This window comes from Alcaligenes sp. RM2 (assembly GCF_052931795.1).
In genome coordinates this window covers 1,257,528-1,368,523 of sequence record NZ_JBRFIO010000001.1, presented here as the reverse complement: position 1 = coordinate 1,368,523, position 110,996 = coordinate 1,257,528, and the positions used below count along the sequence as shown (strand labels likewise).

The window sequence follows — 110,996 nt, the reverse complement described above, 5'->3', positions numbered from 1 at the left end:
GTCTTTACGCCCGTTGCCGCCGCCACGCTGGTGTCTACCTGGCTGCGCATGGCAGGCGATATCAGCCGCAGCAGTCTGAGTAGCCATCTTGTAGAGGGTGACCCTCTGGTTATGGAGAGGGCTTCGGACGGCGTGGCCGCCTTGGCTCGCGTTCTGGCTCGTGAATCGCAGGTCGCTGCGCAGATCAGCGCCTACAACCTGGTGTTTTGGTGCAGCTTGCTGGCCTTGTGTCTGGCCGTGCTGTTGCGTTCTTCACCCCCCAATCCCATTGCGCCTCCCTTTGCTCGACCTGTTTAGGTCCTGGCGGAGAGGCGGTTTTTTTATCAAGGAGATTCATTATGAAATTAGGTTTTTGGACAGTGGCTTGCACGGCTTTGATCGCTTCAAGCGCTGCTTGGGCGGCTGACGGAACTGCACAGGTGCAGGGCCAGAGCTACAGCAAAAGTCGCGCTCAGGTGGTTCAGGAGTTGCAAGAGGCTCAACAAGCCGGTTTGCTGGATTTTGCAGACGACGAATATCCAGTCTTGCCTGCGGGCAGTGTTCATAAGACGCGTCAGCAGGTTGTGCAGGAGCTGGAACAAGCCAGAAAACAGGGCCGCCTTTTGTATGTAGCCCCATAAGGCTGTCTTGAGCTGCCTTTGCGGTATTTTGTTTAAGGTTTAAAAAGGGACTGAGACTGCCTAACGGCAAGCTCAGTCCCTTTTGCTTTTATGAAATTGCTTTTGCGGGAACGGGTTTCAAACCTGGGCTATAGGATGACGCATCAAACGCAGCGCCACCAGTACAGACAAGCTAACGACCACTGCACTGAACAGATAAATCGCTTCCAGCCCCCAGGTTCCTGCGACTGCGCCCAGGGCAGGGCCGGTGATGCCCAAAGAAATGTCCAGAAAGGCGACATAGGCGCCCATGGCGACACCTCGGCTTTCGGGTGGTGCGCGGCGTACGGCCTCGACACCAAAACCAGGAAAGGCCAGGGAATAGCCCCATCCGGTCAAGGCTGCACCCAGGTACGCAATGGCAGGGCTGTGGGCACCCCAGATCAGCAAGAGACCCACTGCTTCCACCAGCACGCACAGCAAAGCGACGCGTGCCCCGCCCAGCTTGTCAGGTAGATGACCAAAGAACATGCGCGCAGCAATGAAGGCAAGCCCAAAGGCAGTGAATGCCAGCGAAGCATTGCCCCAGTTGCGATCAGCAAAGAGCAGGGCAATAAAGGCGGTCAGACTGCCAAAACCGACACTGCACAGCAACAAGCCCATACCGGCGCCCCAGACCAATCCCAGGACTTGGTAGAAAGGGGTACGACGCAGCGCAGTGGGGGCGGTGGCGCGGGTCTTAAGCAGCATCACCAGGGAAATCAAAGGCAACAGCGTGACGGCGACGGCGATACCGTTAAAACCGTACTCCTGGCTCACCACAACACCCAGAGGGGCGCCGACGGCGTAGGCGCCGTACATGGCCACACCCACCCAGGCCATGACTTTGCCTGCATTTTGCGGGCCAACCAGGCCGATGCCCCAGCTCAAGGCACCCGTCACAATCAGGCTTTCACTGCAGCCCAGCAAGATACGGCCAATCACCAGCACCCAGACCGATAGGGTTGGTGTGCTGACAAAGCTCAACGAAGCCAGATAGGCCAGGCCGGACAAGCACATCACCATCAAGCCCAGCATGACGGCGTGCTTGGAGCCTTGTGTATCAGCCAGATTCCCGGCCCAGGCACGGGAGAGCAAAGCGGCTGCGAATTGAACACCGATAACCAGGCCCACGACCAGCGTACTCATCTCCAGCACATTGTGTACATGCAAGGGCAGTACGGGCAGGGGCAGCCCGATACTTAGAAAACTGACGAACACGGCTCGCGTTTTGTCCGAGCGTGGCTATGCCGGCAACAATACCAATGTGGTCGCGGAGGTGGCTGGAGTCAGCGTGGGCTCGGTGTATCAGTACTTCCCGAATAAGGACTCACTGATTGCCGCCTTGCATGAACACCATGCTTTGCAAATGAACCAGGCTATGGAAAGCAGTCTGGCCGATACGCAGTCCCTGGGGTTGCGGGGGCGTTTGAGTGATCTGGTCAAAGCCTGGTTGGCCGCGCATCGGGTGGACCCGGAATTGCATCGGGTACTGGAAAAGGATTTTCCTTTCTTTGATGCGCCAGCCAGCGAGAGCCAGGCTGATCAAAGTATTCGTGACCGCATTCGTCAACTGCTGGAAGAGCACCGCAGCGAGGTTGCCCCGCAGGATCTGGATTTAGCCACCTGGGTAGTAATGCAAAGTCTGGAGTCCCTGATTCATGGTGCGATCATTCCGCCCGGTGTGCCGTATCCACCGGAGCAGGTGGAAGAGGCCATTGTGGACTTGCTGTGTGGATATTTGGGCTGTGCGAGCCGTGGCAATGGGGGTGAAGGGAGCTGAGTTGTCGAGCCGGTTCTCAAGTGAGTTTTGGCTCACATGAGTTTGTTGTTGTTGTTGTTGTTGTTGTTGTTGTTGTTGTTGTTGTTGTTGTTGTTGTTGTTGTTTGCTAGCCGGACTCACCTTGGCTAAACGTATGCGCTGAATGGCATACAGCAAAACGAAGAACGAGATGACATAGCCAAGTTTACGAGTGTATAGATCCTCTGCTCATAGTCCTGGCTCAGATACCCAGGAGTCAGCAAACTCGTAAGGCTTCGATGTGCGTTTTGCAGACCATCAAGAGCTTTCAGCAAAAAGGCGCCAATCCTTGTGGATATGGCGCCTTCTTTTTCAGGAGTTCACGAGCGGAACGGAGTCGATAGGCCTAGACCTGTCGCCCGATTTCTTCCATTGCTTCCTGAATTTCCAACCACTCTTCTTCCAGCGTTTGATGCGTCTTGGTGAGCTCACCATGTTCGGTCATCAAGGCGGGGCGTTGGTCCTTGTAGCTGTCGGAGTAAAAGTCGGGGTCTTGCATCAAGGTATCCAGTTCCTGCAAACGCAGCTGAGCTTTCTCCATGGCTGACTCCACTTTCTTCAAGCGGCTTTCCAGTGGCTTGCGTTGTTGGGCCTGCCGTTGACGCAGTTCGGCTTCCTGACGGCGTTGAGTCTTTCGGTCTGTGCCTTCAGCACCTGTATCCGCACGCGCTTCCTGGCGAGCTTCCGAGCGCGATTGCGCGCTGCGGGCCAGTAGCCAGTCGCGGTAGTCTTCCAGGTCGCCATCAAACTCCTGAACCTGGCCATCGGCCACGATCCAGAAAGAATCAACGGTAGAACGCAGCAAATGGCGATCGTGCGATACCAGCAGCACGCTGCCACCGTAATCAGCCAAGGCTGTCGCCAGGGCCTCACGGGTCTCCACGTCCAAGTGGTTGGTTGGCTCGTCCAGCAGGAGCAGGTTGGGCTTTTGCCAAACAATCAGGGACAGGGCCAGACGTGCCTTTTCGCCACCGGAGAAGGGGGCAGTCAGGCTGGTGACCATATCACCGCTGAAACCGAAGGAGCCCAGGTAATTACGCAGTTCCTGCTCGCGGACATCCGGAGCCAGACGCGCCAGATGTTGCAGGGGAGTGGAGTCCGGGTCAATGGAGTCCAACTGGTGCTGGGCAAAGTAGCCGATTACCAGGCCTTTGGATTCCAGGCGTTCGCCTTTGATAGGTTCCAGCTTGCCAGCCAGGGTTTTGACCAGTGTGGATTTACCCGCACCGTTCATCCCCAAAATACCCACACGGGCACCGCCGCGAACCATCAGACGGACCTGGCTCAAAATGGTCTTGTCCTGACCGGGGTAACCCAGATCGGCTTGATCCAATGTCAGCAAGGGATCGGGTGTGTATTCGGGCGAGGGCAGGCGAATGGAAACGCTTGAGTCGTCGCGCAAGAGCGTCACGGTCTGCATGCGGGCCAACGCCTTGACGCGGCTTTGTGCCTGTTTGGCCTTGGTGGCCTGGGCCTTGAAGCGATCAATAAAGCTTTGTAGACGCGCGGCTTCACGGGTTTGACGCTCGTAGGCGATCTGGCTTTGTTGAACGCGCTCGGCACGTTGCACCAGAAAGTCGTTGTAGCCGCCTTTGTAGCGAACCAGCTTGCCTTGATCCACGTGCAGAATCGAACGGGCCACGGCATCCAGAAACTCGGTGTCGTGCGAAATCAGCAGGACCGTGCCGGGGTAGGAACTCAACCAGCGCTCCAGCCAGAGCATGGCGTCCAGATCCAGGTGGTTGGTCGGTTCGTCCAGTAAGAGCAGGTCCGAAGGGGCCATCAGGGCACGGGCCAGGGACAGGCGCATTTGCCAGCCACCGGAGAACTCGCGCACGGGCAGCATCCACTGATCGGGGCGGAAACCCAGACCGGCCAGCAGTTGCTCGGCACGCGAGGGGGCGGACCAGGCATCGGCTTCGATCAGGGCGTTTTCCAGTTCGGCAATGGCTTGGCCATCGCTGTCGGGCGTATTGGCACGTTTTTCCTGCAAGGCACGCAAGCGCTCGTCGCCATCGATAACAAATTCGCGGGCAGGGCGGTCACGGTCTGGAATGGTTTGGCGCACACTGGCCACTTCCCAGACTTCGGGGATGCTCAGGTCACCCCCGTCCAGATCCAGCTCGCCTTGCAGCAAGGCAAACAGCGAGGATTTACCCGCACCGTTCTTGCCCACAATGCCCAGGCGCTCGCCCGGGTTGACGATGAAGTCAGTATTGTCCAGCAGGACTTTGACGCCGCGACGCAGCGTAATTCCAGTTGCGCGTATCACAGAGCCAGTTGCTCCCGGCTTAACAAGAGAATCTGGTCTTCAGCGGTTTCCGTGCTCAGCCAGATCGGCTCCAGCTCCGGGAAAGCAGCGATGAAATTGTCGTACTCATTGCCGATTTCCAATACCAGCACACCTTCGGGCGCCAGGAAGTTGGGGGCCGCTTCCAGAATGCGACGCACCAGATCCATACCATCGTCGCCGCCAGCCAGGGCCAGTTGTGGCTCGTGCTGGTATTCCTTGGGCAGGTTTTGCATGGACTGCTCATTCACATACGGTGGGTTGCAAATGATCAGGTCGTAAGCGCTTGGCGGCAATTGATCCAGCAGATCGCTCTTGTACAAGCTCATGCGATCGTTCAGCTCGAAGGCATCGATGTTTGACTGGGCCACTTCCAGCGCGGCGTCGGACAGATCCACGGCATCGACCTGGGCTTGTGGGAAGGCCAGTGCCGTCAAAATAGCCAGACAGCCCGAGCCAGTGCACAAATCCAGGGCGTTGTAGATGGCATCGGGGTCCGCAATCCAGGGTTGCAACTGCTCTGCCAGCAATTCAGCAATGGGAGAGCGCGGCACGATGGTGTTGGCGGTGACGCGGAAGCGATGGCCTTGCAGCCAGGCTTCGCCAGTCAGGTAGGCGGCGGGCACGCGCTCGTTGCAGCGTCGTGCGACCAGGGCCAGATAGGCAGCGCGCTCGGACTCCAGCACGGTGGCATCCAGATACGGGTCCAGCGTGTCCAGGGGCAAATGCAGGGTGTGCAGCAGCAGATAGGCGGCCTCGTCCCAGGCATTGTCACTGCCATGGCCAAAGGCCAGCTGACAGCGGTTGAACTGACTGACGGACCAGCGCAACAAGTCACGCACGGTGCGCAGTTCCTGCTGGGCTTCCAGCAGGGAGGAATGATCGATGCAAGGGCTTAACAAAGCAGGGATTCCAATGTACGGCGATAAATGTTTTTAAGAGGCTCAAGATCAGCCACAGCAACGTGCTCATTGATTTGATGGATGCTGGCGTTGAGCGGGCCAAATTCGACCACTTGAGGGCAGATTTTAGCGATAAAGCGGCCATCCGAGGTGCCGCCTGTCGTGGACAGATCGGTTTCCACGCCGGTTTCGGTTTCAATGGCCTTGGCAAGAGCCTGGCTTAGCGGTCCGGCCTCTGTCAGGAAGGGCTCGCCACCCAGTGTCCATTCCAGTTGGAAGTCCACACGATGGCGGCGCAGGATGGATTCCACTTCGGCTTGCAGACCGGCAGGTGTCTGCTCGGTGGAGAAGCGGAAGTTGAAATGCACATCCAGCTGACCGGGGATCACATTACCCGCGCCAGTGCCGGCATGAATATTGGAAATCTGAAAGCTGGTGGGCGGGAAATCGATATTGCCGGCGTCCCACATGCGGTCTGTCAGTTCGTGCAGCGCAGGGGCGAATACATGCAGCGGGTTGATGGCCAATTGCGGGTACGCCACATGGCCTTGGCGACCCTTTACGATCAAGTGGCCGGACAGGGAGCCACGACGGCCATTTTTAATGGTGTCACCTAATTGGCGCGAGCAGGTAGGTTCGCCCACGATGCAGTAGTCCAGCTGTTCGCCACGTTCTTTCAGCACTCGGCAAACATGCACCGTGCCGTCGGTGGCCGGGCCTTCTTCATCCGACGTCAGCAGCAGGGCAATCGAGCCTTTGTGTTCAGGATGGGCCTGGGTAAATTCCTCAACTGCGTGGATGAAGGCCGCAATCGAGGCTTTCATATCCGCCGCACCACGGCCATACAGCTGACCGTCGCGCACCGTGGGTTCAAACGGGGGCGAGTCCCAGGCCGCTTCCGGCCCGGTGGGAACCACGTCTGTGTGACCGGCAAAAACAAACAAGGGCGCCTGGGTGCCACGGCGGGCCCACAGATTGGACACCGGGCCGCTGGGCAGATGTTCCAGGCTAAAGCCCGCTTGCTCCAGCCTTGCGCCCAGCCATTGCTGGCAGTGGGCGTCCTCAGGGGTGACCGAGGGGCGGGCAATCAGGGCTTTGAGGGTGTCTAGTACAGAATGGTCAGTGCTCATGTTCAGGCGCGAAGTAAATCATTAATACTGGTCTTGGCGCGGGTACGGGCATCCACACGCTTGACGATGATGGCGCAGGCCAGGCTGTAGAGCCCATCGGCCGAAGGCAGGGAACCAGGGACCACTACCGAACCGGCAGGGACACGGCCCTGGTAAATCTTGCCTGTTTCGCGCTCGTAAATTTTGGTGCTTTGCGACAGGAAGACGCCCATGGCCAGCACCGAGTTCTCTTCTACGATGACCCCTTCCACCACTTCGGAACGGGCACCGATGAAACAGTTGTCCTCAATGATAGTGGGGTTGGCCTGCAGAGGCTCCAATACCCCGCCAATACCGACGCCACCCGACAGGTGAACATGCTTGCCGATCTGGGCGCAGGAACCAACGGTGGCCCAGGTATCCACCATGGTGCCTTCACCGACATAAGCGCCGATGTTCACAAACGAGGGCATCAGCACGACATCGGGTGCTACATAGGCGCCTTGGCGTACCACAGCACCGGGAACGGCGCGAAAGCCTGCCTGGGCAAACGCAGCCTGGTCGTGCTGCTCGAATTTCAGAGGCACCTTGTCATAGAAGGGAGCGGGCTCGCTGGCCATGACGCGGTTTTCGTTGATCCTGAAGGACAGAAGAATCGCTTTCTTGACCCAGTCGTTGACCTGCCACTGTCCGTCGATTTTCTCCGCCACACGCAGGGAACCGTAATCCAGCTTTTCGATCACGGTATGGATGGCCGTGCGCAGTTCAATGCTGTGTTCTTGGGGGGAGAGGGAAGCTCGCTGTTCCCACGCCGATTCGATCAGACTTTGGAGGTCGCTCATAGGCTAGGCTCTGTGAATGCAGGCCGTCTTTGGCAGTATCGGGATACAGAAGGCGCATGATGCGCGGTTTACCACCGCAGCGGCCGAGCTTGAATGGAGGCAACAGGATAACCGAGTCTGCCCCTTCCATGCACGGTTTTGTGGCTTTCTTTGTCGCTTTTGAGGACAGATGCGTGTGGGATGCAGTCTGTCAGCAAGGCCAGGAAGGTGGTGTGTTGGCCAAGTGAACTTCATGTGCAGATGTGAATGCGGAGGCCTGCAATATCTGTGTTGGATTTTTTCTGTTTACTTTATTTCTGAAGTTGTTATTCTTTTTTCTTGTGGTTCGATAATTATTTTTCTACTTACCCTTATTTTTCTTATCGCAGCTATTTTGTTTATTTATTATTGCTGCTGCTCAATTCAATCAGCTACGTAATCAAGTATTTCAAGATAATAAAAAATAAGCATGTATTGCCATACAAGCTTTGAGTGAAATTCTTGGGCGAGGCCTGATTTGCGGGTGTGTGCTGCCTGATCGTATAGCCTGCTTCTTTCTCGCTTGTCTCTGTAGGGCTTATGTAAAAAGGGTTTAACCCTTTTTCGTCCAGGGTCATGAGTCTATCCATGTTGAGAATGAGGTGGCCTGCAGCCATGCGCTTTGATTCGGTTTCTCTTTTTACATTTTATAAAATTTATCGATTTTTTATCTGCCTAGAATGATCGTGAAGTGTTTTTTGCTGCATTCAGTTCTTGTTTTTCATTCAAACGGAGGGCTTATGCGATCGATCCTTTTATGGCTTCTGGGTGTTCCTATCCCTATCATCATTTTGCTGGCTCTGTTTTGGCACTAAGGTGCGTGCGATCACAATCTGAAATAAGGAATCATCATGGCTACAACGCAATTTGGTTCGGATGCAGGTTTGGGGACGCAAGCCGTGGCGGAGTCTTCGCACTCCGCTGTGTCTTGGGGCGCTGTCATCGGGGGCGCGGTTATTGCCGCTGCCATGACGGTGACCTTGCTGGTAGGTGGGACCGGCCTGGGTTTCATGGCGATTTCCCCGTGGAGTAATGACGGGGCCTCAGGCACCACGATGGCTATCGGGACGATTATCTGGCTTTTTGTCACGCAGATCATTGCCTACGGTATTGCGGGCTATGTCACTGGACGTCTGCGTACCAATTGGACAGGTGTTCACGGTGACGAAGTTCATTTCCGCGATACGGCGCATGGTTTTCTGGTCTGGGCCGTGAGTGCGGTTGTCAGCGTCTTCTTGCTGGGCTCGGGTGTCGCCTCGCTGGTCTCGGGTACGGCTCAGGCGGGGGCGAATCTGGCCGGGGCTGGAGTGGGAGCGGCATCGGCCATCGTAGGCCAGGCAGGCAAGGATCAGGCGCAAGGCCCCGGCTTGGGCTATTTCACCGACACCTTGTTGCGTCCGGCAGATCCTGCCAATGCGCCTGCTCAGACTGGCAACCCGGAACGTGAGGTCAGCCGGATTCTGGCTCGCAGCCTCAAAGAAGGGGAGGTGTCCCAGCAGGATCAGGATTACTTGCTGCGTTTGGTGGCCAACCGTACCGGCTTGACGCCCGAGCAAGCCAAGGAGCGTCTGGACTCCGTGCAAAAGCAAGCCAAGGAAACAGCCGACAAGCTGGAGCAGCAAGCTCGTGAAGCGGCTGACACCGCTCGCAAGGCCGCCGCTGCTTTCGCGCTGTGGGCATTTGCGTCCTTGCTGGTAGGTGCCTTCGTGGCCAGTCTGGCTGCAACGATTGGTGGACGGGCGCGTATCACGCGTTAAGCCCCAGTCATGATGCCAGGCCGCTTATAAGTTGAGGCGGGCAGTGCAGGCCCCTGGATGTCAGAGCTCCGGGGGCCTTTTTGTTTCTGCTTCCATCAAGTTGCTGTCTGGTCAGTTCCTTCAAGGAACACGAATAAAGTTGCTGGGTGCTTGCCCCAAGCGGCGACGAAACATGGTGGAAAAGGCACTGGAGCTGTCGTAACCCAGATCCAGTGCAATCTGTGTGACGGATTGGCCGGCCGACAGCTTGGCCAGAGCCGCCAGCAGACAGGCTTGTTGACGCCATTCACTAAAACTCATGCCGGTTTGTTGCCGGAACAGGCGCGTAAAACTGCGCAGGCTTTTATTGATTTTCCCAGCCCACTGTTCTGGCGTGCTTTGAATATTGGGCTGACTTAAAAAGTCTTTGCAGAGCTGGGCCAGGGATGGGTCTTGAGGGATGGGGGCAAAGAGCGGCATGGTTTGCGCCAAACCGACTTCATGCAGAAGCAGTTGAGCCAAGGCGCCGTCGCGGCCATTCTCCTCGTACAGAGCGGGCAAGGCCAGGGAGGCCAGCAACAAGTGATGCAGCAAGGGCGTAATGACCAGCACTTCGCAGTGTGTGCTGCTGCGAGGTGCTGCTTCCGGCTCTATATATAAGCTTCGGGTGCTGGCGCTTTGCATGCGTACGCGATGGCGTTTGCCAGCTGGAATCCACACGCCGCTATAAGGTGGAATTACCCAGGCGCCATCGTCGGTTTCGACTTCCATCAGCCCGGTCATGGCATAGAGCATTTGCGCCCGTCGGTGCACATGAAAGTCCAGCAGCGTGCCCGGCGCGTAGTCCGTGCCAATCGCCAGCAAGGGGCGAGGGGTGGCATCTACGCTATCCAGTCGTACATTGTGCATAAGCAAGCCTCTGGCCGAAACGAAAGTATTGTTGACCGGTTTTAGCATGCCAGCCAAAGCAGGGCGACCTATTCTTGGGTTTTGTCATCTGTGTTGATAGGCGGCTATGTATTTTCTATTGCTGTTTTTTGGTTTGCTGGCTGGCGTGACCACCGTGCTGTTTGGCTTCGGTGGCGGTTTTGTGGTGGTTCCCGTGCTGTATTCGGTGCTGATTGGCATGTATGGCGTGGACAGTCAGATGGGGCAGGCGGCCATGCATATTGCGGTGGCCACTTCCACCTGCGTCATGATTTTTGGTGCTGGCCTGTCTACCTGGCGCCACCACAAGGCGGGCACTGTGCCTTGGGGGCAAGTGCGTCCTTTGCTCCTGTTCATCGCCTTGGGGGCGATTCCCGGTGCGGCAGCAGCCATGGCCTTGAGCGGGTCCTGGGTACGTTGGGTTTTTGTTGTGTATCTGGGCCTGACGATTCTGGATAGCCTGTTTCGTTCCGGCTTCACCCAAGAGTCCAGCAATACCATGCGCCCTTTAAGCAAGGCCAGTAGTGCTGGGGCCGGGGTAATTATTGGTGCGATTGCTGCCTTTTTGGGTGTCGGTGGTAGCGTGATCACTGTCCCCTTGATGCGTCGACGCGGTGCCAGCATGACCGCTGCCACGGCCGCAGCCAACCCCTTGTCCTTGCCGATGGCGGTGGTGGGGAGCCTGACCTACGCCATGCTGGCCTGGAATGCCGATTCCTTGGGGGCCTGGCATGCAGGTTATATCGACTTGCGCGCATGCCTGGTGCTGGTGATTGGCTCCTGGCTGGGGATTCGCTTCACCTCGCGCTGGATCGGCAAGATCCCGGACAGCATTCATGCCAAAGCCTATATCGCCTTGTTGGGGCTGGTGTTTTTGGTGATGCTGCTGGTTTAAGCGTTGCAGGGGTGGCCTTGCGCCACCGATCCTTCCAAGCTTGAAGGCTTCACTTTTCCTGTTTTGAAAACTTGTGTTTTTTGTTGAGTGCGGCGAAATGCAGTGCTTGCTGTGCTGCATTTTTCCCTATACTGAGCAGCACAGCACAAACAGGAGTGGGGCAACATGACAACAGAGATTGCAGTGGTCTTGGGTCTGGCTTTAATCGCGATTGTCTTGTTTGCTACAGAAAAACTCCGAATAGATGCTATCGCCTTGCTGGTGCTCAGCACCTTGGCGATTCTGGGTTTGGTGACTCCCGAGCAGGCCGTGGGTGGTTTCAGCAATCCGGCCACGGTTACCGTCGCGGCCATGTTTGTGCTGGCTGCCGGGCTGCAAAATAGCGGGGCGCTGTCCGGGATTGGGGATTTGCTGAGCAAGGCACGCTCCCCTGTGCAGTTTCTGCTGCTGTTGTTTCTGGTTCTGGCGGTGATTGCTCCCTTCGTCAACAACACGGCGGTGGTAGCGGTATTCATTCCCATCGTCATGGCCGCCTGCGCACGGATAGGCATGTCGGCCTCCAAAGCGCTTATCCCCTTGTCCTATGTCTCGCAAATGGCCGGGGTCTGTACCTTGGTCGGGACCTCTACCAACCTGCTGGTCAATGCCATTGCCCGCGATCTGGGTCATCCCGGTTTCACCATGTTCGAGTTCACCGCCTTGGGGGTGATCTGTATGGCTGTGGGGTGTCTTTATTTGCTGACGATAGGGCGCTGGTTACTGCCCGATGCCCGTGGCGGCGAGTTGGTCGAGCAATATGAGCTGGGAAAATACATTACCGAGCTGCGGGTGATGCCCGATTCTTCCCTGATTGGCCAATCGGTGGGCGATGCCAAGCTGGGCGAGCAATACGGGGTGTTTGTGCTGGAGCTGTTGCGCGGCGATACCAAAGTGTGGGGCCCGCGAGAGCAGAAGATCGAGCAGGACGATGTGCTGTTGGCGCGCGGAGACTGGACCAAGCTGGATGAACTGCGCAAAGAAGCGGGTCTGGAAGTAGACCCCCAGTTCAAGCTGGAACAACAGTCTTTTGAGCAGGTCGATCAGGTCTTGACCGAGGTCATGATTGCGCCGCGTTCGCGTATCAGTGGTCGTACTTTGGGCAGTTTGGGAGCAGGCTGGCACAAGAACGCCACCGTGCTGGGCATTCATCGCCGTGGTCAGGTCTTGCGTGAGCAATTGCGTGCAGTGCGTTTGCAAGTGGGCGATATCTTGTTGATATTGACTCCGGCCGCAGAGGCGGCCGATTTGCGGGCTGACAGCAATATTATCGTGCTGTCCGAGCGCGAGGCTGAAAAGGAAATGGGCTGGCGTGCGCCGTTTGCACTGGTCACCATGGCCCTGGTGATTTTGGTGCCTGCCTTGGGCTGGGTGCCTATCAGCATCACCTCCTTGTTCGGTGCCGTGGCCATGACACTGGCCGGTTGTTTGAAAGCAGATGATGTGTACGACGCCATAGACTGGCGCATCATCATCTTGATGGCGGGCTTGCTGCCTTTGGGTATGGCCATGAGCGAGACCGGCGCGGCCCAGTTTCTGGTCGAAAATACCGTTGGTCTGGTGAAGTCCTTTGGGCCTTTGACCGTGTTGGCCGTGGTCTACCTGATGGCCCTGATGCTGACCGAATTCATGAGCAATGCCGCCGCTGCCGTCTTGCTGGCACCGATAGGAATGTCCACGGCGAAAATGATGGGCGTCGATCCCACTCCATTTCTGATCGCCGTTACCTTCGCGGCTTCCACCAGTTTTGCCACGCCTGTGGGCTATCAGACCAACACCATGGTTTATGGCGCAGGCGGCTATCGTTTTGTGGATTTCCTGAAAGTGGGTTTGCCCTTGAATCTGATTTTCTGGGTGTTGGGCGTGTTGTTGATCCCCGTTTTCTGGCCCTTCAATCCGGCTTGAAGCCGTTACTTGTACGGCAAGAATAAAGGAGACCCTGGTCATGGCCTCACCGGCCCCGCAGACCATCCGGATGATGCAAGGACGAGAGGAACCTGATTACAGGCTTGCGTCACCCGAGGGGCCGGATTGTTCCTTGGGACCTTTCCAGCGATAGCTCAGCAGCAGCACCCACAGGGTGGCCATGCCCAGTCCGTACAACATGGCTCCATAGGAAACGGAAATATCAATACCGCAGACCCGCGAGAAGCGGTCCGCGGTGTCGCAGATATTCTTGATTGCCAGTACAAACAAGACGGTGTTGACGGCCATGGCCAGACAAGCGGACACCGCCCGCTCCGCCCAGATCAGACTGGCAACGGCCAGAATGGACAAGGGCATCAAGGAGTTGAGCACACTGGTATGCCAGGCTGAATACGCCTGGGAGGAGTTGAGCAAACTTTCGTTGACGTGCGCAAAGGGAAAGAGCCACAACACAATCAAAGCAGCGCACAGGAAAAAAATCAGTTTCCTGGTGGTGATGTTGAACACGATTAAAAGTAAAAGTTTGCTTTATGAGAATTTCGAGTGTAACTGAACTGTTTTATGCTTAAAGACAAGTTGTGTAAATTTCTCGGCACAATTTGCGACAATTTTGTTACTTTAATATGACATAAGCAGAAGAATTTTCGAATTTAATCACGTTTTCGTGACAAATTGACGAAGTCTATTCCAATCGTCCACCTGAGGTAAATTGGAGTCTGGATTGTATGATGGCTATCTGGATGAACACTGCAGGAGTAACAAGGATGAAACGTTCCGTATGGTGCTTGAGTGCTGTATTAAGTGTGATGGCCTTGCCCGCCTGGGCTGATAACCCGGCTTGCCAGTATCGGGCTGCCGAAATTCAGAACCAGATCAGCTATGCTCGCCAGCATGGCAATGTTCATCGAGAGCGTGGCCTGGAGCGCGCCTTGGCCAATGTGCAGATGCATTGCCGGGACGCGGATTTGCTGCGTGATGTACAGGAAGATATCCGCGAGCAGGAAGAGGACATCCAGGAACGCCTGGATGAAATCGCCGAGAAACGGGCTGAAGGGCGACAAGACAAGGTGGAAAAGCTGGAGAAAAAACTGGAACGTGATCGTGCCAAATTGGAACAACTGCAAGATGAATTGAAAGAATTGCAGGCTCTGGGTGCTCAGTAAAAAGCGTCACCGCAAGCCCTGAGTCTTTTCCTGTTCTGGCGATTGATCGCGTTAAAAAAGCCGGAGTCAGAAATAAATACGTGCTCCCACTGGGGGCACGTTCTTTTGAATCTGAAAGGACTGCTTATAATCACAGGTGCAGTCGGCGCAATGATGTAAGCCGACCAAGCATAAAACAAGAGTGGTATGAGCAGAAAAAGTACAGGTCGTAGCGTTAAAAAAACCAGTAGTAGAAAAAAGACAGGGCAGGCAAACCCGTCCCGATTTTTGAAGTCCGTCCTTGCCGCGGCCCTGACCAGTTTCGGGATTGCAACGGCCTGGCTTCATCCCCAAGGGCCGAACTGGCAAAGTCTTGAATCGTTTCTGGTGTCCTTGGGTTGGCCAGGTGCGACGCAGCAGGATAGTGTGCCTGTTCCGGCCTCGGTCGAGGGGTATGTTCAAACCTCTTTTGCACATTGCCCCCAGTTTTTTCCCGGTTCGCGACCTGTCGTGCCCATGGCTTACACGCAAAGAGAGTTGTGCTTCAGCTCTTTTGCGATTTTGCATAGCGGCCAAACCAAGACGCCGGTGTTTGTCGTCCAGCGTCTGAATCGTCAGCAGATTCAGTCCGCCAAAGGCTTGAAGCGCACGGATCGTTTTTATGCTGAAGGCCGTTTGCCGCAGGCAGAGCGAGCCGAGCTGAATGACTATCGAGGCTCGGGCTTTTCGCGCGGGCATATGGCTCCGGCAGGGGATATGGCTTCGGAGCAGAGCATGGCCCAGAGCTTTTCTCTGGCCAATATGGTGCCGCAAAATCAGGTCCACAACGCCGGCCCCTGGAACAAGATCGAAGCCGATACCCGTAAATATGTGGCGCGTGCCGCAGGCAATGTGTATGTGTTCACCGGACCTGTGTACGAGCGCAATGCCGCGACGATAGGTTCCAGCCAGGTTGCCGTTCCCAGTCATTTGTTCAAGCTGGTGTATGACGCCACCACAGGGCGATCCTGGGTACATTGGCAGGCTAACCAGGCTTCCACTCGTGTTGGACCACCCATCAGCTACGAGGAGTTTGTAAGACGGACAGGCTTGCACTTGCTGCCTGACACCAGTCTGAAAAGATCGGGTTGAAGCAGGCACCTTGGCGTGTGGGCACTAGCCCATTTTATTTATTGAGTATGGCGTGGACTTGATCTTCAGAAAAATACACGCTGTCCCCGACCTCGAAAACGTGGTAACTGATGTTCTGCTCGCTGACGACGCCCCTGAAATACGCCTTGGGGGTGGCTGGCAGTTGGGTGATACGAACACTGATGTAGCGCTCGCTGGTGTAAGAAACCAGCTGTACATGCATACCTTGCTTCAAATCCAGGGCGCCTGGGAAACGGTCCAGATCGTCATGGCTGACTACAACTCGAAATGCAGTGGGCCTGTGAATGACATAGGCTTCCTTCAGCCGGAGATGTAGAGTCAGGATCTGTTGTGCTTGTGTGCTGATTTGCGCGCCCGGATGTCGGACTTCCTGCTCCAGTTCGGGATTGGGCGTCAGATTCAAGATTTGGGCCAATAGCAAAAATTGTTCGTGAGTCATAAATTGCAAATTATCAGGAAAGGGAATCGACGGGCTTTGGAGGCTCAGGGTACAGTGTTCCTATTGTCCGCGATCGGTTCTGATTTCGATTCGCGGTAATTGCAATAAAGATTTTTTGTAGGGAAAACACAATGATGGTTCGATGTCTGATTCAAAGTTGCGCGGTGCTCGGTCTGGCCGCTTTGATGGCAGCTTGTTCCTCCGCGAAGCCCGGTGGTGGCCCCGTGTCAAAACTCTTTAATGAATGCACCTGGGACCGTGAGTCCTGCATGCACGAGGGCCGTTACGAAGCCGGAGAAAGCGAGTATGCCGAGCGTGAGGCTCGAGATTTGAACCGTCAGTCCGCCGCACGTTTGCGCCATAGCGGTCTGTAAAAGGGAGTTCTCACGGCAGTGCCGGAGTTGTTCAGCCAAACGAGGTGCTGGCCGTGATTCGTGATGTGTTAGAGCGCCGGCAAACCGTTATTTATTGTGTGACGATGTTGCTGGCCGCCTGGCTGGCCAGTGTCTGGGTGATGCCAGCTAGTCTGGTCGACTGGATCAATCCAGCGCTGGCTTTCATGTTGTATGTCACCTTTGTGCAGGTGCCTATTGCCCAGTTAGGCAAAGCGCTGACCCAGCTGCGCTTTCTGGCCGTTTTGCTTCTGGCCAATTTTCTCCTGATACCTCTATTGGTCTTTGCGCTGGTGCCCTTGCTGCCAGACCACACCATGTTGCGCCTGGGCGTGCTGTTGGTCTTGCTGGCTCCTTGCATTGATTACGTCGTGACCTTTGCTCAATTAGGTCGTGCCGACGCCCGCACACTTCTGGCCGCTACGCCGGTACTGCTGCTTGTGCAAATGCTGCTCCTGCCCTTGTTTTTGAAATTGGCCTTGGTGGAACAGTTCGGTTTGTACATCAAAGCCGGGCCGTTTCTGAATGCTTTCTTTTACCTGATTCTGATTCCGCTGCTGCTGGCGGGGGCCACCCAGTATCTTGCGGGTAAAAGTCATAGCTGGGCGCAGATAAAAACGGGTTTGGGCTTGGCCCCCGTTCCAGCCACTGCTTTGGTCTTGTTCATCGTCGTGGCGGCTGTTCTGCGACAACTGGAGCCTGCACTGGATGTCTTGTGGCGAGTGTTGCCGGTGTATGCGCTGTTTGCCATTCTGGCTCCTGTCATCGGCTGGGCGCTGGCACGGCAAGCGCAGCTGGCCGTCCCGTTGCGACGTGCGGTGGCTTTCAGCAGTGCAACTCGCAATTCTTTGGTGGTGCTGCCTCTGGCTTTGGCAATTCCGGGGGCTTTGCCGTTGTTGCCAGCCATCATTTTGACGCAGACTCTGGTGGAGCTGCTGGCACAGTTGGTCTATGTGCGTGTGCTGGCTCACTGGGGCCAAAACGAACAGGCTTGAGCGGGTTCTTGAGCAGGCACGCTTTTTATGGTTTGGTCAGTTGCCAGACGTCATTTGTAGCGGCCTTGCCCAGGCTCCGATCAGGTTTTAACTCATTGATTAAAAGGGATTTTGTTTGTCCCTGGGCTGAGTTTGCTTTCAAAACGGAGAAGGGGGCGTTAGCCTGCTAATGCCTGTGCAAACCGCTCGCTTTTCAGCCAGAATTTTCACTGGAAAACCGCCGCAAAATTGCGCGGTTTTTTCTTATAGAGCTTATAAAAAAAATCACATGGCAATTGCGTAGCCAAGCTCTATGATCTGCTCCGCCTCAGCCTTGAGTGCAACATCATGTTGCGGGCATGTTCTGTGTCCGCCTTCTATTATTTAGGATATCTTCAAAATGCTAGTTGCCGCTTTTCTGGCGTTTGCAGGCCTGTGCCTGTTCGTTAATGGTGTTCGTCTCTTTTACTCTGAAGGCCATCATGCTGGCAGGCTGGTGGATGCCAAAGATGCTGCTATCGTCAACTTGTTCACGGCCGTACTGGGATTCATCTGCATGTCCCATATCTTGAACCCCGCCAATAGCACCGTGTACTCTCCCTTGTCGGCCATTTATCTGGGCCTGTTTGCCTTGACCTATTTTTGGGTAGGGGTGAACGCGTTTACAGGAAGTGATGGGCGTGCCTTGGGCTGGTATTCCCTGGTGGTCGCCTGCATCGCTGTTCCCGCCGCACTTACAAATTTGAGCGTAGCCGAGCGGATTTTTGACTACTGGCAAGTCCTGAGCTGGTTGTCCTGGGCAGTGCTCTGGTTCATGTTCTTCTTGCTGCTGGTGCTGAATAAACCCATTGCCCGCCTGACTGGGCTGGTGTCTGCCGTGCAAGGGGTGCTGACAGCCTTGCTTCCCGCGCTGCTGTATTTCTGGGGAGTGATCTAAGAGAGCAGGGCGTTTCTTGGAAAGTAAAAAAAGGCCTGGTGTGAAAACTGGGCCTTTTTGCTGCCTGATGCCTTCTGGCATAGTGAAGTAAGAGTCGGTTTTCGCTGATTTCCAACCCTGATGCGCTGCGTGTTCAGCCTGGATTTCACACAAGCCGCGCGATCAGATTTCCCCCGCTCTTTTCTTCCGCTTCTGATTGTGTCGTCCGGCATCAAGCAGCACAGCACCCGCGCCTGACAGGGATAACTGATCCCCCGGGTTTCTAAGTGGGCAGTCCGTCATGGACAAACACCCACAGCCTATACAGCCATCCAGCTCATCGCGTAGCTGTGTCAGGCTGAGAATCCGCTCATTCAACATATCCCGCCAGCTCGTGGACAAGGTGGCCCAGTCCTTCGCGTTCAGTGGCCGGCCAGTAGGTAATTCATCCAGGGCTGTTTTGATGGTAGCCAGTGGAATGCCGGCGCGCTGTGCAATTTTGATGACCGCAATTTTTCGTAGAACATTCCGGTGATAGCGGCGCTGGTTACCATCGCTACGCCAGCCATGAATGAGACCTTTGGTTTCGTAGTGATGCACGGTTGCAATGGTGACCCCGCTGCGGCGGGCGACTTCACCCACTGACAGAGGGATGCTGGTATCGATTCTCATGGTGTCTGGATCTCTTGATCTCATCTATACATGAGGTTTTATAAAAGACCACTCTTGCCTATGCAAGCTTTTCAAGCGGCAGGGCTACTTTTAAAAGAATGAGTCGAGATCTTATGAAGAATCAGCAAGCTTGCGCGCGTAGTGGGCATGGGGTACAGACCGGGTGGGGCGCTTTGTTGTCGGGGGCCAATGCTATGCGTGCCATCGTCCTGGCCGGTGGGGTGGTATTGCATGCCGTCAATGTCTACATTGTGACCACCATTTTGCCCACGGTTGTGCAGGATATTGGTGGGCTGGACTTATATGCCTGGAATACGACCCTGTTTGTCGTGGCGTCTATTCTGGGTTCGGCTCTGTCACCCAAGTTGCTGGCCTTGACGGGCCCTAAAGGTAGCTATGCCGTCGCGGCCTTGATCTTTGCGGTGGGGGCGCTTGTTTGCGCGCTGGCGCCGAATATGTCCCTTTTGCTGTTCGGGCGCTTCGTCCAGGGGATTGGCGGTGGTTTTCTCTTTGCTCTGGCGTACGCCATGATTCGTCTGGTTTTTGCAGAGCCCTTGTGGCCTCGAGCCATGGCGTTGGTATCAGCCATGTGGGGCGTGGCAACGTTGGCCGGGCCGGCAGTCGGTGGCGTGTTTGCGCAGTGGGGAATGTGGCGTGCGGCTTTTGGATCGGTCGCCTTGATTACCGTGCTTTTTGCCGCTTTGGCATTAGTAGTCCTCCCCAAACGTGAGCAACATGCCGCGGCGGTGAGCAAGGTGGCTATTCCTGTGATTCAACTGCTGTTGTTGACGCTGGTGGTGTTGGCGATCTCTGCCGGTAGTACCTCGGCAGATGTACTGCAAAATGCGCTTGGCCTGGGCTTGGCGGGGGTGTTGGCCGTCGCTTTGCTGGTAGTGGAAAAACGTTCGTCTACCAAGTTGCTGCCATCGGGGGCGTTTCAGTTCAGATCTGCTATTGCCAAACTCTATGCCTTGATGTCCTTGTTAGTGCTGACGGTGACCAGTGGTGAAGTTTTTGCACCGCTTTTTCTGCAAGTCTTGCATCAACAGTCCCCGTTAGTAGCGGGGTACTTGACGGCGCTGATGGGGGCGGGCTGGACGGTAGGGGCAATTATCAGCTCGGGCCTGGGGGAAAAAGCCATTGCGCGGGCGATCATGGCTGGGCCTATCCTGGGACTGCTGGGTATGGTGGGGCTTGTTGTTTTACTGCCAGATACCAGTACGGGTTCCGTCCTGGCTCTGGCACCGATTTGTCTGGCTCTGGCCTTGATAGGCGTGGGAGTAGGGGTAGCTTGGCCCCATTTGCTGGTGCGGGTTTTCAAGGCAGTGCTAGCTCAAGAGCAGGAACTGGCGGGGGCATCGATTACAACCATTCAACTTTTTGCAACGGCAAGCGGAGCAGCCTTGGCTGGAATGATTGCCAATGCGGGTGGACTTATTGATCCCGGTGGCGTGGAGGGAACGCGTCAAGCGGCATATTATTTATTTGGAATTTTTGCTGTGGCACCGCTGTTAGGGATAGGCGTGGCAAGGAACTGTCGGGCGTGAATGCTGTCTGATTAATTATGAGCCAGCTAATTTGTTCAGTATTCCGCTAGGGTTAATACTAGAGCGTCCATTGATTAGCACTTATTGATATAAGATTTGGTGCAATTGAGGCTTGGCTCTATATTTTTAATTTTCATGAAGGAGGTTGCCTTGTGAATAGTGCCCCCTTTACTAATCAGGTACCGAAACCCGATCCGCAGCCGAAGCCCATGCGTTGGCCTAGCGATTTTCCGGGTAAACACGATCGGCAGGAATAAGCTCCGAATTTAATCGGGAAGCCGCCTTCAAGGGCGGCTTTTTTGTGTCTGCGCTTCAAGGCTTTCTTTTGTGGGCTTGGAAATGAGGAGGGGAATCTTTCGGGCTTGATAGTAGGGATATCAGGTGACGTGCCCGTTGCTCTTGCTGCTTCATTAAGCTGTTTGTTGTGGCTCAGCCATCTCTGTGCCGACTTTCTCTTTATGCAGGGCATGGTTTTTGCCTTGTCTGGCTGGCCGTGTTGAAGTCCTCCCCTGAGACTCCCTGACGACAAAATCCCTTCCTCTTGGGCCGGTTTCAAACCGGCTTTGACCTACGTCTATAGAACGATGTCCATAATCCGTTTCAGCTCATAAGTGTAGTATAAAGTAACAAATATTCTTCGGTTTATTGGTCTTTCAATCAAATTTATGACCTCTTTATAAATGAAAAATGTAGTTATCGAGTAAAAAACAGGAATAAATGTTATTTATTGTCAAATGTGACTAGGTAATATAATTACTTGCGAATGATTGTCATTATTGATTTTTTATAAAGGAAAGATGGGGATGAATCGCAATCCAAAGCCAAGCCCAAATCCGGCTCCCAGCCCAAGTCCTGATCCGGCTCCCAAGCCTGAGCCGCAACCCATGCGCTGGCCCAATGACTTTCCTGGAAAGCACGATCGCTACAACTGATGTTTAAGTAGAGGTGTTCAGGAGAAAAGCACAGTGCCCAGCGGGGGTCTTGCGATTCTGCCCCCCCGGCACGTGCTTTTTCTCAGCAGTCTCGAGGTCGATTTCAGTAAATACCGTTGAATTTATCAGATCTATATAGCGCAGCTTTGGTGGGCTGTTACCTGAAAATAACTTTATTAGCGCGGACAAGCTTTAACTAATGATTGTGAGAATGGGCTAGCTTTCGTACGCAACAATACAAGACGTGCAACGAGTTGATTGAGTGGCAATTATTAGCGGCCAAACAATTACAAGGGAACCAAATCAATAGACGTACTTGCAGTCATGTGGATCGCTAACAGTATTGAACTGGATTCAATACCTAGGCGATGTGGCTATTTTTGTTTTTTTGAGGAATTCGTGGGGCCTTTATGGGGCCTACGATGTTGAATACTTGAAAATAGGCTATTAAAAGCTGTTAGGGTATGAAAGTTAAGCCGTTGATTTTGCTTAAAATTGATTTTTCTGAATCAACGGTTTTCATGCTCTGGTGCGAACGGAGAGACTCGTAAAGCCGCATGTATAAACAACTTAGGTTGAATATGCGAGCAAAATGGGAGCAAAAATTATTTTGCGTGCAGCCCGAGATAGCGACGAATCTCAGCACCGGTAATCCTCCCATCAATCTGTTTGATTTTACCCTCTGTAATTCGCTTCTGCAGGGTGTTGTAGCTAATGCGTAGGAACTTGCACGCATCCTTGTAGTGGTAGCAAACCATATCCTCAAAGGCTTGCTGGGCACCCATTCGGGCTGCTCGCGCAAGCATGGCTTCCAGCTGTTCCGGCTGAAGGTTAATCATTGTGCTCTCCATCAAAAACCCGCCACGGGGGCGGGTAGATTCCAATCTTTGGCCGTTCTGGCCAGGACTTCCATAATTCGATCTTGCATTAGCGGGCCTGCCGAAACTCCCGCAGGAACCGCTGACGGAACTGCTCAGTTGAGAGTTCGGTGGTCAGCTTTGTCATGTTCTCTGGGTTATTCATCCAGTTCCACATAGCGGTACTGAGTAGCTGGGCTGCCGTGATCTGCTTTTGCAGGCTCTCGATTTCGCAAGCCACGCAGGTGCGACCGCGATGGATTTGGGCTTCACTGTGTTTCTCACAGCTGTAATTCATGTGTTTTCCTGATCAAAGAATTAAAGGGGCAGGCTGTCCACCCACTTGAGGAACAGCTCCCAGAGTGTTTTGCGTCCGGCCTCAGCTGCCTCGGGTGAAATGCTCATGCTCCAGGCTCCTTTGTGGCTGTTGCCTGGCGCAGCATCTTGAGTAGGGCTGTCCGGTACTCACCCAGACTCAGATACGAGATAGCGGACGCATCGCAGGCGACGAAGGCCTCGATGTTCGCGAGGGTGGCGGTATGCTGGGCGCGCAGTTGTTCAATGGCGGCCAGGATTGGCGCGGCACCACCGGCATCGGGATCAAGGCCCAAGGCTTCATTGATGGCTCCGAGCTCAGTACATGCAGCATGGAACATACGGCGGTACTGGGCTTTTGTTGTACTGTCATCCATGGGCAGCCTCCTTTCGTATTAACTTCACACGCACCTTGCGGCGCTTGGACTTAGACTTTCGTGAGAACCAGAGCGCCAGCAAGTAGGCAAGAGTGACAGCCATCATGAACCCAATGCCTGGCAGGAAGCCGTCAAGAAACTTGCTCAGCATCACCAGGTAATTGAACTCAATGCCGAAGAGGGTGACGGTCACTGGCCTGGCTCCTTACTGGCTGCGATGCGGTAGACTCCTTGGCGTTTAGGTATGCGGGCGATCAGACCGGCTTTGGCTAGCTTGAATAACTCCATACTCACAGCCTGTCGTTTCTTGACCTGACCAGTTGATCGGTAAATGTCGATCATGATTTGATCGATGCTTGCGATCTCTCGTTGTCGTATGCTGGTAAGGACCGGGTTCTCTGTCTGAGCAATTGCTTTCTTGCTGAGCTGGGCCAGCAGCTCTGGCGGAAGTCCTTCAATATCTTTTTGTTTAAGCATTGCTATTCTCCTTACGCGCTGCATCGATAGCGGCGTCCCATTCTGCTGCGGTCGGGCGCCTGCTCACTCCCACGCTTGTTGGTAGGCTGTCAGCCACCAAGCGGATAAAGTCGTCCTCAGCGGTTTTCCCCGTGATCAGTGCGTCGCGCCATGCTCGGTAACGCTCCGCATCTACCGTGTCGGCGTCCTGCCGCGCCCGCAAGGTGTCAATCTCCTTTCGCAGCGCTTCAATCTCTGCATCTCTTGCTGGGATACCTGCCATCACATCCTCGAGCGTTTGCTGTGTGAGGCCTGGCTGGGTGGCAGCGGGGGCGGTGTAGAGTTTCCGCATTCTCGGCGGGTTCTTGCTGTCCAGCCACCAGCAATACGTGGCTTTGTCCGTATCCGTCCACCCCCCGAAGCCCTCATCACTCCAAAGCTGATATACCGGCTCCGCGTTCTCAGGGACCATTGTTTGTGTCTCTTTGCTCATCGACGTTTCTCCATCAACTGAGGGTAATTAGGGTTTGGGGCGGCTTTCGAGGTCACCGGGATGAATGCGCGTGTGCTGTAGACCTGTGCTGCGCGTTGCAGGTTGAACGCTTCTTGCGGGGTAGATCGCGCCTGGTTGTGTGGGTGGGTGTTCATGACTGTCCTTTCATGAAGGTGATCCAGTGGGTATCGGCGCGCTTGCCGCTCGGGTGCCCGAATAGGGGCTTGTGTGGGGTCAACTCAAGGATCTGGCGAGTAGGGATCTGGATCTCGTTCCATTTAAAGATCAGCACACCCTCCGGCTTGAGGACACGGAAGCATTCCGCAAAGCCACGACGCAGATCGTCTTGCCAATCGTCACTGAGGATTCCGTACTTGGCACGTAGCCACGATTCCCGGCCAGCGTGACGCAGATGAGGGGGATCGAAGCAGACAAGGCGAAAGCTCTCATCTGGGAAGGGCATGGCCCGGAAGTCCATGTTCAGATCGGGCGTGATGTTGAAGGCCCGTCCGTCGCAAAGCGTGTGGTTCTCGCTGCGAATATCTCCGAAGAGAGCGCGTTGGTCCTGGCGGTTAAACCACATCATGCGGCCACCGCAGCAGGGATCTAAAACAGTAGCCGTCATTCTCTGGCTCTCCATCCGTTCTCACTCCAAGCCATACAACTCAAGTCGAGCTCATGGCACAGGGATGCATATCCGTTATTGAAATGACCGTGAGTGCTTGTCTTGTGCAGGAGCACACGCACCTCTGGGTCATGGCGAAGGGTAAAAAATTGCCCCGGTTCGATGTGTCGAAGGCGGGGCAGGGGGCGGGCAAATTCGGCTTGTCTGACCATGCGGCCTCCGTTTTCATCTACTGGGACGTCAGAGCTTCTGCTCTGGCAGTGGGGGGGGCAGATTCATCTATCTGTCTGGCTACTCACCAGCGAGGGCCAGCGCACCATCCAGGATGGAGCGGATTGATTTCGTCACCTTCTCGGGCTGACCTAAGTCCATCACTAGTTCTGTGGCTTCGAGATCGATTCCTGCAGCGTCAGCGAACGCTTGAGCGGTCTTGGCAAGCATATAAACGTAGGCGCGCAGCTTGCGTGCCTCCTCAGCGGTCGGCGCTGGAGATTCAACGGTGGTCATGAGTGGTTCCTAGAAAAGAGAAACCCCGGTTGAGTAAATCAAGCGGGGTTATGGGGTGTTGCTGTAGTCGTGATGCTTCATAAGGGAGGCATCATATGTCCGGGCCACAGGGGTTCGGCTATGATTTGATGTCTAATAGTTACTATTGCTTCGAGGGCGGTATGCGTAAGGCTCAGTTTTGTTGCACACGTTTTGAGCGATTGGCTTCTAAGTGGTGTGGTCGTGTTAAAGATTTTATTTTCCAGGGTTGTCGACTTTATTACTCTATAACCATCTTTACAGCCATTCTTGTATTTGGCATTGGTTACGTTTTTTTTAAGTTTCCCGTGGAAAAGGCGGGTGATATTGCTGCTTGGTTACAAGCTTTTGGTTCGATGGGAGCTATCGTCGGTTCCTATATAGTTGGGTCAAGGCAGTCTGCTGCTTCACATCAATCTGCTGTAGCGTTAGAAGAGTCAAGGCGTGAAAAGAGCCAGCAAGGGTACGTGGCTATTGTCTTAAATTTAAAAGAAGAAGGTTTAGCAGCAGTGAAATTGTTTGAGGATCAGAAGGATCCGACTGGCTTCAATTCAGAATGGAATACTAAAAATAGTTTAGCTATGGCGACGGCTCTGAAAATGTTCAGTTCTACGCCAATTTATGAGATGGGGGATTCTGAGAAAATAAAAAAATCATTTCGTGTTGAAAAAATATGTCGCGAGATATACGAAAAAGGCGATACTTTAAGCCGATTGAAATCCGAAGAAAATTTAAAAAACGGTTATCTTAATACAGCCAGGACATTGTGTAAGGATTTAGGTTCGGATTTGGAAAAATTAAATATTTAGAGTTAGGGTTTTGTTATTCTTGTCCGTCACATGGCTAAGGTTTTTTATGTAAATGCTGAGTTTTTTATCCATACATGTGTTTATTTAATGACTCATAACAGTTGTGGGTATGCTTGGGTGTGGCGTTCGCCGCCCAGCACTTCGACCAGATCGCTGATCATCTTGGCCAGTTCGGAGGTCATTAAGGTCATGTCGGCATCAAAGATTTCGTCATCGTTGACGGCCGAGACGTCCTGCTTTTCAGTCAGGATATCCAGCGGAGCGACGCGTTTGATGTCCAGCGCATCGGTCAGCACAAAGCTGATGCGATCCGCCCAGGTCATGGCCAGGCGGGTGCATTGCTTGCCGGCCTCAACGTGCTTGCGCACTTCGTCAATGTCGGCGCTTTGCTTCACGTAGCGCACAGCGGCACCGCTATCGCCTGTGGAACGAAGCTCGGCATCTTGGTCAATGGTGAAGTTGGCGGGGGCTTCATCATCAACTAGCCAGGTCGTCATAGCGCCAGCGGGTGACTGCTCTGTATACAGGGGCTGGACCGGGAAGGGTTCCAAGCTCTTGGCGAACAAGCCCAGCACCTCATCGCTCTTAGCCACGACTGCGCTATCAACCACAAACCAGTGGTTTCGTATGTCGATCCACACCATGGTGTCGCGCTGCACAGCATGAGAGCGGGGCATCAAGTCAATGATGATCTGCTCTTTGATTTCCTTCATCTGCTTGCGGCCTGGCTTGTAGCCCTGTTGCTCTTCGATTTCGCGGGCCTTCTCGCGCGCTGCTTGGTTGACCACGGCGCTCGGTAGCAGTTTCTTTTCAGCCCGCATGCAGATCAGGTACTGGCCGTTTACTTCATGCACCAGCTCACCGCCTTCACGCGGCGCTACCCAGCCCAGGCTGAGCGGTTCTTGGCTGCCGCATGGAGCGAATTGATGCTTGGCCAACATATTGGCCAGAGCTTTGGCTGAAACCCCAAAACGGGTGTCCAGGCGGAAGATACGCAGGTTTTTAAACCACATGGGTGTATTCCTTTCAGGATGGGCTATGCTCACGCGGATAAATCATCGCGTGGGGTGGATAGGGAAATGAAAAAAAAAGACTGCGAAGCGCTTACATTGATCGCGCTGGCCGTGGGGGTTGGATTTGGAGCGGTTATTGGGATGGCGACGCTTGCTGCCGCACATCCGATATTTCAGTCAGAAAATTGGGCTGCTTGGATCCAAGCATTAGGCTCTATAGGAGCAATAGGTGCGGGGTTTCTTTATATAAATCGATCCCAAAGGTTGGCCGAGTTTCAACGCGCCTCAAATGAAAGACGCGCCTTATTAAATAAATTGATCCATGCAAGAGATTCTATAAATCTGGCTGTTTCGGCAACTGACGAATACCGAACATCAATCTTTAAGGGAAACCTGCAGGCCGCAGATGGCGTACTCGTAGCTCAGAGGAAATCTGAGGATTATTTTTCCCTACTCTCGCTGTACAAGGCTAGTGTGGATAGGGTGATAAATAGCGATGCGCTAAGCGTTGAGTCTCGATCTTCTATTTTGGTATCTTTTAATAATTTTTTGCGAATTTGCGAAGCATTTCGTTTGCCTGACGGAAAGGGCTTAACTATTCGTGATGTGCTGCTAAAGCTCTTTGATATATCTTTCGAGGAAAAATATGTAAACGCCTTAACTAAATCTCTTTCAGAAATTGATGCCGTCATAAAGCAGCTTCAACTGGAAGTAGCATTAGACAAGAAACAGGAAAAGTAGCTTTTGGGAAAGTTCTTCGGATATTGTTAGATCTCAATTGTTCCCGTCATCAACAGTTCTGCCGCTTAACATTTGCATCTGGTCGGCAATGACCTCCGTTGAGAAACGCTCCTGGCCCTCCTGGCCCGTCCATTTACGGGTACGCAGGCGACCTTCTACGTAGACAGGGCGGCCTTTACGCAGGTACTCACCCGCGATTTCAGCCAGACGGTTGTAGAACACCACACGGTGCCATTCGGTTTCCTCACGGCGCTCGCCGGAGGTACGGTCCTTCCACTGCGAAGTCGTGGCAATGGAAATATTGCAGATGGCCGAGCCTTCTGCGCTGTAGCGTACTTCTGGGTCGCGGCCAAGATTGCCCACCAGAATGACTTTGTTGACTGAGGCCATTTACGCAGCCTCCAGCAGGGCGTCCCGCAGTTCATGCTGATACTTGGTGACAGTTCGCTCGAACTCCATCAGATCGGATTCAAGCGATTCAATCTGGTTGTCGTCTCGGTCGATGCGGATGATCTTCATGCGGCCCAGGTCGTGAACCCACAGCACCAGATCCACCCATTTACGTCCGAGCAACCACATTGCGCCATTGCACTGGTCTACATAGGCGGCAATATCGCCGTTCACAAAGGCGGTGAACAGCGTGTCGCTGCTGACCATCGTCTTGATTTCAATGATCCCGTCATCGCCCACCAGACCGTCCACGCTAACCCCAAATAGGCGGTCCGGCGTTGTGATGAAACCGGCCTCGTCAACGATGTGCCCTGTCTTACGCTCATAAACAGCGCGGGCGTAGGGCTCTTGCTCGGTGCCCAGGCGCATCGCGCCGTTCACAAAGACTTGCATGGGCTCACCGCCTTCGCGCTCTCGGGCCACATCCATGGCGTAGTCTAGGCATTTCTTGGATGGGGCACCGCTTTTCAGGCGGTCGCGGCAGTCTTTGAAACGGCTGCCGGTGATGACGCCCTTGCGAGCCTGGAGCCATTCTGGGGTGCCCTGTTCGGCGGTGTGAATGATTAAGCCTTCCATTATTGAGCCTCCGCAAGCATCTTTTTCTTGTCAGATACAGCCTTCTTGAAGGCGTTGTAGTCGGCAAGGTTGTTGGTTGCATAGATGATGTTGCCGCCTTCCTGCCAGATGGTTTCCAACCGTTCCAGCGTTTCGGCTTTGGCTGCTTCACTGATCCACTCGTCGCGCAGGTCGGCGCTGATCTTCGAGTTCGCGCTGCCTAGCCCGTCATCGTCGTCACCTTTTTCAGAAACACCAGTAATGGCCTTGAGGGTGTGGCGCTGCAGGTAAGTGACGGTGGATGCGATGGCCTGGATGTTGTTCTTGCTTCCGCTTTGGTCCGCATTGGCCTCAAGGGACACAGAATCGGTATGACCCTGGCGGTGTTTGAGAATGCAGGTCACGCGTATCAGGTCTTTTTCTTGATGGGTTTTCCAGCTCCAGGCGAAGCCATGCTTTGAAAGGGCAGGGCCGACCGCTTCGACCACATCGGAGAGTTCTGCGTGCTTGTAGTGAGTGCGCCCGTTCTTCCCGGTGAAGTCGACAGTTTTGCGCTTGATGATTTCGACAGCCTCGGACTTGAAGGCGGCCAAGGCATCGTTGAACGCTTTCTCTGCCTCGCGTTCTTCCCAGCGTTGCTGCAGGTTCATCATCTGCTCCACTTGGTCGAGTGTGGCGCCTTGTTTCATAGCGGCCATCATCATTCCCATGGGGGAGTTGGCAGGCACTTGATCTGCTGGCGCAGTCAGGTCGCGCTGGGGAGCTTCAATAATTTCTGTGCTCATGGTGTCCTCAATATTGGATTCGGATAGCCGGGATCAGACCCTTGGCGATCAGAATGACGGCCTGCTTGGCGCATGCGTCGGGCAAGCCTTTTTCGATAAATGCTGCTAGGGCGGCATTGTTGATGCTGGCCTTGTGCGCGATATCGGCTTCGCGGCGGCGCTGCTCGGCCTCTTCGGCTGCCTTGGCGTCGGCTTGGCGCTTGATTTCTGCCTGGCGGGCGGCTTCGGCGGCATCCTTGGCGCGTTGCTCAGCGGCCAGTCTTTCAGCTTCGGCCCGGGCCTCGGCCTGCTTCTGGCGTTCGATGGCTTCGGCCCGTTCTCGATCAGCCCGTTCTGCTGCGGCCTTGGCATCGGCTTCGCGCTTGGCAGCTGCCTCGCGCTCAGCTTGGGCTTTGGCTTCCGCATCGGCTCGGGCCTTTTCAGCGGCTTGGCGGGCAATCTCCGCCTCACGGTCTTTCTGCTCCTGCTCGGCCTGCTTGCGTCGTAGCTCAGCCAGTTCTGCCTGCTCAGCTTCGTACTTCTGGCGTTCAGTCAGGGCTGCATTCAGGATTTCCAGCGCCTTGGCTTTGACCCGGTGAGCTTCTGCTTCAAACTCTTCCCAGGACTCGCCCATCACCGCAGATTCAACTATTGCGATGCGCTGGCGGAGGGTTTCAACATCAAGCCCACCCACTTCCCGAGCTTGCTCTGCCATGCCGTCCAGTGCGGCACGGTGGAGTGCTACCCGGCTGGCCTCTGCTTCTTCCCAGTCCGTGAGCGGCTTGCGGACTTCATCAGCCAGTGCGTCCAGTTCGTCACGCATGCGCTTGCGTTCAGCGTCGATCAGCTTGGGGATTTCCTTGAGCCTGTCCACCTGCTCTTTGCCTAAGCCATCCAGAGCGGCTTTGATCTTGCGCACCTTGAATGCGCGGCTGGCGATTTCCTTTCGGCCTTTGTCGGTCTTCAGGTTCGGCGCATGCCCGGTGACTTCTTGTCGGATGCGCTCGATATACGGGTCCAGACCGTTTGGTGTTTGGTAAATTTGCAGCGCCGTTTCTGCTGGCGGCAGTTCCGTCAGCTCTAAGACTTCGGTCATGTCATGCTCCAATCGCTCGGGCCGCCAGAGTCGGGCCGAAAAAAAGCAGTCCGCAGACTGCTATGGCAATGAGTAGGGTTAGGGGCCATCCCCAGGGTGGGGTGCTGCTGTCGGGTGCGTATCCTGGGCGATCTGCCGTCAACCACTCTTGAAAGACCCTCCACAGGCGAAATAAAAGCGCAGCTATTACGGTGCGCTTGCGTGTGAGGGGGAAGCCGGGGTTTTGGTCTGTCACGGCTGCCTCCAGATACTAAGAACGCCCTCAATTCCGAGTGCGATAAAGAAAGCGGCGCAGCAAAAGAACACCGCAAAAATGAAAAACTCGATCAGCACGGCAGCGCCTCCAGTTTTTGCTGGGTCATGCAGTTATGCGTGGTGTCTGCCCAGTCGCCGATGATTCGTTCGCGTTCGGTGCGCAGGGTAGGGCGCAGGCTTTCATCATCAAGCGCAGCAAGCAGCTTGGCTGAATAGTCGAAGCCTGCCGAACTGGAAGCCAGAAGCGCATTCTCCATTTCTTCGATCAGCCCTATGCGGCTTACCTTTTGAGGAATCGATTGCAGGGTCCAGGCGATGTTTACGTACAGCGTTTTGCCATACAGGCAGTTGCGGATCTGCTCCGCGATATAGGCGCGGCGGCGCTCCGCCAGCTCGTAAGCGCGTACCTCGCGCTCTGCGATAGCGTTCATGGTTAGCTCCGTGGGGATTGCGCCGCGTCCGGCGCCATTGAAAGGGGAGAGGGTTAGCCTGCGTCTGCCGCCGTCACTGCATCTGCGCAAATGCAGGTGTTGGCGGGTTCCGGGGTTCTATGCCCTCTGATAGCAGCCCTTGATCGGATAAAGCACCGTTTCATCGGACTTCACACGTATGGAGGGGTTGGGGTTTGCTGCCGTCGCTAACACGGCTGCCAAGGGCTGCTGTCAGAGGGCCCCTATTTAAGGGGCTGCCTGGACCTCGCTACTACTTGCCACGAGTCATGCAGGCGTTGATGGGGTTTTGTCATGCTTGCCCGGAAAGTCGCTGGGCCAGCGCATTGGTTTGTCCTGCTGTTCCATGTCTATCTCCTATTTATCCGTCAGTACCCTGAGTCAAGGTACTGGTGGATAACCGCTGCACTCCTGGCTACTCCCAGCTGAGCTGGCTCCAGGTAGCGCAACGTTCTAAATCCCCACGTCACGGGTTGTCCGTCTCACTCTTTATCAGGGGGTGTGGGGATGCGCCCTGGGCCTAGCCGTGCGCTGTCGCACCATTGGCCTGTTTATCGCTTTGCTGATTTTTAAAGAGCCTCCGCCGTAGCGGGCGCAGCCTTTGCTGCTGGCGCTCTCTGTACCGTTACTGGGCTGCCCTGAGGGCTAGGCTGTTCTGCGGTTTTGGTGAAGCGTTGAATGAAGTGTAAGAGTGCTAACAGGTAATGTCAAGCATGCTAACGTATATTTCGTAAGAATGCTTACGCTAAGATTAGAAAAAAAGCCCGCATAAGCGAGCAGGGGAGTGTGGAGCGAGGCGCTCAGTCGATCAGAGTGCCGCTCTCAATGCCAAGGATTACGTCAATTAAGGTGCGACGAAGGCTGGTCATGATGCGAAGCTTTGCATCGTCTTGTAGTGCTGGTGATAGCCAGGCGGCCTCTGCAGCGTCAATGACAGCACAGCTTTCTTCGAGCCTTTCTGCTGCAGCCCGCAGTAAAGCTGAAAGGTCGGCCGGAGGCTTGGTGTTCTGATTACTCGTCATATCGCAATGCTCTTCTCTTACAAGTGGGCGTTTTAGATACGCGCTCTGATTAGTGGGAGCTACATGGAGCGCATCAATATGGCGGGGCAGGGGGATAGTTATACTGTATATCTATACAGTATTTTGGGTCAAGGTAATGCAGCTAACTGTTGGGCCTGGGTAGACTGGATCTGTGTGGCGAAAATTCGGACTATTGTCCGAAACTAGCCAGTTAGCCTAGGGCTTCATCAATCAAATTTATTGATCATTAGGAGATCGAAATGGAGCTAGTACACGCATCCATCCATACGATGAAGACCGCGGACGGATATGATGTTCCATACGCCAGGCTCGGCTATCAAACAGCACGAGGGTATGTAGGCCAGTCACTGATGCTGAGTCGGTTAACCCCAGAGCTGAGGGCTATTGCAGAGTCAGGCGAACTGGTAACGCTTGGGAAGTGGGCGCCATAAACAAAAAAGCCCCGGGAGGGGCTTTGTCGTATAGGCTCGTTACGTGAGCTGACGTATCAGAACGGAAGGCCGGGGAACCGGTCTTTTAGCTGTCGGATAAGTTTTTGCCGGGTCGATACCACTTGCTTTGTATAGGTTTGATGGCTTTCGACTGTTCGGCGAGCGGGCTCGCGCAACGGAGAAGTGTGGAGTGGGCTGCGACTAGCCTGGTTAAGTTTTTCGTAGATAGTAATACCTTCTGTATGACTTCAAATTACCGCTGTAGCCTGGAAATGTAGGTTTGCCTAAGCAATGATGTGGCGTGGAATTTGAAGGGTAGTGAGATAGCGAGATTGCCACCTTTGAATGAGATCAGTCTCATTGTACCAGTATGGGCTTTTCGCCCCTTTAAGCATAGAAGTGCTTTGTAACGCTTCCTCGGACCTGCGGGCTTAGGGCCTGGTTTGGAGCAAACAAGAAAGCCCCGTGAGGGGCTTTGTCAGTTATGGCTTGCGTCCAATTTGAGCTGCTGCTTGCTACTCAAGAAGCTTCTCTGCAATGTCCAAATTCAATCTTTGAATTTCTAGGAAGTTTAGAATGAAGTAAACAATGCTGATTGGAATTATTGACGCTACGAACAGGGAAACACTGAATGCCACTGTGAACCCCTTATATGTATAACTCATCGATGCTTCGGGGGCTATCTGATAAAGCAAGTAGCAGAAGGATATCAACGAAAAGAAAAAAATAAACGAGTTGCGTACTGAATTAATGTTGCCTCTTATACTCAAGAAGAAACCTTTGTTTTTGACTCGGTCTAGATTGAAGGTGATTATTGCGCCCATGCCGATGGAGAACATGATCCCAGCAACAGTATAGATCGTGTTCAGGAAAGACGCGTCCGGCCTCGATGTCATCAGAGAAGCCAAGAGGATGGAGAGCAACAGTGCTGCAAAGCTAACTGCTAGCTTTCTTTTCATGCTCTAGCTCAAGTAGGAATTTTTCCATTTCTTGCTTTACCGTTTGTTCGTTAGGGCGTCCTAGCTCTGTTAGATCTATCTTAACAGCCTTGACCCTCAAGATGTCTTGGCCTTTTGCCACTACTTTGTCATCCCTCGTCCTGACAGAAAAATTCTCAAGATCAGCGACTGGCTTGAGGAGGGCAGCATACGCTTTTTTTAAAGCTTCACTGTCAGATTTCTTGGGCCTAGCGAACTCGATCACAAGCTTTGCAGAGATCATTTGAGATAATTCGTGATCGGAAAGCGCCTCAGTTTCGGTCAACATGTTTTTGACTTTCTCCATTGCGTAAGAGGCAATGTCGAATACAGACCTCTTCGTTTCAGGGGACTGGGGGCGGGATGACTGCGGGTCAAGAACTGGATCTCTTACAGTGATGTTGCGTATGTCAGCTAACTGAGAGAGTTGAGACTCTTCAATGAGCGGAGAGATTTCATAAAGACATTTGGTCAGCCAGTTGATATATGTCTGCAGCCTGAGAACTGTGACATTGCCTGGTAGGTTGGTCACGATGAAGTTCGGGGAAGAGCTGAAGTAGTAATGGCTCTTGTAAATAGCAGCAGCCTCGAGGTCGGTGCTGTGGAGGTCGGAGATTGTGAATCTTGACTTGCCAAATAGACTGTCGCTAATGTGCTGGACATCATTACCTGGCGCCAACCTTAACATAGTACAAAATTGGTAGCCATGCTCATCAGGGTCGCTGTAATACGAAAGCAAGTCCTCTTCTCTCAGCGGATCGTCGGTGCTCAACTGCATTCTTCGCTCGTTCGCGGACACATTTCCCCGCAGGATATCGCGGAGCTTCAAAAGTAGGTCGCTTTCGCCTTTCGCTATATCCGTATTGCCGATAGAAAAAGCTCGTAGCTTCATGTTGGACATCGTTGAGGTCTCCGCATTCCGTTACTTAACTAAAATTACGTTACTTCATTGATAAAAAATAAGGAGCCAAATGGCTCCTTGTCTCTTCCTGCTCAGTCCTTCTTACGTACAGCCTCCCTGGGCTGGGTCACGTTTCCAGTCATTTACTTGCTCTCGTCTTTCTTCACGTCCAAGCCGAGCTGGGCGGCGGATAGGAGGATGGCGGTTTCAAGCTGCATACGCTCTCTGTCTGGGTCTAGAGCGCGAACCTTTTGATTATCGATAGAAGAGAAGGGCCAAGACTCCGCTGATACGCGGTCTTTAGCTGTCTCTGGACCAACGCCTTTGGCTATCCATAGCGCGCTGTAGCCCGTCTCCCGCTCTAGGTTAAGAGCAACCTCCACATCACCAATCGTGTGGATGATTTTGCTTCCTTTCCCGGCCCACTGAGAAACGGCGGAACGACTCACCCCAGCCGCCTTGGCCATCTGGGTGTCATTCCAGGCCATTACAGCCTTCAATTTTTCGATTCTGTCTTTTAGTTCGCTCATATGTAAGCGCAATTACACTCTATTTTGAAAAAAGCGTGCTTGCAATGATTGCGTAAGCACGCTAACATTTGCGCATGAAGAAACAACATGCCATCCAGCTACTAGGCGGCTCTGTGAGTTCCGCCGCTTCTGCTATCGGGATCATGCCTCAGGCAGTTACCCAATGGCCGGAAGACCTGCCTCCGCGAATTGCAGATCGCGTAATCGCGGCAGTTGCCCGACAGAACCCAAAGCATTGGCCTACTGCCTGGAAGGCGATAAAGGAGCGCGCCAATGTGTGATCCAGAAAAGCGAGAGCCGATACCCATCGGCCCCACAGATATCTAGTGAAGGGTAGAGGCCCCGGCCTCACCTAAGCCGTGAAATTCATTCCATAGCAGTCGATCCAGCACGCCCTCGACGTGAGCCTCTGTTGGGTATTCAAACATTTGCCTGGCCAACTCCGTGGCACGGTCCAGTAGTTCCAGGCGCTCAAAGTCGATTTCTTCATCCATGCCGGTAGTGTCCGGCGTTTGATTCTTAGTTTCCATTCGTAGTTCCTGATACGTAGTTCCATCAAGCATCGTAGCCAGGGCTCATAACAAGCGAAACGCTGAAATTACGAGGGTTTCAAGGTAATGACCTGCAAATACTCAAACACAGATTGGCTGGACGTTCTCTATAACAGCGTTCGCAAAACCCCTGGCGGGGTGGTTGATGCGGCGTTGTTTCTGACGGAACGGCGCGGTCGCGGTATTCACCCTGAAAGCCTGCGTGCAAAGCTGCGCGCCGTGAATGGGGACGAGATCAGTATTTCCATGGCTGAAATGCTCAGCGAGTGGATGGAAGAGAAGGCGGGCGGTGCTGAGTACGCCTGGGATTGGCTGCTGGTGATGAATGCTCAGCGTGGCATTCATGTGGATCTTGTGCCTCCTCCGCCTGAGGGCGGCTGGGCTGATGAAGGCAAGGCTTTGCAAGACAAGTTCCTGATGATTTCTACCAAGATCGGGAAGATTGCGGCCGTGACCGCTGAGACGGTGGCTGATGGAGTGATTACCCAAGCCGAGGCAGACCAGCTGGTTCCACTTTTCCGTGAAGCTCGCGTCATTCTTCATCGCATGGAGCGTAATGCTCTGCGGGCTGTAGAGAAGGGGCGCTGATATGCAGATCGTGAATAGCGATGAATCCTTGCAGCGCTTCATGGGCGATGTGCGCAGTCAGTACCAAGCGCATCGTTATCTGCGCATTTCGGTCAAGACCGGCAAGGCCAGAACACTGCCACAGAACGACATTACGCATGTCTGGTACGGGCAGATTGCACGGGAGTTGCCAGAGGACGATGCACTGGGCTGGCGCTGCTACTGCAAGTTGCACCACGGCGTGCCGATTCTTCGTGCCGAAGATGCCGAGTTCCAAGGCATGTACGACTCGATCATCAAAGGCCGAACCTACGAAGAAAAGTTGCTGGTAATGAAGTACCTGCCAGTGACATCCCTTATGAGCCGCAAGCAACTGAGCGCATATGCCGAGGCTGTGCAGGCTGACTTCCGAGAGCGTGGCGTGTTTCTTGAGTTCCCCGGGAGCGAGTCATGAAGCTCTGGCAAATGTGGCTGATCATTTTTTATGTGTGCATCGCACAACTGGCTAGTGACGATGGCTTGATAGGAATGGCCATGGGTGCATTCCTGGCGGTTGTCGGTTTTGGGGTAGCACGACGATGAGAGCCTGGAACAGCACATTCAAGGCCCCGACAAAGCCGATGGCACGCAGCGCCTGGAAGCCAGTCAAGCCTAAGGCGATTAAGTCACGCGGCATGAAGGGCGCAGCAACTACGGCAGACCAGAAGCGGTTCCACAGCATGATGGCCTCGCTCGGTTGCATCGCCTGTCATCTGGATAAGCGCTATCAGCCAGTCGTGAGTATCCACCATATCGACGGTCGCACCAAGCCGGATGCGCATTGGCTAGTCCTGCCCCTTTGTGCGGGCCACCACCAGGATGGAACAGGTGCGCCTGGACTGGTTGCCATCCATCCCTGGAAAAACAAGTTTGAGTCGATTTACAGCCCACAGCGCGACTTGTTGCGCCTGTGCATACAAACACTGCTGGACCGTGGTGCCGTTGTTCCTGATGGCGCGCTGAGGGCGGCAAATTTCACTTTGGAGGCGGTATGAAAAAGCTGCCGTGGTTCCGTGCTTACACGGAGATGGTTGACGACGAGAAGCTGCGCTTGCTGGCTTTTGAGGATCGCTGGCATTTCGTGGCCTTGCTGTGTTTGAAGGGACAGGGCGTTCTGAACAATGACGACCCGCTGATGCTGCGCAAGGTTGCCGTGAAGTTGGGCATCGATGCGCGCACGCTGGAAGATGTGGCACGTCGCCTGGCCGAAGTAGGCCTGATCGATCAAGAGACGCTACAGCCTTTGAACTGGGATAGCCGCCAGATGAGCAGCGACACCGATCCTACCAATGCGGAGCGTCAGCGCCGGTACCGCAAACGCAAGCAGGACGAGGAAGCGGCAGAGCAAAAAACAGAAGGGGAACAGAGTAACGCAGACAGTAACGCGTTACGTAACGGAGACATAACGCCGCTAGATATAGATACAGATAAAGATAAAGAAACAGATAAAGAAGAAAAGATAAAACCGCGTACACGCGCTGCCGCGCCTGCTATCGATTTTTCGAGCTGGCCTGCCGAACCGAGCCCCGAGGTGGTTGCCGACTACTTGCGACACCGGAAAGAGATAAAAGCCCCGCTGACTCAGACTGCTGCAAACCGGCTGGGAACGGAAGCACGTCGAGCTATGGCCATGGGCTACAGCGTCGATGACTTCCTGGCTGAGTGCATGCTGCGCGGCTGGAGGGGAGGGAAAGCCGGTTGGCTGGAGCAAAGCACAACTCCCAAGCAGACAGGCCGTATGCCGACCCAGGCAGAGCGCAATGCCGATTGGACGGCCCGGTTGTGGGAAAGGGCCGCGCCGGTTGAAAAAGACATGGGAGTGATTGATGCAACTGCAAACTGACCGCCAGCCTATGCCGAAGGCTTGGATTGACCGCTTGTTCATGCGCTTGTCCGTGATGTACGGCCAGCAGTTCGCTGCTCAGTGGGCCAGTGTGGACGAGCAGGCCATGAAGTCCGCCTGGGCACAAGACCTTGCTGGCTTCACTGGCGACGAGATTGCTGCAGGCGTTGAGGCATGCAAGAGTCGCCGCTACGTACCGAACCTGCCTGAGTTCATGATGTTGTGCCGTCCAGCCTTGGACCCAGCCACAGCCCATGCGGAAGCTGTGCTCGGGATGCAAGAGCGCAAACGCGGAGAGCAGGGCGAGTGGTCACACCCAGCGGTTTACTGGGCAGCCGTGAGGGTTGGTGCTCATGATCTGCTGAACCAAAGCTTTTCTGTGATCCGCGCTCGCTGGGAGAAAGAACTGCGCGAGAGCTTCGCCAAGGGGGCATGGGAGCCTGTGCCAGCTCCGAGCTTGGCGTTGCCTGCGCCTGGCTCTGATGTGACTTGCAATGCAGACGCTCAGAAGAAGATCGAAGCCATTGCCGCGCAATCACAGAAGCCCCGGAAGGATTCCAAAGGCTGGGCCCGGAAGATTTTGGACAGCCAGAAAGGCCGCTCCCCCACAGTCCTGGCCATGGCTCGCGCTGCTTTGTCGGAGGCTGCATGAAGCGCAAGTACGGAAACCGCAAAGTCACGCTGGACGGCCACCAATTCGATAGCGTGCGGGAAGCAACCCGATACAGCCAACTCCAATTGTTGGAGCGGGCAGGGCAGATCACTGGCCTGGAACTGCAGCCACGTTTCGAGCTGATCCCCAAGCAACGCCGTGATGATGGAAAGCCGGAGCGCGCCTGTGAGTACGTGGCTGACTTCCGTTATACGGACACGGCCACTGGCCAGACCGTAATCGAGGACGCCAAGGGCATGCGCACTCGGGACTACATCATGAAACGAAAGCTGATGCTCCAGGTCCACGGCATTTCGGTGCGGGAGGTTTGATATGTCATACCCAAGCTGGATGTACCAAGACCCATCGAAGCATGTGGATTTTGTGCGCCGAAAGCGGCAAGAGCACCAGGAGCGGCAGCCCGAGGCGAAACGCGAGTGGGCGCGAGAAGGACTCAAAGCGTTATTTGGGGAGGGCGGCCATGCAAAAACTGACCGGCGATGATTTGATTTGGAACTGGGCCCGTTGGTGCTGGTCTGGCGAGACGGTCGGGAACATGGAGCGGTACGTACCCTGGGAGGATGACTACCGCCCAATCAACCAAGACCACGCTCAGGCTGTGGATGCCTTGTACCAGCGCTTGCCGCGCTATCAGGCCATGGTGGTGCAGGCCGAGTACACCCGGAAGAACTCCCACTTTGGCAACCTGTCGGCATCTGAGCGCCTAGTAGTAGCTCGCCGGTGGATTCGTCAGATCACAGGAGCCATCTTGCGGGATGAGGATTACAAACGGCACCTGGAAGGATTCAGGGCCAAGGTAGAAAAGGAGGTATTGCTGTGAAGTATGCGTCGGAGGTGATTGATCTGCTGGCGGCGTATCCAGGTCGAGGGTTCAGGATGGCTCAGATTGTGCGACATGTCACTCAGGCAAAGGCTATCACCGAATCACAGCGGGGCGCTGTGCGGGAGGGAGTGCGCCAAGTTCTCGTAGAGCTGAGTAAGTCTGGACAGGTGCAAGTGGAAAAGACTGGCGCCACATCCGCTACATATACCTGGGCGCTAAAACTGCAAGATCTCAGTCTGGCAAACTGCAAGGGAAACTGCAAGAATACCAGTGAGCACAACTGTGCCTATAGGTTTTGAACAGGCCCGCCAGTCGAAAGATCGGCGGGTTTTTTTGGCGTTATCGCGTTTTATTTTTTTGTTGAGTCTTGCGCGCTCAGATCATCTGACCCCGAGAGACTTGCAGGACCGTAGCTAACCTTAAAACGTTTTTTTTGAAGTAACTTCGCGCCGAGGTTATGGATACCTGCTACGGCACCAATGAGGGCAATACCAACCGCAGCCTCCACAAACTTATTATTCAGAATAAGTTTTCCAGGAATTTCAATTAGTTTACTCAGAGCCATGGCTAATCTCTTTTAAAGTTAGTTGATGAGGGGTAGCAAAGTGTAAGTAACGGACGTTTAGCTGAGTATAGATATAAAACGTAGTTTACACAGCTTAATAAGCGCTTCATTAGAGCGATCGTTAGCCGCCTCCGGGCGATTTTTTTATGGATGAAAGAAATGGCGCAGCCAGCGAGACCTTGCCCGCCTGGTGATTTGGTTGGTGAGGAGGCGCAGCTATTTCTAACGCTTCGGCCCGCGCCAGAGATAAGCGAATGGGTACAGCGAAACATCCTGGCTGATGATGGCCCGATCCACAATCCCGACCACTCCCACCTGATTGACGCTGATCTGCGCTTCTTGTGGGCATCAACGGCTTTCACAAAGCAAGGCCGTGCAGTGCTTGGCCAGTGTGAGCAAGTAATGTTCCGCGCAGGCGGGTGGCAGAAAGCCCGCCAAGAGCAACAGATGCGTGAATGGTTCGGCTACGTGCCGCAATTCATCATTACTTTGGCGGCCGATTACTGCTCCCAGTGCAGCGACATCGAGTTCTGCGCACTGGTAGAGCATGAGCTGATGCACATTGGCCAGCAGATGGATGAGTTCGGCTCACCCAAGTTTGATAAAGAAGGATTCCCCAAGCTCTGCATGGTCGGTCATGACGTGGAAGAGTTTATTGGGGTGGTTCAACGCTACGGCGCATCTCCAGATGTGCAGCGGCTGATTGACGCCGCCAAGGAGGGCCCCTCAGTGGCAAGAGCCAACATCGCACACGCATGCGGCACCTGTTTAAAGGTCGCTTCTTAAGTTTAATGTCTTTCGTGCAATGTCGGTATTGAAGGCTGAGTCTTTGTATGGGGAGACGCCAGCACTACATTGCACAGCTTGGATGGGTTGGTACTCTTCAATTACTAAATTATCGAACAATGCATACTTGTTTATATAGTGCACAAACTTTTCCCCACGTTGTGTAAGACCATTTACGAATAGCAGTACGAGCTCCGAATCAGTGAGTTGTGCCCTGATTATGCTTATATAGTGAAGTTTGTCTGCATCGGAAAGCGCGCCTTGACTGTCAACCCATTTAATGATCCCGTATAAGCTGCGGATCGCTGCTCTAACTGTGTCTCCCCGCGGCTTATGGATAGTTCTCCATGCCTGTTGAAGCGTGGCAACTGTTGAGACGCCTTCCCTGCTTGGGCAGAAGTTAAATTCGTAAATGGGGCTACTCATTAAGAATTTGGCCATATCGACCAGCGCTTTAATGCCAAATAGGTTTGTTTTAGGTGGATCGTGTTGCTCAAGTGAAATGTCGTTAGCATCGGAGCTAAATGCTAGGTAGCTGATTTGGTTCTTATAATCGCGGAGCCAGCCAAAGAAAGTTTGTTCAAAAGACTGGCGCAGCAATATTTTATTCTGCTCGTTTACTTCTTTTGTGGATTGAGCAAGTTGTTTGCGTTGCTCTTGTAACTCCGTTCGTTGAAGTCCTAGAGTAGCTAATAGCAACATTATTGAAGCAAAGCCTATAACTGGCCCAGCAGTGCCTGCCAAAAAGTCCCCAAAATGTGCCCACGCTTCAGGTGATGAGTCTAATTTGAGCTTATGCCTGACCCCAAACCACAGAGCGTACCCAAGGATGCACGTTGGGATGCTTAAGTAAGCAACGAGGGCTCCCCACCATCCGATGCGACCCACCTCGAGCCCAAGAAAAGAGTATTTCTTTTCTTTCTGTTCCATGTTGACTCCCAGTATCTAAGGTAATTACGGTTTTATACCCGTTTTAGGATTTATTACATATGGCAGCCCTTAAAGACGATCAAAAGCTGTTCATCGTCCAAGCGCTGGCATGCTTTGACGCTCCGTCCCAAGTAATTGAGGCGGTAAAACAGGAGTTCGGGATTGATGTGAGTCCCCAACAGCTCCAGGCGTATAACCCGGCGACGAAGGCGGGTGCACGCATGAGCCAGAAGCTCAAGGATATTTTTGAGTCTACTCGGAAGCGGTTTCTTGCTGAGGTCAGCGACATTCCTGTGGCCAATCAAGCCTACCGCCTGCGCCAACTTCAGAGGATGGTGCATGAGTCGATGAAGCGCAAGAACATCGTCTTGGCCGCATCTCTACTCGAGCAGGCCGCCAAGGAAAGCGGCGGCATGTTTACTAATAAGCGAGAGTTGAGCGGCCCGGGTGGGAAGCCCATGGAACATAGAACGGTGGTGGTCGATGAAAAATCAGTCGCTGCCGCCGTCTCAGCACTTGAAGATGAGTACTGATGTTGATCCTGATGTCCTGCGCCAAGTAGCAAAGGTCCGTTGTCAGGACGAGGGGCTTTTCTTTGCCCGGTACTTCTTTAAGCAGCGGATAGGCAAGAAGATGATCGTGGCCCCGCACCACAAGGTGATTCAGCAAACGCTTGATCGCGTGGTCTCTGGTGAGATTACACGCCTGATCATCAACGTACCGCCTGGGTACACAAAGACTGAGCTGGCCACGATCAATATGATCGGGCGTGGCCTGGCGCTGAACAACCGCGCCCGGTTCATGCACCTGTCTTACTCACACAATCTGGCGCTGCTGAACTCCAGTACGGCGCGGGGGATTGTGAAGTCACAAGCTTATCAAGACATGTGGCCCATGGTGCTGCGCGACGATGCTGACAGTAAGGCCATGTGGTGGACCGAGCATGGTGGTGGTGTGTATGCGTCATCCGCTGCCGGTCAGGTCACTGGCTTTCGGGCCGGGCATATGGAGCCAGGCTGGCAGGGGGCGCTGATCATTGACGATCCGGTCAAGCCTGATGATGCATACAGCGATACGGTGCGCGGCGGCATTAACGACCGATTCAACGAAACAATCAAATCCCGGCTGGCGATTGAAACCACGCCGATGATCGTGATCATGCAGCGGATTCACTACCAGGACCTGAGCGGCTACTTGCTGCGTGGCGGATCTGGGGAAAAGTGGCACCACCTGAATCTGCCAGTGATCATCGACAACAGCCTTCCGTACCCGGAAGAGAACACTCACGGCATACCGATTGACCATGGTCTACCCGATGGCTGGCTCTGGCCCTTCAAACACAACGAATCACACCGGACCGCGCTGTTTTCTCACCGACGGACGGCAGAGGCGCAGTACATGCAGCGTCCGCGCCGATTCAATGCCGAGGGGGCGCTGTGGACTGAGGCGCTGATTACAGCAGCCCATGCTCTGCAGATCCGGCATGAGCTGGTACGCACGGTGGTGGCGGTTGACCCGGCCACGACTGCGAGCGACGAAAGCGACGAGACCGGCATTGTGGCGGCCAGTTCCTACGGGTCTGGTGATAACCGCCAGTATTCGGTAGATGGTGACTACAGCGGTAAGTACAGCCCGAACGGCTGGGCTCAGAAGGCCATCGGCGCATACGAGAAGCACAATGCCGATGCCATCGTTATCGAGACGAACCAGGGCGGCGACATGGCAGAGTCCACGCTGAGGAATGCTGGATTCAAGGGCCGCATCGTGCGTGTCCATGCCAGCAAAGGCAAGTTCGCCCGAGCTGAGCCTATCTCAGCACTCTACGAGCAGGGCCGGGTGGCGCATAAAGGCGCTCTGTACCTGCTTGAAAACCAACTTATGGAATATGTGCCAGCAACGGCCAAGAAATCGCCTGACCGGCTTGACGCCATGGTCTGGGCGCTGACTGAGCTGGGCGGCACACAAGCCATGGGCCTGATGATTCCAAAGCGCCTACTTCAAGGCAGATAAATGGCAATTTTCAATGTTTCAGCGCGAGACGGCAGCGTTTCGCTGGTTATCCGTGCGCGCTGCATGTCCTGTGCGCGGCAATTGGCGGCTGATCGGTCGCCTGTGCATGAAAAGAGGTTGTGGCGTGATCCTGATCTGTCCAGTGTTGATCTGGTCAGCCATCCGGAGCGCCTGGGTTATTTCAGCGAAGGCATGAACGGGATACTTAAGCGGATTACGACATGACGGCAAGCAATCTACAACTGGCGGTGAACCATGCCATGCATGTTGCCGCGTTGGCGCGTGCCCGCATGAGCCTACTGAACCCCTTGGGCATGGGGCTGGACGATAAGCGAGCCGCTGCCTGGTGCGAATACGGCTTTAAGCAGAACCTGGACTTCCATGACTTCTACAAGCTGTATCGCCGTAATGGCTTGGCCAGTGGCGCAGTAGAGAAGCTGGCCGGGACCTGCTGGAAAACAAACCCTTGGGTGATCGAGGGTGACGAAGAGGATGAGTCCCGCAAAGAGACGGACTGGGAAACGAAAACAAAGCGAGTTCTGACGGCCCGGTTGTGGCGTCGCTTTCGTGAGGCTGATGCCCGGCGCTTGGTGGGCCGGTACTCGGGTCTTGTTTTGCGAGTCAAGGACAGCGGCAAATGGCATGAGCCAGTCAAGGGCGGCTCCAAGGCCCTTGTCGATGTGGTGCCGGTGTGGGCCGCAACGCTGCGAGTGTCTGAGTGGGATACCGATCTGTCATCAGAGAATTACGGCAAGCCCAAGTTCTGGAGCTATGTAGAGCAGAGCACAAACGGGCAGCCTGGGCGAAACATCAAGATTCACCCTGACCGTGTGTTTATCCTGGGTGACTACTCCGGTGACGCCATCGGTTTTCTTGAGCCTGTCTATAACAACTTCGTTTCACTGGAGAAGGTGGAGGGCGGTTCGGGTGAGTCGTTCTTAAAGAATGCAGCCCGCCAGCTCAACGTCAATTTCGACAAAGAGATCGACTTTAATAATCTCGCCTCAATGTACGGCGTTTCGGTTAATGAGCTGCAGGAGCGATTCAATGAGGTCGCAAAAGAGGTGAACCGGGGCAACGATGTGCTGCTGCCGACGCAGGGAGCGACGGTAACCCCTTTGGTCTCAGCGGTCCCAGACCCAGGGCCAACCTACAACATCAACCTGCAGACCATTTCAGCCGGCCTGGATATTCCAAGCCGCGTACTGGTCGGCAATCAACAGGGCGAACGCGCCAGCACCGAAGACCTGAAGTTTTTCTATGCGCGTTGCCAGTCACGCCGTATGGATCTGTCTTTCGAGATCGAGGATCTGGTTGATCACTTGGTGCGTATCGGTGTGCTGGATGCCACGGGCGAGAAGACAGTGATGTGGGATGACCTCACAGAGCAGACCTTTGCAGAACGGCTGGATAACGCTGCCAAGATGAGCACGATCAACCAGACCGCTTTGGCGACGGGTGAAGAGGTGTTCAGCAACGACGAGATTCGGGTTGCTGGCGGCTTTGATCCCAAGGATAACGAGCCGTTAGAGGAAGGCGACGATAAGGACGAGGATGGCGACGAAACCGAAACCCCCGATCCTACCCCGTGACCTGCGTGACCCGACTGGCGTGGACACGCTGGAACGACGCGCAATGCGTGATTTCAATGTGCGCATCAAGAAGGTAGCCAAAGCTTACCGCGCTGCGCTGGATGAAATACCGGCTGAGCCAGTGGTTAACCGGCGCTACCAGTTCCGGCTGGATACGTATTTGTTGCGCACCTTACTGGCAAGGCTGGATGCAATCGTTGCCGAGATCCTGCTGGAAGGTGGCGACGAGAATATCTGGCTCTTTGGCCGGTACGTCGAGGTTGCAGCCACGCGCGGCACGGCTCAGGTGTTTGCCAATCTGTCTCAGCAGTCCGCAGCGTACAGGGGCGGAAGAATCTCATTGCAGGAGATTCTGCGCAGCGAGCCGCACCGTCGTCGTATGGCTTTGCTCAGTGCTCGGGTATCCGAGGAAATGAAGGGCGTCGTCGGTGATGTGAAGTCGAACATGACCCGGGTGCTGACTGAGGGGATAGGGCGCGGCCTGAATCCACGAGAAGTGGCAAAGAACCTGACCGCCCAGGCCGGTATTGAGACACGGCGGGCGCATCGGATTGCACGCACTGAAATCACCACGGCGCTACGGCGTGCCAAGTGGGACGAGGCCAGCGATGCTGAGCAGGACTATGGCCTACAAACAAAAGAGCTTCATCTGTCTGCGTTGAGCCCAACAACGCGGGCCACCCACGCAGCCCGGCACGGGAAGCTATTCACTCGGGACCAGGTACAGGACTGGTGGAGCCAGGACGGTAACTCAGTCAATTGCAAGTGCACGACAGTGAGCGTGATGGTCGATGACGAGGGGAAACCGGTTGTGCCTTCGATCATTCAACGTGCACAGCAAGCAAAAACCAATATGGAGAAACGAGGCTATGCCTGGTCAGACACAGAATAGCGGGCCGATGCAGGTCAACGTGACCACGCAGGTCAACAGCCAGCAGATCCGCAAAGTGACGCATAACAACCGTGAGCATTGGGTTCTGCCCAGCTACACGCTGCCTGCCAACGTGGTTATGAACGGCGGCTTGTACCCGGCCAGCGAGATCGATGCCCACTATCAGGGGCTGGAAGGAACGCTAGCACCGCTAGGCCATCCGCAAGTGGATGGTCAGTTCGTGTCGGCATTCAGTCCCGAGGGCATCAACGTGGGCCATGTGGGCGCGTTCAACCGCAACGTGAAGAAATCCGGTAACCGCGTCTACCTCGAAAAGTGGGTGGATGTAGAGGTTGCACAGCGCACCGAGGAAGGCCGAGCCCTGCTTGAGCGTGTGGAAGCCCTGGAGCGTGGCGATGATGTGCCGCCGATCCACACCAGCGTGGCCGTGTTTCTGGATCGCCTGGAGGCGAACGAAGAACAGAAAGCGGCCGGCGCGGAGTGGGTCGCCAAGATCAAGAGCATGGACCACGACGCCATTCTTATGGATGAGGTGGGGGCGGCCACGCCGGAGCAGGGCGTCGGCCTCATGGTCAACGCAGACCAGGCCAAGCCCTTGCAAGCCAATTCTGGCGCGTTGGTGGGCGAATCCTTCCGGGAGCGCGAGCAACGCCTGGACCGAGCCGCCAAAGAGCGTTTCGCGCAAGGCACTGACGAATATGCCTGGGTTGCCGACTTCACAGACAACCAAGCCATCATCGTGCGCAATGGTGGAGCTGCTGAGGTTTATGGATACAAGACCGAGGCCGGGAAGATCGTGTTTGACGACACCGGCGCGGCCGTCGTGCGCCAAGAGTCCTGGGTGGCGGTAGTCGCCAACAGCATCAAGAAAGGCGCACAAAAGATTTTTACCCCGCAGGCCCGGCCTGCAGTCAACAACAAGGAGGGCGAAATGCCTTTAACCCCTGATGAACGGGCCGATTTGGTGAAAGATTTCGGTGCCGCTGTTACTCCCATCGTGAATGCTGCGGTGGCAGAGGCGATCAAGCCTATTGCCGACAAGGTGGATGGCCTCGAAGCAAACCAGAAAACCATTGTCGATACGGTTACCGCAAACGCCAAGGCCGAAGAGGCTGACAAGCGCAAGGCCGTGGCTGCCGTGCACGGTGACATCGTGGCTAACGCACTGTCAGGCGAAGCCCTGGATGCCATGCACAAGTCCCTGGGCACTGCTGCACCGCTGGGTGCCGGTCATATCGAAACCAACAGCAACGCACTGACCGCTGATGTCACTGCGCTGCCCAAGGAGTAAGACATGAGCCGATACCGCCGTGTGAATATCGATGGCAAGTCCATCACTGAAACCCGTGTGGCCGCCACTGAGCTGCTGCCTGGCACGTTCGCCGTCATTGATACCGATGACAAGTTCGCCCAGGCTGCTGCCGCAGTCGGCCGCGTTTACGTCGTCAATTGCGCATATCACCAAGGTCTGAGCATCCGTGATGCGGTCCCAGCTGGTGATTCCGCCGTCGGCGATTACGTCGAAGAAGGCCGTGAGCTGGCCGTCCTGTGTCCTGCCGGTGCCTACAAGAAGGACTCGCCCATCAAGATTGGTGCGAATGGCCAGGGCGCTTTGGCTACTGATGACACCGACACCGTGATTGGCTACAGCCAAGACGAAGTGACGCTGACCGCCGCCGACTTCATCCGCGTGCGCATGCGTGTCGGCACTGTGGCTGCTGCAACTATTGAGCCATAACAGGAGAAACACATGTTTTTTACCCAATCGGCTATTGCCGCTCATCCTCGATTGATGGGGCACCTCCAGGCGCTGCAAGCCAATCGCAACATCTGGAACAACCAAGATGCGGCCCTGCTGGCAGCAAACCGTGCCGTGATGACGCCGGAAATGCTGCAGGCCAACGCGCTTGCAGGTCTGGGCCGTGAGTTCTGGCAGGAAGTAGACAATCAGATCGTCTCTTACCGTGACCAAGAAACCGGCATGGAAATCGTCAATGACCTGCTGACCGTGCAGACCGTGTTGGACATTGGCAAGACGGTGAAGTCGTACAACATCGCTGGCGATATCGCTGATGATGTGTCGATCAGCATTGACGGCCAAGCACCGTACTCGTTCGATCACACTGAATACGACAATGATGGCGACCCGGTGCCAATCTTCACGGCAGGTTACGGCGTGAACTGGCGCCACGATGCTGGCCTGCGCACTGTTGGTATTGACCTGGTGCTGGACTCTCAGGCCGCCAAACTGCGTAAGTTCTATAAGAGCATCGTCAGCTATGTGCTGAGCGGCTCCGAGCGAATCCGTGTGGATGGCAAGCCCGGTCAAGGCCTGAAGAACCATCGCAACACGATCAAGCTGAACCTCGGCAGTGGTGCCGGTGGCGCGAATATCGACCTGACTACGGCCACCCAACAACAAATTATGGACTTCTTCACTAAAGGCGCATTCGGCTTGGCCGCTCGGGCCAATAAAGTGGATGTCTATGATGTGCTGTGGGTTTCGCCTGAAATCTACGCAAACCTGGACAGCGACTACGTTAACGGCGGCACAATTAACGGCACGATCGGCGACCGCGTGAAAGCCCGTGCAAAAGTCCGTGAAATCCGTGAAACCTACGCTCTGACAGGCAACGAGTTTATCGCCTACCAGCGTCGCCAAGACGTTGTTTCACCTCTGGTCGGCATGGCGGTTGGCACCGTGCCGCTGCTGCGTCTGCGCCCGCAGGATAACCATAACTTCCAGATCATGTCGGCCATGGGTTTGCAGATCAAACGTGACGGTGATGGCAAGTCCGGAGTGCTGTACGGCGCTGACCTGAGCTAAGGAGAGGGGTATGGCGAAATATCAAGTCGTTCGTGCTTGGCACGGGGTAACCGTTGGTCAGGTAGTAGAGATGGAGAAGGTGCACCCATCTCTCAAGGCTAACGTCATCCCGTTGACTCAAGTGGCTCCAGCCTCTGATGAGGCCGGTGATCTCCTAAAGCAGGCCCAAGCGGAGATTGATGCGATGCGCGAACGTGCCCAAGCTGAGCTTGCGCAACGCGTGGAAGAAGCCAAGCAGGAGGCCCAGGCCGAGGCTGACCGCATCATCGGTGAAGCAACCGCCGAAGCTGAGCGTATCAAGCAAGAAGCACAGCAAAAGGCTGGGGAGCTGACGCCAGCAACGCCAGATGCGGCTAGTAAGCAGACGAAAGCCAAGTAACCGCCATCCAGGCGGTTTTTTTATGCCCGATCACTCGGGCAAACGCTTCTAAGCAACCTTAAATCGGTAGGTGCCGAGCCCGAGAGGGTGGAAGAGCTTTGAAAAGTCCGGGGCTGCCCATTGCGGGCGGCCCTTTTCTTTTCTGGGATCTAAAAATGACTCAATTTGAACCGCTTGTTTCTGTCGTCAGTGGCGAGCCGCTGGCATCCAGTCTGGTGATTGCCCGAGGAATGAAAGCCAATCACAGGAGTGTCATACAGTTGGTGCGCCAGCATGCTACGACTTTGCAGGAGTTTGGACCACTGGCATTTGAAATGCGTGTGGTGAAGCGCCCTCAGGGTGGTGGATCGCCGACCGAGTACGCAATGCTCAACGAGCAGCAGGCTGCATTGCTTATCTCGCTCATGCGTAATAGCGATGAGGTGGTCGCTTTCAAAGTGCGGTTGATTCGAGAGTTCTACCGTATGCGAGACGCCCTGAATCAGCGAACGCAGAACCTTTATCAGCAGCTCCAGGCCTTGGTGGCAGAAGAGGTATCTACGCAAGTACGTGCTTCGTTCGGCTCCCGCCTGATGCTAGAGCGAAAACGGGCCATCCCCGAGCTGCAAAAGCGACGTGAACGGCTGGAGCATGAAATCCAGCCATCTCTAACACTCAACTGACCCGGCCAAGCGCCGGGTTTTCTTTTTTGGGGACTACATGATCACCGCTGAGCAAGCCCAGCAATATCTGACGAGCCAAGGGATCAGCAAAGTCCCTGATTTCATCTTGGCTGCTTGGATTGAGCTGGCAAACAGCATCCAAGGATGCCTGGACGAACATTACACGCCAGCGATAGCGCTGCTGATTCAGTCCTATCTGTTGGCCCTCATGGCTTACGGCCAGGGTGATAAGTACATCAGTAGCCAAACAGCCCCGAGCGGCGCGTCCCGCTCCTTCCGATACCAAGGCTTTGCCGACCGGTGGCGCGGGATGCTTGGGCTACTGCGTGGCCTCGACAAGCATGGCTGCGCCACCGGACTGATTCCGCCTGATCCGACTGTCAAGGCCCATGGCGGCCTGTGGATTGCCAAAGGGAATTGCTATTCCGGGGGGCGCTGATGAGCGAGACAGCCAATTGGAGCTACACCAACACGGCCACCGTGAAGCCGTATGTAGGAATGGATGACTGGGGTGGAAGCGTTTTTGGTGACCCGTTCGAGATCGCCTGCACCTGGGCGGCCAAGTCGGAGCAAATGCGGGACTCGCTGGGCGCGGAGTTCGTAACGCGCAATCAGATCTATACCGAGGATCACCGACCGCGTTACTTGGATCTGGTCCTGCTCAATGGCTCAACTGACTGGCAGGAAATCCGGGCCGTGACCGGCTGGGATATGTCCTTCTTCGACGAAGAGCCTGACTTTCTACTGGTGACGTGATGGCAGTCCGGGGAATCAAGCAGGTTAAGAACAATATGCGCAGACTCCAGGCTGAGATCCAGGGGCGAAGGACGGAGGCAGCCGTGTACGCGGTCCTGTCCCAAGGGGGCGCGGCTGCCGCCACGATGACGCCGGTGGATACCAGCACCCTGATCAACAGCCACTTCGTGGAAATCAAAGCCGATGACGACAAGGTGACAGGCCGAAACGGCTACAGCGCCGAGTATGCCGCTGCTGTCCATTCAGCACCTGGCGTGCTCAAGGGCCAAGACCGTCCCGGAAACCGGGGCCAGTACTGGGACCCGAACGGTGAGCCTCATTTCTTAACAGCAGGCTTCGACCAGATCGCTGCAGATGTGCCGCGCATTTTAAGGAACGCATACCGTGCTTTTGATCGACGTTCGTAACTGGGTGGTGGCGGCTCTGCCAGCGGATTACTTGGCGATGTTCTCCTGGGTGGAGTCATCCAGACCCGAGGATGCCGCCAGCCGCTACTGCATCGTCCAGCAAACAGGTGGGGGTGGGCCTGTTGTTGAAACCCGCTATCCCCGTTTTCGTGTGGTGCTGCTGGGTAAGCGTAACGACCGCAGCGACGCGCAGAAGGTCATGACAGACACCGAGGCGCTGCTACAGGCAGCTATGGGCGATGCCGTGCCATGCGGTGCCGCCAGTATCCGAGCAATCACCGAGCCAGTCGGCCCGGGGTTCACCACAGAAAACCGGGCATGGGCTCAGGTTGATTTTGAGATCATTATTTAGGAGGGCCTAATGGCTACCTGCAAGAATCAGAAGTTTGTCGGCCGCACGGCCATTTTGGAATATGCCATTGGTTGCGGCGACGAAATGCCCGCCGCGGCAGACTGGAAACGCTTGGGCGCTATGCGCGCCAAAGAACTGACCATCGAATGGGAAACCACCGATGCGACGGCTGATGACTCCATTGGCGCGCTGCGTGAGAACCTGGCCACGTTCCAGACTTTGAGCGTATCTGGCGACGGTGTCCTGAAGGTTGCGGGCACTGGCGCTGCTGCCCTGATCGCGCTGACCAAGCACGTTATCAAGCCGGAAGCTACAGGCGGCGAGCCAGTGGCTTGGATTCGCCTTACATTTCCAGACTTGACGTTCACCTTCTTCTCGATTGTGACGAACATGTCGCGCTCTGCGCCTTATGACGATGTAGCCACCTACTCGTTTGAGGCCAGCGCGACTGCAAGTGACTTTGGTCTGATGGTGGAGGATACGCCAGATCCTGACGCTCCAGCCGTGGACACTGTGGTCGTTACTCCGGCTACTGCCAGTATTGCCGAGGGTGCTACCCGACAGTTGGCTGCTGCAATCACACCCACCGGCGCGGCCCAAGGCGTGATTTGGTCGTCTTCGGATACTGACACAGCAACCGTCTCTCAGACCGGGATGGTCACTGCCGTGGCAGCAGGTACCGCCACTATCACAGCAACCAGCACGGCAGACTCGGCTAAGAAGGGAGAGTGCGCCGTTACGGTGACCGCATGATGATCCTTACGGATGTCGGTGAGGTCGGCGTCCACGTAGGTGAGCGGGTGCATATCCTGCGCCCGTCACTCTACGCGATGTCGCAACTCGGTGAGCCACGGGAGATTGTGGAGCTGTTCGCCGCAGTGATGGGTGAAGCTCCAAGCCTGGTGGATGCGCTGGCGGTTGTACTGGTCTGCTCGGGGGAGGATTTGTCCGACCTGTTTGGCTGTGTGTCGGCTGAGGGTGATAAGCTGACCTACGAGCCAGGGCAGGTTGGGGGCGATGCTGTTGTGCTGCTGGCCCGCTGTCTGCTCAAGCACGGCATTACGGGCTCGTTGCCTGAACTGCCCCGGCCGGCCGATCAAGAGCCGGAGTATGTGCAGGAGTTTGATGCTCGTTCTCATGTCGCTATGGCTATGGCGCATCTTGGGGTTTCTGAACGGGAAGCCTGGCAGATGACCATGACCGGCCTAGTAGGGGCGCTACGTGCGAAGTTTCCGCCATCGCAGAATGATTCGCCTGGCGCAAAAGCTCCTAGCAAGGCCGAAATGGAAGAGGCGCTGGCTTGGCATGATCGGGTTCTGGCCGCCAGGGCTTAGCGTTGTCTAGCGTGGGCTTGCTACGTTGGGTAATATCTCCTTATTCATATAGATTGGAGAGGGGAGATGAAAGCACTAGCAGGGGCCCTATTGCTATCGGCCACATTTCTTGCGGGCTGTGCCACGACATCAGGTTTAGAGCCTACAGTCAGCAAGAGCGGTTTTGATGGCGCCACTGTTGTGAACATCGTTCCACATGGGAACACGTGCGCGGAGCACTGTACTCAGATCGGAGCGCAATGGAATTCTCAATCGCCGGCTAAGGCCATTCTGACCATTGGGGTGCTGGGGTATACCGGTTTCAGAAATATTGAGAAGGTTGAGCTGCGGATAGGCAAGGACGTTCGTGTTCTGGAACCCAATCCAGGCCTCACGCGCCACGTGAAAGAGCAGTACATGACTTTCTACGAGTCAAAAAAAGACTACACCGTCAATCTCGACTTGGTTCGCAACATCATTGCTTCTAATGATGTTTGGCTGCGAATTAGCACCAATGATGGCGTCATGGAGGATGCCATTGTTTCAGGAGCGCAAGATAGTAAGGGTTTCAATGCCCTGAAGCGTTTTATCGCTGAGGTCGATTCTCACTAATAAACTGTATGTTTTATATACCCGCTTCGGCGGGTTTTTTTATGGGCGAAAGAAATGGCTGAGAGTGTCGGGGCAATCTACTATACGGTCGAGGCAGAAACGGCCAAGCTGATTAGTGATCTGGAAAACGCTAATAAGCGCCTCGAAATGCTTGAGTCAGGCTTCAACAAAACAGATGCGTCCGCAAGAAAGGCTGATGTACAGCTCACTAAGACAGCCTCAGCCGTCAGAAATCTTGGTAACGAAGGGGCGGGGGCGGAGAGAAAGATTGGCGGTCTGGTAAAGATGCTGGGCGGTCTAATTGCTGTGCAGAGCATTGGCGGAATCATCAGTCTGGCAGAAGGCTACAACGAGTATGCCGAGCGTGTTCGCATGGCCACATCAAGCACCGATGAGTATGTCAAGGTACAGGAACGATTGTTGGCCACCGCAAATGGCACATATCGCGCCTTGTCCGAGGCCCAAGAGGTTTTCATCACCACATCGACCAGCATCAAGGCCATGGGATATAACACCGATGAGGCCTTGGATATTGTCGATTCACTCTCTTATTCTTTCGTGCGTAACGCCACATCAGCGGATAAGGCGAAGGGTGCATTGAATGCCGTTTCTTCATCCTTCGTTAGTGGCAAGGTAGGTGCACAGGCTTGGATGACTGTCACACAAGCAATTCCCACAATTGTGACTGACATTGCCAATGCCACCGGCAAGACGGAAAAAGAGATCTTGTCGTTGGGCGTGGCTGGCAACCTCACAGCGCGGGATCTGTCCGAAGGTCTGCGCAAGGCGCTGGACGAGAATAAAGAGGCAGCCGATAACATGGCCACCACCGTGGCCGATGCGTTTACCAATCTGCGCAATTCCCTTGCCGTCTATGTGGGCGAGGCTAACCGGGCCAGCGGCTCGACACAGCTTATATCCAGCGCAATCGTTTCCCTGGGCGAAAACATCGACCTGGTGGTCAAGTCGCTCATGCTGCTGGGTGCTGGTGCATTGGCTAAATACATTGCATCCCAAGGCTTGGCCACCATGGCCAGCCTTAAACAGGCATTGGCAGCACGACAAGAGGCCGCCACGGCATTGCAAGCCGCCCAGGCACGGAATGCGGCTGCCGTTGCGGCATTGGCCCACGCACGCGCTAATGTTGGACTCACGACAAGCACCACAGCACTTGCGGCAGCAGAGAAAGCGGCTACAGTAGCGGCCGCTGGCTTGGCCACAGCGCAACGGGCGGCCAGTGCTGCTAGCGTCGGTATGTTGGGCATCTTGGGCGGCCCAGCTGGAGTTATTGCAATAGCGGCCAGTGTGGCCGCTGGCTTTCTTTTGATGGGCGATAACGCGGACAAGGCGGTCAAAGATATTGACGAATTGACTGGATCGCTTGATGGCCTTCATCAAAAACAGCTTGAACTGAGAAAGCTTGACCTAGAAGAAGCCATAAGGAAAAACGGGGAAGCGCTTGAAGAAACGTCAGTGAGTTTTAATGCTCTGCGCAAGGATTACGAGGATCTGCACGCACAGCTTGGGCGTGGCGTTTCCGACGACGATCTGAAAAACCTCACGCACACCATCACTGAGCAGGAGGTGGAGTTAACCAAGCTGGCCGACAAGCATTCCCGACTTGAAACGGCGCTACTCAACGTGAATTCGGCTCTGCAGCAGGCCGCGGCCTCACAGCGAAGCCTGAATCAAGCGATGGATGACAGCCCCACGGACGACTATTTAAAGCGCTTGGTGGACCGAAAACACGCCCTTATTGATGGGAACAGCGCCACGAAGCAGGCAGAGCGCTATATCAAAACCCTGAACAACGTCACGCCGGAGCGAATAGAGCAGATCCGAAAGGAAGCAGCGGAAATTGATCGGCTTGCGGCAGCACAGCGAAAAAGCACCCAAAGCCGTGGGGCTGGTAAAAAGGCCGAAACAGAGGCTGAGCGCTCTTACAAGCAAAACTCTGAAAGCTTGCGCAAGATGGCTGAATCTTTCGCGCTGGCCCACTTAGAGGGGGAGCAACTCGCCGTAGTCCAGGCGCGACTATCTTTAAATGACTATGCCACTCCTGAGCAGATCGAGAGTGCAGAAAAACTAGCGGTAGCGTTGCATAAGGTCAACGAGGCTCAAAAACTTAAAACCAAAGTTGGTGATGATCCTCAAGCTTATATTCGTGGGACTGATGACCCGTTGTCAGGTGGAGCATTTGATGACCAAGTGGCGCGCTATGACGCTGAGGCCATTAAAGAACAGGAACGGCATGAGACTTCACTTATTCGGCTACGGGAGGCAATGGAAGCGCAGAAGCTCACGCTGACAGAGTACTACTCACAGTTTGAGGGCCTGACCGAAACTCACAACGCCCGTATGGGGCAGATAGATGCTGCTCGGCAATCGACGATGCTCAGTACTTACGGATCTGCCTTCGGCAGCATAGCTAGCTTGATTCGAAATTCCCAAGGTGAGCAGTCGGGAGCGTATAAGGCTATGTTCGCTGTGACGAAAGCATTTGCGATTGCTGATGCTGGGCTGAAGCTCAATATGGCGATTATGCAAGCTATGGCGGACCCCACCGCTTTGACGCCTATGCAGAAACTTGCAAATTACGCTGCGATTGCGTCGGCGGGTGCTGGGCTGCTGTCCAGTTTGTCATCCGCGTCGTTTGGTGGCCGCCAATACGGCGGCCCCACACAGCCAGGCAAGATGTACCGTATCAACGAGAACGGGGCGCCAGAGGTGTTTAATGCGGCAAACGGTCAGCAGTTTATGTTGCCCAACACCCGTGGTCATGTCGTTAGCAACAAGGACGCGTCTGTCTCTAAAGGGGGCGAGGGCGCACCGCGCATCACGCTGAATCTGATTGAGGATGCCTCGCGTGCTGGGCAGGTAGATCAGCAGCAGTTAAACGACGAGCATATTTTAAATGTGTGCGTTGCCAGCATCAGAGGCGGCACACAGATGGCGGGCGCTATTGAAGGTACGTACGGATTGCGGAGACAGGGGCGATGATAGAAACCAACATTGATTTCCCTAAAGGTCTCCCGAATGGACTCCGGGCAGACCACCAGGCCAACCATGTTCAGCCGTTCCAGCGTACGACCATGGCTGATGGGCGGGCACGGCAGCGACGTCGTTTTAGCTCCGTGCCCAGCATGCAGACCTTTACCTGGATCTTCAAAGCCAATGAAGCCGCGCTATTTGAGGCGTGGTTTCGGGACTCCATTAAAGACGGGGCAGAGTGGTTCAACATCAAGCGCCTGACCCCGCTGGGGATGTCTGTGCTGGTGTGCCGCTTTTCCAGCATGTACCGGGGACCTGTGCTGCTTGGCGTGGATCGCTGGCAGTTCTCTGCGGAGCTGGAAGTGTGGGAGCGTCCTCTGATGCCGGTCGGCTGGGGCGAGTTCCCCGAGTTCGTGTTGGGGGCGAGCATCATTGATATTGCACTTAATCGGGAGTGGCCAAAGGCATGAGTGTTTTAGAGATTGTGTATGCCAGCGCTCCGAGCGATTCGATGCTGCTTTATACGCTTGAGGTTTCCGCGCCGGGCGTGACGCCGGTTCGGATCGTTCAGGGGTATGAAGATCGGATGCTCGGAGTGGACGGCCAGCTTGTGTTGTTTGAGGCGGCAGCCGTTGAGTTGTCGCTGCCGTCGCGTAACGCATCAGGGCAGCAGACTTTGCGGTTTGGCATTGCCGGGGCCAACGATCGAATCCGGCCTATTGTCGATGCCATGCTTGAATCCGGGGAGATGGTGACGCTGACAAGCAGGACGTACTTGGCCAGCGACATTACGGCACCGGCAGAGCGGCCGTATGTCATGACTGTGCTGAGTGGGCAATTTGAGAACGGCACGTTTGTGGCGGAGGCCAGTTACTACGACTTGCTCAATACCGCCTGGCCGCGAGAGCGCTACACGGCAGAGACAGCACCGGGGATTCAGTGGCTATGACGATTGATGACTTTCTACGTACGCGGTACAAGCCGTTTGGCCGCACCGTTCCGGAGTTGGACTGCTGGGGGTTGGTCAGGTTGGCCAGAACTTCGCTGTTCGGCAGGGCCATGCTGCCAAGCTACTCGGAAACGGACCCTGACGATAAAGCGGGCCTCACCACGGCGGCCAGCGAAGTGCGTGAGCAGGGCGGGTTCAACGAAGTGCAGTCCAGGCCCGGCGCTATCGCTACCGGCTGGCGCGCACGGCTCTGCGTGCATGTCGGGCTTATCGTAGAGGCGGACGGCAGACTCTGGGTGCTGGAGACGGATGTCGGCACGGGCCCAACGCTCACCAAGATCAACGCTTTTGAGGCCCGCTACACGCGGGTTGTTTTTTATGACGATCAGAGTCTTTCTTAGCGGGACGTGTGAACAGCCCTGCGAGACGTATGAATGGACCGGCACTATAGCCGGTTTTTTTGCGTCCAAAGGTTTAGCTTATACGCTGGCCGAGCTGCCCAAGTCGCACGTTACGGTCAATGGACAGGCACTGTCGATGCTGGAATGGGCGGATCGTCACTTGGCTGCTGATGATGACGTGGAAGTGCGCCTGATTCAGCACGGTGGAGTGTTCTCGGGGCTGGGCAAGTTGCTAGGAAGCATTTTCAACTTTGCCTTTGGTTGGTTGATGCCAAAGAGCGGGAGCCAGAACTACGGCTCTCCAGAACAAGGACAGCGTCTTGAGACGACTTCAGCCAAAGCCAACCAAGCAAAGCTAGGCGATGTCGTGCCTGAGCTGGCTGGCCGCTTCCGTCGTTTCCCTGATTATTTGACGCCACCACGCCGACGTTTCGTGAACTGGCGCGAGCAGTGGCTGGAGTTCCACGCATGCATCGGGCCTGGCCAGTACCAGATACATAACGCAGACGTGAAAGTAGGGGACACACCGTTCTCTGCCTTGGGCGCGGACGGCTCCTATGCTATCTACGGCCCAGGGGCGGATCTGTCGGGAACATCTACACACGAGCACTGGCACACAGTGCCGGCGGTCGGCGGTACATCTTCGGGCACGGCAGGTCTGGAAATGTCCACGGAGATGGCAAATCGGGAGAACACGCAGCCAGCAAGTTATTCGTTCGATGGCAGCTATATCTGGCGCTCTTCCGAGAGCGAGTTCCCTCCAGGCTGGGGGGCTGGAACACTGGTCAACATTCGCTTTCCGCAGCAATTTGAGGTGACTCGGGAAAGTCCGCCTTTTCTTCCGCAACGCAACCGATTCACAGGCGCTTTCAAGCACCTAATGCCACTGGGCGGCTTGGGCGCGAACGGTCTTTTTATGGAATTCAACAACCAACGATACGAGGTGGTTGTCGGCTCTATGGATTTGGATGAGAACGGGGATGGTTGGATCGAACTCGCCTTTCCACGAGAGAATCCAGAGGAACCAATTTCTTGGGTCAATTTTGTTCCGTTAGGTCAGCAAACGCTTGTATTCCAGCGGTCTCCAGTTCCACGCTATTCAATCCAACAATACTCTTCAGACAACATCGTTGTGTGGCGTTTGCAGCCCAACGGCCAGAGCGATCCGACTTGGCTTGGCTTCCCGCAAGTGACCAGCTCAGAAGCGACAGTGACGTTCAATGGCGGCACAGTCTATGGGGAGTGGAGCAGCGAGTTCGTAGCCACGCCTGGTAAAGAAACGACGACCGGCATAGAAATCGATTTCTTCTTTCCAAATGGGCTGGGATACATACGAGACAATGGTGATGTGACCGCTCAAGGACTGGGCATCGAAATTCAGTACCGCAATGCAGAGGGCGGCCCACGCACGACGATCAGCAAGTGGTATGAGAACTGGACGCTGGACCAAATCGGGATTACCGAGTCGATCAATGTTCCGCAAATGCGGCCGTCTGTCCGTGTTCGACGGGTGGGCGCTAGCGCTACGTCAACGCAGGTCAAAGACACGATCCAGTGGTACGGCCTGAAAAGCCGTCTGCGGACGCGAACAAGCTACCCGCGCTGGACCACCATGGCCGCCTGGCTGCGGGTCGGTGGGCGCCTGGGTGCGCAGTCGGAAAACCAGATCAACGTGGTCGCTACGCGGATGCTGCCAGTTCTGCAAAGCGACGGCACTTGGTCTGCGCCACAGCCGACGCGGGACATCTCTGCGTTTGCGCGCTATATCACCGGCTCGATCGGGTACTCAGACTTGAATCTGGATGCCGACGAGCTGCAGCGATTGGATGCAATTTGGAAGGCCCGAGGTGAAACGCTCGATCATGTGTATGACCTGACGACGGCTCAAGATGCCCTGAAACTTGCTTTCCGGGCCGGATTCTCGGAGCTTACCGTGTCGCATGGCCTGATTCGTCCGGTTCGCGATGATGTGCGCATGCAGTTCGAGCAAAGCTACTCACCGCTGAACATGACCAAGCCATTGCGTGAAAGCGTGAGTCCTCGTAAGCCCATGGACCCGGACGGGGTGGAGGTCGAGTACATCGACGCGGAGACCTGGACGTCAATGACGGTGAAGTGCCTGCTACCAGGTGATCAGGGGTTCAAGCTGGAGAAGTTAAAGCTCGATGGCGTGACGGACCGGGTTCGGGCTTGGCGAATCGGTATGCGCCGGCGTCGAGAGCAGGCCTATCGAAACCGTGAGTACAGCTTCGGCACAGAAATGGACGCTTTCAACAGCGAGTACCTGTCTTATGTGCCGCTGTTTGACGACGAGCCAGGCAATGCGCAGATGGGGCTGCTCACTGATATCGGCCCAGCCTCGGGTGGCGCACTGCTGCGCATCAGTGAGCCTTTGCGCTGGGTTGCCGGTGCGCCGCATTCTGTGGGATACCGGACTCCAGAGGGCAAGTTTGTCGGCCCGTTCGTTGCGCAGCCTGGACCTGACGACTTCTCGATCATTGCCGATATTCCGCAGCCCTGGCCAACGGTTAGCCTGAAACATGAGCTTCCACATATCTACTTTGGCCTGACGGCAGACTGGATAAAGCCAGCTCTAATCACGAACATTCAGGCCCGTGGCACAGATGCTACTGATGTGACTGCAGCAAACTACGACGTACGTGTGTACGCCGATGACAACAACAATCCGCCGGATTAACCCCGGCACCAGCATCAATCAACCCGCTTCGGCGGGTTTTTTTATGGGCGTTTGAAATGACGACATACGAAACGGGAAATCCGATTGGGAGCGCAGACCCCAAAGACCTATATGACAACGCTGAGAATCTAGATACGGCTTTAAACAGTCAGAGCAGTACGTGGGCGGATCGATTTGGAGTTACTCGCCCTACGTATCAGTCGGCCATAGACCCCACAGGACTAGTTCAGGACGCTGTGGGCGCGGCGGTAAGGGCAGAGGCGGCGGCGGATGCCGCAGCAGTCGCCGGGCGCGTATTTGATACGCCAGAAGATGGTTTGGCCGAAACCGGTATAGGCCAATACTTCAGCGTTCCTGCATCTGATGCACAGGACGCTTTGATTCTGTATCGAAACAGTGGTGGAAATGCTATTGAGATTAAGCGGTACCCGAGCACTTTATTTGACTCCTTAACCGCCAATCGTGGAAAAAACTACCCTCTACGTCCGATGGTTCGTGATGGCGTCCTTTCTGATCCTTCTCCTGTCTGGAATGGGTTCGTGCTTGATGCCCAAGTGCTCAACGCCCAACCGGGAAAGTTGTATCAACTTAGTTATTACCAGAATGGCGCAGTCGTCGGCACGGCAGGCTATGGCTGGGTGATTCGCGAATTTGACGAAGCGACGTATGCGACGGCGGCTGGGGAGGGGCGGTTCATTGTTAACTATAACGATGCCCTGCAGATGCCGGTAGACCGTAGCCGCGGCATACAGCAGATTCGTCTCCGAGGAACTGACGGTGTAGAGGTCCAGCTTATCGTAGATCCAGCGGGGTTGCCTCCAGACGGCACTCCGATCAATAGCAATACATTCCCAACACATCAGGCGTGGTCGTGGGTAATAGACCCAGCGCTATATATGGTAGTGAAGCCTGCATGTCTAACATTGCGGAGAAACACCGTTCGCAGTGTAGGGAATGATTTCCTGAATAAAGCACTTTTGAATGTGCGCGTTATTGGTGCTCGTCCTGGGAAACTGTATGGGATCCGCTACTTTAAGAATGGGAGCACAGCCTTGAGCGGCCCGCCAGACGGCTGGGTCATTGAAGAGCAAGACGCTACTGAGTACGCCGCGTCTGGGTCCGCTCTGGTGGTGGTGAACTATACAGATCCAGCCCCTGATGTCCCTCGTGGCGGCGTACGTCTCCTGACTCTGGATAGTCAGGTGGTTGAAGGTTTGCGGTTTGTGGTGACATTAAACACTGACGAGCTACCTGTATACGGCACAGCCGTGCGCATGAACGGTCCCACTTGGCCAGGATACTCCTGGGCGATAGATCCGAAGTGTTACTCCGTGCGTCCTGATGCTATAGGATCGCGGCTGAACTGGCGTACCACGGCTGACAAACGAATGATTGTTACCTACCAAAGTGGAGATTACTGGTATCGGATGACGATCGGCCCCAATGGCCGGAATGCGCTGCCGAATGTTAGCGAAATTGCGATCGCTCCGCGTACTGGACGAGCAGCCGGCGCCTTCACGGTTCTGTGGTCCAGCGTTACCGATTGGCTGCCGCCGCTCAGGGTCATGGCTCAGCAGAATGGCGTCCCATTACCGAATGGCCGTATATTCACGGGCGGTAACCACGGTAGTGATGGCAGTGGTGGAGGGGAGGCGACCGCAGCAAATATTATGTGGGACTGTATTGTTGACGGTGCGGCTGTCCCTTGGGCTGAGGCTACCGGCATGGCATCTCGAATTGAAATGCGCATTGCTAACGATGTTATGGCCGCAAATACAATTGCCACAGAACCTCCTCGATATGTGTTGCGTGAGCATTTCCGGCTTGTGGCAACGGCGGCGGGGATTGGGCTGTCTGCGCGGCGTGTCGCGAACGAGGCGATAGATGTCATCACTGACTACGGCGTGCAGGCGACGACGGCGGGTTTTCAGGGCGAGATGCTGTATGTTGGCGGTTTAGATGCATCCTGGATTCCGTATTCTGCGACAACTGATAGCGGTGCGAAGTCGCTTTCGCCTGATGCCTGGGCTGTGGCACTTCGCTCTGCGAACGGCCAGCTCTTACTTTGGCAGGATCGTCAGTACGAGGCGGGTGATGGGCGGTATGTTGCAGACGATTGGCCTATTCTGCGAGCGGGTGGAACGACACATAAGGTTTATGGGGGCCTGATCGGAAACGCCGCAGGAAATACAGCTATATCGTTCATGGCGGGCTCGGCTTGGTCCTGGCGTGGGGGTTGGTCTATTCAATCGCCTGGTCTGGCACCCACGGCGATGGACGCTGTGGCGCAATTACAGACCACTCAAGAAGTACTTCAAACTTTTATTTCAGATGCTCATGCTTGGGTGGTTATATAAGCTTGTTGTGTTTTTTAGACTTTTGTCTAAAGTCTGTATATTACCTCTGCGTCGTGAAGAATAAATTCATCTGGGCTTCTGAATTTAACCAATCCTATTGAGATATTTTCTATGTAATTCGGAAATTTAAAGGAATGAACCATTACCGCCCGCTTTCCTGATTCAGGGATTTTTAGGTATCTGTAGTATCCTACGTGTTTTGAATTGGTGAGATTGTATGATTTTTCATCTTCTGGGCTAATTTTTTGATTTTTTCCAAAATCAAATTTAGCCAGAAAGCAATTGTGTTCTGCTTTTCCTAAGTTTTGAATATCAGTGATTAGTGTTAGTTCTTTTGGTTCTTTTGGTTTTAACTCTTGGCAGCTAGAGATGTTTATTTTTTCTATCTGTATTGCTTTTTTATTAATGGGTGTGAAATAATTTAAAAGGTGCTGGGTTATTGTTTGTGCAATATGATTTGAGCCTAATTCATTTACATGTACGTCATCATAGAATGAAAGCTCGGGATAATCTTTCACTTCAAGATAAGTGATTTCATTTTCTGAACAAAAGGACTCAACCATACTATTCATTGATTCAATTGCATTGTTGGGTGAGCGATAAATAGCCCCGAATACATGTAGCCTAAAGTTAAATTCTTCGCAGAAAATTTTTAATAGCTTTAAAAAAGATAAAAGGCTTTTTTTATTTTCTTCATAAAAACCTTTTTCTGTATTGTCAGAGGTTAGGGGTAATATATTTGTATATTGCCTAAAATTATTTAGATAGCCGCCAAGAAAATTGAGGGCGTGGGAGTCATTGGAGGGAATAAAAAATAATATTTCTCCATTTTTTCCAATTAATTTATTTATTATGGTATTGAAAATGTTTAATGTGGTACTTCCTGAAACTCCCATATTATACAGGCTGCAATTTATTCCTTTTTGTAGTAGTTTTTTTTGTGTTAGAAAATTTATTCTTTTGTTGAAATCGCAATAAATATTTTCTATCGATGAGTCGCCTACCAAAAATATATTTTGATCTTCTTTTTTGTGGGGGATTGCGTTGGATAAATATCCATTGCTATCGGTAAGCCTCAGATAGCCGTGATTTGTACTCAAGCCAGTTCTATTCTTTATATAGTTCTCAGAGGGGAAAAGGTATTCATTTAAAAAAGGTGTGAACTCTTTGATTCTGATCGATCTTTTCATGTTGGCTTGTGACTGCAGGCGTCGCGCTGACAAAGTTTTATTGAATAGGAGAGGTGGCCCCAGTAAGGTCGACAATATTACCAGTTATTACGGTGGAGTGAGAGGGTTAGGTTTAGGCTCCATCTGAAGTATTTAGCCGCACAAGCGGCTTTTTTTACGTCTGCTGATTTTGCAGCACATCACGGGAGACAGCCATGCCGACCGTTATCAAGGGGAAAAGAGTGGAACCAACAAGCGGAGCTGGTGCAGGTTGGGCAGCGGTAAAGGTGGCCATCGCGTTTGGGGCGCCCGCAGCGATCGCTGCGCTTATTGGCGTGTTGATTATGCCGCCCAGGACGGTACGGGAGTTCATCAGTCGTACAACATGTACGGTGCTGAGCTCATTCATCCTGGGGCCGCTGTTGACTATTTGGGTGATCTCCTGGCAGCCAGGCTTATTGGCGCAAGCTGTGCAGGTGGCTGCCCATACCGGGGTAGCCGAGGATCTGCACAGTCTTATGGGCCTGTTCTATGTGATGGGACCGTGCATGCTGATAGCAGGGCTTCCGGCCTGGTGGGTGTTGGGAGCATGGATGCGATGGGCGCAGCGTATGCAGGAGCAAGGCATTCCAAATTGGGTTGCTGAAATGAAAGGGAAAATTTTGGGGAAGTGAAATGCAGAAATTGATTGATGTGATCCTGGGCCTGTTGGCCCTTTTTTTTCGTCCGCAGAAAGCGGAGCCTGTGCCGGCGCCGGTCGAGCCGAAGCCGATCGGCATGTCCGCCGACGGCTCGGCCATCCTGCGGTATTTCGAGAGCTGCCAGCTGGAAGCCTACTGGGATGCCGACGGCAAAGTGTGGACCATCGGCTGGGGTGATACCGGCCCCGACGTCGTAAAAGGCTTGCGTATCACTCAGGCTGAGGCCGACGAGCGGTTGCAGCGCCGGCTGGCCCGCGAGTTTGTGCCTGGGGTGTTAAACGCGCTGACGCGTCCAGCTAGCCAAGCCCAGCTCGATGCCATGGTAGATCTGGCCTACAACATCGGCGTGGGAGCATTTCAAAGCTCTACTCTGGTGCGCCTGTTCAATGCCGGCGACCAGGCCGGTGCTGCTGAGCAATTCCCACGCTGGAACAAGTCAGGCGGCAAAGTGCTGTTGGGCCTGCGCCGCCGTCGCGCTGCAGACCGCGCTCGTTTCTTGGGCGCGTCAGGGGCTGAGGCAATCAAGATAGGAGCGGCCATTGTTTAAGGCGCTATTTTCTAAGCTGGCAGGCTGGCTGGGGCTGCTAGGTGGCCTGGCCCTGGCCGCGCTGGCGCTGCTGCAGGTCGGGCGGCGTCAGGGCAGGGCTCAGGCAGAGCAGAAACAAACAAAGGCGGACATGGCCGTAGTGGAGGTAGGACGTGATGCAGCTGAAACGATTGAGCGCCTGGATGACGGTGCTGTGCGTGATCGCGCTCGCCAGCGGATGCGGGACACCCAGGGGCGGTAACTACTGCGCTGCCGCACAGCGTCCGTTTCAGTGGCACTCTGATGCAGAAATTGATGCTACGCCAATTCGCGTGCTGCGCTACGTGGAAACAGACGCTAAGACCTGGGTAAGTTTGTGTCAAAAATAAAGTAGATGATCCTTGGTGCTGATGAATGCGAAAGACTCAAAAGCTCGGGCTGTTTCTAATACAGTAATTGAATCCATTGGCATTGCTTGTCCTTGTTCAATTGAGTCAAAGTTGGCGGGGACAGGACCGATCCTGGATGTTTTTTTGCAATTACATTACTGTGCTAGGTTGCTGCATGCGGTAAGAAGTATTGTTCGAATGTTTTAAGTAAAGGTCTATCATTCACATCTTTGACTGCCTTGCGCAATGCATCGCCTTCAATAATTTCGATTCTGAATTTCCTGGCATTGGCTAGCCGTGTCATTTTTACTCGTTCGTGCGCCTGAGTGGACAACTTTCCGCTTGTCCACAGTTCAAATAGTGGGGGCGGGCCGGACCAGCCTAAGTTGTTAAGGTGCTGGCGCACTCGCGTAATGCGTGTGGTCAACCACAGGCCAACCTCAGCATCATCTACTAATGAGCTGGGATCAATACCCTTACACTCGATCATATGTGCCTCAATGCCTTCATTCAAATGATAGACATCTACTTCAGCAGTGCCATCTTCGCCCTTGCAAATTTTGTTCAATTTAACCGGACCAGCAGCTTTTTTTCGTACGACTTCGGCCACTAGCAGTTCGAAGAACGCGCCCCTCATGTTACCGACGGCCCCTTCTAGCTTTCCGAACCTAGAGAAGAGCTTGTCAAGTTTCTCCGGATCAACGAGGCCCTTTGCGGTTTGCTGTAGAGTTTTGATTAACTCACGAAAGCCTTCAGCTACCTCTTCGCCGAAGAGAGACTTCGGCGTGGCCGGCATGATTCCAGCAGAGCGTAACGCTTTAAATGCCTCTGCCTCGTAACTATGTGCTATCGAGATGAATATAGTACGCCCGATATTCTTTAACGCTGTTAGCGACTGCACTTTGTGCAGAAATGGCTCGACATGCTTTAGTTGTGCATTTTCGATTAACAGCACATCGCATACGACATATCCGGATTTAATTCCGTCTTTTTGTCGTGTTACTACAGATGTGAGGTAGCTGGGAGCGGTCAAGTCCCAGGCGAACGGTCCTACGCTAGGCATGTCGGCTGCTCTTGTACGTACAAGGTTGAAGCTCACCATGGCCAAGTGTTTCAGCCACTCGCGAACGCTGTCTAGCAGAATTGTCTCCGCAATGAGGCGAGATCTAATGTCTACGGCCAGCTCATCTAAGTTCTGCTGATGAGACTCATACATTTTCTTAGTCATCACGCATGGTCCTAGCCCGGGTAACGTCTGTTCGACTAAGACGTTCGCGGCAATCATACGGTCGAGCACTGCACTTGCAGAGAGTTGCTTCTTTTGAGCAATCGGTGCGCCGCATGCACCTAAGAAGTGGTTCTTTTGGACAACTTTGCGAGCTAGGACTGCACCCAAGGCGCGTGCATAGGGACCGTTAGTCGCGAATATCGCGGCATAAAGGTTTTCCCAATACCGTGGGGAGGCGTAGTCGTCCTGGTGATATAGAAATCTAGCTTTGCGAGCGAAGGGCAAGTGTGCAAGTCGCTTGATCTGGGAGGGTGCGCGGCTGACTCGTTGACGTGCTGCAGTTGGCGTCAGCTTATAGTGGGCCACCAAATAGTCGGTTAGGTCAGTGCTCATGCACGGCCCGAGGCTTTTTAGAATGTCGGCTAGCATATGCAGGGTTCTAATGTCACAGAGCGCTATTTATAACATATCACTACGTGGGGCTGTCTTTTTCTGTGGTTGTGGTTTAAGTTGTTTATAAATCAATGGCTTATGGTGGGAAAAAAAGCAAAATTACGGACTTCTGTCACAGTGGCTACGTTAGCATGGCCTTAGCCTTCTCTTTTTGGTAACGGCCGATCCACTCTTAGTTAGTTTGTTTTAACTACTTAGGTGTCTTGTATTTGAGATCTAATGCTCAAATGTAGTCGCCGTCAGAATGAAAAAAAGTAGTGCCGGAAAAGGCGTTTTGAGAGCTTTATTCTGGTGTTGTCCTGGATGACTTGTGTTATTGGGGTTAGGTGGAATTGGGCAGGCTAGCATTCGGTGCTTGGTATTTCACATTGCTCATCTGACGAGTAACCGGGTGCCATTTGAATGCAGTCTCTGGCCGCGCTGTGCTTAGTAGTTCCAATGCTGACTCGATGCTTGTGCTTGGCGAAGCCCATTCTCTGGCCGCGTCGGGTGCCATAACTATTGGTCGTCGGTCGTGAATATCGACCATCCCGCCGGCGCTGGCGTCGGTGACGATAGCAAATCCGTGTTTAACATCATCGTCTTTACCTGGCTGCCAGGCCGTGATCGCGGCCATGAAGAGAGGGGCCCCGTCTTTCCCATGGATGAACCAAGGCTGCTTATCACCAGTCTCCCCTGTCCATTCGAACCACCCATCTGCCGGCACAAGCACACGTTTGCCGAGTAGGCCGCGCCACATGGGCGACTTCTTCAAGATTGTGTCCAGGCGGGCATTGATTACCGGTGAACGCTTATACCACTGAGGCTTATAGCCCCAGAATAAGCGGTCTATTTGATCACTGCCATCACCTAGTTGGTGGAGGACGATGGGGTGTGTACCAGGCGGCACGTTGTATTTCAGGCCGCCTGCCAGCTTGCCCAGGTCGTGGGGATTCCAGTTCATTGACTCTATATAGTCGACCGGTTCGCGGGCCTGTCTAATTCGTCCACACATGCATTTCTCCATCAAGGTTTGGTTGCTGGATCTTGCTTGTAGCGCTTTAGGTAGTATGCCATGTCGCCGTCCCGGCCCTGGGTGCGATGAGGGAAGTTGAGTCGATCCCGATGCTCTGAGGCGCGCATGTACCCCTGAACGGCATTCTCCATTTTGAGTGCTTCAAAGAGTGGGTTGAGGCGGTGCATGTTCTCGCCCAGGCCGCTCAAAGGCATGGTGCCCAGTATGGAGTAGGTCAGCACGGCCAGTTCGCGTAGGCGTTTTACCTCGCGCAACAGGTTCATCACGTCCTGATTGCGCCGGTTGCCTTCTTGGATGGCTTTCAGTTCGCTGTAGGTAAGCATAGAAATTGCTGTATAAAAAAACAGTAATTTAGCACTTAACTGGTTGACAGGTGTTACAGGCTGTGGACGCAAAAAAGCCCGCTCTATGGCGGGCTCCGTCTCGTGTCGGGTGTGTTAATCAAGAAGTTCGGCTAGTGATTGTGCATGGGGGTTGTAATACACCATAGCCATTTTCGGGTCGGCCCATCCGAAAATCTTGCACAAATCCAGGACTTCTACTTTCTTGGAGATCATGGTTGCTGCCGTATGTCTGGTGTCATGCCAGGTAAAGCCCTCCAGATCAGCGCGTTGGCGATACTTGCGAAATAGTGCGTCGAGAGAGGCGGCTTTCACACCAAACACTAGTACGTCGTCCCAGCCGCGCATTCTTTCAAGCAGGGCACAAGCTTTTAATGAAAGAGGAACGTCTCGCGGGCGGCCTGTCTTTGTTGTGGGCAGGTGGCAATGCCTCTCGTACACTTGCGTCCACCGCATGCCAGTTAGCTCCCCGGCACGCATGCCTGTACGTAGCGCTGTCATCATACAGATGGCCACCGCCTGTCCTGTGGAGGCAACGCGCCCATGTCTTTTATAGCCCATTTCTCTGAGCATTCTTTTGATCTCCCACCACTGTAAAACACGCTCTCGATGTTTTGAGTTCACAGGCTTGCGGATCATTCTGCATGGATTTGAATCAACCCACCCCCATTCCAGCATTGCCATCTGAAACACCGAGGACAGGAGGGAGATTTCACGCCGGACTGATGCGCTAGAGATGCTTAGGCTTCTGCTGTCCCGGAAGTCTGCTATGTTCTGGGCGGTGATTTCAATTAGTGGGGCGTCGAGGGGCAGCTTGTAGCCCTCGAAGGCGGAAAGCCTAACCTGCTCCCATCTTTCCCCCCGCTTTGTTGGAGAGACTTCATCTGCATAGCGACGAATAGCTTTCCGCAGTGTGTAACCTAAGCGCGGATCGCTTTCAGAAGCCTCGCGTAATGTGCGCTCCCTTTCTGCTGCCCACTCGACAGCATCACGCCTTGTCTTAAAGACTTTGCTTTCACGAACTGGGGTAGGGCGGTTTGGCAGACGCATAAATATCTGCACACGATAACCGTTGTCGGTCTTTTTTATACTGGCCATGTGGGAGCAATCCTGCGAGCAAGATGGGAGCAAATTGCTGGAAAAATTGATTTTAAGGGATCAATTGATTTCAGATCATACCCGCAAGCCGTTGATTTTACTGTCTTTTGAATTATTGATATCAACGGTTTTCATGCTCTGGTGCGAACGGAGAGACTCGAACTCTCACACCTCTCGGCGCCAGAACCTAAATCTGGTGCGTCTACCAATTCCGCCACGTTCGCAGCACGAAAGAAGTAGATTCTAGCTTGGATTTTCATCCTCGGCAAGTGCTTGCTCCGTATGAAAAACAAATAGATTAGGGGCCATCTTGTACTGGCCCCCAGGTGCTTTTGTACTGCTTTGTTTTACTTGCGTTTTGGGTTCTTGGCGATCAGGCCGCGTGCTTGCCAGTCGGCTTGTTGTTCGGCGCTGATCCCCAGATTATCCAGGATTTCCTGGGTGTCCTGACCCAGGTGCGGAGCAGGACGGTAGATGGCGCCAGGGGTGCGGCTCAGCTTGGGAACGATGCCGGGTACTTTAAGCGGTGTGCCGTCTGGCAGACTGCTGTCCAGCAGCATGTCACGGGCCTGATAGTGGGGGTCCGCCGCGATATCGGCAATGTCATAAACCCGCCCCGCGGGAACGCCAGCCTGGTCCAGAATTTCCAGTACCTTGTCCAGTTCCAGAGCGCTGGCCCAGTGGCCAATGGCGGCATCGATCACGCCTGCATTTCGGGCGCGACCATCATTGTGCGCGTAGTCGGGATTGTCAGCCATATCAGCGCGCCCAATGGCGTTCATCAAGCGCTTGAAAATGCTGTCGCCATTGCCGGCGATCAAGGCGTACTTGCCATCCTTGCAGACGTAGGCATTGCTGGGCGTAATGCCGGGCAGGCTGCTGCCGGCAGGCTCCCGAATGGCACCGAAGGCGGAGTATTCGGGCAGCAGGCTTTCCATCATGTTGAAGACGGATTCATACAGGGCCACGTCAATATATTGACCTTCGCCCTTGTTCTGTTCACGCTGGCGCAGGGCCATCATGATGCCGATGACACCATGCAAGGCTGCCAGAGAGTCTCCAATGGACACACCAACCCGTACTGGCGGGCGTCCGGCTTCACCGCTAAGGTGGCGCAAGCCGCCCATGGCCTCGCCAATCACGCCGAAACCGGGCTTGTCCTTGTAAGGACCGGTCTGGCCGTAGCCTGATACGCGCAGCATGATCAGGCCGGGGTTGATGGCTTTCAGATCTTCCCAGCCCAGCCCCCATTCTTCCAGGGCGCCGGGGCGGAAGTTCTCGATCAGAATGTCACATTCTTTTACCAGTGCGCGCACCACGTCCTGACACTCCGCCTGTCGCAGGTCCAGGGCCAGAGACTTCTTGTTACGGGATTGCACCTCCCACCAGACCGAGTTACCGTCATGCAGCAAACGCCATTTACGCAAGGGGTCACCGCCTTTGGGGGATTCGATCTTGATGACGTCCGCGCCAAATTCGCCCAGGATCTTGGCGGCAAAGGGGCCGGCGATCAATTGGCCCAGTTCCAGGACCCGGATGCCGCCTAAAGGGGTGTTCATGTGCATATCAGTCTTGCGTAGGGAAGGTAAAGTAAGGGATCATAGTCCGGCACGGCTGTATTGTCTTGACAGGAAATTATGATTCAAAATACGTTTGTTTGGATTTACCGTGCCAGTTTCCGGTAAAATGCCGGATTACTCTTATCAATTACTCAATTTAATATAGGTCTTCAATGCAGCCCGAGGTTGAAATTCTGTCCGGCTTGGAGCGCCGAGTCGATGTGGTCGTTTCGGTGGCCGACGTAGAAAAACAAGTCCAGGCCCAGCTCAAGCGTGTGGCTCGTACGGCCAAGGTACAGGGCTTCCGTCCCGGTAAAGCGCCTTTGTCCGTTGTCGAGCGCAGCCACGGTCCTGGTATCCGTTACGACGCCATCAACGAAGAAATCGGCAAAGCCCTGGACAAAGTGATCCAGGACTCCAAATTGCGCGTAGCCGGCACTCCTAATCTGGAAGCCAAAGAAGGCGAGCCTGCTGAAGGCACCATGGCCTTTACCGCAACTTTCGAAGTTTACCCAGAAGTGGCCCTGCCTGATCTGTCCAAACTGGAAATCAAGCGTGCCAACACGCCTGTGACCGACGAAGACATCCAGCGCACCGTAGACGTGCTGCGCAAGCAACGCGCCAACTACGAATCCAGCGCTGATCGCCAAGCTCAGGAAGATGACCGCATCACTCTGGACTTTGTGGGCACCATTGACGGCGTCGCCTTTGAAGGCGGTAGCGCTGAAGGTTTCCAGTACCTGCAAGGTCGTGGCCGCATGCTGCCCGAGTTCGAGACTGCCGTTGCCGGCATGAAAGCAGGCGAAACCAAAACCTTCCCTCTGGAATTCCCTGCCGACTACACCGGCAAGGAAGTGGCTGGCAAAACTGCCGAATTCAAGATCACCGTGACAGACGTGGCCCAGCCTGTTCTGCCCGAGCTGGATGCTGAGTTTGCCAAGTCCCTGGGTCAGGCTGAAGGTGATGTGGACGCTTTGCTGGCCGACATTCGTGCCAACATCGAACGCGAAATCAAGGCTCGTGTGCACGCTCGCAACAAATCCGCTGTGATGGACGCCTTGCTGTCTGCCAGCGAATTTGACGTGCCTAACGCTCTGGTCGACAACGACGTGGAAGGTCGCATCGCTTCAGCTCGCGCTGAGCTGAAAGAGCGCGGCGTGCCTGATGCAGACAAGATGCCTATCCCTGCCGAGGCCTTCAAGGAAGAGTCCACTCGCCGCGTGCGTCTGGGTCTGCTGGTCTCCGAACTGGTCAAGGCTGCAGAACTGCAAGCCAAGCCCGAGCAGGTTCGTGCCCGCATCGAAGAATTTGCCCAGAACTACGAACAGCCCGCCCAAGTGGTGGCCTACTACTTGTCCGATCGCCAGCGTCGCGCCGAGATTGAGGCAGTGGTACTCGAAGATAACGTCGTCGAGCACGTACTGTCCCAGGCCAAGGTGTCCGACGAGGAGGTGGCGTTCGACCAAATCATGGGAACCAACTAATGTCGTCAACCTTTGTCGACTTCTACGCCTCAATGCATGGGGGGCAATCTGTTGCCCCTACGGGTTTGGGCTACGTGCCTATCGTGATCGAGCAGTCCGGTCGTGGAGAGCGGTCTTACGACATCTACTCCCGCCTGCTGCGCGAGCGCATCATCTTTCTGGTGGGCCCGGTTCATGACAACTCGGCCAACTTGATTGTGGCCCAGCTGCTGTTTCTGGAGTCGGAAAATCCTGAAAAGGATATTTCGCTCTACATCAACTCGCCCGGTGGTTCGGTCTATGCAGGCCTGGCCATCTACGACACGATGCAGTTCGTCAAGCCGGAAGTCTCGACATTGTGTACCGGCATGGCTGCCAGCATGGGCGCTTTCTTGCTGTCTTCGGGCGTCAAGGGCAAGCGTCTTGCCTTGCCTAACTCGCGCATCATGATCCATCAGCCTTCGGGCGGTGCGCGAGGCCAGGCTTCCGATATCCAGATTCAGGCCAAGGAAATCCTGAGCCTGCGTGAACGCTTGAACAAGATCCTGGCCGAAAACTGCGGCCAGCCTGTCGAGCGTATCGAGCTGGATACCGAGCGTGACAACTTCATGGCAGCTGAAGACGCTGTGGCCTATGGCTTGATCGACAAGGTGATGAACACTCGTGACGAGTAATCATCTGTCCCTACAGGGATCGATCTGACGCAGTACTATGGCTGTTCGGGGGCGGGACTTGTTCCCGTCCTTTTACCATCCTGAAGTGAAATTTAAATTTATGTCCGAAAAGAAATCGGCCGACGAGAAAGTTCTGCATTGCTCGTTTTGCAATAAAAGCCAGCATGAGGTCAAGAAACTGATCGCTGGACCTTCGTCCGTGTTCATCTGCGACGAATGTATTGATCTGTGTACCGATATCATTCGTGACGAAGCTGCGGGCGCCACTCCTGATGGTGAACGTAAAGAATTGCCCACCCCCCAGGAAATCAAAGAGTTTCTGGACGGGTATGTCATTGGCCAGGAAATGCCCAAGCGCACCTTGGCCGTAGCGGTGTACAACCACTACAAGCGAATTCGTAGCGGCAAGGCAGGCCGTGACGATGTGGAACTGTCCAAAAGTAATATTTTGCTGATCGGGCCTACGGGTTCGGGCAAAACGCTGCTGGCCCAAACACTGGCCCGCATGCTGGATGTGCCTTTTGTGATGGCAGACGCCACCACACTGACCGAAGCCGGTTACGTGGGTGAGGACGTCGAGAACATTGTTCAAAAACTGCTGCAAAACTGCGATTACGATGTGGAAAAAGCGCAGCGCGCCATTATCTACATCGATGAAATCGATAAAATTTCCCGCAAGTCGGATAACCCTTCGATCACCCGCGACGTGTCGGGCGAGGGCGTGCAACAGGCGCTGCTCAAGCTGATCGAAGGTACAGTCGCTTCGGTGCCTCCGCAAGGTGGTCGCAAGCACCCGAACCAGGACTTTGTGCAGGTGGATACCACCAGCATTCTGTTCATCGTGGGCGGTGCTTTTGATGGCCTTGAAAAGGTGATTCGCGACCGTACAGAAAAATCCGGTATCGGTTTTTCTGCTTCCGTGAAAGCCAAGTCCGAACGAGGCGTGGGTGAGCTATTCTCTGAGGCCGAGCCCGAGGATCTGATCAAGTTTGGTCTGATTCCCGAGCTGGTGGGGCGTTTGCCTGTGGTCGCCACTCTGGAAGAGCTGCACGAAGACGCACTGATCCGCATTTTGACCGAGCCGCGCAATGCCTTGGTCAAGCAGTTCCAGAAGCTGCTGAGCATGGAAGGCGTAGAGCTGGAAGTTCAGCCCGAAGCCCTGCGTGCGGTAGCCCAGCGCGCCATCAAGCGTCGTACCGGCGCTCGCGGCCTGCGCAGTATTGTCGAGCAAGCGCTGCTGGACACCATGTACGAACTGCCTTCGCGTAAAGACGTCAGCAAAGTGGTGCTGACCGAGGACGCCATTGTCGGAAAGAGTAAACCCGAATTGATTTTGGGTCGTCCTTTGTCCGATAGTGAAGCCAGTGACACTGAGTTGCCCTTGAAAAACGCAGTAGCTTAGAGATATCTCCTCGTTTGTGCACTGTCTGGCTTTGGTCGGACAGGCGCAGGCGGGACAGGGCGACAGGCGAAGGTAAAGAGAAAGGAGTGGACCTATGAAGACCACCAGGCATAAGGGCTTGTCTCTCTTTAACTCTGTAAAGTTCTGTTCTAATGGTCGTTCGGCCTACTTGAAATATCAAAATTCGCCACAATCTGAGCTACAACAGGTTAAACCGTGAAAGGGAAGCCCAGGCTTCCCTTTTGCGTCTAAGGACATTTATAGGAAATGACTATGTCTGCGAGCCAGATTCTTTCTACGGAACCTATTGAGCTGCCGCTGCTTCCCTTGCGCGATGTAGTGGTGTTCCCTCACATGGTGATTCCGCTTTTTGTTGGCCGGCCTCGCTCGATCAAAGCCCTTGAGCTGGCAATGGAGTCCGGCAACAACATTATGTTGGTGGCGCAAAAGTCCGCAGGCAAGGACGATCCCGCTCCCGAGGATCTCTACGAAATTGCGTGTGCGGCCAGTATTTTGCAAATGCTCAAGCTGCCCGACGGCACGGTAAAAGTGCTGGTGGAAGGCTTGCAGCGCGCTCGAATCACACAGGTACAGGATGCCGAAACCCACTTCATGGCCTCGGTGGTCGAAGTGCCTGGCGACTCCGGTGATACTGCTGAAACCGAAGCGCTGCGTCGTGCGGTGCTGGGTCAGTTCGAGCAGTACGTCAAACTGAATAAAAAGATCCCTCAGGAAATTCTGACTTCCCTGACCGGGATTGACGATGCTGGCCGTCTGGCCGATACCATCGCCGCTCATTTGCCTTTGAAGCTGGAACAAAAGCAGGGCATGCTGGAAACGCCCAAGGCTTTGGAGCGTCTGGAAAGCCTGCTGTCGCAACTGGAAGGCGAAATTGACATCTTGCAGGTAGAGAAGCGCATTCGCGGCCGTGTGAAAAAGCAGATGGAAAAGAGTCAGCGCGACTACTATCTGAACGAGCAGGTCAAGGCGATTCAGAAAGAGCTGGGCGAAGGCGAAGACGGCGCTGATGTTGAAGAGCTGGAAAAACGCATCGAGCAGGCTCAATTGAGCAAGGAAGCGCTCAAGAAAGCCGAATCGGAAATGAAGAAGCTCAAGCTGATGTCGCCGATGTCAGCCGAAGCAACCGTGGTGCGTAACTACATTGAAACGCTGGTTGGCCTGCCTTGGCGCAAAAAGAGCCGTATTAACAACTCCTTGAGCAATGCCGAGGAAGTGTTGGATGCGGATCACTTTGGTCTGGAAAAGGTCAAGGAACGTATTGTCGAGTACCTGGCTGTTCAGCAACGTGTCGACAAACTGAAGGCTCCAATCCTGTGTTTGGTTGGCCCTCCAGGCGTGGGTAAAACCTCGCTGGGACAGTCCATTGCCAAGGCAACGAACCGCAAGTTCATTCGTATGGCTTTGGGTGGTGTACGTGACGAGGCCGAGATTCGCGGTCACCGTCGTACCTACATCGGCTCCATGCCGGGCAAGGTGGTTCAGAACATGAGCAAGGTGGGTGTACGTAACCCGCTGTTCCTGCTGGACGAGATCGACAAGATGGGCGCGGATTTCCGTGGCGACCCATCCTCGGCACTGCTGGAGGTTCTGGACCCTGAACAAAACCACACCTTCCAGGATCACTACCTGGAAGTGGACTATGACTTGTCCGACGTGATGTTCGTGGCAACCAGCAACACCTTGAACATTCCACCGGCCCTGCTGGACCGTATGGAAGTGATTCGTCTGTCGGGTTATACCGAAGATGAGAAGGTGCGTATTGCTTTCGATTACCTCTTGCCCAAGCTGATGAAGAACAACGGCGTGCGCGATGGCGAGCTGGAAGTGACCGAAGATGCCGTGCGCGACATCGTGCGTTACTACACCCGTGAAGCGGGTGTACGTTCCCTGGAACGTGAAATCAGCAAGATCTGCCGCAAGGTTGTTCGCAAGCTGTTGGTGGCCAATCCACAAGCCGGTACGCGTGCAGCTCGCAACAAGACACTGACCCAGGAAACCTTGGTCGTGAATGCGGCGAATCTGAACGATTACCTGGGCGTACGTCGTTTCTCCTTCGGCCTGGCCGAAAAAGAGAACAAGGTTGGCCTGGTGACGGGTCTGGCCTGGACCGAGGTGGGCGGTGAATTGCTGACCATCGAAGTCGCGGATATGCCCGGTAAAGGCAATGTGCTGCGCACCGGCTCGATTGGCGATGTGATGAAAGAATCGGTCGAAGCGGCTCGTACGGTTGTGCGTTCGCGTGCTCAGAAGTGGGGCATTGCCAATAGCGTGTTCGAAAAGCGTGACCTGCACGTGCACTTTCCTGAAGGCGCTACGCCCAAGGATGGTCCATCGGCCGGTATCGCCATTACGACCGCTATCGTGTCCAGCCTGACGGGTATTCCGGTTCGTGCTGATGTGGCCATGACGGGTGAAATCACCTTGCGCGGCGAAGTTCTGCCTATCGGCGGCTTGAAAGAGAAGCTGTTGGCAGCGCAACGCGGCGGCATCAAAACCGTGATGATCCCGGAAGAAAACATCAAGGACCTGGCCGATATTCCAGATAACGTGAAAAACACGCTGGAGATCATCCCGGTGCGTTGGATTGACCGTGTACTGGAAGTGGCCCTGCAAGACGCTGTAACGCCCCTGAGCGACGAAGAAGTAGCTCGCCTGGCCGCTGAGGCCTTGGCAGCCACGCGTGCTGCTGGGGCGGGTTCTGAGTCTTTCAAGCACTAAGCATCAGCAGTAGTAAGCAAGCAGTGAAACAGGCTACCTTGGGTTCAAGGTAGCCTGTTTACATTTTGGTCAGGCTGATCGTGGCTTCGAGGTTAATCATATTGATAGCAGTGGGAGCCAGATTTTTGGGCAACGATATTGAGGGAGTTGAAAGTCGCTAGCTTGCGCGAGGGGTTTACGGCTGCTCAAACCTGTATATCGGCATGCACTTCGACCAATAAAAAACCCCATGTACCAAACGGTATATGGGGTTTTTCTCTTGTCAGGAGCACCAAGCCTGTAAAACAGCTCTGGTGACCAAGAGAGAGGAAGCTTAATGCAGCGGGCTGGTACGAATCAGACCCACAGCAATGCCTTCCAAAGACAGGGAATCCGGGTCGGTGACGATGATGGGTTCAAAGTCCGGGTTCTCGGGCAAGAGGACCACTTGATTGCTGGAGCGCGACAGGCGCTTGACGGTGACATCGTCGCCAATGCGCACCACCACGATCTGCCCATTACGCGCTTCACTGGCTTTCTTGACGGCCAGCAGGTCGCCGTCAAAAATGCCCGCGTCTTTCATGCTCAAGCCGCGTACGCGCAGCAGGTAATCAGGCGTTTGGGTGAATAGGGTAGGGGCGACGCCAATCTCGCGCTCGATATGCTCGGTGGCCAAAATAGGGCTACCGGCAGCCACGCGACCAATAATGGGCAGCAAGAGGGCGTCAGCCAGATTGGCCAATGCGTTGCTGCTGGGAGCAGCACTTTCGCGGGTATCCGTACCGAGCAGGCGTATGCCGCGCGAGGCGCCGGCAGTCAGCTCGATAGCGCCTTTGCGGGCCAGAGCTTTCAAATGATCTTCGGCCGCATTGGCGGATTTGAAACCCAGCACCTGAGCAATCTCTGCTCGAGTGGGAGGGAAACCCGTCCGTTCGATTTCAGAACGAATGATGTCCAGCACTTGTTGTTGGCGTGCAGTGAGCTTGGCGGTCATAGTATTGTCTGCTGAATATATATACAGTAAAGATTGTGCGTTACAGTTGGCGTTTTTGCAAGCGGTGAGGGCCCTAAAGGCTTACTTTTTGACCCTTCGGGCCGCTCAGGCAGACTGGGGCCAATCCTTGCGGTCCAGGGTGTACAGCACATGGGGGGCGAGTTTGTGGCCCGCCGCTACACCGGGGTGATCAAAGGTACCAGCTTGCTCTGTCATGCCCAGGCGTTGCATGACGGTCTGCGAAGGCAAGTTCAATTGAGCGGTGTACGCCACAATTTGATCCAGGCCCAGTTCGTCAAAACCAAAGTCCATGCAGGCTCGTGCCGCTTCGGTGGCATAGCCCTTGCCCCAGTACTCAGGCAGCAAACGCCAAAGAACTTCCACGCAAGGCTGAAAGTACAGATCGGCGGTCGGGCGGTTCAAGCCCACCATGCCAATGAAGGCCCCGTTTTCTTTCAGCTCGACTGCCCAGGGACCCCAGCCATGTTCGTCGATCAGGTTTTGGCTGCGCTGGGCGATGGCATCGCTTTGCTCACGGTCCAGGGTGGCCGGGTAAAAACGCAGCGCGTGGGGATCGCTGTTCAAGCGGAAAAAGGGCTCCAGGTCGGAAGCTTTCCAGGGGCGCAAGATCAGGCGTTCGGTGTTCAGGGAAATCGTGTCTGTCATGGTAGTGCTCCAAGGGCTGGAACGACAACGCCCTTCCGAAGAAGGGCGTTGGGGCTGTAGTGAGGGACAGCTTACTTCAGGACTTGAGCGATGGCCTTGGCCACGACGTCAATATTCTGGCTGTTCAATGCAGCAACGCAAATACGGCCGCTGCTGACAGCGTAAATGCCGTGTTCCTGGCGCAGGCGTTCGACTTGCTCGGCAGTCAGGCCGGAGTAGGAGAACATGCCGCGCTGTTGCAGCACGAAGTCAAAGTTTTGGGTAGCGCCGTGCTCTTTCAGCTTGGCAACCAGTTGGGCGCGCATTTCGCGGATGCGATCACGCATGCCGGCCAGTTCAGTCGCCCAAGTCTGGAACAGTTCAGGCGAGTTCAGTACCGTGGCCACAACTTTGCCACCGTGTGTGGGTGGGTTGGAGTAGTTGGTGCGAATCACACGCTTGACCTGGCTCAGTACGCGGGAGGTTTCGTCCTTGCTGGAAGTAACCAGGGTCAGGGCGCCAACGCGCTCGCCGTACAGCGAGAAGGACTTGGAGAACGAGGAGCTGATGAACATGGACAGGCCTAGCTTGGCAAACAGACGCACTACGCTGGCGTCTTCTTCCAGACCGGCGCCAAAGCCTTGGTAAGCGATGTCCAGGAAAGGAACCAGTTGACGTTCTTTGATCAGCTCGGCGATCTGGGCCCATTGTTCCATGCTGGGGTCCACGCCGGTCGGGTTGTGGCAGCAAGCGTGCAGGACCACGATGGACTGGGCCGGCATGGCGCGCAGCGAGGCGATCATGCCGTCAAAGTTCAGGCCATGCGTAGCGGCATCGTAGTAAGCGTAGGTGTTGACCTTGAAGCCGGCGCGCTCGAACAGGGCGCGGTGGTTTTCCCAGCTTGGATCGCTGATGTAAACCTCGGACTGGGGTAGCAGTTGCTGCAGGAAGTCAGCACCGATTTTCAGCGCACCGGTACCGCCCAAGGATTGCACGGTCAAGGCGCGGCCTTCGGCAATGATGGGGGAGTCGGCACCCAGCAACAGGGTTTGAGCACCCAGATTGTAGGTATTGATCCCTTCAATAGGCAGGTAGCTGCGCGCGGCGGCTTTGCTCATCATGGCTTCCTCAGCCTTTTGAACAGCCTGCAAAATCGGGATACGCCCTTGATCGTCGTAGTAAACACCGACCCCCAGATTAACTTTGCCGCTGCGTTCGTCGGCATTGTATTGTTCGTTCAAACCCAAAATAGGGTCGCGTGGAGCCAGTTCGACGGTTTCGAAGAGCGATGTCATGATGATATGGGGGCGTTAGTGCAGAAAGGTAGAAAAACAAAGCATTAATGTGATAATACGGGCTTACCCTAAAGTGTGTCTAGCATGAAATTTGAGCCTGCCTTTCAAGAATTTCCGGGGAGTTCCTTCAAACTTTTCCAACCTTATTTGCCTGCTGGCGACCAGCCTGCGGCGATTGAGCAGTTGGTTGAGGGGATTGATGATGGCTTGATGTACCAGACCCTTTTGGGGGTAACGGGCTCGGGCAAGACCTATACGATGGCGAACATTATTGCTCGCACCGGGCGTCCGGCCATTGTTCTGGCGCCCAATAAAACCCTGGCGGCGCAGTTGTACGCCGAGATGCGCGAGTTCTTTCCACGCAACGCCGTGGAGTACTTCGTGTCTTACTACGATTACTACCAGCCCGAGGCCTATGTGCCATCGCGTGATCTGTTTATTGAAAAGGACTCGTCCATCAATGAACACATCGAGCAGATGCGCTTGTCGGCCACCAAAAGCCTGCTGGAGCGGCCTGACACCATTATTGTGGGTACCGTGTCCTGCATCTACGGTATTGGTAACCCCGGTGATTACCATGCCATGGTGCTGACCCTGCGCAAGGGCGACCGTATTGCCCGGCAGGAGCTGCTGGCGCGTCTGGTCGCCATGCAGTACGAGCGTAACGATCTGGATTTTCAGCGTGGGATATTCCGCGCTCGTGGTGAAGTGGTCGATATCTTCCCGGCAGAAAACGCGGAGCTGGCCTTGCGAGTCAGCCTGTTTGATGACGAGATTGAAGAGCTGGAGTTGTTCGATCCGCTGACAGGCAAGGTCGTGCAGAAGCTGAACCGCTTTACCGTGTTCCCTAGCTCGCATTATGTGACGCCACGCGAAACCGTGTTGAGGGCGATTGAAACCATCAAGCTCGAACTGCGCGAGCGTCTGGAATTTCTGACACGGGAAGGGCATTTGGTTGAAGCTCAACGCCTGGAGCAGCGCACCCGTTTTGATCTGGAGATGCTGCAGGAGCTGGGCTTTTGCAAAGGCATCGAGAACTACTCCCGCCACTTGTCAGGAGCTGCGCCTGGCGATCCGCCGCCGACATTGATCGACTACCTGCCGCGTAACTCCCTGATGTTTATCGATGAAAGCCACGTCACTATCGGGCAGTTGGGCGCCATGTATCGCGGTGACCGCTCGCGTAAAGAAACCCTGGTGCAGTTCGGTTTCCGCCTGCCTTCGGCCATGGATAACCGGCCTTTGAAACTGGAAGAGTTCGAACGCCGTATGCCGCAAACCGTGTTCGTGTCGGCTACACCCGCTGCCTACGAGCAAGAGCATGCAGACAATGTGGTTGAACAGGTGGTGCGACCTACCGGACTGGTGGACCCGGAAATCGAGGTTCGCCCGGCTACCACGCAGGTCGATGACTTGCTGGGTGAAATCAAGCTGCGTACTGCGCAGGAAGACCGTGTATTGGTGACGACGCTGACCAAGCGCATGTCAGAGGATCTGACCGAATACTTGTCAGAGAACGGTATTCGCGTGCGCTACTTGCACTCGGACATTGATACGGTGGAACGGGCCGAGATTATCCGGGATCTGCGTCTGGGCGTCTTCGATGTGCTGGTCGGGATCAACCTGCTGCGTGAGGGGCTGGATTTGCCCGAAGTGTCTCTGGTGGCGATTCTTGATGCGGACAAGGAAGGCTTTCTGCGTTCGGAGCGCAGCCTGATTCAAACCATAGGTCGGGCAGCGCGTAACCTGAACGGTAAAGCCATTCTGTATGCCGACAGAATGACGGACTCCATGCACCGCGCTATCGAAGAAACCGAGCGCCGTCGTGCCAAGCAGATCGCCTTTAACGAAGAGCACGGTATTACGCCGCGTGGCGTGAACAAGGCCGTCCGTGAGTTGATTGATGGTGTTGTTGCCTCGGATCCAACCGCCAGCTTGCGCGAGGATGTGCCGGACGAGTTGATCCGCGACGAGAAGGCCGCTGCACGCGAGATCAAGCGTCTGGAAAAAGAGATGATGGATCACGCCCGCAACCTGGAGTTCGAGCAAGCGGCAGCCGCGCGCGACAAGTTGCAAAGACTGAAGGCCAAACTGCTGATGGCTTGATGGTTGTTGTGTATTTGCAACTAAAGCTGGACGAAAGCTCAGAAAAAACGCCGTTCTGCTACCGGCTTTCATCACTCGGGTGTATTGCTTGATTTATCTCATCTCGAGAAAGTGGTGTATCCGCTAAGCAAAGGTTGCTGCGCCTTTGGTTTATTCCAAACTTCAAGCAGCTGCGACCGGTTCTTACTGGCAGCTCCCAAACGATACCGATTTGCTGTTTTCAAGGCGATTTTCGGGGTCTGTTTTCACCCCGGTTTCGTCTTGCCTTATTTGGGGTTTTCCCGCAGACTTTGACGCATTATGAGTAAGGTTCTGTTTGTCTGTACAGGGAATATTTGCCGCTCCCCCAGCGCCGAAGGTGTCTTGCGCCAACTGGTCGACCAGGCCAGTTTGTCGGAGGCTATTTTGGTGGATTCAGCCGCCACGCATGGCTTTCATGTTGGCGAGCATCCTGACACACGCGCACAGATAGCCGCTCGTAAACGCGGTTATGACATCTCTACCTATCAGGCCCGACAGGTCCAGCGCGAGGACTTTCGCAACTTCGACCTTATCTTGAGCATGGACTGGGAAAACCACGCTGCCTTGCAGCAAATGTGTCCTCCCATTTACCGTCACAAGCTCATGCTGCTGATGCGCTTTGCCACTGACTATGAAGCGGCTACCGTGCCCGATCCTTATTATGGCGGCCAGGATGGCTTTAATAAGGTCATGGACTATATCGAAGATGCCTGCCAGGGCGTGTTCGAACTGGTTCGCAAGCGCGTCCCCAATTACCGTGCTGCCTGAGTGGCTACATAACACTTCAGTATAAGTGTAAAAACACACGCTCAAGCACGGTAGTTTCCCCTGTATTTGCTATACTGGACCAAATTGGTCGGATTTGCCGTTGGCAGTCCGGCCGCTTTCGCCTTTGGCAAGGAAACTATCATGCGTTTGACGACAAAAGGGCGTTTCGCCGTAACCGCGATGATCGATCTTGCGCTGCGCCAGCAAAGTGGACCGGTGACGCTCGCAGGCATCAGCCAGCGACAGGGTATCTCGCTCTCGTATCTTGAACAGTTGTTTGGCAAGTTGCGCCGCCATGAACTGGTCGATAGTGTGCGTGGTCCGGGTGGTGGCTATACGCTTGCGCGTCTGGCTCGCCACATCACCGTTGCTGACATTGTGTTTGCGGTCGATGAGCCCGTTGATGCCACCCAATGCGGTGGCAAGGGTAATTGCAAGCAGGGCACAAATGGGCAGAAAGGCGAGTGCATGACTCACGAGCTTTGGGCGACGCTTAGTCGTAAAATGGTCGATTATCTGGATTCTGTCTCGCTACAGGACTTGGTTGATCAGCAGCGTCTGCGTCAGCTGAAGTTGGCCGCTCAGGAAGCCGGCCAGCCAGAAGAATGTACTTTGTAGTGGGCAAGATCCGCTACTGACCCGGAGTTTTGTATGAGTCGCGCTCAGCGTATCTATATGGATTATGCCGCCACTACACCGGTAGACCCGCGTGTGGCCGACAGCATGATTCCCTGGTTGACGGAACGATTTGGCAATCCGGCCTCCAGCAGCCATCCCTATGGGTGGGATGCGGAAGAGGCCGTGGACCAGGCGCGCCGTCAGGTTGCCGCTTTGGTAGGGGCAGAGCCGCGTGAAATCGTCTGGACCTCCGGTGCTACCGAAGCCATTAATCTGGCGTTAAAAGGTGCCGCGCAGTTTTATCAGTCCAAGGGCCGCCATATTATTACCGTCCGTACGGAACACAAGGCCGTGCTGGATACCTGTCTGGCCTTGCAGGACGAAGGGTTTGAAGTCACCTTTCTGGATGTTCTGCCCAGTGGTCTGATTGATCCTCAGGCGTTTGAACAAGCCATTCGCCCCGACACCATCCTGGCCTCGGTCATGTTGGTGAATAACGAAATTGGCGTGATTCAAGATGTGCAGGCCCTGGGGGCAATGTGCCGGGAGCACAAGGTGCTGTTCCATGTGGACGCCGCCCAGGCTACCGGCAAGGTAGCGATCAATCTGCAGGAATGGCCCGTGGACTTGATGTCCATGTCTGCCCACAAGACTTACGGTCCCAAGGGGATCGGTGCCTTGTATATCCGTCGTAAACCGGCCGTGCGCCTGAAAGCGCAAATTCACGGTGGCGGGCACGAACGCGGGTTTCGCTCCGGTACGCTGGCCACTCATCAGATCGTGGGCATGGGGCGTGCTTTTGAACTGGCTGCGCAGGAAATGGATCTAGACAATCAGCGCATCACCGCGCTGCGAGATCGTCTATGGGCTGGCCTGCAGTCTATCCCTGACCTGTTCCTGAATGGCACCTTGGATCAGCGTGTGCCGCACAACCTGAACATCAGCGTGGATCACATCGAGGGCGAAGCTCTGATGATGGCCCTGACGGATCTGGCCGTGTCCAGCGGCTCGGCCTGTACGTCGGCCAGCCTGGAACCGTCCTACGTATTGACGGCCTTGGGTCGCAGCGATCAGTTGGCGCACAGCTCCTTGCGCTTGAGCCTTGGTCGTTTCACGACCGAGCAGGACATTGATGACACGATAGCCGCCATCCGTCGTGTGGTTGAACAATTGCGGGCCATCTCTCCCTTGTGGAGCGAGCCTGCTTCGGAGCAGTTCGCGCAATGATATATAGTGACGCTGTCATGGAGTATTTCCTGCACCCGCGTCATGTGGGTGTCATGAACAGCAGTGATGCTGACGTGGGTACAGGGGAAGCGGGAAGTCACGAAACCGGGGCCTTGATTCGCATTCAGCTCAAGGTATCGGAGCAGGGCCAGATTCAGGATAGCTGTTTCAAGGCTTATGGCTGTGGCTGTACCATCGCTGCCGCCTCATTGGCGACACAGTGGCTGCAAGGTCGCAGTCTGGAGCAGGCAGCTCAGTTCTCGTCTACAGATGTGCAGCAAGCGCTGGAATTGCCGCCGGTCAAAGTGCATTGTGCTTTGTTGGCCCAGGAGGCGGTTCAGGCCGCTATTGCCTCGGTACAGAACAAAGGCGCGTTTTAGTTGTCCAAGCCTGAAGGCTGAATATTCTTTCAGGTTTATAGAAAGGAAAAGATTATGTCTATTTCTCTTACTCAGCCCGCCGCAGAACATATCCAGCGTCATTTGAAAAAACGCGGGGGCGGTTTGGGGCTACGTTTGGGTGTACGTCTGACCGGTTGCTCGGGTCTGGCCTACAAGCTGGATTTTGTTGATGAGCCGGTTGAAGGCGATCAACTGTTTGAAGAGCACGGCGTTAAACTGTTTGTTGATCCTAAAAGCCTGCCCTTTATTGACGGCACGCGGCTGGATTATGGCCGTGATGGCCTCAATGAAGGTTTCAAGTTCATCAATCCAAACGAGAAAGCCTCCTGCGGGTGTGGCGAATCGTTTACCGTGTAGGAACTCATGTCATTACGTTTCGGTTTGGCGGCCAATCAATTGCACCATGATTCGGCAGATGCGGCTTTGTTTCAGTGGTTGCGGCGTTCAGCCAGCGGTATTCGCGAATTGGAAGTTGAGCTTTATACGGTCGGTCGTACCTGTAATGCCATCGAGCGTTCGGGCCTGCTGGAAGGCTATGGCGGCCTGGTTCGCTATCCCTATGGTCGTGATGGTGGCTTGATGAAGCTGGTGGCCCGGGTCACGCAAAGCCCGGATGGTACACCGCCTTTTGATGGCGCCATTTATCTGATTGACCCGGTAGACCCCTCCTCCATTTTTCCGGAAGCATTGGCGCTCAAGCGCCAATGCATCACGCATGGCCGTCCTTTCATTTCTACCTTGATGGGTGCAATTGAATGGATTGAAGTGGAGCGTGTCAGCCGCGGCTTGTGGCCTGATTCCAGCTGCAAACGTATTTTTGACTTCCCTAATCAAACCCTGGCCATGATTGCGCACGATGCACTCAAGGACAAGATGATTGAGTTTGCCGACAAGCATTTTGATCTGCTGTCTCGCTTTGGCCAACGCGTGGGAACCGGGACGACAAGCCGCCTGTTGAATGAGCTGGCCTGGTCTAAAGGCTGGCCTAAGGAAACACCCTGGATTCAGTCATATCTAAGTGGACCTTTGGGCGGCGATGCACAAATTGCCGAGCTGGTGCTGGAAAATCGTTGTCAACGTGTCATCTTCTTTGAAGACCCGCACGTTGCGCGTCAGCACGAGGCTGACATCCAGCTGCTGGAGCGTGCGGTGCGCGTGGTAGCTGACAAGGCTTCGTGTTTTTCTTCGCCTGAGGTGGCTCATAAATGGGCGCAGGCGGTGATGCGTTTGCCGGTGGATTAATTGCCTCCAAATCGTACTCGCAACACAGGTGCAACACGATGAGTCTATGAGCCTGGATTCGCAGTAAAAAGAGGACGCTTTCGAGCGTCCTTTTTTGTTTCGGCATGACGTGTCGCCGAGCAAGTGGTCAGGCTGCGCGAAAGTCGCTGAGAGGCGCTTTAGCGACGGTCGGGACGAGGGCAGCTTGATTCGCGCACGGGGGCTCTCTAGACTACAGTTCGTTGTTGGCAAGCACTGCAACACAATGTCGCCCGATCAATGGGGCAGTCTGTGGATACTGGAGGTAGGCTTGAATCGACGCATGATCTTGAAAGCGACCGGCGCGGGTATCGCCGCCCGGCTTGGAGTTCCTGTTTCTTCTTTGGGTGCTATGTTTGCCACGGTTCCGGCACGTGCGCAGCAGGCCGATACGTTTCCCTCCGGGCCTGTGCGTATTGTTGTTCCGGTGAATCCGGGCGGCAACGCTGACCGTATCGCACGGATGCTCGCGCAAAATCTTGCCAAATTGTGGCAACAAACGGTGATCGTGGATAATGTGCCCGGCGCTCACACCAGTCTTGGCGTCAACCGGGTAGTTCGTGCAGCCCCAAACGGGCACACCCTGTTGTCTAGCGGGGATCAGCTTGCGATCAACGCTGCCCTCGGTCGCAAGCTGCCCTATAGCGAGACGGAGGTCCGTGGTGTGACCCGCACTATTGTTAATTCGCAGGTGCTGGTAGTGCGGCCAGGGCTGGGCGTTAATCACTTCGATGATTACGTGGCGTTACTCAAGCGTCAGCCTGGCGAAATATCTGCAGCGCTGCCGATTGGCTACGGCAGTATTTATCATTTGGCCGTCGAGATGCTTAACCAGCGTTTGGGTACGCAAACCAATAACATTCCCTACGCGGGAGGGGCCCCCGCTATGTTGGACATACTAGGTGGGCATGTGGACGGGGCGCTTATTGATATCTCTGGGACAATCCAGAACATTCAGAAGAGTGAACTCATCCCTCTGGCGGTGACCTCGCCGGAGCGTTCGAAGGTTTTACCGGATGTTCCCACTTTTCATGAATTGGGAGTATCTGATTTCGTGATCGAAAGCTGGCAGGGCGTTTTTGTGCCACGTGCCACGCCCGATGAGGTGGTTGCCGGGCTGAATCGCGATATTACGGCTGTACTGCATTCGCGCGAATTTGCGGAGCCATTGGAGGAGCAGGGCTTTGTGATCGCGCCTGGTTCGGCCGAGTCGCTAGATCAGATCGTGGCGCGTGATATTGCCTTGTTTCGTGAAGTGGCGGCAGTTGCTGGTATCAAGCCTGAATGAAGTTAGCCCTTACAGGTGTAGGGCTGGTTAATGATGAGATTGGAGCGGGTGTTTGTTCAGGGACTGGGCAGAATAGCTGCGTATTTGCGTATTTGCGTATCTGCGTATCTGCGTATGTGTGTGCGGGGGCGAGGATGCATAAAAAAACGCGCGGTCTTGACCGCGCGTTTTTCTTGCTTGAGACTGATCAGTCCTCGCGACGCAGGTGCGGGAACAGGATCACGTCACGGATAGCAGGGCTATCGGTCAGCAACATGACCAGTCGGTCGATACCGATACCGCAGCCGCCTGTAGGAGGCATACCGTATTCCAGTGCACGGATGTAGTCCGCGTCATAGAACATGGCTTCTTCGTCGCCAGCATCCTTGGCCTGAACCTGGGCCTGGAAACGTGCGGCCTGATCTTCAGGATCGTTCAACTCCGAGAAACCATTGGCAATTTCGCGACCAGTAATGAACAGCTCAAAGCGCTCGGTAATGCCTTCCTGGGTGTCCGAAGCGCGTGCCAGTGGCGACACTTCCACGGGGTAGTCCACGATGAAGGTAGGGTGCCACAGCTTGGATTCTGCTGTTTCTTCAAACAGAGCCAGTTGCAAGGCACCCAGACCGGCATCGCGCAGTGGGGGTGAGTTCACGTCCACTTTCAGGCGAGCCAGCTCAGTGCGCAGGAATTGGATATCTTCCAGCTGTTCGATCTGGTAGGACGGAGCGTACTTCATGATGGCGCCGGTAATGGTCAGGCGATCAAAAGGCAGGCTCAGATCCAGCTCGCGTTCCTGGTATTGCAGGGTGGCGGTGCCACGGGCGCTGATAGCGGCTTCGCGTATCAGGTTTTCGGTGAAGTCCATCAGCCACTGGTAATCCGTATAGGCCGCGTAGAACTCCATCATGGTGAATTCAGGGTTGTGACGAGGGCTGACGCCTTCGTTACGGAAGTTGCGGTTGATCTCGAATACGCGCTCGAAACCGCCCACGATCAAACGCTTCAGGTACAGCTCGGGAGCAATACGCAGGTACATTTCCATGTCCAGCGCATTGTGGTGCGTAATGAAGGGTTTGGCCGATGCGCCACCCGGAATGGGGTGCAGCATGGGGGTTTCCACTTCCAGGAAGTTGGCCTGGGCCATGTGCTGGCGCAAGCTGCTCATGACCTTGCTGCGGGCCAGGAAGGTTTGACGGGTGTCTTCACCCATGATCAGGTCTACGTAGCGCTGACGGTACTTCAATTCCTGGTCAGCCAGACCGTGGAATTTGTCGGGCAGGGGGCGCAGGGACTTGGCCAGCAGGCGCACGCTGGAAGCATGTACGGACAGCTCGCCCTTATTGGTTTTGAAGACTGTGCCTTCCACGGCCAGGATGTCACCGATATCCCAGCCCTTGAATTCCGCGTAGTTTTCTTCGCCCAGTGCGGCTTTGTCCAGGTAGATCTGGATGCGGCCGGAAGCATCTTGCAGTGTGGCAAAACTGGCTTTACCCATGACACGCTTGAGCATCATGCGGCCAGCTACTTTCACGACTTTATTGGTTGCAGCCAGGGCATCCTTGTCCTGCTCGCCGTACTGGCTGTGCAGCTCGGCAGCGTGAGCGTCAGGGCGAAAATCGTTGGGGTAGGCGATGCCGTTTTCGCGCAGGCGGTCCAGTTTGGAACGACGCTCGGCGATCAGGCGGTTTTCGTCTACGACGGGGGCGGAAGTGTCTAGCGGTTCAGTCATTGTGTCAGTACTTATTCGTAGTGGCGGATGTCATCCAGGACGTGCTGGCCAAAATCCGGGCTGTTCAGGTGGCGCAAAATGCGCTCGGCCGTATCGTCCGGGCTGCTTAGCTGACCTTGTTGATGCAGGTCGATAAAGCGGCTCAGGTTCGGGAACTGGTCGCGGGATTGGCTACGGATATGGCCTTGCATATCGGTATCGATCACGCCAGGGGCCAGAGAGCAAACGGCCAGCTCGGGATTTTCCAGCTTCAGGGTTTGCGTATAAAAATCCAGCGCTGCCTTGCTGCAGCCGTACACGGCCCAGCCCGAGACGGGTTTGCGGCCAGCACCGGAGGATATATTGAGCACCTGGCGTTGGGCATCCTTGGGGGCGCCTTGCAAGAAGGCGGCGGTCAGGCTCATGACACTGGCGACATTCAATTGCAGCGCCTGTGTAATGGCCTGGGCATCGAGCAGGTGGCTGGCCTGCCCAACGGGATCAACCGTGCCCGCATTATTAATGAGGACGTAGCGTTGAGCCTGTGTCTGGCTGATCAAGGCTTGCAGAGCCTTGGCAGCCTGTTGTGCGCCTTCCGCGCTGGCCAGGTCTACGTGCAGATGTTGATGAGCCCCTTGGGGCGCATCCAGTTGCAGTTCGCTGCGGGCCAAAGTGATCAACTGATGGCCAGCGGCCAGTGCCTGACGTGCTAGGGACAAGCCCAGACCGCGAGAGGCACCGCTTAGAACAGTCAGCGTGGAAGCGTGCATATTAAATACCTTGTTTCAGGCTGGCTTGAATAAAGGCATCCAGGTCACCATCCAGAATCTTCTGGGTATTGGAGCTTTCGTAGTTGGTACGCAAGTCCTTGATGCGGCTCTGGTCCAGCACATAGGAACGGATCTGGTGACCCCAACCCACATCGCTCTTGGAGTCTTCCAGTTTTTGCTGCTCGGCCATACGGTTGCGCATTTCCAGCTCGTACAGGCGGGACTTCAGCATTTGCATGGCTTCGGCACGGTTACGGTGCTGCGAGCGGTCGTTCTGACACTGCACCACAATGCCGCTGGGCTCGTGCGTAATACGAACGGCCGAGTCGGTTTTGTTAATGTGCTGACCACCGGCACCACTGGCGCGGTAAGTGTCGATACGCAAGTCGGCCGGGTTGATTTCGACTTCAAAGGAGTCGTCGATTTCCGGGTAGACGAACACGCTGGTGAAAGACGTGTGGCGGCCATTGGAGGAGTCAAAGGGACTTTTGCGAACCAGACGGTGCACGCCGGTTTCAGTGCGCAGAAAACCGTAGGCGTAATCGCCTTCAATCTTGATGGAGGCCGATTTGATACCCGCCACGTCGCCGTCAGACTGTTCCAGGATCTCAGCCTTGAAGCCCTTGTGTTCGGCATAACGCACATACATGCGTAGCAGCATGGAGGCCCAGTCCTGGGCTTCGGTACCACCCGCACCGGCCTGAATATCCATAAAGCAATTCAGCGGGTCGGCAGGGTTGGAGAACATGCGGCGGAATTCCAGCTCTTCAATACGGCTGGCCATGGCGGCACAATCTTCTTCGATGGCGGCGATAGTGGCATCGTCATCGTCCATCGCGGCAAGCTCAAACAGGTCCTGCGAATCTTTCAAACCCGTGTGCAAGGCGTCCAGCACATGCACCACGTTTTCCAGACTTTTCTTTTCGCGGCCCAGATCCTGAGCGTGTTGAGGATCGTTCCAGACGTTGGGGTCCTCGAGTTCGGCATTGACTACGTGCAAACGATGAGCTTTGTCATCGTAGTCAAAGATACCTCCGTAAGGCATTTTCCCGCTCCGAATAATCGGCAAGGCGGGCTTCCAGTTGATTAAGTCGTTCCGATTCCATGATTCAGCGGCTTTCCTATATTTGATGTGCCACCCACGCCAGCCAGCAAGGCGGCGCGCGGCAAACTTCCGATTTTACCCTTATCGGAGGTCTATGGCACGTATTGGCCGCTCAGGAACTGGACATTGTGCACGTGGCTGTGCGATAGGCGGGCACGGATCGGTAAGAAGGCTGCTTGAGGGCGGCGGGCAGGGCGGGAGCATCGGGCCCGGAAAGATCGCTATCCAGACTGAAATGCGCCACCACCTGGGCCAGCAAAGTGGTTTGCTCCAGCTGCTCCTGAGCGGTGTGGGCGCTGTGTTCAAGCAGTTGGCGGTTGGACTGGCCTTGCTGGTCCAGGCGCGTCATGACCTGGTTCACGTAGTCGATATGCGTCGCCTGCTCCTGAGAAGCTTGGGCAATATCCGCCACAATGCTGCGCATTTCATTGACCTTGTGTTGTGTGTTGGCCATGACTTGCGCCATACCTCGGGCCGCAGCCGAGCTTTGCTCGGTTTGTTCGACTGAGCTGGAAATCAGGGTGGAAATCTGTTGCAAGGCGTCGGTGGAGCGCAAAGCCAGGTTGCGCACTTCGGCAGCAACAACCGCAAAGCCATGACCATGGACTCCGGCGCGGGCGGCCTCCACCGCGGCATTCAGGGCCAGGATATTGGTCTGGAAGGCAATGTTGCGGATCAGTTTGGTGATTTCGCTCATTTTGTTCGAGCTGTCGGCAATCGCGTCGATGGTATCGAGCAGGCTGTGTACCGCTTGATTGCCCAGGGCCACCTGGCTGGAGGTGTCTTGCGCCAGATGATCGGCGGTTTGGGCCTGCTCCGCGTTCTGGCGCACGGTGTCAGCCAGTTGATTCATCGCCTTGACGGTCTGATTCAATTCGGTGGATTGGTCCAGAATTTGTTCGCTCAGGTTCTGGCTACCCAGCACAATGGCATGCGAGCCGTCGCGTATCAAGCCGGTTTGTTCGCGGATCTGATGCACCACGGTTTGTACGCCCTGGCCGATGCCATTGAGTGCTGTAAGCAAGGTCCCGAACTCATCATGGCGACGCACGCTGAGCTGCGCATTGAGCTTGCCCTGGGCCAGCTCCTTGGCCAGATTTGCCCCTTGATCCAGTGGCTGCTTGATGGAGCGATACAAGAGGCGTAGAGCAATCGTGCTGGCCATGAAGAACAGGGCCAGTGCCGCTAATGCCAGACTGAACGCACGGTCGCTGCTACGACCAGCCAGATCCAGAGAACTGTCCAGGCGCTCGCTGAACTGGTGTTCGAACTGATCCAGTGTGTTGGTGATTTGGGCAGAGGCTTGAATGTATTGCTGGCTGAACACCAGCACTTTGGCCATCAAGGCATTGGGCAGGGCGATACGGATAGCGCCGTTACCATCTTCAAACTGGCCGCTGGCGGTTTGGATGGCCTCGGACTGAACCTGGCTAAGTGCGAGGGTCTGCTCATAGGCGGAGCGAAGCAGGTCCTGTTCAGCCGGTTCCAGCTCCAGATCCCTGAAGCGGTCCAGCATCGCCAGTGTGACACCATCCTGATCCGCCTGGGCACCCGTAAACACCGCCAGGAGGTGGCGGAAGTTTTCCTGAAATTCGATCTGTTCGCTGGAGACAAACGCGATGGCCTGACGGCTTAGCAATTCGCTGATGCGTTTGAAGTCTTTGCTAAGCGCCGTCGTTTGATGGCGCTGGGCTTCCAGATGCTTGCGCTGTTCGATGCTGCTGCTCAAATGTTGCAGGGCAATCAGCATCAGGATTAGAAACAGGCTCAGAATTGCAAAATAGGCGATGAAGCCGGTTTTGAGCGTCAGTAGTTTTTTCAAGGCGACTCCCACAAGATGTGGGGTGCGCCCGAGCGCTGATGGCTCTTGTCGCACCCCTGTCAGGCGCGCCTATCTTTGCATCTAATTGTGACAGGGGTGTGGCGCTATGTCTTAACGGCGGTGGGGAGTGCGACGAGGGGCAGAGGTCGGCGCGCCAATACGCTTGGGCAGGTGGCGGAAGATAATGCGACCTTTGCTCAGGTCGTAGGGCGACATTTCCAGGGTGACGCTGTCGCCAGCCAGAATACGGATGTGGTGCTTGCGCATTTTACCGCCGGTGTAGGCGATAACGGCGTGACCGTTGTCCAGGGTGACACGAAAGCGCGAGTCAGGCAGGATTTCGGTGACGGAACCTTGCATTTCAAGTAGCTCTTCTTTGGCCATAAATCGGGACTCCTTTAAAAATAATAATTCCCGTCTGGCCTTGCTGGGCGGGACGGGGACGGGCTTGAAAACAAGGCAGACCGACAAACCGGACAAGCGGTGTCTGGAGTCCAGCCTTGCACTAGGCCCATAAAAATCGGGGTGAATCTGTGTCTGTCAGGAATGGTTGGTTCCAGACAGGGTCAGGTGGATCAAATTGAAAACACGCCCGCCGTTCATAGGGGGATCCAGCCGGGGCAGACAAGGTCTGCCTACCTGAAAAACGGGCAAAAACACGAATACTTGCCAGGAACAGGAACCTGTATAACGACGCGCGGGACAGGCCCTTGCGGTTAAAGGTGCTGGTTGTGGTGCCAAGTAATGCACTTGGGGCGCTTGATCGGGTCAAGCTTTATTCCCAAAAGTGGGGGTGTTTCAAGGTCGATTTACCCTGGGTAGCTGCATCTGATGTTGCTAAAGTCAGACGAGCGTGGATGGGATGGGCCAATAAAATTCAATCAGCGCCATGACGTGACAATTGTATGATTATAAATAATATTTATGGATTGGTCAAAGATTGACCAGTTCTCATCGTCACAAGCAGGCAGGTAAAGGCGTAGAGGGCAGAGCATGCTTGCCTATATACTAGGCCAATCGTAACGGCGCAGAGGTGACCTGAGGAGGGATCACATGCGCCGTTGCCGTTTTTTAGGACATGCTTGTGAGCACTCAGAAACTGACCCCTGGCACGACGGCTTTACTGGTTTTACCCACGATCTTGTGGGCAAGTAATGCCATTGTGGGGCGCCTGATTCATGATCAGGTTCCGCCCATTACCCTGAATTTCTTCCGTTGGCTGGTAGCTTTCACCATTCTGCTTTTTGTGGGACGACAAGTGCTGCGACGCGGCAGTAATTTGTGGACCAACTGGAAACGCTACTCGATTCTGGGTTTGCTGGGCATAGGGATCTATAACGCTTTGCAATACCTGGCACTGCAAAGCTCGTCCCCCATTAACGTGACTTTGGTCAACGCCAGCTTGCCGTTCTGGATGCTGGTCATTGGACGCCTGTTCTTCAAATCCACCGTCAATGGGCGTCAGTTGGTGGGTGGCTTGATGTCCTTGCTGGGTGTGGTGCTGGTGCTGACGCGTGCGGACTGGCAGGAGCTGATGGCCTTCCGTTTTGTGCCGGGTGATGTGTACATGGTGATTGCCACTATCGCCTGGGCGATCTATAGCTGGATGCTCAGCACCCGTCGCCATGAGGGTGCAATCGCAGAAACCTGGGCCACTGTAGTGATGGCACAAGTGTTTTTCGGTTTGATCTGGTCTGGTGCTTTTGCCGCCATGGAGTGGCAATTTACCGACTGGCATATCGACTGGTCCTGGGGCTTGTTACTGGCCATTCTGTATGTGGGGACTGGTCCGGCTCTGATCGCCTTGCGATGCTGGGGGGTGGCTGTTCAGCGAGTGGGCGCTGCCACGGCCGGTTTCTTCGTCAATCTGATGCCTGTATTTGCCGCCTTGATGTCGGTTTTTATTCTGGGCGATACCCCCAAGCTTTACCACGGAGCGGCTTTCTTGCTGATCGTAGGCGGGATTTATGTGTCTTCGCGTAAAAGCTGAGGCTTGAGCGGATGCGGGTGTCTTGCGACACTCTGGATGCAAAAAAAGGGACGCCCGGTAGAGCGTCCCTTTTTACTTTGTGGACTTTGGGTTCAAGTCCTTGCACATGGTTGCAGGTGTTTACTTGCCATCACCCATGCGACGGAAAATTGTCGCGACCAAGGGACCGGAAATATTGTGCCAGACGCTGAAAATAGCGCTGGGCACAGCGGCCAATGGCGAAAAGTGGGCGCTGGCCAGGGCAACACCCAGCCCGGAGTTTTGCATACCCACTTCAATAGCCAGCGTCTTGCGCTGTGCTAAAGGCATGCCGCTCAAGCGTGCCAGTACATAGCCCAGGATGTAGCCCAGGGTGTTATGTACAACGACAACCGAGAACACCAACAAGCCACTGGTCGCAATTTTTGGCTGGTTACCCGCGACAACAGCGGCCACGATAGCCACAATGGCCACCACAGATACCAGGGGCAGGGCTGCCACACCGGCTTTGATCTTTTCACCCATCAGGGATTGCACAATAATGCCCAGGGCAATGGGCAGAATCACCACCTGAACAATGGACCAGAACATGGCCGAGGCGCTGACTTCCAGCCATTGGCTGGCCAGGAAGTAAATCAGGGCAGGGGTGACGATAGGAGCCAGCAAGGTGGTGACCGACGTAATGGCAACCGACAGGGCCAGGTCGCCACGGGCCAGAAAAGTCATCACGTTCGACGAGGTGCCACCGGGGCAGCAGCCCACCAGAATCACGCCAATGGCCAATTCGGGTGGCAGGGAAAAGGCGTAGGTCAGAAACCAGGCCAGACCGGGCATGATGATGAATTGTCCCAATACACCAATAGCCACACGGCCAGGGCGTACAAACACCTCTGCAAAGTCCTGGCGCGACAAGGTCAGACCCATACCGAACATGATGATGCCCAGAAGTGGAACAATATAAGCGCCTAACCAGCGGTAGTGGTCGGGAAAGTAATAGGCCAGAACGGCAAACAGTAGAACCCAGATGGCAAAGGTATTGCCAACAAAACGGCTCAGGCGGGCGATAGCCTGCATGATGAAATATCCTTCAAGGAGCACGGCTGGCCGGTAGGCCGGCGCGGTGCGGATTAGTCTGTTATGGGGAGCAGCATGGGTCGGGCCGGGTGTAGGGCCGTCCATCGCAGACCTGCTTAAGGGCTGGCGACGCGACTTTCCGATGGGGTGGGATAAAGCGCTGGCAACACGGGGCTGTACGGGCAGATCTGGGTAAGGTCAGGGGTACAGGCGGTGGTGAGCGAAACGGACAACATGGCAGGCCATGTTTTTTATCCTGGAAGGCCGAGCTCGGGCGTATTGTAGACCTTGGCCGCCGTGGTATTTTGATTAGCTGCCTTGCAAATGTGTGTATTAGGAGAGGGTGGGTGAATAGAGCGGGATCACGTCTGGCGGCATACGCCTGTTTGGCCTTGTCCATGTCCTTGGTGGGCAGTTATATCGCCCTGACACGGCCGTTGGTGGCGGCACTGCCGGTGTTCTTGCTGGCCTGGCTGCGCTTTGGCATTGGCGCGATAGCCATGCTGCGTTGGCTGCGCAAACCGGCGACCGAACCCGCACTGGACCTGCGTACCCGTGGCCTGATTTTTCTGGAATCCTTTTTGGGTAATTTCCTGTTCACGCTGTGCATGGTGACAGGCATCAGTATGACCAGTGCGGTCTCTGCTGGCGTTATTTTGTCCGCCATTCCCGGGATGGTGGCCTTGTTCAGCTGGTACTTCCTGAAAGAAAGCATAGGGCCCCGCACCTGGGTGTCACTGGCCCTGGGGATGGGCGGGATTGCCTTATTGGCCCTGGTACAGGAGGACGATCACGGTGTGGATCAGCTGGACCCAGGAAAAATGTGGCTGGGCAATGCGCTGATCTTTTGTGCCGTCCTGTGCGAGTCGGCTTATGCGGTCATAGGCAAGCGCCTGACCGCCGTGCTTAGTCCCAAGCGCATCAGCGCGATTATCAATCTGTGTAGCCTGGCGCTGATTACGCCCCTAGGTTTATACGCCGCCTGGGATTTCGATTTCACGGCACCGGCAGGCTGGATCTGGCCTTTGCTGGTGTTTTATTCCTTGGCCGCCAGCGTCTGGACGGTCTGGCTGTGGATGACGGGAGTGCGTTCCGTACCCGCTTCGCAAGCCGCGGTGTTTATGGTCTTGATGCCCTTGGGTACCGCAGCAGTGGGTGTGCTGGTGCTGGGGGAGAGCTTCACTACTGTGCATGTTTACGCTTTTATACTGGCTTTGGCGGGCTTGGTGCTGGCGACCTTGCCGACTCGGTCGAAGTCTCAAACGCCTTAAGAAGCTTAGGCGCAGCTTTTTACATAGGCGCGGGATGGCCGTATTGGGACTGTATTGGATGCGGCTATTACAGAAGCCATGCGTAGCTGGGATGCCAGGGCTGCTTCTATTCAAAGCTAGTCGTAATTAAAAAAACCGCTGCATAAGCAGCGGTTCCGGGAAAGGGACACTGGGCGATAGCGATAGTGCTTAATCCTGACCCTGTGCATATTCAATAATAAATTGCACGCTGACGTTCCCGTTCCATTCGTTCTGATCCAGACGATAGGCGGCTTCGATATTTTCCGGCAGCAAGGTATCGCGGTTGAACCAGATCGCATCGAAGTATTCACCGTTGCGCTCCAGGCTCAACTTCAGGTGCTTGTTCTTGAGCAGACGTTGTTGACGTACGAAGAAGTTGTCGCGGAAAACAGGAGCCGGGAAGCCGGCGCCCCAGACTTGTTTTTGCAGCATTCCGGCCACCGTAATATTGATGTGCTCAGGTTCCAGCGAACCGTCCGTTTCGATGACAGGATCAAACTGGAAGCGGCCTGTCAGTTCCTGTACGGCTTCTTCAAAGGCCTGCACGAACACATCGTAATTGTCCTCTTCAATCGTCAGGCCAGCTGCCATGGCGTGACCACCAAACTTCAGAATCAGGCCGGGATAGCGTTTGGAGACCAGATCCAGCGCATCGCGCAGGTGTACGTCGGGGATAGAGCGGCCCGAACCTTTGATCTCGCCTTCGTCACCTTGGGCAAACGCCAGGGTAGGGCGCCAGTACTTTTCTTTCAAACGTGAGGCGACCAAGCCGACCACGCCCTGGTGCCATTCGGGGTGGAACACGCAGACAGTGGCACTGGTGTCCGGTTCTGCCAGTTCGGCTGCGCGCAGGGCCTCTTCGCGCATGGACTGCTCAATCGAGCGGCGATCCTGGTTCATGTCCTCCAGTTCGCGAGCCAGATTAGCGGCTTCATCTTCGTCATCCGTGATCAGGCAGCGTATGCCCAAGGCCATATCGGCCAGTCGACCGGCGGCGTTGATGCGTGGCCCCAGGGCAAAGCCCAGATCAAAGGCGCTGGCCTGCCGCGGGTCACGGCCAGCAACCTGGAACAGGGCGCGCAGCCCAGCCTGCATCTGGCCCTTGCGCATGCGCTCCAGCCCTTGGGTGACGATCAGGCGGTTATTGGCATCCAGGCTGACTACGTCGGCCACGGTCCCCAGGGCGACCAGATCGGCCAGTTCGTTCAGGCGTGGGCCTGCATTGGCCTCATATACCCCGCGCTGACGCAGCTCGGCACGCAAAGCCAGCATCAGGTAAAAAATAACGCCCACACCGGCCAGGTTCTTGGAGGGGAACTCACAGCCGGGCTGATTGGGGTTCACAATCGCCAGGGCATCGGGCAACTCATCGCCGGGCAGGTGGTGGTCTGTGACCAGAACTTTCATGCCCGCCATATGAGCGGCTTCCACACCATCAATACTGGCAATGCCGTTATCCACGGTAATCAGCAGATCCGGTTTGCCCGAGGGATGTTGCTCTGCCAGTTCGACCACGGCGGGTGACAGGCCATAGCCGGTTTCAAAACGGTTTGGAACCAGAAAGTCCACGACTGCGCCCATGCTGCGCAGCGCACGCAGGCCGACTGCACAGGCGGTAGCGCCGTCACAGTCATAGTCGGCAATGATCAGCATGCGGTCCCGGCGGGCAATGGCATCGGCCAGCAAAACGGCGGCTTCACGCGCCTGGGTCAGCATATTGGGCGGAATCATGTTGCGCCAGGCCGGATCGATCTGGGCGGCGTCCGTCACACCCCGAGAGGCCAGCAGACGGGCCATTAAATCATGAATCCCGGCCTGTTTCAGGGCGTGGCTGGCGGCTTCTTGAACGGGACGGTTTTTCAGGATAGGGGTGACCACCACTGACTCCAGTTAGAGGTTTGTTTGAACAGGGACAGGGGCCAGATGCGGCGCGAGGCGGGACCGACGTGAGCATAGCGGTCCAGTCCGGTCAGCACCAGTTCTGGCATGGGCCCTGCGGCCAGGGGGGCGAGCACGGTACGATCCAGCTCGGTCAGTTGTTGCAGCCAAAGCCCCCAGTCTTGTCGTATCAGGCTGTCTTGCAAATCATCAATAATGCGCAGCCCGGCGGGCTCGGGGCCTAATTGCTGGCAGGAAGCCCCGCCAAACAGCCACAAGCTGTTCACATTGGGCAGACCCGCCTGTTCACGCTCGTGGTTATCCGGCAGGGCAAAGGCCAGCATTTGAAATTCATTGATAAGACGACGCCAGGGGCGGGTTTGCACATCCTGAGTCCACCAATTATTCAAATTGCTTTGGCTGACCAGTTCTGTGGAGGCCGCTTGCACCGTAAAATCAGCTGGTGGAGTGACACGCCACAAGGCCGGGCTGATGTACTCGAATTGAAAGCCGGTGTCGTCCAGATAAGGGCGAATGGCCTCCAGCAAGGCGCGGCTATAGGACTCAGTCAAGGCTAGTTGCTCGCTGGGTATCAGCATGGCGCCCTCGCGAGAGGGGGCAATGTGCACCAGCTCTGCCAGCCAGACCGGCTGGTCCGGCGCCACCGAGTGGATTTGTTTCAACTGGCGTAGCCGCAAAGGGGCCAGACCTGCGCTAAGATGCTGGGCTTGGTGCGCCGTAAAGCCGTGGGCGTGCAAAAGCCAGGCTTGTGCTGGCGTGCACAGGTCCTCGGACGGGTCGCGTACCGACAGCGTGCCTTTGCCCTGAGTCAGTAACTGAACCAGTGAAGGGGCCGTCTGGGGCAAGTGTTTGATGAGTTCGCGCGCGATGGCCGGTTCCGGCAGCGCACCGTTGATTACGATCTGCATGACAGCGATTGTAGTGTTTTCTTTGAGGCGATAGCAGCTCGCATGGGATACGAATTTTGGATTGGAGCGCGGTATGCCGGCCTGGCCAGGGGCCGCAAACGGCGTGGGGGACGAAAAGACCGTTTTGTCTCCTTTATTGCGGGCAGCTCGATGGCGGGGATTGCCCTGGGGGTAGCCGCGCTGATTGTCGTGCTGTCTGTTATGAACGGCTTTCAGACCCAGGTGCGTGATCGCATGCTGTCGGTCTTGCCGCATATTGAGTTGATTGTGCGCAATGCCGATCATCAGCAAGTCCTGAATGAATGGAAGTCGCTGGCCCAAAAAGCCCAGACCAATCCGGCGGTGGTGGGCTCGGCCCCCTATGTGGCCGGGCAGGGCATGCTGGTGCGCAGTAATCAATTGATGGGCGTGCAGGTACGTGGCATTGAGCCTGATCAGGAAAGCAAGGTGTCCGAGCTGGCCCAGCAAATGGTCATGGGCCGACTGGAAAATCTGCAGCCAGGCACTTTCGGGATTGTGCTGGGCGAGCAGTTGGCCAATCAGTTACGTGTCAGTACGGGCGATACGATCATGCTGATGGCCCCGCAAGGCTCGATCTCGCCAGCCGGCTTTTCGCCACGCATGCGCCAGTTCACGGTAACCGGCGTGTTTTCCTCCGGCTATTACGAATACGATGCCAGCCTGGCTTTTGTGAACGTGGATGATGCTTCCAAAATTTTCCGCGACAGTGGCAATAGTGGTGTGCGTCTGCGTATTAAAGATATGCAGCAGGCCCCCATGGTGGCTCAGGAGTTGGCCAGCAAAATGCCGCGCAACGTGCTGGTGTCGGACTGGACAGCTAATAACCGTACCTGGTTTGCCGCTGTGCAAACCGAAAAACGCATGATGTTCCTGATTCTGGCCCTGATTGTGGCGGTGGCGGCTTTCAACCTGCTCTCTTCCTTGGTGATGGCCGTGAAAGACAAGCAGTCGGATATTGCTATTTTGCGCACTATTGGTGCCACCCCCAGCGAGATTGCCCGTATTTTCCTGGTGCAAGGTGCTTTGATTGGCGTTGTGGGTACCTTGCTGGGCGTCGGTTTGGGTACCTTGATTGCCTACAATATCGACGTGATCGTGCCCTTTATTGAAAACCTGATGGGTCGTAAATTCCTGCCTCAGCAGATTTACTTCATCAGCGAATTGCCTTCCAATCCGCAGGTCTATGACATTGTGCTGATTGCTATCGTCTCGCTGGTTTTGTCCTTCCTGGCCACGCTGTACCCAAGCTGGCGTGCTTCCAAGCTTCAACCTGCACAGGTGCTGCGTCATGACTGATCTTATCGCTCCAACCGTGCTGCGCGCGCGCGATGTCAGCGTCCACTACGAGGAAGGTGGCAACAGCATTCAAGTGCTTTCCGGGGTGAATCTGGAGGTGTGTCGTGGCGAGATGGTGGCTATTATCGGCGCTTCCGGCTCGGGTAAAAGTACCTTGCTGCACGCTTTGGGCCTGCTGGATAAGCCTGATACAGGCAGCATCGAGGTTAACGGCACCCAGACAGAGAGTCTGAATGAAAGCGAACGCAGTCAGCTGCGCAACAAGGTGCTGGGCTTTGTGTACCAGTTCCACCATTTGCTGCCTGAGTTTGATGCGCTGGACAATGTGGCCATGCCCTTGATCGTGCGTCGCATGAAGCGTCCAGAGGCGCGCGAGCAGGCTCAGCAGGTTCTGGAACAAGTGGGTTTGTCCCAGCGCGTGCATCACTATCCGGGTCAGTTGTCCGGGGGCGAGCGTCAGCGAGTGGCCTTGGCGCGTGCTTTGGTCACACGACCTGCCTGCGTGCTGGCGGACGAGCCTACGGGTAATCTGGACCGCTATACCGCTGAAGGTATGTTTGAACTGTTAAGCCGGGTCAATGAAGAGTTCGGCACAGCTTTTGTCATCGTGACCCATGACCAGGCCTTGGCCTCCCTGGCCCATCGTCAGCTGGTAATGGACAAGGGCTATCTGACCCAGGAAATCAGGGCCGAGCGCCGGGTCTAATACCTCGCAGGGGCGTGGGGCTGTCATACCGCGTCCTTCCCTTTGAGGGGCTGAGGTTTGTGGGGAGTCTCGTTATGCTTATCGATACGCATTGTCATCTGGATGCTCCCGAATTTGCTCAAGACCGAGAGCAGGTGATTGAGCGTGCCCGCGTGGCGGGTGTACGTTCGATTGTGGTGCCGTCCGTAGGTGTATTTGACTTTCAAGCTGCCCGTGAGACCGCGATGGCAGCACCCGGGGGCGTGTATGCGTTGGGGATTCACCCCCTGTTTACTCCTGAAGTGGGGGCAGCAGATCTGGAAGCCTTGGAACAGGAAATCCAGCTGCGTCTGGACGACCCGCGTTTTGTCGCCTTGGGGGAAATCGGTCTGGACTACTTTGTGCCAGAGCTGAAAACCGAAGAGGCTAGTCGTCATCAGGAATGGCTGTATGAAGCTCAATTGGCCATGGCGCAACGCTATGGCTTGCCTGTACTCCTGCATGTGCGTCGCTCTCAAGACCGGGTACTGAAATATCTGCGGCAATTTCCGGGAGTAGGCGGGATAGCCCATGCTTTTAACGGTAGTGAGCAGCAGGCGCAGATGTTCGTACGCCAAGGCTGTGCGCTGGGTTTTGGTGGGGCCATGACCTTTGGCCGAGCCAAGCAGATTCGCCGTCTGGCGCAGGATATGAGTCTTGATGATATTGTGCTGGAAACCGATGCGCCGGATTTGGCGCCGTCCTGGTTGGTGGAGCCGGGGACTCCCTTGGCATCGGTTCGCAATGAGCCGGCTGAGGTGAAAGGAGTCGCGGAGAGTCTTGCAGAGCTGCGGGGGATGGACGTGGCTGATGTCATTCGCCAGACCGGGGCCACGGCACGACGAGTCTTGCCAAGGCTGGATGCGTTTTTGTCTAGCCAGGGGTATTAGGCTGGGGGCAGGCTTTTTGATGTTGCCAGAACTGCTTTTTCACTGGGCTTTCACTCCTGGTTTATCTGTCAGGTAAGAGGCGCGTTTTGCCTATCGGTACAAGCCGATATGAGCAAAGTGTCCTTGTTTCGACCCTTTGAGGCACGCCTGAACTCTACGCTATAGATTTGCGTGGAGATCACGATGGCAGGGCAGAGCCCATGACAGGGCGTGCGTGTTTAGCCGCTTTTGTGGCCGCAGCCACATTCACCCATTTCCTGAAGCCTTCGTATCTGGCCTTGCCTGTTTGGCCGTGGCTGGGTGCTGTGGTTGTGAGCATCTTGCTGGCGCAGCGTTTTTCTTTTGCTTATGTTCTGGTCTTTGCCTGCTTGGGAGCCAGCTACAGCATTTGGCATATACAGGGCCGGCTGGCTCAATCCGTCCCGGTCACTGACATCAATAAAGTCAGTCGGGTAGAGCTGGAAATCCAGTCCTTGGTACAGGAAGGGCCGAATTACAGACAGTTTCAGGCACGAGTTTTGAGCTCCCAGCCCCCCGGTTTGCCCGAGCAGATTCTGGTTCGCTGGAATGCGGCTCAAGGCCATCGCTCCTTGTACCGTGAGCCGTCTGTACAAAGCTTCCCCGAGCTGATGCCCGGTCAGCGCTGGCGCATGTCTTTATTGATGCGTCCACCTCAAGCAGCCCGTAACCCTCATGGCTTTGACGCAGAACGTCATGCCATGACTCAAGGCTGGCGGGCTGTGGGCAGTGTGCGGGGTCAGCCACAACGATTGGACTTCGATCCGGCGCAGTCCTGGTTCACATGGACGGAGCGTCTACGCCATCATTTGCGCAACGTCCTGATGCCCTACGTACAAGAACAACGCTGGGGCGGGGTGATGCTGGCTTTGTCTTTGGGAGATCAGGCCAGTATCGCCGCAGCGGATTGGCTGATCTTCAATCGCAGTGGCCTGACGCACCTGGTCTCCATCAGCGGCACGCACGTTACGTTCCTGGCCGTGTTGTTGGCTGCCTTAGTGTCCTGGTGTTGGCGACGTGTTCGTTGGGGGCGCTGGGTATTGGCCGAACAAGTTCCTGCTCAGGTTGCTGCGACCTGGGTAGGTATTGCCGGGGCGGGTGCTTACTGCGTCATCGCAGGCTGGGGTGTTCCTGCCCAGCGTACTTTTTTGATGTTGCTGGTGCTGGGTGTCTGCCGTATTCGGGGTTTATATTTGGGAGCCAGCCGGACTTTGCTGATTGCAGCTCTGTTTGTGGTTTTGCATGATCCATGGGCGGGGCTGACCACCGGCTTTTATCTATCTTTCGCCGCCGTTTCGGTCTTGTTCGCGTTTGGCGCTTTGATGGGGCAGGTGCCGCAGCCAGGCTCCTGGTGGCAGCGCTGGGGGCGGCGGATCTGGTTTGCGACTCAGTTGCAGGTGCTGATTACCTTGGCCTTGCTGCCCGCACTGGCCCCCTTGTTCCATGAAATATCCTTGGCTTCCTTGCCCGCGAATGCGTATGCCATCACCTTGATCGGCTCAGTTGTGACGCCGCTGGTGCTGCTCTTGTTGATTTTGGCGGCGCTACAGGCTCCGCCAAGCTGGTGCGAGTCTGTCGCCAATCTTGCTCATGCTGTATTGGATTTCACCATGCAGCCTACGATCTGGCTGGCGGAGCGCAGCCTTGCCAGTGTGCCAGTGCCTGCCCAGCACTGGGCTTGGACAGTTCTGGCTTTGCTGGGGGTACTGCTATTACTTTTGCCCAAAGGCTTTGTGTCCCGCTTGAGCGGCCTGTCTCTGTTGGTGCCCGCCTTGGCTTTGCGACCTTCTTTATTGCAGGAAGGGGACTGGGACTTGTTTGCCCTGGATATAGGCCAGGGCAGTGCGGTGGTGCTGCGTACTCGCAGTCAGGTGTTGCTGTTTGACGTGGGAAACCGCTACGGCCCTGATTCCGATGAAGGCAAACGCAGCATTGCGCCCTGGTTGAAAGCCAAGGGAATAGGGCAGATCGATACCTTGGTGTTGTCTCATGCCGATATGGACCATGTGGGCGGGACGCGCAGCGTATTGCAGGCGGTGCCGGTTAGCCGCTCCTATAGCAGCTTTGATCTGGACGCGCATCTGAATCGGGAGGAGCGTTTGCTGGCTGTGCCTGCTGGCTCCACTGTTCGCCCGGAGCAGGCCCTGCGCTGTGAGCAGGATGTGCACTGGGAGGTAGACGGCGTACGTTTCCGGTTCTGGTGGCCCCCTGCGGATGAAGCCCGATTCAAGGCCGCCTATGGCAGTGAGGAAGATAAGAATGCCATCAGCTGTGTGCTGGAAATTCGAGGTGCCCGACACAGCGCCTTGCTTTTGGGCGATGCCGGTGTGGCGCAGGAGCAAGCCCTTGTGGCGGCGGGTTTGGGGCCTGTTGATGTCGTTGTAGTCGGGCATCACGGTTCCCGGACCTCCTCGGGGGCGCATTTTGTGAAACACATGCAAGCGGGGTTGGCGATTGCTCAACTAGGATGGTGGAATCGCTTTGGGCATCCACATGCGCAGGTGCAAACGCGTTGGGAACGCTCCGGCGCTTTATTCCTGCGTACCGATCATTGGGGCGCTTTGACTGTGGAGTCGCGTCCTTCGGCCCTGTATTACTTTGGCGAGCGTGATCGTCACGCCCGCTACTGGCAGTCCCCAGCACCGCCCTGACGGCAGGACAGAAACGGCATAGTAAAGCCCTCGGGCTGGGCTACAATAGTCCTTTATCTGTCAAATTCTGGTCTGAGCGTTCATGACAACTGATCTTCAGGAGCCGCGCCTTAATTGGGTTATGTGTGCCAGTGCCTCCGGTACGCACCGCATGGCGTACTGGGAGTGGGGCGATCCCGGTAACGATCAGGTCTTGATGTGCGTGCATGGTTTGACACGTACTGGCCGGGATTTTGATCAATTGGCTCAGCGCTTGTCCAAACGTTACCGTGTGGTAGCCCCTGATATTGTCGGGCGTGGTCGCTCTGATTGGCTGATTGATCCAGCCGCTTACGCCATTCCTCAATATGTCGCCGATATGCTGGCATTGATTGCCCGATTGCAGCCGGCACGGCTGGATTGGGTGGGCACATCCATGGGCGGTTTGATTGCCTTGGGTTTGCAAGGCGCGCAAGCCATGTCAGCCTTGCTGCGTCCTGCTCGCCCCGGACCAGGTCTGGGTGTCGAGCCCTTGCAACTGCCCTTGGGGCGTGTCGTTCTGAACGATGTAGGCCCGGCGCTGGATATGACAGGGCTGCAACGCATCAGTGAATACGTCGGTCAGTCCGTGCTGTTTGATACCTTCGAACAGGCGGTGGAGTATGTACGTTCCGTCTCAGCTTCCTTCGGAGAGCATTCCGCTGAAGAATGGGCCGATATGTCCCGCCACGTCTTTGTGGAACATGAAGGCAAATGGCGTCGCCATTACGATTTGCGCTTGTCGCAAGCCTTTGCTCAGCAAGCGGATGTGGATTTGCAAGCGGCACAGGCTTTGTTGTGGGGCGCCTATGAGGGTTTGCCGGACAAGGTTCTGATCGTACGAGGCCAAGAGTCCGATCTCTTGAAGCCAGAAGCGGCCCAGGAAATGTTGCAACGCAATCCCAATTCGCAATTGGTGACTATTCCCAATGTGGGGCATGCGCCCATGCTGCGCAATGCCGAGCAAATCGACCATATCGACTACTTTCTTGCTGGATAGCCCCTTATGAGTGTTCAGGCCCGCTTGCCCGTTGATTTGCATTGCCATTCCATTTATTCAGATGGTGTGCTCAGCCCCGCGGAACTCGCCGCACGTGCGCATGCTAACGGTGTGAAACTGTGGGCCCTGACGGATCATGACGAAATCGGTGGCTTGAAACTGGCCCGGCAATACGCCGAGGATCTGGGCATACGCTTTGTGGACGGGGTAGAAATCTCCGTCACTTGGGCGAACAAGACTATCCACATTGTGGGCCTGGGCGTGGACCCGGACCATCCTGCCCTGCAGCAGGCGCTGCATGATGTGCGTGCTGGCCGCGAGCAACGCGCCCGTCAAATGGGTGAACGCTTGGAAAAACTGGGTTTTCCCAATGCCTATGAAGGTGCAGTCCCATTTGCGGCCAATCCGGAACTGATCAGCCGCACGCACTTTGCGCGGTTTCTGGTACAGCAAGGTTACTGCGTTGATATGAATGAGGCCTTTCGCCGCTACTTGGCGGATGGCAAGCCTGCTGCCGTGGAAACCGTCTGGGCCAGCCTGGAAGAAGCGGTGGGCTGGATACGTGAATCGGGCGGCAAGGCCATTATTGCCCACCCCGGACGTTATGAATTGGATGGCACCCGCAGCCATGCCTTGTACACCCAGTTTCTGGAACTGGGTGGCGTAGGTATTGAAGTGCTGACAGGCAGTCATACTCCGCAGGAATACAGCGTGTATACCCAGGTAGCACGCAGCTATGGTTTTGAAGTGTCCTGTGGTTCGGATTTTCATGGTCCCAGCGAAGGGCGTATTGATTTAGGCGGTTTGCCGCCTTTGCCCTCGGGATTGAAACCCGTTTGGCAGGAGTGGCTCTAGCAGGAGCCTTGAAAACGATGAATAAAGCCTTTGTGAAAGAGTCCGATCAGGACGATGACGACGATCTGGACGCCCCGGCCAGTGCACTACCCAGTGGGACCAAGAATTACATGACGGTCCTGGGGTATCGCCGTTTGCGTGGCGAACTGAGCCATTTGATGAACAAGGAACGTCCCGAGGTGGTGCAGATCGTCTCCTGGGCGGCATCCAATGGTGATCGCTCCGAGAACGGCGATTATCTGTACGGTAAAAAACGCCTGCGAGAAATCGACCGCCGTATCCGTTTCCTGACCAAGCGTCTGGAAATTGCCGAAGTGGTGGATCCCGGCTTGCAGCCCAATCCCGATCAGGTGTTCTTTGGTGCAACCGTTGTTTATAGCGACAGCCAGGGTGAAGAGTTCACCATCACCATTGTGGGAGTGGACGAGGCCGAACCCTTGCAAGGCCGTATCAGCTGGATTTCGCCGGTGGCCCGGGCCCTGATCAAGGCGCGTGAAGGCGACACCGTGGTGCTGCGCACCCCCGCCGGCAAGGAAGAGCTGGATATTCTGGAAGTGTCCTATCCCGAGCCCGCGCCAGCTCCTGATCTGGATGGAGACAGCCCGATTTGAACGCCTTACCGGGTCCGTATTTGAGATTACGGGGCGCCAATCGCTCCGGCCCCTCAAGACGTCTTGTCGAGCTTGCCGGGTTTGCTGTGTCTCCAGCCCCGCTTGTTGCGGCCCCGTTGTTTGAACTGAATTTTCCCTTTTTGTGCACGCCATTTACCGATGTGACCTCTTGTGTCGCTTCCGGTTAAAATGGCGTGTTTTCTATTTCTCCCACCTTTTTTGCCCCTCCCGTATCGTGAGCCAAATCCTGTACTTTCCCGGTTCGTCCGTGCTCTCCGCATTTCGTCGTGAGCGTTTGCTAGAGCGTGTCGAGCAGCGTCAACTGCCTGTTGCCGACATTCTTGCCTTGCACGAATACTATGTCTGGACTGAAGAGTCCGGCCTGGATGCCAGTGCGCGTCAGCACCTCAGCGACCTGCTGGACGATGGTCTGCCTGCGCTGGACCCTCAGCCGCCTAAAGGCGCCTTGGTTCTGCGAGTCATTCCTCGTTTGGGTACCGTGTCGCCCTGGGCCAGTAAAGCGACTGACATCGCCCATAACTGTGGCTTGCAAGCGGTACGTCGTATCGAGCGTGGCGTGCGTTACATCATCACCCCCAAGCGTGGCTTGCTGGGTGCCAAGGAACTGAATCAGGCTCAGCTGGAGCAACTGGCTGCCTTGCTGCACGACCGCATGACCGAAACCGTGGTTGGTTTGGAGTTTGACGGTCAGGCGCTGTTCACCCAACTGGAAGGCAAGCCCATCCAGACCGTGGATGTTCTGGGCGGTGGCGTGGCGACCTTGAAGCAGGCCAACGAGGAAATGGGTCTGGCGCTGTCCGAGGACGAAATTGAATACCTGATGGAGGCCTTCACACGTCTGGGTCGTAACCCGCACGATGTGGAATTGATGATGTTCGCGCAAGCCAATAGCGAACACTGTCGTCACAAGATTTTTAACGCACAGTGGGTAATTGACGGTCAAAACCAGGGCAAGACCTTGTTTGGCATGATTCGCGAAACCCACGCGGCTCAACCTGAAAATACCGTGGTGGCTTATGCGGATAACGCCGCCATCATGACGGGCGGCCCCGCTACTCTGTTCCACGCCGGTATTGATGATCAGGCCAACGAGCCTGTGTATCAGCGCCACGAAGCACTGGTTCACACCTTGATGAAGGTGGAAACTCATAATCATCCAACCGCAATTGCTCCTTTCCCTGGTGCATCTACCGGTGCCGGTGGCGAGATTCGCGACGAAGGCGCAACAGGCCGTGGTTCCAAGCCCAAAGCAGGTTTGACCGGCTTTACCGTGTCCAATCTGTGCTTCCCTGAACAAATGGAACCTTGGGAAAAAGACTCCCACGGTATTCCTGACCGTATCGCCAGCCCCCTGGACATCATGATTGAAGGCCCGATTGGTGGTGCCGCCTTCAATAACGAATTTGGTCGTCCTAATCTGCTGGGTTACTTCCGTACCTTTGAGCAAACGGCTGGCGATCAGCGCTGGGGCTATCACAAGCCCATCATGATTGCTGGTGGTCTGGGTTCGATTGACGATCGCCTGACTCACAAAGATCCTTTGCCAGTGGGTGCCTTGCTGATTCAGCTGGGTGGTCCTGGTATGCGTATTGGTATGGGTGGTGGTGCTGCGTCCAGTATGGGCGTGGGTGCCAACCGTGCTGAACTGGACTTTGACTCCGTGCAGCGTGGTAACCCGGAGATGGAACGCCGTGCCCAGGAAGTGATCGACCGCTGCTGGCAGCAGGGCGAGAATAACCCCATTATTGCCATCCACGACGTGGGGGCGGGCGGTCTGTCCAACGCTTTCCCGGAACTGGTGAACGATGCCGAGCGTGGCGCTATTTTTGAACTGACTCGCGTTCCTCTGGAAGAGTCGGGTCTGTCGCCTGCTGAAATCTGGTCCAACGAATCCCAGGAGCGTTACGTCCTGGCCATTCTGACCAAGGATCTGCCGCGTTTTGAGCGCATTGCTCAGCGTGAGCGCTGCCCCTTTGCCGTCGTGGGTGTGGCGACTGAAGAGCGCCAATTGCGCGTGACTTTCGGCGAAGGCCTGCCTGGCGTGGACGAAGTGCACACCCCCAAGAGCATCGAGGAACGT

At 55.2% G+C, this 110,996-nt stretch carries 116 protein-coding genes, 1 tRNA gene and 2 pseudogenes (2 of these 119 cut by a window edge); 71 read left to right on the top strand and 48 right to left on the bottom strand.

The annotated features are described in order from the left end of the window. Nucleotides 1-297, top strand: partial view of an MFS transporter gene (locus tag ACU6HM_RS06405; RefSeq protein WP_137430895.1) — the end only. Its footprint begins 1,230 nt before the window's first position; the window shows 297 of its 1,527 coding nt (coding positions 1,231-1,527); the start codon falls outside the window, past its left edge; the stop codon is at nt 295-297. 41 nt (nt 298-338) lie between these two features. Next, nucleotides 339-620, top strand: a complete 282-nt coding sequence (locus tag ACU6HM_RS06400; RefSeq protein WP_446763530.1) for a DUF4148 domain-containing protein — start codon at nt 339-341, stop codon at nt 618-620. Between the two features lie 117 nt (nt 621-737). Here the strand turns inward: ACU6HM_RS06400 and ACU6HM_RS06395 are convergent, their stop codons facing one another. Continuing rightward, nucleotides 738-1,859: an MFS transporter gene (locus ACU6HM_RS06395; protein ID WP_446763529.1), complete on the bottom strand. Its 1,122-nt coding sequence runs from the start codon at nt 1,857-1,859 to the stop codon at nt 738-740. A 10-nt stretch (nt 1,860-1,869) separates the two neighbouring features. Between ACU6HM_RS06395 and ACU6HM_RS06390 the strand changes: the two genes are divergently transcribed. Beyond that, nucleotides 1,870-2,421: a TetR/AcrR family transcriptional regulator gene (locus ACU6HM_RS06390; protein WP_254499451.1), complete on the top strand. Its 552-nt coding sequence runs from the start codon at nt 1,870-1,872 to the stop codon at nt 2,419-2,421. A gap of 364 nt (nt 2,422-2,785) precedes the next feature. Here the strand turns inward: ACU6HM_RS06390 and ACU6HM_RS06385 are convergent, their stop codons facing one another. From ACU6HM_RS06385 to dapD, 4 genes are read right to left on the bottom strand one after another with little or no spacing between them, the layout of a single operon-like run. Continuing rightward, nucleotides 2,786-4,711 (bottom strand): ATP-binding cassette domain-containing protein, encoded by a 1,926-nt coding sequence (locus tag ACU6HM_RS06385; protein ID WP_446763528.1) that lies wholly within the window; start codon nt 4,709-4,711, stop codon nt 2,786-2,788. Then, nucleotides 4,708-5,631: a 50S ribosomal protein L3 N(5)-glutamine methyltransferase gene (gene prmB, locus ACU6HM_RS06380; RefSeq protein ID WP_446763527.1), complete on the bottom strand. Its 924-nt coding sequence runs from the start codon at nt 5,629-5,631 to the stop codon at nt 4,708-4,710. The genes ACU6HM_RS06385 and prmB overlap by 4 nt, the downstream gene beginning before the upstream one ends. Beyond that, nucleotides 5,625-6,761 (bottom strand): succinyl-diaminopimelate desuccinylase, encoded by a 1,137-nt coding sequence (gene dapE, locus ACU6HM_RS06375; RefSeq protein ID WP_083053746.1) that lies wholly within the window; start codon nt 6,759-6,761, stop codon nt 5,625-5,627. Before dapE ends, prmB begins: the two co-directional genes overlap by 7 nt. 2 nt (nt 6,762-6,763) lie before the next feature. Beyond that, nucleotides 6,764-7,582: a 2,3,4,5-tetrahydropyridine-2,6-dicarboxylate N-succinyltransferase gene (gene dapD / locus ACU6HM_RS06370; RefSeq protein ID WP_026482863.1), complete on the bottom strand. Its 819-nt coding sequence runs from the start codon at nt 7,580-7,582 to the stop codon at nt 6,764-6,766. A gap of 869 nt (nt 7,583-8,451) precedes the next feature. Here dapD and ACU6HM_RS06365 point away from each other — a divergent pair. Next, nucleotides 8,452-9,357, top strand: coding sequence for a hypothetical protein (locus ACU6HM_RS06365; RefSeq protein ID WP_009455739.1), 906 nt, complete (start codon nt 8,452-8,454; stop codon nt 9,355-9,357). 120 nt (nt 9,358-9,477) lie between these two features. Here the strand turns inward: ACU6HM_RS06365 and ACU6HM_RS06360 are convergent, their stop codons facing one another. Then, nucleotides 9,478-10,245, bottom strand: coding sequence for an AraC family transcriptional regulator (locus ACU6HM_RS06360; RefSeq protein ID WP_369326665.1), 768 nt, complete (start codon nt 10,243-10,245; stop codon nt 9,478-9,480). Nucleotides 10,246-10,351: 106 nt separating this feature from the next. Between ACU6HM_RS06360 and ACU6HM_RS06355 the strand changes: the two genes are divergently transcribed. After that, a complete protein-coding gene (locus ACU6HM_RS06355) occupies nt 10,352-11,158 on the top strand; it encodes a sulfite exporter TauE/SafE family protein (protein WP_009455740.1) in 807 nt (268 codons plus the stop codon). 153 nt (nt 11,159-11,311) lie between these two features. Beyond that, nucleotides 11,312-13,099, top strand: a pseudogene (locus tag ACU6HM_RS06350) (SLC13 family permease); the annotation flags it as partial. 96 nt (nt 13,100-13,195) lie between these two features. On the opposite strand, the gene ACU6HM_RS06345 reads toward ACU6HM_RS06350, so the two are convergent. After that, nucleotides 13,196-13,627, bottom strand: coding sequence for a hypothetical protein (locus tag ACU6HM_RS06345; protein WP_009455757.1), 432 nt, complete (start codon nt 13,625-13,627; stop codon nt 13,196-13,198). Nucleotides 13,628-13,884: 257 nt separating this feature from the next. Between ACU6HM_RS06345 and ACU6HM_RS06340 the strand changes: the two genes are divergently transcribed. Continuing rightward, the gene (locus tag ACU6HM_RS06340; protein WP_446763526.1) at nt 13,885-14,283 is read left to right on the top strand and encodes a DUF1090 domain-containing protein; all 399 of its coding nucleotides are present in this window, start codon (nt 13,885-13,887) and stop codon (nt 14,281-14,283) included. A 267-nt stretch (nt 14,284-14,550) separates the two neighbouring features. After that, the gene (locus ACU6HM_RS06335) at nt 14,551-15,393 is read left to right on the top strand and encodes a DNA/RNA non-specific endonuclease (RefSeq protein WP_009455759.1); all 843 of its coding nucleotides are present in this window, start codon (nt 14,551-14,553) and stop codon (nt 15,391-15,393) included. A gap of 34 nt (nt 15,394-15,427) precedes the next feature. Here ACU6HM_RS06335 and ACU6HM_RS06330 read toward each other — a convergent pair whose 3' ends face one another. Further along, nucleotides 15,428-15,853: a hypothetical protein gene (locus tag ACU6HM_RS06330; RefSeq protein WP_251197139.1), complete on the bottom strand. Its 426-nt coding sequence runs from the start codon at nt 15,851-15,853 to the stop codon at nt 15,428-15,430. Nucleotides 15,854-15,984: 131 nt separating this feature from the next. On the opposite strand from ACU6HM_RS06330, the gene ACU6HM_RS06325 reads away from it, so the two are divergent. The 3 genes from ACU6HM_RS06325 to ACU6HM_RS06315 all read left to right on the top strand — a co-directional run bounded on the left by ACU6HM_RS06325 (nt 15,985) and on the right by ACU6HM_RS06315 (nt 18,156). Next, nucleotides 15,985-16,227 (top strand): hypothetical protein, encoded by a 243-nt coding sequence (locus ACU6HM_RS06325; RefSeq protein ID WP_446763525.1) that lies wholly within the window; start codon nt 15,985-15,987, stop codon nt 16,225-16,227. Between the two features lie 104 nt (nt 16,228-16,331). Further along, on the top strand, nt 16,332-17,240 hold the full coding sequence (locus tag ACU6HM_RS06320) for an arsenic resistance protein (protein WP_446763565.1): 909 nt from the start codon (nt 16,332-16,334) through the stop codon (nt 17,238-17,240). A gap of 379 nt (nt 17,241-17,619) precedes the next feature. Then, nucleotides 17,620-18,156, top strand: a complete 537-nt coding sequence (locus tag ACU6HM_RS06315; protein WP_026482851.1) for an AmiS/UreI family transporter — start codon at nt 17,620-17,622, stop codon at nt 18,154-18,156. 162 nt (nt 18,157-18,318) lie between these two features. Here ACU6HM_RS06315 and soxR read toward each other — a convergent pair whose 3' ends face one another. Beyond that, entirely contained in the window at nt 18,319-18,807 is a 489-nt protein-coding gene (gene soxR / locus ACU6HM_RS06310; RefSeq protein ID WP_009455765.1) for a redox-sensitive transcriptional activator SoxR, read from the bottom strand. Nucleotides 18,808-18,920: 113 nt separating this feature from the next. Here soxR and ACU6HM_RS06305 point away from each other — a divergent pair, with 113 nt between their 5' ends. After that, nucleotides 18,921-20,354: an MFS transporter gene (locus ACU6HM_RS06305; RefSeq protein ID WP_446763524.1), complete on the top strand. Its 1,434-nt coding sequence runs from the start codon at nt 18,921-18,923 to the stop codon at nt 20,352-20,354. A 1,537-nt stretch (nt 20,355-21,891) separates the two neighbouring features. Here ACU6HM_RS06305 and ACU6HM_RS06300 read toward each other — a convergent pair. The 9 genes from ACU6HM_RS06300 to ACU6HM_RS06260 all read right to left on the bottom strand — a co-directional run bounded on the left by ACU6HM_RS06300 (nt 21,892) and on the right by ACU6HM_RS06260 (nt 24,916). After that, a complete protein-coding gene (locus tag ACU6HM_RS06300) occupies nt 21,892-22,125 on the bottom strand; it encodes a hypothetical protein (protein ID WP_009455769.1) in 234 nt (77 codons plus the stop codon). An 88-nt stretch (nt 22,126-22,213) separates the two neighbouring features. Next, a complete protein-coding gene (locus ACU6HM_RS06295) occupies nt 22,214-22,441 on the bottom strand; it encodes a hypothetical protein (RefSeq protein WP_446763523.1) in 228 nt (75 codons plus the stop codon). Between the two features lie 103 nt (nt 22,442-22,544). Continuing rightward, nucleotides 22,545-22,835, bottom strand: coding sequence for a hypothetical protein (locus tag ACU6HM_RS06290; RefSeq protein WP_446763522.1), 291 nt, complete (start codon nt 22,833-22,835; stop codon nt 22,545-22,547). Continuing rightward, complete coding sequence (locus tag ACU6HM_RS06285) at nt 22,828-23,028, bottom strand: hypothetical protein (RefSeq protein ID WP_266107872.1); 201 nt, start codon at nt 23,026-23,028, stop codon at nt 22,828-22,830. Before ACU6HM_RS06285 ends, ACU6HM_RS06290 begins: the two co-directional genes overlap by 8 nt. Next, the gene (locus ACU6HM_RS06280) at nt 23,025-23,312 is read right to left on the bottom strand and encodes a hypothetical protein (RefSeq protein WP_446763521.1); all 288 of its coding nucleotides are present in this window, start codon (nt 23,310-23,312) and stop codon (nt 23,025-23,027) included. Before ACU6HM_RS06280 ends, ACU6HM_RS06285 begins: the two co-directional genes overlap by 4 nt. Continuing rightward, nucleotides 23,305-23,784 carry a hypothetical protein gene (locus ACU6HM_RS06275; RefSeq protein ID WP_446763520.1) on the bottom strand — a complete coding sequence of 160 codons (480 nt, stop codon included), beginning with the start codon at nt 23,782-23,784 and terminating at the stop codon, nt 23,305-23,307. The genes ACU6HM_RS06280 and ACU6HM_RS06275 overlap by 8 nt, the downstream gene beginning before the upstream one ends. Continuing rightward, complete coding sequence (locus ACU6HM_RS06270) at nt 23,781-23,939, bottom strand: hypothetical protein (protein WP_446763519.1); 159 nt, start codon at nt 23,937-23,939, stop codon at nt 23,781-23,783. The genes ACU6HM_RS06275 and ACU6HM_RS06270 overlap by 4 nt, the downstream gene beginning before the upstream one ends. After that, on the bottom strand, nt 23,936-24,409 hold the full coding sequence (locus ACU6HM_RS06265) for a class I SAM-dependent methyltransferase (RefSeq protein ID WP_302356612.1): 474 nt from the start codon (nt 24,407-24,409) through the stop codon (nt 23,936-23,938). The genes ACU6HM_RS06270 and ACU6HM_RS06265 overlap by 4 nt, the downstream gene beginning before the upstream one ends. 291 nt (nt 24,410-24,700) lie before the next feature. Continuing rightward, nucleotides 24,701-24,916 carry a hypothetical protein gene (locus ACU6HM_RS06260; RefSeq protein ID WP_446763518.1) on the bottom strand — a complete coding sequence of 72 codons (216 nt, stop codon included), beginning with the start codon at nt 24,914-24,916 and terminating at the stop codon, nt 24,701-24,703. Nucleotides 24,917-25,011: 95 nt separating this feature from the next. Here ACU6HM_RS06260 and ACU6HM_RS06255 point away from each other — a divergent pair, with 95 nt between their 5' ends. Then, the gene (locus ACU6HM_RS06255) at nt 25,012-25,743 is read left to right on the top strand and encodes a hypothetical protein (RefSeq protein ID WP_446763517.1); all 732 of its coding nucleotides are present in this window, start codon (nt 25,012-25,014) and stop codon (nt 25,741-25,743) included. A 92-nt stretch (nt 25,744-25,835) separates the two neighbouring features. Here the strand turns inward: ACU6HM_RS06255 and ACU6HM_RS06250 are convergent, their stop codons facing one another. Continuing rightward, a complete protein-coding gene (locus ACU6HM_RS06250; RefSeq protein WP_446763516.1) occupies nt 25,836-26,756 on the bottom strand; it encodes a recombination-associated protein RdgC in 921 nt (306 codons plus the stop codon). A gap of 66 nt (nt 26,757-26,822) precedes the next feature. Between ACU6HM_RS06250 and ACU6HM_RS06245 the strand changes: the two genes are divergently transcribed. Next, the gene (locus ACU6HM_RS06245) at nt 26,823-27,497 is read left to right on the top strand and encodes a hypothetical protein (protein WP_446763515.1); all 675 of its coding nucleotides are present in this window, start codon (nt 26,823-26,825) and stop codon (nt 27,495-27,497) included. A gap of 57 nt (nt 27,498-27,554) precedes the next feature. Here ACU6HM_RS06245 and ssb read toward each other — a convergent pair. The 9 genes and pseudogenes from ssb to ACU6HM_RS06200 form a co-directional block, all read right to left on the bottom strand. Then, nucleotides 27,555-27,887: pseudogene (gene ssb, locus ACU6HM_RS06240) on the bottom strand (single-stranded DNA-binding protein); the annotation flags it as partial. Continuing rightward, on the bottom strand, nt 27,888-28,523 hold the full coding sequence (locus ACU6HM_RS06235; RefSeq protein WP_446763514.1) for a lambda exonuclease family protein: 636 nt from the start codon (nt 28,521-28,523) through the stop codon (nt 27,888-27,890). It abuts the pseudogene before it with no gap. After that, entirely contained in the window at nt 28,523-29,287 is a 765-nt protein-coding gene (locus tag ACU6HM_RS06230) for an ERF family protein (RefSeq protein ID WP_446763513.1), read from the bottom strand. The genes ACU6HM_RS06235 and ACU6HM_RS06230 overlap by 1 nt, the downstream gene beginning before the upstream one ends. Nucleotides 29,288-29,294: 7 nt before the next feature. Continuing rightward, entirely contained in the window at nt 29,295-30,362 is a 1,068-nt protein-coding gene (locus ACU6HM_RS06225) for a hypothetical protein (RefSeq protein WP_446763512.1), read from the bottom strand. Between the two features lie 326 nt (nt 30,363-30,688). Further along, complete coding sequence (locus tag ACU6HM_RS06220) at nt 30,689-31,048, bottom strand: hypothetical protein (protein WP_446763511.1); 360 nt, start codon at nt 31,046-31,048, stop codon at nt 30,689-30,691. Nucleotides 31,049-31,866: 818 nt separating this feature from the next. Continuing rightward, the gene (locus tag ACU6HM_RS06215) at nt 31,867-32,088 is read right to left on the bottom strand and encodes a hypothetical protein (protein WP_250757134.1); all 222 of its coding nucleotides are present in this window, start codon (nt 32,086-32,088) and stop codon (nt 31,867-31,869) included. A gap of 1,388 nt (nt 32,089-33,476) precedes the next feature. After that, a complete protein-coding gene (locus tag ACU6HM_RS06210) occupies nt 33,477-34,418 on the bottom strand; it encodes a hypothetical protein (RefSeq protein WP_446763510.1) in 942 nt (313 codons plus the stop codon). A gap of 143 nt (nt 34,419-34,561) precedes the next feature. Further along, a complete protein-coding gene (locus ACU6HM_RS06205) occupies nt 34,562-34,948 on the bottom strand; it encodes a hypothetical protein (protein WP_042480158.1) in 387 nt (128 codons plus the stop codon). 323 nt (nt 34,949-35,271) lie between these two features. Next, the gene (locus ACU6HM_RS06200; protein WP_125304132.1) at nt 35,272-35,478 is read right to left on the bottom strand and encodes a hypothetical protein; all 207 of its coding nucleotides are present in this window, start codon (nt 35,476-35,478) and stop codon (nt 35,272-35,274) included. 87 nt (nt 35,479-35,565) lie between these two features. On the opposite strand from ACU6HM_RS06200, the gene ACU6HM_RS06195 reads away from it, so the two are divergent. The 8 genes from ACU6HM_RS06195 to ACU6HM_RS06160 all read left to right on the top strand — a co-directional run bounded on the left by ACU6HM_RS06195 (nt 35,566) and on the right by ACU6HM_RS06160 (nt 39,441). After that, the gene (locus ACU6HM_RS06195; protein ID WP_446763509.1) at nt 35,566-36,087 is read left to right on the top strand and encodes a hypothetical protein; all 522 of its coding nucleotides are present in this window, start codon (nt 35,566-35,568) and stop codon (nt 36,085-36,087) included. A gap of 1 nt (nt 36,088) precedes the next feature. Next, on the top strand, nt 36,089-36,520 hold the full coding sequence (locus ACU6HM_RS06190) for a hypothetical protein (protein ID WP_446763508.1): 432 nt from the start codon (nt 36,089-36,091) through the stop codon (nt 36,518-36,520). Then, nucleotides 36,517-36,648, top strand: a complete 132-nt coding sequence (locus ACU6HM_RS06185) for a hypothetical protein (RefSeq protein ID WP_446763507.1) — start codon at nt 36,517-36,519, stop codon at nt 36,646-36,648. Before ACU6HM_RS06190 ends, ACU6HM_RS06185 begins: the two co-directional genes overlap by 4 nt. Nucleotides 36,649-36,686: 38 nt before the next feature. Further along, nucleotides 36,687-37,100, top strand: a complete 414-nt coding sequence (locus ACU6HM_RS06180) for a Ref family recombination enhancement nuclease (protein ID WP_446763506.1) — start codon at nt 36,687-36,689, stop codon at nt 37,098-37,100. Beyond that, nucleotides 37,097-37,948, top strand: a complete 852-nt coding sequence (locus tag ACU6HM_RS06175) for a hypothetical protein (protein WP_446763505.1) — start codon at nt 37,097-37,099, stop codon at nt 37,946-37,948. Before ACU6HM_RS06180 ends, ACU6HM_RS06175 begins: the two co-directional genes overlap by 4 nt. Continuing rightward, on the top strand, nt 37,932-38,600 hold the full coding sequence (locus ACU6HM_RS06170; protein ID WP_446763504.1) for a hypothetical protein: 669 nt from the start codon (nt 37,932-37,934) through the stop codon (nt 38,598-38,600). Before ACU6HM_RS06175 ends, ACU6HM_RS06170 begins: the two co-directional genes overlap by 17 nt. Beyond that, nucleotides 38,597-38,932 carry a DUF1064 domain-containing protein gene (locus ACU6HM_RS06165; protein WP_429646452.1) on the top strand — a complete coding sequence of 112 codons (336 nt, stop codon included), beginning with the start codon at nt 38,597-38,599 and terminating at the stop codon, nt 38,930-38,932. The genes ACU6HM_RS06170 and ACU6HM_RS06165 overlap by 4 nt, the downstream gene beginning before the upstream one ends. A 149-nt stretch (nt 38,933-39,081) precedes the next feature. After that, on the top strand, nt 39,082-39,441 hold the full coding sequence (locus ACU6HM_RS06160) for a hypothetical protein (protein WP_446763503.1): 360 nt from the start codon (nt 39,082-39,084) through the stop codon (nt 39,439-39,441). 352 nt (nt 39,442-39,793) lie between these two features. On the opposite strand, the gene ACU6HM_RS06155 is transcribed toward ACU6HM_RS06160, so the two are convergent. Next, nucleotides 39,794-40,009 (bottom strand): hypothetical protein, encoded by a 216-nt coding sequence (locus ACU6HM_RS06155; protein ID WP_446763502.1) that lies wholly within the window; start codon nt 40,007-40,009, stop codon nt 39,794-39,796. A gap of 150 nt (nt 40,010-40,159) precedes the next feature. Here ACU6HM_RS06155 and ACU6HM_RS06150 point away from each other — a divergent pair, with 150 nt between their 5' ends. Beyond that, a complete protein-coding gene (locus ACU6HM_RS06150; RefSeq protein ID WP_446763501.1) occupies nt 40,160-40,795 on the top strand; it encodes a putative metallopeptidase in 636 nt (211 codons plus the stop codon). On the opposite strand, the gene ACU6HM_RS06145 is transcribed toward ACU6HM_RS06150, so the two are convergent. Then, nucleotides 40,778-41,725, bottom strand: coding sequence for a putative phage abortive infection protein (locus ACU6HM_RS06145; protein WP_446763500.1), 948 nt, complete (start codon nt 41,723-41,725; stop codon nt 40,778-40,780). The genes ACU6HM_RS06150 and ACU6HM_RS06145 overlap by 18 nt on opposite strands. A gap of 59 nt (nt 41,726-41,784) precedes the next feature. Between ACU6HM_RS06145 and ACU6HM_RS06140 the strand changes: the two genes are divergently transcribed. The 23 genes from ACU6HM_RS06140 (at nt 41,785) to ACU6HM_RS06030 (ending at nt 62,923) form a co-directional block, all read left to right on the top strand. Then, nucleotides 41,785-42,258: a DUF2280 domain-containing protein gene (locus ACU6HM_RS06140; protein ID WP_446763499.1), complete on the top strand. Its 474-nt coding sequence runs from the start codon at nt 41,785-41,787 to the stop codon at nt 42,256-42,258. Further along, complete coding sequence (locus ACU6HM_RS06135) at nt 42,248-43,735, top strand: phage terminase large subunit family protein (RefSeq protein ID WP_446763498.1); 1,488 nt, start codon at nt 42,248-42,250, stop codon at nt 43,733-43,735. The genes ACU6HM_RS06140 and ACU6HM_RS06135 overlap by 11 nt, the downstream gene beginning before the upstream one ends. After that, entirely contained in the window at nt 43,736-43,960 is a 225-nt protein-coding gene (locus ACU6HM_RS06130; RefSeq protein ID WP_219236038.1) for a hypothetical protein, read from the top strand. It abuts the gene before it with no gap. Further along, complete coding sequence (locus tag ACU6HM_RS06125) at nt 43,957-45,327, top strand: anti-CBASS protein Acb1 family protein (RefSeq protein WP_446763497.1); 1,371 nt, start codon at nt 43,957-43,959, stop codon at nt 45,325-45,327. The genes ACU6HM_RS06130 and ACU6HM_RS06125 overlap by 4 nt, the downstream gene beginning before the upstream one ends. 43 nt (nt 45,328-45,370) lie before the next feature. Continuing rightward, nucleotides 45,371-46,219 (top strand): phage minor head protein, encoded by an 849-nt coding sequence (locus ACU6HM_RS06120; protein ID WP_446763496.1) that lies wholly within the window; start codon nt 45,371-45,373, stop codon nt 46,217-46,219. Continuing rightward, on the top strand, nt 46,197-47,510 hold the full coding sequence (locus ACU6HM_RS06115) for a hypothetical protein (RefSeq protein ID WP_446763495.1): 1,314 nt from the start codon (nt 46,197-46,199) through the stop codon (nt 47,508-47,510). The genes ACU6HM_RS06120 and ACU6HM_RS06115 overlap by 23 nt, the downstream gene beginning before the upstream one ends. A 3-nt stretch (nt 47,511-47,513) precedes the next feature. Beyond that, on the top strand, nt 47,514-47,957 hold the full coding sequence (locus tag ACU6HM_RS06110; RefSeq protein ID WP_446763494.1) for a gp53 minor capsid family protein: 444 nt from the start codon (nt 47,514-47,516) through the stop codon (nt 47,955-47,957). Between the two features lie 12 nt (nt 47,958-47,969). Beyond that, nucleotides 47,970-49,046, top strand: coding sequence for a major capsid protein (locus tag ACU6HM_RS06105; RefSeq protein WP_446763493.1), 1,077 nt, complete (start codon nt 47,970-47,972; stop codon nt 49,044-49,046). 10 nt (nt 49,047-49,056) lie between these two features. Next, nucleotides 49,057-49,425 (top strand): hypothetical protein, encoded by a 369-nt coding sequence (locus tag ACU6HM_RS06100; RefSeq protein WP_446763492.1) that lies wholly within the window; start codon nt 49,057-49,059, stop codon nt 49,423-49,425. 155 nt (nt 49,426-49,580) lie between these two features. Further along, nucleotides 49,581-50,087 (top strand): Rha family transcriptional regulator, encoded by a 507-nt coding sequence (locus tag ACU6HM_RS06095; RefSeq protein WP_446763491.1) that lies wholly within the window; start codon nt 49,581-49,583, stop codon nt 50,085-50,087. 37 nt (nt 50,088-50,124) lie between these two features. Further along, nucleotides 50,125-50,526: a DUF7370 family protein gene (locus ACU6HM_RS06090; RefSeq protein ID WP_446763490.1), complete on the top strand. Its 402-nt coding sequence runs from the start codon at nt 50,125-50,127 to the stop codon at nt 50,524-50,526. Further along, entirely contained in the window at nt 50,526-50,843 is a 318-nt protein-coding gene (locus ACU6HM_RS06085) for a hypothetical protein (RefSeq protein WP_446763489.1), read from the top strand. The genes ACU6HM_RS06090 and ACU6HM_RS06085 overlap by 1 nt, the downstream gene beginning before the upstream one ends. An 83-nt stretch (nt 50,844-50,926) precedes the next feature. After that, nucleotides 50,927-51,250, top strand: coding sequence for a hypothetical protein (locus ACU6HM_RS06080; protein ID WP_446763488.1), 324 nt, complete (start codon nt 50,927-50,929; stop codon nt 51,248-51,250). Further along, nucleotides 51,228-51,602: a phage tail termination protein gene (locus ACU6HM_RS06075; RefSeq protein WP_446763487.1), complete on the top strand. Its 375-nt coding sequence runs from the start codon at nt 51,228-51,230 to the stop codon at nt 51,600-51,602. Before ACU6HM_RS06080 ends, ACU6HM_RS06075 begins: the two co-directional genes overlap by 23 nt. 9 nt (nt 51,603-51,611) lie before the next feature. Beyond that, complete coding sequence (locus ACU6HM_RS06070; protein WP_446763486.1) at nt 51,612-52,355, top strand: phage tail protein; 744 nt, start codon at nt 51,612-51,614, stop codon at nt 52,353-52,355. 77 nt (nt 52,356-52,432) lie between these two features. After that, nucleotides 52,433-52,936 carry a DUF6246 family protein gene (locus ACU6HM_RS06065; protein ID WP_446763485.1) on the top strand — a complete coding sequence of 168 codons (504 nt, stop codon included), beginning with the start codon at nt 52,433-52,435 and terminating at the stop codon, nt 52,934-52,936. 66 nt (nt 52,937-53,002) lie between these two features. Further along, complete coding sequence (locus tag ACU6HM_RS06060; protein ID WP_446763484.1) at nt 53,003-53,527, top strand: hypothetical protein; 525 nt, start codon at nt 53,003-53,005, stop codon at nt 53,525-53,527. Between the two features lie 54 nt (nt 53,528-53,581). Further along, entirely contained in the window at nt 53,582-56,527 is a 2,946-nt protein-coding gene (locus tag ACU6HM_RS06055; RefSeq protein WP_446763483.1) for a tape measure protein, read from the top strand. After that, nucleotides 56,524-56,988: a hypothetical protein gene (locus ACU6HM_RS06050; RefSeq protein ID WP_446763482.1), complete on the top strand. Its 465-nt coding sequence runs from the start codon at nt 56,524-56,526 to the stop codon at nt 56,986-56,988. The genes ACU6HM_RS06055 and ACU6HM_RS06050 overlap by 4 nt, the downstream gene beginning before the upstream one ends. Further along, nucleotides 56,985-57,467 (top strand): DUF1833 family protein, encoded by a 483-nt coding sequence (locus tag ACU6HM_RS06045; protein ID WP_446763481.1) that lies wholly within the window; start codon nt 56,985-56,987, stop codon nt 57,465-57,467. The genes ACU6HM_RS06050 and ACU6HM_RS06045 overlap by 4 nt, the downstream gene beginning before the upstream one ends. Beyond that, nucleotides 57,464-57,868 carry a hypothetical protein gene (locus tag ACU6HM_RS06040; RefSeq protein ID WP_446763480.1) on the top strand — a complete coding sequence of 135 codons (405 nt, stop codon included), beginning with the start codon at nt 57,464-57,466 and terminating at the stop codon, nt 57,866-57,868. Before ACU6HM_RS06045 ends, ACU6HM_RS06040 begins: the two co-directional genes overlap by 4 nt. After that, on the top strand, nt 57,846-60,566 hold the full coding sequence (locus ACU6HM_RS06035; RefSeq protein ID WP_446763479.1) for a host specificity factor TipJ family phage tail protein: 2,721 nt from the start codon (nt 57,846-57,848) through the stop codon (nt 60,564-60,566). The genes ACU6HM_RS06040 and ACU6HM_RS06035 overlap by 23 nt, the downstream gene beginning before the upstream one ends. A 236-nt stretch (nt 60,567-60,802) precedes the next feature. Continuing rightward, complete coding sequence (locus ACU6HM_RS06030) at nt 60,803-62,923, top strand: hypothetical protein (RefSeq protein WP_446763478.1); 2,121 nt, start codon at nt 60,803-60,805, stop codon at nt 62,921-62,923. A 26-nt stretch (nt 62,924-62,949) separates the two neighbouring features. On the opposite strand, the gene ACU6HM_RS06025 is transcribed toward ACU6HM_RS06030, so the two are convergent. Then, entirely contained in the window at nt 62,950-64,113 is a 1,164-nt protein-coding gene (locus tag ACU6HM_RS06025; protein ID WP_446763477.1) for a hypothetical protein, read from the bottom strand. Between the two features lie 194 nt (nt 64,114-64,307). Here ACU6HM_RS06025 and ACU6HM_RS06020 point away from each other — a divergent pair, with 194 nt between their 5' ends. The 3 genes from ACU6HM_RS06020 to ACU6HM_RS06010 are packed head-to-tail and all read left to right on the top strand — an operon-like array spanning nt 64,308 to nt 65,581. After that, nucleotides 64,308-64,766: a hypothetical protein gene (locus tag ACU6HM_RS06020; protein ID WP_446763476.1), complete on the top strand. Its 459-nt coding sequence runs from the start codon at nt 64,308-64,310 to the stop codon at nt 64,764-64,766. Nucleotide 64,767: 1 nt separating this feature from the next. Further along, entirely contained in the window at nt 64,768-65,340 is a 573-nt protein-coding gene (locus tag ACU6HM_RS06015) for a lysozyme (RefSeq protein ID WP_446763475.1), read from the top strand. Further along, nucleotides 65,333-65,581 (top strand): hypothetical protein, encoded by a 249-nt coding sequence (locus ACU6HM_RS06010; RefSeq protein WP_446763474.1) that lies wholly within the window; start codon nt 65,333-65,335, stop codon nt 65,579-65,581. Before ACU6HM_RS06015 ends, ACU6HM_RS06010 begins: the two co-directional genes overlap by 8 nt. Before the next feature lie 290 nt (nt 65,582-65,871). Here the strand turns inward: ACU6HM_RS06010 and ACU6HM_RS06005 are convergent, their stop codons facing one another. The 6 genes from ACU6HM_RS06005 to ACU6HM_RS05980 all read right to left on the bottom strand — a co-directional run bounded on the left by ACU6HM_RS06005 (nt 65,872) and on the right by ACU6HM_RS05980 (nt 71,402). After that, a complete protein-coding gene (locus ACU6HM_RS06005; RefSeq protein ID WP_446763473.1) occupies nt 65,872-67,329 on the bottom strand; it encodes a hypothetical protein in 1,458 nt (485 codons plus the stop codon). 382 nt (nt 67,330-67,711) lie between these two features. After that, entirely contained in the window at nt 67,712-68,383 is a 672-nt protein-coding gene (locus ACU6HM_RS06000; protein WP_446763472.1) for an SOS response-associated peptidase, read from the bottom strand. Between the two features lie 11 nt (nt 68,384-68,394). Further along, entirely contained in the window at nt 68,395-68,727 is a 333-nt protein-coding gene (locus tag ACU6HM_RS05995) for a hypothetical protein (protein ID WP_446763471.1), read from the bottom strand. A gap of 114 nt (nt 68,728-68,841) precedes the next feature. Next, nucleotides 68,842-69,843, bottom strand: coding sequence for a tyrosine-type recombinase/integrase (locus ACU6HM_RS05990; protein WP_446763470.1), 1,002 nt, complete (start codon nt 69,841-69,843; stop codon nt 68,842-68,844). Nucleotides 69,844-69,982: 139 nt separating this feature from the next. Beyond that, nucleotides 69,983-70,067 (bottom strand) — tRNA-Leu (locus ACU6HM_RS05985). Between the two features lie 123 nt (nt 70,068-70,190). After that, nucleotides 70,191-71,402 (bottom strand): CaiB/BaiF CoA transferase family protein, encoded by a 1,212-nt coding sequence (locus ACU6HM_RS05980; protein WP_446763469.1) that lies wholly within the window; start codon nt 71,400-71,402, stop codon nt 70,191-70,193. 173 nt (nt 71,403-71,575) lie between these two features. On the opposite strand from ACU6HM_RS05980, the gene tig reads away from it, so the two are divergent. The 4 genes from tig (at nt 71,576) to lon (ending at nt 77,680) form a co-directional block, all read left to right on the top strand. Further along, a complete protein-coding gene (tig, locus tag ACU6HM_RS05975; RefSeq protein WP_009459092.1) occupies nt 71,576-72,886 on the top strand; it encodes a trigger factor in 1,311 nt (436 codons plus the stop codon). Beyond that, a complete protein-coding gene (clpP, locus tag ACU6HM_RS05970; protein ID WP_021446711.1) occupies nt 72,886-73,539 on the top strand; it encodes an ATP-dependent Clp endopeptidase proteolytic subunit ClpP in 654 nt (217 codons plus the stop codon). The genes tig and clpP overlap by 1 nt, the downstream gene beginning before the upstream one ends. A gap of 100 nt (nt 73,540-73,639) precedes the next feature. Next, the gene (gene clpX / locus ACU6HM_RS05965) at nt 73,640-74,941 is read left to right on the top strand and encodes an ATP-dependent Clp protease ATP-binding subunit ClpX (protein ID WP_446763468.1); all 1,302 of its coding nucleotides are present in this window, start codon (nt 73,640-73,642) and stop codon (nt 74,939-74,941) included. A gap of 273 nt (nt 74,942-75,214) precedes the next feature. After that, nucleotides 75,215-77,680, top strand: coding sequence for an endopeptidase La (gene lon, locus ACU6HM_RS05960; RefSeq protein ID WP_446763467.1), 2,466 nt, complete (start codon nt 75,215-75,217; stop codon nt 77,678-77,680). Nucleotides 77,681-77,993: 313 nt separating this feature from the next. Here the strand turns inward: lon and lexA are convergent, their stop codons facing one another. From lexA to ACU6HM_RS05945, 3 genes are all read right to left on the bottom strand, one after another. Next, on the bottom strand, nt 77,994-78,653 hold the full coding sequence (lexA, locus tag ACU6HM_RS05955) for a transcriptional repressor LexA (protein ID WP_026482844.1): 660 nt from the start codon (nt 78,651-78,653) through the stop codon (nt 77,994-77,996). A 105-nt stretch (nt 78,654-78,758) separates the two neighbouring features. Continuing rightward, nucleotides 78,759-79,319, bottom strand: a complete 561-nt coding sequence (locus ACU6HM_RS05950) for a GNAT family N-acetyltransferase (protein ID WP_009459105.1) — start codon at nt 79,317-79,319, stop codon at nt 78,759-78,761. 71 nt (nt 79,320-79,390) lie between these two features. Then, nucleotides 79,391-80,593: an amino acid aminotransferase gene (locus tag ACU6HM_RS05945; RefSeq protein ID WP_009459106.1), complete on the bottom strand. Its 1,203-nt coding sequence runs from the start codon at nt 80,591-80,593 to the stop codon at nt 79,391-79,393. Nucleotides 80,594-80,677: 84 nt separating this feature from the next. On the opposite strand from ACU6HM_RS05945, the gene uvrB reads away from it, so the two are divergent. From uvrB to ACU6HM_RS05905, 8 genes are all read left to right on the top strand, one after another. Then, complete coding sequence (gene uvrB, locus ACU6HM_RS05940; protein WP_009459107.1) at nt 80,678-82,699, top strand: excinuclease ABC subunit UvrB; 2,022 nt, start codon at nt 80,678-80,680, stop codon at nt 82,697-82,699. A 297-nt stretch (nt 82,700-82,996) separates the two neighbouring features. Next, nucleotides 82,997-83,488 (top strand): low molecular weight protein-tyrosine-phosphatase, encoded by a 492-nt coding sequence (locus ACU6HM_RS05935; protein ID WP_026482840.1) that lies wholly within the window; start codon nt 82,997-82,999, stop codon nt 83,486-83,488. 141 nt (nt 83,489-83,629) lie between these two features. Next, nucleotides 83,630-84,106, top strand: coding sequence for a Fe-S cluster assembly transcriptional regulator IscR (gene iscR, locus ACU6HM_RS05930; RefSeq protein WP_021446710.1), 477 nt, complete (start codon nt 83,630-83,632; stop codon nt 84,104-84,106). Nucleotides 84,107-84,139: 33 nt separating this feature from the next. Next, nucleotides 84,140-85,333, top strand: coding sequence for an IscS subfamily cysteine desulfurase (locus tag ACU6HM_RS05925; RefSeq protein WP_035268115.1), 1,194 nt, complete (start codon nt 84,140-84,142; stop codon nt 85,331-85,333). Then, nucleotides 85,330-85,713 (top strand): iron-sulfur cluster scaffold-like protein, encoded by a 384-nt coding sequence (locus ACU6HM_RS05920; RefSeq protein ID WP_009459111.1) that lies wholly within the window; start codon nt 85,330-85,332, stop codon nt 85,711-85,713. The genes ACU6HM_RS05925 and ACU6HM_RS05920 overlap by 4 nt, the downstream gene beginning before the upstream one ends. Nucleotides 85,714-85,767: 54 nt before the next feature. Beyond that, nucleotides 85,768-86,091, top strand: coding sequence for a HesB/IscA family protein (locus ACU6HM_RS05915; RefSeq protein ID WP_003801383.1), 324 nt, complete (start codon nt 85,768-85,770; stop codon nt 86,089-86,091). Between the two features lie 6 nt (nt 86,092-86,097). Further along, nucleotides 86,098-86,976: a methylglyoxal synthase gene (locus ACU6HM_RS05910; protein ID WP_009458020.1), complete on the top strand. Its 879-nt coding sequence runs from the start codon at nt 86,098-86,100 to the stop codon at nt 86,974-86,976. Nucleotides 86,977-87,265: 289 nt separating this feature from the next. Further along, the gene (locus ACU6HM_RS05905) at nt 87,266-88,282 is read left to right on the top strand and encodes a Bug family tripartite tricarboxylate transporter substrate binding protein (RefSeq protein WP_446763466.1); all 1,017 of its coding nucleotides are present in this window, start codon (nt 87,266-87,268) and stop codon (nt 88,280-88,282) included. Nucleotides 88,283-88,469: 187 nt separating this feature from the next. Here the strand turns inward: ACU6HM_RS05905 and lysS are convergent, their stop codons facing one another. The 5 genes from lysS to infA form a co-directional block, all read right to left on the bottom strand. Beyond that, nucleotides 88,470-89,993 carry a lysine--tRNA ligase gene (gene lysS / locus ACU6HM_RS05900; RefSeq protein ID WP_009458015.1) on the bottom strand — a complete coding sequence of 508 codons (1,524 nt, stop codon included), beginning with the start codon at nt 89,991-89,993 and terminating at the stop codon, nt 88,470-88,472. An 11-nt stretch (nt 89,994-90,004) separates the two neighbouring features. Beyond that, nucleotides 90,005-90,742, bottom strand: a complete 738-nt coding sequence (locus ACU6HM_RS05895; protein ID WP_446763465.1) for an SDR family NAD(P)-dependent oxidoreductase — start codon at nt 90,740-90,742, stop codon at nt 90,005-90,007. Nucleotide 90,743: 1 nt separating this feature from the next. Beyond that, nucleotides 90,744-91,848 (bottom strand): peptide chain release factor 2 gene (gene prfB, locus ACU6HM_RS05890; protein ID WP_115635138.1). Its coding sequence is split into 2 segments (ribosomal slippage): nt 90,744-91,766 and nt 91,768-91,848, totalling 1,104 coding nucleotides; the frame shifts between segments, so codons are not numbered across the junction. 111 nt (nt 91,849-91,959) lie between these two features. Then, entirely contained in the window at nt 91,960-93,669 is a 1,710-nt protein-coding gene (locus ACU6HM_RS05885; RefSeq protein ID WP_324576004.1) for a methyl-accepting chemotaxis protein, read from the bottom strand. Nucleotides 93,670-93,780: 111 nt separating this feature from the next. Then, the gene (infA, locus tag ACU6HM_RS05880; protein WP_009458008.1) at nt 93,781-94,053 is read right to left on the bottom strand and encodes a translation initiation factor IF-1; all 273 of its coding nucleotides are present in this window, start codon (nt 94,051-94,053) and stop codon (nt 93,781-93,783) included. 694 nt (nt 94,054-94,747) lie between these two features. On the opposite strand from infA, the gene ACU6HM_RS05875 reads away from it, so the two are divergent. Further along, nucleotides 94,748-95,659, top strand: a complete 912-nt coding sequence (locus ACU6HM_RS05875) for a DMT family transporter (RefSeq protein WP_021446707.1) — start codon at nt 94,748-94,750, stop codon at nt 95,657-95,659. Between the two features lie 120 nt (nt 95,660-95,779). On the opposite strand, the gene ACU6HM_RS05870 is transcribed toward ACU6HM_RS05875, so the two are convergent. After that, complete coding sequence (locus tag ACU6HM_RS05870) at nt 95,780-96,712, bottom strand: bile acid:sodium symporter family protein (RefSeq protein ID WP_035268109.1); 933 nt, start codon at nt 96,710-96,712, stop codon at nt 95,780-95,782. A gap of 347 nt (nt 96,713-97,059) precedes the next feature. On the opposite strand from ACU6HM_RS05870, the gene ACU6HM_RS05865 reads away from it, so the two are divergent. Beyond that, on the top strand, nt 97,060-97,983 hold the full coding sequence (locus ACU6HM_RS05865) for a DMT family transporter (RefSeq protein WP_324575997.1): 924 nt from the start codon (nt 97,060-97,062) through the stop codon (nt 97,981-97,983). Nucleotides 97,984-98,172: 189 nt separating this feature from the next. Here ACU6HM_RS05865 and recJ read toward each other — a convergent pair whose 3' ends face one another. Both recJ and ACU6HM_RS05855 read right to left on the bottom strand, forming a co-directional pair. Continuing rightward, entirely contained in the window at nt 98,173-99,882 is a 1,710-nt protein-coding gene (recJ, locus tag ACU6HM_RS05860; RefSeq protein ID WP_446763464.1) for a single-stranded-DNA-specific exonuclease RecJ, read from the bottom strand. Next, a complete protein-coding gene (locus tag ACU6HM_RS05855) occupies nt 99,864-100,811 on the bottom strand; it encodes a hypothetical protein (RefSeq protein WP_446763463.1) in 948 nt (315 codons plus the stop codon). The genes recJ and ACU6HM_RS05855 overlap by 19 nt, the downstream gene beginning before the upstream one ends. A 42-nt stretch (nt 100,812-100,853) precedes the next feature. On the opposite strand from ACU6HM_RS05855, the gene ACU6HM_RS05850 reads away from it, so the two are divergent. The 8 genes from ACU6HM_RS05850 to purL all read left to right on the top strand — a co-directional run. Beyond that, nucleotides 100,854-102,128, top strand: a complete 1,275-nt coding sequence (locus ACU6HM_RS05850) for a lipoprotein-releasing ABC transporter permease subunit (RefSeq protein WP_254499385.1) — start codon at nt 100,854-100,856, stop codon at nt 102,126-102,128. Beyond that, entirely contained in the window at nt 102,121-102,834 is a 714-nt protein-coding gene (locus ACU6HM_RS05845) for an ABC transporter ATP-binding protein (RefSeq protein WP_254499384.1), read from the top strand. Before ACU6HM_RS05850 ends, ACU6HM_RS05845 begins: the two co-directional genes overlap by 8 nt. Nucleotides 102,835-102,908: 74 nt before the next feature. Continuing rightward, the gene (locus tag ACU6HM_RS05840) at nt 102,909-103,742 is read left to right on the top strand and encodes a TatD family hydrolase (RefSeq protein ID WP_446763462.1); all 834 of its coding nucleotides are present in this window, start codon (nt 102,909-102,911) and stop codon (nt 103,740-103,742) included. A 200-nt stretch (nt 103,743-103,942) separates the two neighbouring features. Beyond that, entirely contained in the window at nt 103,943-106,411 is a 2,469-nt protein-coding gene (locus ACU6HM_RS05835) for a DNA internalization-related competence protein ComEC/Rec2 (protein WP_446763461.1), read from the top strand. Between the two features lie 121 nt (nt 106,412-106,532). After that, a complete protein-coding gene (locus ACU6HM_RS05830) occupies nt 106,533-107,429 on the top strand; it encodes an alpha/beta fold hydrolase (protein WP_446763564.1) in 897 nt (298 codons plus the stop codon). A 6-nt stretch (nt 107,430-107,435) separates the two neighbouring features. Beyond that, entirely contained in the window at nt 107,436-108,284 is an 849-nt protein-coding gene (locus tag ACU6HM_RS05825; protein WP_446763460.1) for a 3',5'-nucleoside bisphosphate phosphatase, read from the top strand. Nucleotides 108,285-108,301: 17 nt separating this feature from the next. Continuing rightward, complete coding sequence (gene greB / locus ACU6HM_RS05820; protein ID WP_009457980.1) at nt 108,302-108,895, top strand: transcription elongation factor GreB; 594 nt, start codon at nt 108,302-108,304, stop codon at nt 108,893-108,895. A 235-nt stretch (nt 108,896-109,130) separates the two neighbouring features. Then, nucleotides 109,131-110,996: the beginning of a phosphoribosylformylglycinamidine synthase gene (gene purL / locus ACU6HM_RS05815; protein ID WP_446763459.1), read on the top strand. 2,196 nt of this gene lie beyond the right edge of the window; the window shows 1,866 of its 4,062 coding nt (coding positions 1-1,866); the start codon lies at nt 109,131-109,133; its stop codon lies off the right edge, out of view.

Bases quoted from the DNA above. Each gene is read 5' to 3' on its own strand.
- ACU6HM_RS06400 (WP_446763530.1), top strand. From the start codon at position 339: ATGAAATTAGGTTTTTGGACAGTGGCTTGCACGGCTTTGATCGCTTCA.
- dapE (WP_083053746.1), bottom strand. From the start codon at position 6,761: ATGAGCACTGACCATTCTGTACTAGACACCCTCAAAGCCCTGATTGCC.
- dapD (WP_026482863.1), bottom strand. From the start codon at position 7,582: ATGAGCGACCTCCAAAGTCTGATCGAATCGGCGTGGGAACAGCGAGCT.
- ACU6HM_RS06365 (WP_009455739.1), top strand. From the start codon at position 8,452: ATGGCTACAACGCAATTTGGTTCGGATGCAGGTTTGGGGACGCAAGCC.
- ACU6HM_RS06360 (WP_369326665.1), bottom strand. From the start codon at position 10,245: ATGCACAATGTACGACTGGATAGCGTAGATGCCACCCCTCGCCCCTTG.
- ACU6HM_RS06355 (WP_009455740.1), top strand. From the start codon at position 10,352: ATGTATTTTCTATTGCTGTTTTTTGGTTTGCTGGCTGGCGTGACCACC.
- ACU6HM_RS06340 (WP_446763526.1), top strand. From the start codon at position 13,885: ATGAAACGTTCCGTATGGTGCTTGAGTGCTGTATTAAGTGTGATGGCC.
- ACU6HM_RS06330 (WP_251197139.1), bottom strand. From the start codon at position 15,853: ATGACTCACGAACAATTTTTGCTATTGGCCCAAATCTTGAATCTGACG.
- ACU6HM_RS06325 (WP_446763525.1), top strand. From the start codon at position 15,985: ATGATGGTTCGATGTCTGATTCAAAGTTGCGCGGTGCTCGGTCTGGCC.
- ACU6HM_RS06320 (WP_446763565.1), top strand. From the start codon at position 16,332: ATGTTGCTGGCCGCCTGGCTGGCCAGTGTCTGGGTGATGCCAGCTAGT.
- ACU6HM_RS06315 (WP_026482851.1), top strand. From the start codon at position 17,620: ATGCTAGTTGCCGCTTTTCTGGCGTTTGCAGGCCTGTGCCTGTTCGTT.
- soxR (WP_009455765.1), bottom strand. From the start codon at position 18,807: ATGAGAATCGATACCAGCATCCCTCTGTCAGTGGGTGAAGTCGCCCGC.
- ACU6HM_RS06305 (WP_446763524.1), top strand. From the start codon at position 18,921: ATGAAGAATCAGCAAGCTTGCGCGCGTAGTGGGCATGGGGTACAGACC.
- ACU6HM_RS06300 (WP_009455769.1), bottom strand. From the start codon at position 22,125: ATGATTAACCTTCAGCCGGAACAGCTGGAAGCCATGCTTGCGCGAGCA.
- ACU6HM_RS06295 (WP_446763523.1), bottom strand. From the start codon at position 22,441: ATGAATTACAGCTGTGAGAAACACAGTGAAGCCCAAATCCATCGCGGT.
- ACU6HM_RS06290 (WP_446763522.1), bottom strand. From the start codon at position 22,835: ATGGATGACAGTACAACAAAAGCCCAGTACCGCCGTATGTTCCATGCT.
- ACU6HM_RS06280 (WP_446763521.1), bottom strand. From the start codon at position 23,312: ATGCTTAAACAAAAAGATATTGAAGGACTTCCGCCAGAGCTGCTGGCC.
- ACU6HM_RS06275 (WP_446763520.1), bottom strand. From the start codon at position 23,784: ATGAGCAAAGAGACACAAACAATGGTCCCTGAGAACGCGGAGCCGGTA.
- ACU6HM_RS06270 (WP_446763519.1), bottom strand. From the start codon at position 23,939: ATGAACACCCACCCACACAACCAGGCGCGATCTACCCCGCAAGAAGCG.
- ACU6HM_RS06265 (WP_302356612.1), bottom strand. From the start codon at position 24,409: ATGACGGCTACTGTTTTAGATCCCTGCTGCGGTGGCCGCATGATGTGG.
- ACU6HM_RS06260 (WP_446763518.1), bottom strand. From the start codon at position 24,916: ATGACCACCGTTGAATCTCCAGCGCCGACCGCTGAGGAGGCACGCAAG.
- ACU6HM_RS06255 (WP_446763517.1), top strand. From the start codon at position 25,012: ATGTCCGGGCCACAGGGGTTCGGCTATGATTTGATGTCTAATAGTTAC.
- ACU6HM_RS06250 (WP_446763516.1), bottom strand. From the start codon at position 26,756: ATGTGGTTTAAAAACCTGCGTATCTTCCGCCTGGACACCCGTTTTGGG.
- ACU6HM_RS06245 (WP_446763515.1), top strand. From the start codon at position 26,823: ATGAAAAAAAAAGACTGCGAAGCGCTTACATTGATCGCGCTGGCCGTG.
- ACU6HM_RS06235 (WP_446763514.1), bottom strand. From the start codon at position 28,523: ATGGAAGGCTTAATCATTCACACCGCCGAACAGGGCACCCCAGAATGG.
- ACU6HM_RS06230 (WP_446763513.1), bottom strand. From the start codon at position 29,287: ATGAGCACAGAAATTATTGAAGCTCCCCAGCGCGACCTGACTGCGCCA.
- ACU6HM_RS06225 (WP_446763512.1), bottom strand. From the start codon at position 30,362: ATGACCGAAGTCTTAGAGCTGACGGAACTGCCGCCAGCAGAAACGGCG.
- ACU6HM_RS06220 (WP_446763511.1), bottom strand. From the start codon at position 31,048: ATGAACGCTATCGCAGAGCGCGAGGTACGCGCTTACGAGCTGGCGGAG.
- ACU6HM_RS06215 (WP_250757134.1), bottom strand. From the start codon at position 32,088: ATGACGAGTAATCAGAACACCAAGCCTCCGGCCGACCTTTCAGCTTTA.
- ACU6HM_RS06210 (WP_446763510.1), bottom strand. From the start codon at position 34,418: ATGTCCAACATGAAGCTACGAGCTTTTTCTATCGGCAATACGGATATA.
- ACU6HM_RS06205 (WP_042480158.1), bottom strand. From the start codon at position 34,948: ATGAGCGAACTAAAAGACAGAATCGAAAAATTGAAGGCTGTAATGGCC.
- ACU6HM_RS06200 (WP_125304132.1), bottom strand. From the start codon at position 35,478: ATGGAAACTAAGAATCAAACGCCGGACACTACCGGCATGGATGAAGAA.
- ACU6HM_RS06195 (WP_446763509.1), top strand. From the start codon at position 35,566: ATGACCTGCAAATACTCAAACACAGATTGGCTGGACGTTCTCTATAAC.
- ACU6HM_RS06190 (WP_446763508.1), top strand. From the start codon at position 36,089: ATGCAGATCGTGAATAGCGATGAATCCTTGCAGCGCTTCATGGGCGAT.
- ACU6HM_RS06185 (WP_446763507.1), top strand. From the start codon at position 36,517: ATGAAGCTCTGGCAAATGTGGCTGATCATTTTTTATGTGTGCATCGCA.
- ACU6HM_RS06180 (WP_446763506.1), top strand. From the start codon at position 36,687: ATGGCACGCAGCGCCTGGAAGCCAGTCAAGCCTAAGGCGATTAAGTCA.
- ACU6HM_RS06175 (WP_446763505.1), top strand. From the start codon at position 37,097: ATGAAAAAGCTGCCGTGGTTCCGTGCTTACACGGAGATGGTTGACGAC.
- ACU6HM_RS06170 (WP_446763504.1), top strand. From the start codon at position 37,932: ATGCAACTGCAAACTGACCGCCAGCCTATGCCGAAGGCTTGGATTGAC.
- ACU6HM_RS06165 (WP_429646452.1), top strand. From the start codon at position 38,597: ATGAAGCGCAAGTACGGAAACCGCAAAGTCACGCTGGACGGCCACCAA.
- ACU6HM_RS06160 (WP_446763503.1), top strand. From the start codon at position 39,082: ATGCAAAAACTGACCGGCGATGATTTGATTTGGAACTGGGCCCGTTGG.
- ACU6HM_RS06155 (WP_446763502.1), bottom strand. From the start codon at position 40,009: ATGGCTCTGAGTAAACTAATTGAAATTCCTGGAAAACTTATTCTGAAT.
- ACU6HM_RS06150 (WP_446763501.1), top strand. From the start codon at position 40,160: ATGAAAGAAATGGCGCAGCCAGCGAGACCTTGCCCGCCTGGTGATTTG.
- ACU6HM_RS06145 (WP_446763500.1), bottom strand. From the start codon at position 41,725: ATGGAACAGAAAGAAAAGAAATACTCTTTTCTTGGGCTCGAGGTGGGT.
- ACU6HM_RS06140 (WP_446763499.1), top strand. From the start codon at position 41,785: ATGGCAGCCCTTAAAGACGATCAAAAGCTGTTCATCGTCCAAGCGCTG.
- ACU6HM_RS06135 (WP_446763498.1), top strand. From the start codon at position 42,248: ATGAGTACTGATGTTGATCCTGATGTCCTGCGCCAAGTAGCAAAGGTC.
- ACU6HM_RS06130 (WP_219236038.1), top strand. From the start codon at position 43,736: ATGGCAATTTTCAATGTTTCAGCGCGAGACGGCAGCGTTTCGCTGGTT.
- ACU6HM_RS06125 (WP_446763497.1), top strand. From the start codon at position 43,957: ATGACGGCAAGCAATCTACAACTGGCGGTGAACCATGCCATGCATGTT.
- ACU6HM_RS06120 (WP_446763496.1), top strand. From the start codon at position 45,371: ATGCGTGATTTCAATGTGCGCATCAAGAAGGTAGCCAAAGCTTACCGC.
- ACU6HM_RS06115 (WP_446763495.1), top strand. From the start codon at position 46,197: ATGCCTGGTCAGACACAGAATAGCGGGCCGATGCAGGTCAACGTGACC.
- ACU6HM_RS06110 (WP_446763494.1), top strand. From the start codon at position 47,514: ATGAGCCGATACCGCCGTGTGAATATCGATGGCAAGTCCATCACTGAA.
- ACU6HM_RS06105 (WP_446763493.1), top strand. From the start codon at position 47,970: ATGTTTTTTACCCAATCGGCTATTGCCGCTCATCCTCGATTGATGGGG.
- ACU6HM_RS06100 (WP_446763492.1), top strand. From the start codon at position 49,057: ATGGCGAAATATCAAGTCGTTCGTGCTTGGCACGGGGTAACCGTTGGT.
- ACU6HM_RS06095 (WP_446763491.1), top strand. From the start codon at position 49,581: ATGACTCAATTTGAACCGCTTGTTTCTGTCGTCAGTGGCGAGCCGCTG.
- ACU6HM_RS06090 (WP_446763490.1), top strand. From the start codon at position 50,125: ATGATCACCGCTGAGCAAGCCCAGCAATATCTGACGAGCCAAGGGATC.
- ACU6HM_RS06085 (WP_446763489.1), top strand. From the start codon at position 50,526: ATGAGCGAGACAGCCAATTGGAGCTACACCAACACGGCCACCGTGAAG.
- ACU6HM_RS06070 (WP_446763486.1), top strand. From the start codon at position 51,612: ATGGCTACCTGCAAGAATCAGAAGTTTGTCGGCCGCACGGCCATTTTG.
- ACU6HM_RS06065 (WP_446763485.1), top strand. From the start codon at position 52,433: ATGTCGCAACTCGGTGAGCCACGGGAGATTGTGGAGCTGTTCGCCGCA.
- ACU6HM_RS06060 (WP_446763484.1), top strand. From the start codon at position 53,003: ATGAAAGCACTAGCAGGGGCCCTATTGCTATCGGCCACATTTCTTGCG.
- ACU6HM_RS06055 (WP_446763483.1), top strand. From the start codon at position 53,582: ATGGCTGAGAGTGTCGGGGCAATCTACTATACGGTCGAGGCAGAAACG.
- ACU6HM_RS06050 (WP_446763482.1), top strand. From the start codon at position 56,524: ATGATAGAAACCAACATTGATTTCCCTAAAGGTCTCCCGAATGGACTC.
- ACU6HM_RS06045 (WP_446763481.1), top strand. From the start codon at position 56,985: ATGAGTGTTTTAGAGATTGTGTATGCCAGCGCTCCGAGCGATTCGATG.
- ACU6HM_RS06040 (WP_446763480.1), top strand. From the start codon at position 57,464: ATGACGATTGATGACTTTCTACGTACGCGGTACAAGCCGTTTGGCCGC.
- ACU6HM_RS06035 (WP_446763479.1), top strand. From the start codon at position 57,846: ATGACGATCAGAGTCTTTCTTAGCGGGACGTGTGAACAGCCCTGCGAG.
- ACU6HM_RS06025 (WP_446763477.1), bottom strand. From the start codon at position 64,113: ATGAAAAGATCGATCAGAATCAAAGAGTTCACACCTTTTTTAAATGAA.
- ACU6HM_RS06020 (WP_446763476.1), top strand. From the start codon at position 64,308: ATGCCGACCGTTATCAAGGGGAAAAGAGTGGAACCAACAAGCGGAGCT.
- ACU6HM_RS06015 (WP_446763475.1), top strand. From the start codon at position 64,768: ATGCAGAAATTGATTGATGTGATCCTGGGCCTGTTGGCCCTTTTTTTT.
- ACU6HM_RS06005 (WP_446763473.1), bottom strand. From the start codon at position 67,329: ATGAGCACTGACCTAACCGACTATTTGGTGGCCCACTATAAGCTGACG.
- ACU6HM_RS06000 (WP_446763472.1), bottom strand. From the start codon at position 68,383: ATGTGTGGACGAATTAGACAGGCCCGCGAACCGGTCGACTATATAGAG.
- ACU6HM_RS05995 (WP_446763471.1), bottom strand. From the start codon at position 68,727: ATGCTTACCTACAGCGAACTGAAAGCCATCCAAGAAGGCAACCGGCGC.
- ACU6HM_RS05990 (WP_446763470.1), bottom strand. From the start codon at position 69,843: ATGGCCAGTATAAAAAAGACCGACAACGGTTATCGTGTGCAGATATTT.
- ACU6HM_RS05980 (WP_446763469.1), bottom strand. From the start codon at position 71,402: ATGAACACCCCTTTAGGCGGCATCCGGGTCCTGGAACTGGGCCAATTG.
- tig (WP_009459092.1), top strand. From the start codon at position 71,576: ATGCAGCCCGAGGTTGAAATTCTGTCCGGCTTGGAGCGCCGAGTCGAT.
- clpP (WP_021446711.1), top strand. From the start codon at position 72,886: ATGTCGTCAACCTTTGTCGACTTCTACGCCTCAATGCATGGGGGGCAA.
- clpX (WP_446763468.1), top strand. From the start codon at position 73,640: ATGTCCGAAAAGAAATCGGCCGACGAGAAAGTTCTGCATTGCTCGTTT.
- lon (WP_446763467.1), top strand. From the start codon at position 75,215: ATGTCTGCGAGCCAGATTCTTTCTACGGAACCTATTGAGCTGCCGCTG.
- lexA (WP_026482844.1), bottom strand. From the start codon at position 78,653: ATGACCGCCAAGCTCACTGCACGCCAACAACAAGTGCTGGACATCATT.
- ACU6HM_RS05950 (WP_009459105.1), bottom strand. From the start codon at position 79,319: ATGACAGACACGATTTCCCTGAACACCGAACGCCTGATCTTGCGCCCC.
- ACU6HM_RS05945 (WP_009459106.1), bottom strand. From the start codon at position 80,593: ATGACATCGCTCTTCGAAACCGTCGAACTGGCTCCACGCGACCCTATT.
- uvrB (WP_009459107.1), top strand. From the start codon at position 80,678: ATGAAATTTGAGCCTGCCTTTCAAGAATTTCCGGGGAGTTCCTTCAAA.
- iscR (WP_021446710.1), top strand. From the start codon at position 83,630: ATGCGTTTGACGACAAAAGGGCGTTTCGCCGTAACCGCGATGATCGAT.
- ACU6HM_RS05925 (WP_035268115.1), top strand. From the start codon at position 84,140: ATGAGTCGCGCTCAGCGTATCTATATGGATTATGCCGCCACTACACCG.
- ACU6HM_RS05920 (WP_009459111.1), top strand. From the start codon at position 85,330: ATGATATATAGTGACGCTGTCATGGAGTATTTCCTGCACCCGCGTCAT.
- ACU6HM_RS05915 (WP_003801383.1), top strand. From the start codon at position 85,768: ATGTCTATTTCTCTTACTCAGCCCGCCGCAGAACATATCCAGCGTCAT.
- ACU6HM_RS05910 (WP_009458020.1), top strand. From the start codon at position 86,098: ATGTCATTACGTTTCGGTTTGGCGGCCAATCAATTGCACCATGATTCG.
- lysS (WP_009458015.1), bottom strand. From the start codon at position 89,993: ATGACTGAACCGCTAGACACTTCCGCCCCCGTCGTAGACGAAAACCGC.
- ACU6HM_RS05895 (WP_446763465.1), bottom strand. From the start codon at position 90,742: ATGCACGCTTCCACGCTGACTGTTCTAAGCGGTGCCTCTCGCGGTCTG.
- infA (WP_009458008.1), bottom strand. From the start codon at position 94,053: ATGGCCAAAGAAGAGCTACTTGAAATGCAAGGTTCCGTCACCGAAATC.
- ACU6HM_RS05875 (WP_021446707.1), top strand. From the start codon at position 94,748: ATGCTTGTGAGCACTCAGAAACTGACCCCTGGCACGACGGCTTTACTG.
- ACU6HM_RS05870 (WP_035268109.1), bottom strand. From the start codon at position 96,712: ATGCAGGCTATCGCCCGCCTGAGCCGTTTTGTTGGCAATACCTTTGCC.
- ACU6HM_RS05855 (WP_446763463.1), bottom strand. From the start codon at position 100,811: ATGCAGATCGTAATCAACGGTGCGCTGCCGGAACCGGCCATCGCGCGC.
- ACU6HM_RS05850 (WP_254499385.1), top strand. From the start codon at position 100,854: ATGGGATACGAATTTTGGATTGGAGCGCGGTATGCCGGCCTGGCCAGG.
- ACU6HM_RS05845 (WP_254499384.1), top strand. From the start codon at position 102,121: ATGACTGATCTTATCGCTCCAACCGTGCTGCGCGCGCGCGATGTCAGC.
- ACU6HM_RS05840 (WP_446763462.1), top strand. From the start codon at position 102,909: ATGCTTATCGATACGCATTGTCATCTGGATGCTCCCGAATTTGCTCAA.
- ACU6HM_RS05835 (WP_446763461.1), top strand. From the start codon at position 103,943: ATGACAGGGCGTGCGTGTTTAGCCGCTTTTGTGGCCGCAGCCACATTC.
- ACU6HM_RS05830 (WP_446763564.1), top strand. From the start codon at position 106,533: ATGTGTGCCAGTGCCTCCGGTACGCACCGCATGGCGTACTGGGAGTGG.
- ACU6HM_RS05825 (WP_446763460.1), top strand. From the start codon at position 107,436: ATGAGTGTTCAGGCCCGCTTGCCCGTTGATTTGCATTGCCATTCCATT.
- greB (WP_009457980.1), top strand. From the start codon at position 108,302: ATGAATAAAGCCTTTGTGAAAGAGTCCGATCAGGACGATGACGACGAT.